General features: G+C 68.0%; 122 protein-coding genes and 1 tRNA gene (1 of these 123 only partly in view). 50 read left to right on the top strand and 73 right to left on the bottom strand.

The window, feature by feature from the left end; genetic code table 11:
• Positions 1–113: 113 nt before the first annotated feature.
• From murJ to ACFFDA_RS26000, 3 genes are all read left to right on the top strand, one after another.
• Positions 114–1,676: a murein biosynthesis integral membrane protein MurJ gene (gene murJ / locus ACFFDA_RS26010; RefSeq protein WP_404480166.1), complete on the top strand. Its 1,563-nt coding sequence runs from the start codon at positions 114–116 to the stop codon at positions 1,674–1,676.
• A gap of 24 nt (positions 1,677–1,700) precedes the next feature.
• Positions 1,701–2,720 (top strand): tryptophan--tRNA ligase, encoded by a 1,020-nt coding sequence (gene trpS, locus ACFFDA_RS26005; protein WP_404480165.1) that lies wholly within the window; start codon positions 1,701–1,703, stop codon positions 2,718–2,720.
• A gap of 380 nt (positions 2,721–3,100) precedes the next feature.
• Positions 3,101–3,601, top strand: a complete 501-nt coding sequence (locus ACFFDA_RS26000; RefSeq protein ID WP_404480164.1) for a hypothetical protein — start codon at positions 3,101–3,103, stop codon at positions 3,599–3,601.
• Between the two features lie 25 nt (positions 3,602–3,626).
• On the opposite strand, the gene ACFFDA_RS25995 is transcribed toward ACFFDA_RS26000, so the two are convergent.
• Complete coding sequence (locus ACFFDA_RS25995; RefSeq protein WP_404480163.1) at positions 3,627–4,280, bottom strand: MOSC domain-containing protein; 654 nt, start codon at positions 4,278–4,280, stop codon at positions 3,627–3,629.
• Positions 4,281–4,485: 205 nt separating this feature from the next.
• Between ACFFDA_RS25995 and ACFFDA_RS25990 the strand changes: the two genes are divergently transcribed.
• From ACFFDA_RS25990 to ACFFDA_RS25980, 3 genes are all read left to right on the top strand, one after another.
• Positions 4,486–5,160, top strand: coding sequence for a DUF4136 domain-containing protein (locus tag ACFFDA_RS25990; RefSeq protein WP_404482881.1), 675 nt, complete (start codon positions 4,486–4,488; stop codon positions 5,158–5,160).
• A 153-nt stretch (positions 5,161–5,313) separates the two neighbouring features.
• A complete protein-coding gene (locus ACFFDA_RS25985) occupies positions 5,314–5,481 on the top strand; it encodes a hypothetical protein (protein ID WP_404480162.1) in 168 nt (55 codons plus the stop codon).
• Positions 5,482–5,484: 3 nt separating this feature from the next.
• On the top strand, positions 5,485–5,649 hold the full coding sequence (locus tag ACFFDA_RS25980; protein ID WP_404480161.1) for a hypothetical protein: 165 nt from the start codon (positions 5,485–5,487) through the stop codon (positions 5,647–5,649).
• Between the two features lie 3 nt (positions 5,650–5,652).
• Here ACFFDA_RS25980 and dut read toward each other — a convergent pair whose 3' ends face one another.
• The 5 genes from dut to ACFFDA_RS25955 all read right to left on the bottom strand — a co-directional run bounded on the left by dut (position 5,653) and on the right by ACFFDA_RS25955 (position 11,120).
• Positions 5,653–6,123, bottom strand: a complete 471-nt coding sequence (dut, locus tag ACFFDA_RS25975; RefSeq protein ID WP_404480160.1) for a dUTP diphosphatase — start codon at positions 6,121–6,123, stop codon at positions 5,653–5,655.
• Positions 6,107–7,591, bottom strand: a complete 1,485-nt coding sequence (locus ACFFDA_RS25970; protein ID WP_404480159.1) for a bifunctional phosphopantothenoylcysteine decarboxylase/phosphopantothenate synthase — start codon at positions 7,589–7,591, stop codon at positions 6,107–6,109. The genes dut and ACFFDA_RS25970 overlap by 17 nt, the downstream gene beginning before the upstream one ends.
• Positions 7,592–7,658: 67 nt before the next feature.
• Entirely contained in the window at positions 7,659–8,849 is a 1,191-nt protein-coding gene (locus ACFFDA_RS25965) for a hypothetical protein (RefSeq protein ID WP_404480158.1), read from the bottom strand.
• Positions 8,816–10,381: a 2-polyprenylphenol 6-hydroxylase gene (gene ubiB / locus ACFFDA_RS25960; RefSeq protein WP_404480157.1), complete on the bottom strand. Its 1,566-nt coding sequence runs from the start codon at positions 10,379–10,381 to the stop codon at positions 8,816–8,818. The genes ACFFDA_RS25965 and ubiB overlap by 34 nt, the downstream gene beginning before the upstream one ends.
• A 7-nt stretch (positions 10,382–10,388) precedes the next feature.
• Positions 10,389–11,120, bottom strand: a complete 732-nt coding sequence (locus ACFFDA_RS25955) for a class I SAM-dependent methyltransferase (protein ID WP_404480155.1) — start codon at positions 11,118–11,120, stop codon at positions 10,389–10,391.
• A gap of 222 nt (positions 11,121–11,342) precedes the next feature.
• Here ACFFDA_RS25955 and ACFFDA_RS25950 point away from each other — a divergent pair, with 222 nt between their 5' ends.
• On the top strand, positions 11,343–11,717 hold the full coding sequence (locus ACFFDA_RS25950; RefSeq protein ID WP_404480154.1) for a DUF4870 family protein: 375 nt from the start codon (positions 11,343–11,345) through the stop codon (positions 11,715–11,717).
• Between the two features lies 1 nt (position 11,718).
• Here the strand turns inward: ACFFDA_RS25950 and ACFFDA_RS25945 are convergent, their stop codons facing one another.
• Positions 11,719–11,997, bottom strand: coding sequence for a DUF1294 domain-containing protein (locus ACFFDA_RS25945; RefSeq protein WP_404480153.1), 279 nt, complete (start codon positions 11,995–11,997; stop codon positions 11,719–11,721).
• 139 nt (positions 11,998–12,136) lie between these two features.
• On the opposite strand from ACFFDA_RS25945, the gene ACFFDA_RS25940 reads away from it, so the two are divergent.
• Positions 12,137–12,316, top strand: a complete 180-nt coding sequence (locus tag ACFFDA_RS25940; protein ID WP_404480152.1) for a hypothetical protein — start codon at positions 12,137–12,139, stop codon at positions 12,314–12,316.
• 12 nt (positions 12,317–12,328) lie between these two features.
• On the opposite strand, the gene ACFFDA_RS25935 is transcribed toward ACFFDA_RS25940, so the two are convergent.
• From ACFFDA_RS25935 to ACFFDA_RS25925, 3 genes are all read right to left on the bottom strand, one after another.
• Complete coding sequence (locus ACFFDA_RS25935) at positions 12,329–13,594, bottom strand: spinster family MFS transporter (RefSeq protein ID WP_404480151.1); 1,266 nt, start codon at positions 13,592–13,594, stop codon at positions 12,329–12,331.
• 76 nt (positions 13,595–13,670) lie between these two features.
• Entirely contained in the window at positions 13,671–14,540 is an 870-nt protein-coding gene (locus ACFFDA_RS25930; RefSeq protein WP_404480150.1) for an alpha/beta fold hydrolase, read from the bottom strand.
• A 69-nt stretch (positions 14,541–14,609) separates the two neighbouring features.
• Positions 14,610–16,967 carry a TonB-dependent receptor gene (locus tag ACFFDA_RS25925; protein WP_404480149.1) on the bottom strand — a complete coding sequence of 786 codons (2,358 nt, stop codon included), beginning with the start codon at positions 16,965–16,967 and terminating at the stop codon, positions 14,610–14,612.
• Positions 16,968–17,147: 180 nt separating this feature from the next.
• Here ACFFDA_RS25925 and ACFFDA_RS25920 point away from each other — a divergent pair, with 180 nt between their 5' ends.
• Entirely contained in the window at positions 17,148–17,705 is a 558-nt protein-coding gene (locus ACFFDA_RS25920) for a TetR/AcrR family transcriptional regulator (RefSeq protein ID WP_404480148.1), read from the top strand.
• 188 nt (positions 17,706–17,893) lie between these two features.
• A complete protein-coding gene (locus tag ACFFDA_RS25915) occupies positions 17,894–18,535 on the top strand; it encodes a L,D-transpeptidase family protein (RefSeq protein ID WP_404480147.1) in 642 nt (213 codons plus the stop codon).
• A gap of 30 nt (positions 18,536–18,565) precedes the next feature.
• On the opposite strand, the gene tilS is transcribed toward ACFFDA_RS25915, so the two are convergent.
• The 5 genes from tilS to ACFFDA_RS25890 form a co-directional block, all read right to left on the bottom strand.
• Positions 18,566–19,561: a tRNA lysidine(34) synthetase TilS gene (gene tilS / locus ACFFDA_RS25910; RefSeq protein ID WP_404480146.1), complete on the bottom strand. Its 996-nt coding sequence runs from the start codon at positions 19,559–19,561 to the stop codon at positions 18,566–18,568.
• Entirely contained in the window at positions 19,542–20,504 is a 963-nt protein-coding gene (locus tag ACFFDA_RS25905) for a hypothetical protein (protein ID WP_404482880.1), read from the bottom strand. Before ACFFDA_RS25905 ends, tilS begins: the two co-directional genes overlap by 20 nt.
• 147 nt (positions 20,505–20,651) lie before the next feature.
• Positions 20,652–21,536, bottom strand: a complete 885-nt coding sequence (locus ACFFDA_RS25900; protein WP_404480145.1) for a helix-turn-helix domain-containing protein — start codon at positions 21,534–21,536, stop codon at positions 20,652–20,654.
• Between the two features lie 165 nt (positions 21,537–21,701).
• Positions 21,702–23,978, bottom strand: coding sequence for a phosphoenolpyruvate--protein phosphotransferase (gene ptsP, locus ACFFDA_RS25895; RefSeq protein WP_404480144.1), 2,277 nt, complete (start codon positions 23,976–23,978; stop codon positions 21,702–21,704).
• Positions 23,979–24,105: 127 nt separating this feature from the next.
• The gene (locus ACFFDA_RS25890) at positions 24,106–24,261 is read right to left on the bottom strand and encodes a YdcH family protein (RefSeq protein ID WP_404480143.1); all 156 of its coding nucleotides are present in this window, start codon (positions 24,259–24,261) and stop codon (positions 24,106–24,108) included.
• Between the two features lie 268 nt (positions 24,262–24,529).
• Here ACFFDA_RS25890 and ACFFDA_RS25885 point away from each other — a divergent pair, with 268 nt between their 5' ends.
• The 4 genes from ACFFDA_RS25885 to nadA all read left to right on the top strand — a co-directional run bounded on the left by ACFFDA_RS25885 (position 24,530) and on the right by nadA (position 27,571).
• Positions 24,530–24,727 carry a YdcH family protein gene (locus ACFFDA_RS25885; protein ID WP_404480142.1) on the top strand — a complete coding sequence of 66 codons (198 nt, stop codon included), beginning with the start codon at positions 24,530–24,532 and terminating at the stop codon, positions 24,725–24,727.
• Positions 24,728–24,911: 184 nt separating this feature from the next.
• The gene (locus ACFFDA_RS25880) at positions 24,912–25,376 is read left to right on the top strand and encodes a DUF1465 family protein (RefSeq protein ID WP_404480140.1); all 465 of its coding nucleotides are present in this window, start codon (positions 24,912–24,914) and stop codon (positions 25,374–25,376) included.
• 52 nt (positions 25,377–25,428) lie between these two features.
• Positions 25,429–26,313 carry an MBL fold metallo-hydrolase gene (locus tag ACFFDA_RS25875; protein WP_404480139.1) on the top strand — a complete coding sequence of 295 codons (885 nt, stop codon included), beginning with the start codon at positions 25,429–25,431 and terminating at the stop codon, positions 26,311–26,313.
• A gap of 271 nt (positions 26,314–26,584) precedes the next feature.
• Positions 26,585–27,571 (top strand): quinolinate synthase NadA, encoded by a 987-nt coding sequence (gene nadA, locus ACFFDA_RS25870; RefSeq protein ID WP_404480138.1) that lies wholly within the window; start codon positions 26,585–26,587, stop codon positions 27,569–27,571.
• Between the two features lie 12 nt (positions 27,572–27,583).
• Here the strand turns inward: nadA and ACFFDA_RS25865 are convergent, their stop codons facing one another.
• From ACFFDA_RS25865 to ACFFDA_RS25840, 6 genes are all read right to left on the bottom strand, one after another.
• A complete protein-coding gene (locus tag ACFFDA_RS25865) occupies positions 27,584–27,802 on the bottom strand; it encodes a helix-turn-helix domain-containing protein (RefSeq protein ID WP_404480137.1) in 219 nt (72 codons plus the stop codon).
• Between the two features lie 235 nt (positions 27,803–28,037).
• On the bottom strand, positions 28,038–28,478 hold the full coding sequence (trxC, locus tag ACFFDA_RS25860; RefSeq protein WP_404480136.1) for a thioredoxin TrxC: 441 nt from the start codon (positions 28,476–28,478) through the stop codon (positions 28,038–28,040).
• Positions 28,479–28,482: 4 nt separating this feature from the next.
• Positions 28,483–29,031, bottom strand: a complete 549-nt coding sequence (locus ACFFDA_RS25855; protein WP_404480135.1) for a pseudouridine synthase — start codon at positions 29,029–29,031, stop codon at positions 28,483–28,485.
• Positions 29,032–29,034: 3 nt separating this feature from the next.
• Complete coding sequence (locus ACFFDA_RS25850) at positions 29,035–29,937, bottom strand: DMT family transporter (RefSeq protein WP_404480134.1); 903 nt, start codon at positions 29,935–29,937, stop codon at positions 29,035–29,037.
• 98 nt (positions 29,938–30,035) lie between these two features.
• Positions 30,036–31,022: a TerC family protein gene (locus ACFFDA_RS25845; protein ID WP_404480133.1), complete on the bottom strand. Its 987-nt coding sequence runs from the start codon at positions 31,020–31,022 to the stop codon at positions 30,036–30,038.
• 78 nt (positions 31,023–31,100) lie between these two features.
• Positions 31,101–31,286, bottom strand: a complete 186-nt coding sequence (locus ACFFDA_RS25840) for a DUF465 domain-containing protein (protein WP_404480132.1) — start codon at positions 31,284–31,286, stop codon at positions 31,101–31,103.
• Between the two features lie 351 nt (positions 31,287–31,637).
• Between ACFFDA_RS25840 and ACFFDA_RS25835 the strand changes: the two genes are divergently transcribed.
• The 6 genes from ACFFDA_RS25835 (at position 31,638) to ACFFDA_RS25810 (ending at position 34,896) form a co-directional block, all read left to right on the top strand.
• Complete coding sequence (locus ACFFDA_RS25835; RefSeq protein ID WP_404480131.1) at positions 31,638–32,549, top strand: SPFH domain-containing protein; 912 nt, start codon at positions 31,638–31,640, stop codon at positions 32,547–32,549.
• A gap of 7 nt (positions 32,550–32,556) precedes the next feature.
• The gene (locus ACFFDA_RS25830) at positions 32,557–32,763 is read left to right on the top strand and encodes a toxin-antitoxin system HicB family antitoxin (protein WP_404480130.1); all 207 of its coding nucleotides are present in this window, start codon (positions 32,557–32,559) and stop codon (positions 32,761–32,763) included.
• Positions 32,760–33,032, top strand: a complete 273-nt coding sequence (locus tag ACFFDA_RS25825) for a hypothetical protein (RefSeq protein ID WP_404480129.1) — start codon at positions 32,760–32,762, stop codon at positions 33,030–33,032. Before ACFFDA_RS25830 ends, ACFFDA_RS25825 begins: the two co-directional genes overlap by 4 nt.
• 56 nt (positions 33,033–33,088) lie before the next feature.
• Positions 33,089–34,045: a right-handed parallel beta-helix repeat-containing protein gene (locus tag ACFFDA_RS25820; protein ID WP_404480128.1), complete on the top strand. Its 957-nt coding sequence runs from the start codon at positions 33,089–33,091 to the stop codon at positions 34,043–34,045.
• Positions 34,046–34,194: 149 nt separating this feature from the next.
• Positions 34,195–34,524, top strand: a complete 330-nt coding sequence (locus ACFFDA_RS25815; RefSeq protein WP_404480127.1) for a hypothetical protein — start codon at positions 34,195–34,197, stop codon at positions 34,522–34,524.
• Between the two features lie 66 nt (positions 34,525–34,590).
• On the top strand, positions 34,591–34,896 hold the full coding sequence (locus ACFFDA_RS25810; protein ID WP_404480126.1) for a hypothetical protein: 306 nt from the start codon (positions 34,591–34,593) through the stop codon (positions 34,894–34,896).
• 65 nt (positions 34,897–34,961) lie between these two features.
• Here ACFFDA_RS25810 and ACFFDA_RS25805 read toward each other — a convergent pair whose 3' ends face one another.
• The gene (locus ACFFDA_RS25805) at positions 34,962–35,834 is read right to left on the bottom strand and encodes a dienelactone hydrolase family protein (protein WP_404480125.1); all 873 of its coding nucleotides are present in this window, start codon (positions 35,832–35,834) and stop codon (positions 34,962–34,964) included.
• A gap of 161 nt (positions 35,835–35,995) precedes the next feature.
• Between ACFFDA_RS25805 and ACFFDA_RS25800 the strand changes: the two genes are divergently transcribed.
• Positions 35,996–36,937 (top strand): alpha/beta hydrolase, encoded by a 942-nt coding sequence (locus ACFFDA_RS25800; RefSeq protein ID WP_404480124.1) that lies wholly within the window; start codon positions 35,996–35,998, stop codon positions 36,935–36,937.
• An 8-nt stretch (positions 36,938–36,945) separates the two neighbouring features.
• On the opposite strand, the gene ACFFDA_RS25795 is transcribed toward ACFFDA_RS25800, so the two are convergent.
• From ACFFDA_RS25795 to ACFFDA_RS25785, 3 genes are all read right to left on the bottom strand, one after another.
• Positions 36,946–37,347 (bottom strand): VOC family protein, encoded by a 402-nt coding sequence (locus tag ACFFDA_RS25795; RefSeq protein WP_404480123.1) that lies wholly within the window; start codon positions 37,345–37,347, stop codon positions 36,946–36,948.
• 73 nt (positions 37,348–37,420) lie between these two features.
• Positions 37,421–38,287: a formyltetrahydrofolate deformylase gene (purU, locus tag ACFFDA_RS25790; RefSeq protein WP_404480122.1), complete on the bottom strand. Its 867-nt coding sequence runs from the start codon at positions 38,285–38,287 to the stop codon at positions 37,421–37,423.
• A 16-nt stretch (positions 38,288–38,303) separates the two neighbouring features.
• Entirely contained in the window at positions 38,304–39,338 is a 1,035-nt protein-coding gene (locus ACFFDA_RS25785) for an NAD(P)H-dependent flavin oxidoreductase (RefSeq protein WP_404480121.1), read from the bottom strand.
• 146 nt (positions 39,339–39,484) lie between these two features.
• Between ACFFDA_RS25785 and ACFFDA_RS25780 the strand changes: the two genes are divergently transcribed.
• Positions 39,485–39,859 (top strand): hypothetical protein, encoded by a 375-nt coding sequence (locus tag ACFFDA_RS25780; protein WP_404480120.1) that lies wholly within the window; start codon positions 39,485–39,487, stop codon positions 39,857–39,859.
• Between the two features lie 285 nt (positions 39,860–40,144).
• On the top strand, positions 40,145–41,665 hold the full coding sequence (locus ACFFDA_RS25775) for a catalase (RefSeq protein ID WP_404480119.1): 1,521 nt from the start codon (positions 40,145–40,147) through the stop codon (positions 41,663–41,665).
• Between the two features lie 128 nt (positions 41,666–41,793).
• Here ACFFDA_RS25775 and ACFFDA_RS25770 read toward each other — a convergent pair whose 3' ends face one another.
• Positions 41,794–43,053 (bottom strand): aspartate kinase, encoded by a 1,260-nt coding sequence (locus ACFFDA_RS25770; RefSeq protein ID WP_404480118.1) that lies wholly within the window; start codon positions 43,051–43,053, stop codon positions 41,794–41,796.
• An 81-nt stretch (positions 43,054–43,134) separates the two neighbouring features.
• On the opposite strand from ACFFDA_RS25770, the gene ubiG reads away from it, so the two are divergent.
• Positions 43,135–43,884, top strand: coding sequence for a bifunctional 2-polyprenyl-6-hydroxyphenol methylase/3-demethylubiquinol 3-O-methyltransferase UbiG (ubiG, locus tag ACFFDA_RS25765; RefSeq protein ID WP_404480117.1), 750 nt, complete (start codon positions 43,135–43,137; stop codon positions 43,882–43,884).
• A gap of 123 nt (positions 43,885–44,007) precedes the next feature.
• Here the strand turns inward: ubiG and ACFFDA_RS25760 are convergent, their stop codons facing one another.
• From ACFFDA_RS25760 to ACFFDA_RS25740, 5 genes are all read right to left on the bottom strand, one after another.
• On the bottom strand, positions 44,008–44,526 hold the full coding sequence (locus tag ACFFDA_RS25760) for an AAA family ATPase (protein WP_404480116.1): 519 nt from the start codon (positions 44,524–44,526) through the stop codon (positions 44,008–44,010).
• Positions 44,523–45,086, bottom strand: coding sequence for a nicotinamide riboside transporter PnuC (gene pnuC / locus ACFFDA_RS25755; protein ID WP_404480115.1), 564 nt, complete (start codon positions 45,084–45,086; stop codon positions 44,523–44,525). The genes ACFFDA_RS25760 and pnuC overlap by 4 nt, the downstream gene beginning before the upstream one ends.
• Positions 45,087–45,136: 50 nt before the next feature.
• The gene (locus ACFFDA_RS25750) at positions 45,137–45,487 is read right to left on the bottom strand and encodes an arsenate reductase (RefSeq protein WP_404482878.1); all 351 of its coding nucleotides are present in this window, start codon (positions 45,485–45,487) and stop codon (positions 45,137–45,139) included.
• A 377-nt stretch (positions 45,488–45,864) separates the two neighbouring features.
• A complete protein-coding gene (locus ACFFDA_RS25745; RefSeq protein ID WP_404480114.1) occupies positions 45,865–46,920 on the bottom strand; it encodes a ribonucleotide-diphosphate reductase subunit beta in 1,056 nt (351 codons plus the stop codon).
• Between the two features lie 294 nt (positions 46,921–47,214).
• Positions 47,215–47,886: a glutathione S-transferase family protein gene (locus ACFFDA_RS25740; RefSeq protein WP_404480113.1), complete on the bottom strand. Its 672-nt coding sequence runs from the start codon at positions 47,884–47,886 to the stop codon at positions 47,215–47,217.
• A 189-nt stretch (positions 47,887–48,075) separates the two neighbouring features.
• Here ACFFDA_RS25740 and ACFFDA_RS25735 point away from each other — a divergent pair, with 189 nt between their 5' ends.
• Together ACFFDA_RS25735 and ACFFDA_RS25730 are read left to right on the top strand one after the other, a co-directional pair.
• Positions 48,076–48,462, top strand: coding sequence for a VOC family protein (locus tag ACFFDA_RS25735; protein ID WP_404482877.1), 387 nt, complete (start codon positions 48,076–48,078; stop codon positions 48,460–48,462).
• A 123-nt stretch (positions 48,463–48,585) separates the two neighbouring features.
• Positions 48,586–49,659: an acyltransferase family protein gene (locus tag ACFFDA_RS25730; RefSeq protein ID WP_404480112.1), complete on the top strand. Its 1,074-nt coding sequence runs from the start codon at positions 48,586–48,588 to the stop codon at positions 49,657–49,659.
• A gap of 15 nt (positions 49,660–49,674) precedes the next feature.
• On the opposite strand, the gene metW is transcribed toward ACFFDA_RS25730, so the two are convergent.
• From metW to ACFFDA_RS25715, 3 genes are read right to left on the bottom strand one after another with little or no spacing between them, the layout of a single operon-like run.
• Positions 49,675–50,286 carry a methionine biosynthesis protein MetW gene (gene metW / locus ACFFDA_RS25725; RefSeq protein WP_404480111.1) on the bottom strand — a complete coding sequence of 204 codons (612 nt, stop codon included), beginning with the start codon at positions 50,284–50,286 and terminating at the stop codon, positions 49,675–49,677.
• Positions 50,283–50,720, bottom strand: a complete 438-nt coding sequence (locus ACFFDA_RS25720; protein WP_404480110.1) for a GNAT family N-acetyltransferase — start codon at positions 50,718–50,720, stop codon at positions 50,283–50,285. Before ACFFDA_RS25720 ends, metW begins: the two co-directional genes overlap by 4 nt.
• Positions 50,717–51,826 (bottom strand): homoserine O-acetyltransferase, encoded by a 1,110-nt coding sequence (locus tag ACFFDA_RS25715; protein WP_404480109.1) that lies wholly within the window; start codon positions 51,824–51,826, stop codon positions 50,717–50,719. Before ACFFDA_RS25715 ends, ACFFDA_RS25720 begins: the two co-directional genes overlap by 4 nt.
• 72 nt (positions 51,827–51,898) lie before the next feature.
• Here ACFFDA_RS25715 and ACFFDA_RS25710 point away from each other — a divergent pair, with 72 nt between their 5' ends.
• The 3 genes from ACFFDA_RS25710 (at position 51,899) to ACFFDA_RS25700 (ending at position 54,901) form a co-directional block, all read left to right on the top strand.
• Positions 51,899–53,038 (top strand): pyridoxal phosphate-dependent aminotransferase, encoded by a 1,140-nt coding sequence (locus ACFFDA_RS25710; protein ID WP_404480108.1) that lies wholly within the window; start codon positions 51,899–51,901, stop codon positions 53,036–53,038.
• A 22-nt stretch (positions 53,039–53,060) separates the two neighbouring features.
• Complete coding sequence (locus tag ACFFDA_RS25705) at positions 53,061–53,984, top strand: prephenate/arogenate dehydrogenase family protein (protein ID WP_404480107.1); 924 nt, start codon at positions 53,061–53,063, stop codon at positions 53,982–53,984.
• A gap of 131 nt (positions 53,985–54,115) precedes the next feature.
• Positions 54,116–54,901, top strand: coding sequence for a transglutaminase family protein (locus tag ACFFDA_RS25700; protein ID WP_404480106.1), 786 nt, complete (start codon positions 54,116–54,118; stop codon positions 54,899–54,901).
• A gap of 27 nt (positions 54,902–54,928) precedes the next feature.
• Here ACFFDA_RS25700 and ACFFDA_RS25695 read toward each other — a convergent pair whose 3' ends face one another.
• The 4 genes from ACFFDA_RS25695 to ftsE are packed head-to-tail and all read right to left on the bottom strand — an operon-like array spanning position 54,929 to position 57,886.
• Positions 54,929–55,681 carry a lysophospholipid acyltransferase family protein gene (locus tag ACFFDA_RS25695; RefSeq protein ID WP_404480105.1) on the bottom strand — a complete coding sequence of 251 codons (753 nt, stop codon included), beginning with the start codon at positions 55,679–55,681 and terminating at the stop codon, positions 54,929–54,931.
• Positions 55,678–56,214 carry a YdcF family protein gene (locus tag ACFFDA_RS25690; protein WP_404480104.1) on the bottom strand — a complete coding sequence of 179 codons (537 nt, stop codon included), beginning with the start codon at positions 56,212–56,214 and terminating at the stop codon, positions 55,678–55,680. The genes ACFFDA_RS25695 and ACFFDA_RS25690 overlap by 4 nt, the downstream gene beginning before the upstream one ends.
• Before the next feature lie 41 nt (positions 56,215–56,255).
• The gene (locus ACFFDA_RS25685; protein ID WP_404480103.1) at positions 56,256–57,176 is read right to left on the bottom strand and encodes a cell division protein FtsX; all 921 of its coding nucleotides are present in this window, start codon (positions 57,174–57,176) and stop codon (positions 56,256–56,258) included.
• Positions 57,173–57,886, bottom strand: coding sequence for a cell division ATP-binding protein FtsE (gene ftsE / locus ACFFDA_RS25680; RefSeq protein ID WP_404482876.1), 714 nt, complete (start codon positions 57,884–57,886; stop codon positions 57,173–57,175). Before ftsE ends, ACFFDA_RS25685 begins: the two co-directional genes overlap by 4 nt.
• Before the next feature lie 164 nt (positions 57,887–58,050).
• Between ftsE and ACFFDA_RS25675 the strand changes: the two genes are divergently transcribed.
• The 3 genes from ACFFDA_RS25675 to ACFFDA_RS25665 all read left to right on the top strand — a co-directional run bounded on the left by ACFFDA_RS25675 (position 58,051) and on the right by ACFFDA_RS25665 (position 61,576).
• The gene (locus tag ACFFDA_RS25675) at positions 58,051–58,980 is read left to right on the top strand and encodes an MJ0042-type zinc finger domain-containing protein (protein WP_404480102.1); all 930 of its coding nucleotides are present in this window, start codon (positions 58,051–58,053) and stop codon (positions 58,978–58,980) included.
• Between the two features lie 116 nt (positions 58,981–59,096).
• A complete protein-coding gene (locus ACFFDA_RS25670; protein WP_404480101.1) occupies positions 59,097–60,422 on the top strand; it encodes an outer membrane beta-barrel protein in 1,326 nt (441 codons plus the stop codon).
• Positions 60,419–61,576 carry a cell wall hydrolase gene (locus ACFFDA_RS25665; protein WP_404480100.1) on the top strand — a complete coding sequence of 386 codons (1,158 nt, stop codon included), beginning with the start codon at positions 60,419–60,421 and terminating at the stop codon, positions 61,574–61,576. The genes ACFFDA_RS25670 and ACFFDA_RS25665 overlap by 4 nt, the downstream gene beginning before the upstream one ends.
• A 521-nt stretch (positions 61,577–62,097) precedes the next feature.
• On the opposite strand, the gene ACFFDA_RS25660 is transcribed toward ACFFDA_RS25665, so the two are convergent.
• Positions 62,098–62,694: a polysaccharide biosynthesis/export family protein gene (locus tag ACFFDA_RS25660; protein WP_404480099.1), complete on the bottom strand. Its 597-nt coding sequence runs from the start codon at positions 62,692–62,694 to the stop codon at positions 62,098–62,100.
• Between the two features lie 273 nt (positions 62,695–62,967).
• Here ACFFDA_RS25660 and ACFFDA_RS25655 point away from each other — a divergent pair, with 273 nt between their 5' ends.
• From ACFFDA_RS25655 to ACFFDA_RS25645, 3 genes are all read left to right on the top strand, one after another.
• Positions 62,968–65,142, top strand: coding sequence for a GumC family protein (locus ACFFDA_RS25655; protein WP_404480098.1), 2,175 nt, complete (start codon positions 62,968–62,970; stop codon positions 65,140–65,142).
• Positions 65,135–66,274: a glycosyltransferase gene (locus tag ACFFDA_RS25650; protein WP_404480097.1), complete on the top strand. Its 1,140-nt coding sequence runs from the start codon at positions 65,135–65,137 to the stop codon at positions 66,272–66,274. Before ACFFDA_RS25655 ends, ACFFDA_RS25650 begins: the two co-directional genes overlap by 8 nt.
• Before the next feature lie 119 nt (positions 66,275–66,393).
• Positions 66,394–67,869 (top strand): hypothetical protein, encoded by a 1,476-nt coding sequence (locus tag ACFFDA_RS25645; protein ID WP_404480095.1) that lies wholly within the window; start codon positions 66,394–66,396, stop codon positions 67,867–67,869.
• A gap of 17 nt (positions 67,870–67,886) precedes the next feature.
• On the opposite strand, the gene ACFFDA_RS25640 is transcribed toward ACFFDA_RS25645, so the two are convergent.
• Positions 67,887–69,377 (bottom strand): oligosaccharide flippase family protein, encoded by a 1,491-nt coding sequence (locus tag ACFFDA_RS25640; protein ID WP_404480094.1) that lies wholly within the window; start codon positions 69,375–69,377, stop codon positions 67,887–67,889.
• A gap of 211 nt (positions 69,378–69,588) precedes the next feature.
• Between ACFFDA_RS25640 and ACFFDA_RS25635 the strand changes: the two genes are divergently transcribed.
• Together ACFFDA_RS25635 and infC are read left to right on the top strand one after the other, a co-directional pair.
• Positions 69,589–70,470: a polysaccharide pyruvyl transferase family protein gene (locus ACFFDA_RS25635; protein WP_404480092.1), complete on the top strand. Its 882-nt coding sequence runs from the start codon at positions 69,589–69,591 to the stop codon at positions 70,468–70,470.
• 243 nt (positions 70,471–70,713) lie between these two features.
• Entirely contained in the window at positions 70,714–71,235 is a 522-nt protein-coding gene (gene infC / locus ACFFDA_RS25630; RefSeq protein ID WP_404480091.1) for a translation initiation factor IF-3, read from the top strand.
• A 118-nt stretch (positions 71,236–71,353) separates the two neighbouring features.
• Here infC and ACFFDA_RS25625 read toward each other — a convergent pair whose 3' ends face one another.
• The 18 genes from ACFFDA_RS25625 to hisB form a co-directional block, all read right to left on the bottom strand.
• Entirely contained in the window at positions 71,354–71,845 is a 492-nt protein-coding gene (locus ACFFDA_RS25625) for a hypothetical protein (protein WP_404480090.1), read from the bottom strand.
• Complete coding sequence (locus tag ACFFDA_RS25620; protein ID WP_404480089.1) at positions 71,842–72,354, bottom strand: D-Ala-D-Ala carboxypeptidase family metallohydrolase; 513 nt, start codon at positions 72,352–72,354, stop codon at positions 71,842–71,844. Before ACFFDA_RS25620 ends, ACFFDA_RS25625 begins: the two co-directional genes overlap by 4 nt.
• A 285-nt stretch (positions 72,355–72,639) precedes the next feature.
• Complete coding sequence (locus tag ACFFDA_RS25615) at positions 72,640–73,173, bottom strand: J domain-containing protein (RefSeq protein ID WP_404480088.1); 534 nt, start codon at positions 73,171–73,173, stop codon at positions 72,640–72,642.
• Between the two features lie 136 nt (positions 73,174–73,309).
• The gene (pal, locus tag ACFFDA_RS25610) at positions 73,310–73,846 is read right to left on the bottom strand and encodes a peptidoglycan-associated lipoprotein Pal (protein ID WP_404480086.1); all 537 of its coding nucleotides are present in this window, start codon (positions 73,844–73,846) and stop codon (positions 73,310–73,312) included.
• Positions 73,847–73,974: 128 nt separating this feature from the next.
• Positions 73,975–75,360 (bottom strand): Tol-Pal system beta propeller repeat protein TolB, encoded by a 1,386-nt coding sequence (gene tolB, locus ACFFDA_RS25605; protein WP_404480085.1) that lies wholly within the window; start codon positions 75,358–75,360, stop codon positions 73,975–73,977.
• On the bottom strand, positions 75,357–76,397 hold the full coding sequence (locus ACFFDA_RS25600; protein ID WP_404480084.1) for a TonB C-terminal domain-containing protein: 1,041 nt from the start codon (positions 76,395–76,397) through the stop codon (positions 75,357–75,359). The genes tolB and ACFFDA_RS25600 overlap by 4 nt, the downstream gene beginning before the upstream one ends.
• 24 nt (positions 76,398–76,421) lie before the next feature.
• Positions 76,422–76,868: an ExbD/TolR family protein gene (locus tag ACFFDA_RS25595; RefSeq protein WP_404480083.1), complete on the bottom strand. Its 447-nt coding sequence runs from the start codon at positions 76,866–76,868 to the stop codon at positions 76,422–76,424.
• A complete protein-coding gene (tolQ, locus tag ACFFDA_RS25590) occupies positions 76,868–77,575 on the bottom strand; it encodes a protein TolQ (RefSeq protein ID WP_404480082.1) in 708 nt (235 codons plus the stop codon). Before tolQ ends, ACFFDA_RS25595 begins: the two co-directional genes overlap by 1 nt.
• Positions 77,572–78,081, bottom strand: coding sequence for a YbgC/FadM family acyl-CoA thioesterase (locus ACFFDA_RS25585; RefSeq protein ID WP_404480081.1), 510 nt, complete (start codon positions 78,079–78,081; stop codon positions 77,572–77,574). The genes tolQ and ACFFDA_RS25585 overlap by 4 nt, the downstream gene beginning before the upstream one ends.
• Positions 78,082–78,334: 253 nt before the next feature.
• Positions 78,335–78,712, bottom strand: a complete 378-nt coding sequence (locus ACFFDA_RS25580; protein ID WP_404480080.1) for a histidine triad nucleotide-binding protein — start codon at positions 78,710–78,712, stop codon at positions 78,335–78,337.
• A gap of 24 nt (positions 78,713–78,736) precedes the next feature.
• The gene (locus tag ACFFDA_RS25575; protein WP_404480079.1) at positions 78,737–79,063 is read right to left on the bottom strand and encodes a phosphoribosyl-ATP diphosphatase; all 327 of its coding nucleotides are present in this window, start codon (positions 79,061–79,063) and stop codon (positions 78,737–78,739) included.
• 44 nt (positions 79,064–79,107) lie between these two features.
• Complete coding sequence (locus ACFFDA_RS25570) at positions 79,108–79,281, bottom strand: PEP-CTERM sorting domain-containing protein (protein ID WP_404480078.1); 174 nt, start codon at positions 79,279–79,281, stop codon at positions 79,108–79,110.
• A gap of 125 nt (positions 79,282–79,406) precedes the next feature.
• Complete coding sequence (gene hisF / locus ACFFDA_RS25565; protein WP_404480077.1) at positions 79,407–80,168, bottom strand: imidazole glycerol phosphate synthase subunit HisF; 762 nt, start codon at positions 80,166–80,168, stop codon at positions 79,407–79,409.
• A gap of 4 nt (positions 80,169–80,172) precedes the next feature.
• The gene (locus ACFFDA_RS25560; protein ID WP_404480076.1) at positions 80,173–80,418 is read right to left on the bottom strand and encodes a hypothetical protein; all 246 of its coding nucleotides are present in this window, start codon (positions 80,416–80,418) and stop codon (positions 80,173–80,175) included.
• Complete coding sequence (hisA, locus tag ACFFDA_RS25555) at positions 80,415–81,146, bottom strand: 1-(5-phosphoribosyl)-5-[(5-phosphoribosylamino)methylideneamino]imidazole-4-carboxamide isomerase (protein WP_404480075.1); 732 nt, start codon at positions 81,144–81,146, stop codon at positions 80,415–80,417. Before hisA ends, ACFFDA_RS25560 begins: the two co-directional genes overlap by 4 nt.
• 79 nt (positions 81,147–81,225) lie before the next feature.
• Positions 81,226–81,849, bottom strand: coding sequence for an imidazole glycerol phosphate synthase subunit HisH (gene hisH, locus ACFFDA_RS25550; RefSeq protein ID WP_404480074.1), 624 nt, complete (start codon positions 81,847–81,849; stop codon positions 81,226–81,228).
• On the bottom strand, positions 81,846–82,139 hold the full coding sequence (locus ACFFDA_RS25545) for a YciI family protein (RefSeq protein ID WP_404480073.1): 294 nt from the start codon (positions 82,137–82,139) through the stop codon (positions 81,846–81,848). Before ACFFDA_RS25545 ends, hisH begins: the two co-directional genes overlap by 4 nt.
• A 1-nt stretch (position 82,140) precedes the next feature.
• Positions 82,141–82,743 (bottom strand): imidazoleglycerol-phosphate dehydratase HisB, encoded by a 603-nt coding sequence (gene hisB / locus ACFFDA_RS25540; protein ID WP_404480072.1) that lies wholly within the window; start codon positions 82,741–82,743, stop codon positions 82,141–82,143.
• Positions 82,744–82,963: 220 nt separating this feature from the next.
• On the opposite strand from hisB, the gene ACFFDA_RS25535 reads away from it, so the two are divergent.
• The 8 genes from ACFFDA_RS25535 to ACFFDA_RS25500 all read left to right on the top strand — a co-directional run bounded on the left by ACFFDA_RS25535 (position 82,964) and on the right by ACFFDA_RS25500 (position 87,077).
• Complete coding sequence (locus ACFFDA_RS25535; RefSeq protein WP_404480071.1) at positions 82,964–83,473, top strand: SspB family protein; 510 nt, start codon at positions 82,964–82,966, stop codon at positions 83,471–83,473.
• A 36-nt stretch (positions 83,474–83,509) separates the two neighbouring features.
• Positions 83,510–83,944: a hypothetical protein gene (locus ACFFDA_RS25530; protein ID WP_404480070.1), complete on the top strand. Its 435-nt coding sequence runs from the start codon at positions 83,510–83,512 to the stop codon at positions 83,942–83,944.
• Positions 83,945–84,138: 194 nt separating this feature from the next.
• On the top strand, positions 84,139–84,804 hold the full coding sequence (gmk, locus tag ACFFDA_RS25525; protein ID WP_404480069.1) for a guanylate kinase: 666 nt from the start codon (positions 84,139–84,141) through the stop codon (positions 84,802–84,804).
• Between the two features lie 132 nt (positions 84,805–84,936).
• Positions 84,937–85,770 carry a 2,3,4,5-tetrahydropyridine-2,6-dicarboxylate N-succinyltransferase gene (dapD, locus tag ACFFDA_RS25520; RefSeq protein WP_404480068.1) on the top strand — a complete coding sequence of 278 codons (834 nt, stop codon included), beginning with the start codon at positions 84,937–84,939 and terminating at the stop codon, positions 85,768–85,770.
• Positions 85,771–85,869: 99 nt separating this feature from the next.
• Positions 85,870–86,085 carry a hypothetical protein gene (locus ACFFDA_RS25515; protein ID WP_404480067.1) on the top strand — a complete coding sequence of 72 codons (216 nt, stop codon included), beginning with the start codon at positions 85,870–85,872 and terminating at the stop codon, positions 86,083–86,085.
• On the top strand, positions 86,082–86,300 hold the full coding sequence (locus tag ACFFDA_RS25510; RefSeq protein ID WP_404480066.1) for a DUF2945 domain-containing protein: 219 nt from the start codon (positions 86,082–86,084) through the stop codon (positions 86,298–86,300). The genes ACFFDA_RS25515 and ACFFDA_RS25510 overlap by 4 nt, the downstream gene beginning before the upstream one ends.
• A 1-nt stretch (position 86,301) precedes the next feature.
• On the top strand, positions 86,302–86,748 hold the full coding sequence (locus tag ACFFDA_RS25505) for a DUF1810 domain-containing protein (RefSeq protein ID WP_404480064.1): 447 nt from the start codon (positions 86,302–86,304) through the stop codon (positions 86,746–86,748).
• Positions 86,749–86,873: 125 nt separating this feature from the next.
• Positions 86,874–87,077, top strand: coding sequence for a hypothetical protein (locus ACFFDA_RS25500; protein WP_404480063.1), 204 nt, complete (start codon positions 86,874–86,876; stop codon positions 87,075–87,077).
• 355 nt (positions 87,078–87,432) lie between these two features.
• Here ACFFDA_RS25500 and ACFFDA_RS25495 read toward each other — a convergent pair whose 3' ends face one another.
• The gene (locus ACFFDA_RS25495; protein WP_404480062.1) at positions 87,433–88,296 is read right to left on the bottom strand and encodes a TIGR03620 family F420-dependent LLM class oxidoreductase; all 864 of its coding nucleotides are present in this window, start codon (positions 88,294–88,296) and stop codon (positions 87,433–87,435) included.
• Positions 88,297–88,465: 169 nt separating this feature from the next.
• On the opposite strand from ACFFDA_RS25495, the gene ACFFDA_RS25490 reads away from it, so the two are divergent.
• Positions 88,466–90,052: a GMC family oxidoreductase gene (locus ACFFDA_RS25490; protein WP_404482875.1), complete on the top strand. Its 1,587-nt coding sequence runs from the start codon at positions 88,466–88,468 to the stop codon at positions 90,050–90,052.
• 57 nt (positions 90,053–90,109) lie between these two features.
• Here the strand turns inward: ACFFDA_RS25490 and ACFFDA_RS25485 are convergent, their stop codons facing one another.
• Both ACFFDA_RS25485 and ACFFDA_RS25480 read right to left on the bottom strand, forming a co-directional pair.
• Positions 90,110–90,922, bottom strand: coding sequence for a sugar phosphate isomerase/epimerase family protein (locus tag ACFFDA_RS25485; protein ID WP_404480061.1), 813 nt, complete (start codon positions 90,920–90,922; stop codon positions 90,110–90,112).
• A 71-nt stretch (positions 90,923–90,993) separates the two neighbouring features.
• Entirely contained in the window at positions 90,994–91,440 is a 447-nt protein-coding gene (locus ACFFDA_RS25480) for a hypothetical protein (RefSeq protein ID WP_404480060.1), read from the bottom strand.
• A gap of 105 nt (positions 91,441–91,545) precedes the next feature.
• Between ACFFDA_RS25480 and ACFFDA_RS25475 the strand changes: the two genes are divergently transcribed.
• The 4 genes from ACFFDA_RS25475 to ACFFDA_RS25460 all read left to right on the top strand — a co-directional run bounded on the left by ACFFDA_RS25475 (position 91,546) and on the right by ACFFDA_RS25460 (position 95,729).
• Positions 91,546–92,868, top strand: coding sequence for a replication-associated recombination protein A (locus ACFFDA_RS25475; RefSeq protein WP_404480059.1), 1,323 nt, complete (start codon positions 91,546–91,548; stop codon positions 92,866–92,868).
• 57 nt (positions 92,869–92,925) lie between these two features.
• Entirely contained in the window at positions 92,926–93,819 is an 894-nt protein-coding gene (locus ACFFDA_RS25470) for a hypothetical protein (protein ID WP_404480058.1), read from the top strand.
• A 38-nt stretch (positions 93,820–93,857) separates the two neighbouring features.
• Positions 93,858–95,585, top strand: coding sequence for a DUF885 family protein (locus ACFFDA_RS25465; protein WP_404480057.1), 1,728 nt, complete (start codon positions 93,858–93,860; stop codon positions 95,583–95,585).
• 68 nt (positions 95,586–95,653) lie between these two features.
• Positions 95,654–95,729 (top strand) — tRNA-Thr (locus ACFFDA_RS25460).
• Between the two features lie 77 nt (positions 95,730–95,806).
• Here ACFFDA_RS25460 and ACFFDA_RS25455 read toward each other — a convergent pair.
• The 12 genes in view from ACFFDA_RS25455 to ACFFDA_RS25400 are tightly spaced (at most 29 nt apart) and all read right to left on the bottom strand, a layout consistent with a single transcriptional unit that may run on beyond the window.
• Positions 95,807–96,184, bottom strand: coding sequence for a hypothetical protein (locus tag ACFFDA_RS25455; protein WP_404480056.1), 378 nt, complete (start codon positions 96,182–96,184; stop codon positions 95,807–95,809).
• A 12-nt stretch (positions 96,185–96,196) separates the two neighbouring features.
• Positions 96,197–97,168 (bottom strand): hypothetical protein, encoded by a 972-nt coding sequence (locus ACFFDA_RS25450; RefSeq protein WP_404480054.1) that lies wholly within the window; start codon positions 97,166–97,168, stop codon positions 96,197–96,199.
• A gap of 13 nt (positions 97,169–97,181) precedes the next feature.
• Positions 97,182–97,337 (bottom strand): hypothetical protein, encoded by a 156-nt coding sequence (locus tag ACFFDA_RS25445; protein ID WP_404480053.1) that lies wholly within the window; start codon positions 97,335–97,337, stop codon positions 97,182–97,184.
• 10 nt (positions 97,338–97,347) lie between these two features.
• Positions 97,348–97,761 (bottom strand): hypothetical protein, encoded by a 414-nt coding sequence (locus tag ACFFDA_RS25440; protein WP_404480052.1) that lies wholly within the window; start codon positions 97,759–97,761, stop codon positions 97,348–97,350.
• Positions 97,758–98,036, bottom strand: a complete 279-nt coding sequence (locus ACFFDA_RS25435; protein WP_404480051.1) for a hypothetical protein — start codon at positions 98,034–98,036, stop codon at positions 97,758–97,760. Before ACFFDA_RS25435 ends, ACFFDA_RS25440 begins: the two co-directional genes overlap by 4 nt.
• Positions 98,033–98,506 carry a lysozyme gene (locus ACFFDA_RS25430; RefSeq protein WP_404480050.1) on the bottom strand — a complete coding sequence of 158 codons (474 nt, stop codon included), beginning with the start codon at positions 98,504–98,506 and terminating at the stop codon, positions 98,033–98,035. The genes ACFFDA_RS25435 and ACFFDA_RS25430 overlap by 4 nt, the downstream gene beginning before the upstream one ends.
• Entirely contained in the window at positions 98,503–98,787 is a 285-nt protein-coding gene (locus tag ACFFDA_RS25425; RefSeq protein ID WP_404480049.1) for a hypothetical protein, read from the bottom strand. Before ACFFDA_RS25425 ends, ACFFDA_RS25430 begins: the two co-directional genes overlap by 4 nt.
• A 13-nt stretch (positions 98,788–98,800) precedes the next feature.
• Positions 98,801–98,995 (bottom strand): hypothetical protein, encoded by a 195-nt coding sequence (locus tag ACFFDA_RS25420; RefSeq protein WP_404480048.1) that lies wholly within the window; start codon positions 98,993–98,995, stop codon positions 98,801–98,803.
• A gap of 29 nt (positions 98,996–99,024) precedes the next feature.
• A complete protein-coding gene (locus ACFFDA_RS25415; RefSeq protein ID WP_404480047.1) occupies positions 99,025–101,520 on the bottom strand; it encodes a hypothetical protein in 2,496 nt (831 codons plus the stop codon).
• A 1-nt stretch (position 101,521) separates the two neighbouring features.
• Positions 101,522–103,957 carry a hypothetical protein gene (locus tag ACFFDA_RS25410; protein WP_404480046.1) on the bottom strand — a complete coding sequence of 812 codons (2,436 nt, stop codon included), beginning with the start codon at positions 103,955–103,957 and terminating at the stop codon, positions 101,522–101,524.
• Complete coding sequence (locus ACFFDA_RS25405) at positions 103,954–106,500, bottom strand: transglycosylase SLT domain-containing protein (RefSeq protein ID WP_404480045.1); 2,547 nt, start codon at positions 106,498–106,500, stop codon at positions 103,954–103,956. Before ACFFDA_RS25405 ends, ACFFDA_RS25410 begins: the two co-directional genes overlap by 4 nt.
• On the bottom strand, positions 106,497–107,685 hold the 3' portion of the coding sequence (locus tag ACFFDA_RS25400) for a hypothetical protein (RefSeq protein WP_404480044.1). It continues 788 nt past the right edge of the window; the window shows 1,189 of its 1,977 coding nt (coding positions 789–1,977); the start codon falls outside the window, past its right edge — the gene reads right to left on this strand; its stop codon occupies positions 106,497–106,499. The genes ACFFDA_RS25405 and ACFFDA_RS25400 overlap by 4 nt, the downstream gene beginning before the upstream one ends.

Here is a 107,685-nt window from a genome sequence, read left to right as displayed (position 1 = left end):
CCTTGCGCCAGGGCCACCGCCGGCAGCGCTCCCCCGAAGCCACTCCCACGGTCCCGGGCTCGACCGGGACGACGCCATTTTCGTGAGGGCCTCCGTCGCATGAACCTCGCCCCATGAACCTCGCCAAGGCCCTTGCCAGCGTCGGCGGACTGACGCTGGCCAGCCGCGTACTCGGCCTCGTGCGCGACAGCCTGTTCGCGCGCTTCGTCGGCGCGGGCTTCGCGTCCGACGCGTTCCTCATCGCGTTCCGGCTGCCCAACATGTTCCGCGCCCTGTTCGCGGAAGGGGCCTTCGCCTCGGCCTTCATCCCGATGTTCAACAAGAAGGTCGGCGACCCGCAAGGGAACGGCCTGCCCGCCGGCATCCTTTTCGCCGAACAGGCGCTCTCCGTGCTGCTGCCGGTCCTGATCGTCATGACCGTGGCGCTCGAAGTCCTCGCCTGGCCGGTGACGCTGCTGCTGTCGGGCGGGTTCAACGACGTCACCCAAGACCAGTTCGCCTTCGCGGTCTCGCTCAGCCGCATGACGATCCCCTACCTCGCGCTCATCAGCCTGGTCTCGCTGCTAGGCGGCATCCTCAATTCCATGGGCAAGTTCTGGGTCAATGCCGCTGCGCCGATCCTGCTCAACCTGACGCTGATCGTCGCGCTGCTGGGCTTCCATTCCGACGACCCGCTGCTGACCGCGCGCAACCAGGCGATCGGGGTCTCGGTGTCCGGCGCTCTGCAACTTGCCTGGCTGGTCTGGGCCTGTCGTGCCAACGGCGTCTCGATGCGCCTGCGGATGCCGGTGTGGAACGCCGACGTGAAGCAGTTGCTCAGGCTGATCCTTCCGGCCGCCGCCGGCGCGGGCGCGGTACAGATCAACCTCGTCATCTCGACCGCGCTCGCCGCCTACCTGCTGGCGCACGGATCGGTGACCTACATCTACATGGCCGACCGGCTGAACCAGCTCCCCCTGGGCCTCATCGGCATAGGCCTTGGCACCGTGCTCCTTCCCACCATCTCGCGTCAGCTCGGCGCCGGGCAGGACGCGGAAGCGATGGAGACGCAGAACCGCGGGCTCGAACTCGCGCTGCTGCTCACCCTGCCCGCCGCCGTCGCGCTGATCGTGTGCGGCGCCCCGATCGCCGGCGCCCTGTTCGGCTACGGCAAGTTCGACGCCACCGACGTCGCCCGCACCGCCGAAGCGCTCGCCGCGTTCTCGATCGGGCTGCCCAGCTACATCCTCGTCAAGGTGCTCACGCCCGGCTTCTACGCGCGGCAGGATACCAAGACGCCGGTGCGCTACGCGATGATCTCGATGGTGGTGAACCTGGTCGGCAACCTGGTCCTGATCGTGCCGCTGCAGCACATGGGCCCGCCGCTGGCCACCGCGATCGCCTCCACCGTCAATGTCGCCATGCTCTACTGGACGCTGGTGAAGCGCGGCCACTTCGTCGTCGACGCCCGCCTGCGGCGACGAGGCCCGCGTCTCGCGCTGGCGGCGGTGGCGATGGGCGTGGCGCTGTGGTTCGGGCAGGCGCTGATGATGCCCTACATCCACGGCACCTGGCTCGTGCGTGGCCTTGCGCTGGCGGTGCTGGTCTCGGCCGGCTGCCTCGTCTATGGGCTCGCCACGGTGGTCTCGGGCGCCTTCACCCGCGACGACCTCAAGCTCCTGCGGCGCCGCCGCTAACCGACCTTTCGAAACGGACATCCCATGCGTATCGTCTCCGGCATCCAGCCCACCGGCAACCTGCACCTCGGCAACTACCTGGGCGCAATCCGCAACTGGGTGGCGATGCAGGACCAGGTCTCGGCCGAAGGGGGCGAGTGCCTGTACTTCCTGGCCGACCTCCACGCGATCTCGATGCCGCACGTACCCGCGGACCTCGGCGCCAACACCCGCGAGATGGTCGCCGCGCTGGTCGCCTGCGGGATCGATCCCGACCGCTCGATCCTGTTCAACCAGGCACAGGTGCCGCAGCATTCCGAGATGCAATGGCTGCTCAACGGCACCGCGCGGATGGGCTGGCTGAACCGCATGACGCAGTGGAAGGACAAGGCCGGCAAGAACCGCGAGGGCGCCAGCGTCGCGCTGTTCACCTACCCGGTGCTGCAGGCCGCCGACGTGCTGCTCTACCAGGCCACCCACGTCCCCGTGGGCGAGGACCAGAAGCAGCATCTCGAACTCGCCCGCGACGTCGCGCAGAAGTTCAACAACGACTTCGGCACCGAGGACGCGCCGGTCTTCACCCTGCCCGCGCCGTTCATCCCGCCCGAGGCCGCCCGCATCATGTCCCTGCGCGACGGCACCGCCAAGATGAGCAAGTCGGACCCCTCCGACATGAGCCGCATCAACATGACCGACAGCGCCGACACGATCATGCAGAAGGTCAAGAAGGCCAAGACCGACCCCGAGCCGCTGCCTTCGGACAAGGCCGGCCTCGAAGGCCGCGCCGAGGCGAAGAACCTCGTGGCCGTCTATGCGGTGATGGCCGGGACGACGGTGGACGCAGTGCTGGCCGACTTCGGCGGAGAGGGCTTCGGCAAGTTCAAGCCGGCGCTGGGCGAACTGCTGGTCGAGAAGCTGGCCCCGATCAACGAGCGCTTCGTGGCCTTGCGCGAGGACCGCGCCGCGCTCGATGCGATCCTGCGCAAGGGAGCCGAAAAGGCCCGGGCCCTGGCGATCCCGACGCTGGAGAGGACTTACGAGGCACTCGGCCTGTTGCGGGGCTGAAGGGGACGCTTGCATGGTCGCGGGGTCGGCGCTGGACTAAGGGCGAGTGGTCGCGAGGGGAACGGCCGCCTTCGGGGTTTGCGATTCGAAAAGCGGCCTGTCCGAACTCGCCCTTGAAGCGGACGTTGCTCGTCTCGCGCTATCGAGATAGCTATCGCCTATGCCGACATTCATACTTTGGACGCTCGCGGCGCTGGTCGCCACCATCTACTGTATCGCCAAAGCTGTAATTGACCTTCGTGCAGGCAAGTACGCGTGGAGTGCGTTGGGTTTCGCTAGCGCGGTCGTGTTGGCGACAATGCCCGTACAGACGCATTCGGTGACTGTCGATCTCCCCGCGGCGGCAGAATAACTGACTGCTTGCCACTCCCGTACGGCAGATGAGCTTCGCGGAAGAGGAATGGGCCCTCGCCCAGCGTGTCTACCTGCGCGCCGTGCAGCATGCGCTTAACCCTACCGGCCAGGCGACCACGGCGGGGCCGATGACGATGAGCCCCGCAGGCCAGCCCAACGACCAGAGCACGTTCGCTTCGACCTTCACCCGCTTCGGGCTCTTTGCCGGGCAGGCGGCGGCGGCGCTGCGCTCGGAAGGCATCACGGTCGAGCACCTTGGCCTGCGCCCAACCGACACGTTCGACCACGGCCGCACGATCGCCCACCACAAGATCGCGATCGACCGGTCCGCCATCGCCATGATCTACTGGCGCAGCGGCGGCGCCCATTTGGTGGTCGTGGGCCGGGCGACGAACCGCGACGTCACTTACCGCGATCCCTGGGACAGCGCGGTCAACGAACTCGCCAACGACAGCCTCTATCTCGCCAACTACGGCGACTTCGGGGTCGTGGGCGAAATCCTCTACCTCTCGCTGCCGCCGCAGTGACGATCGGCCACGGCGGGCCGGCCGGTCAGCCCAGCAGTTTCTCTCGCCGCCGGACCCACGGTGCGGCCAGGGCCGAGACTTCGCCCAGCGCCTCGAGCCCAGCCCGGTCGACCTTGTGGTCCCCGGCGATGAGCAGGCCGAAGACGCGCAGCACGCTCCAGTCGGGGAACGGTCGGTCGGCCAGTTCCATAGTGTCGCCGGCCGCGACGCTGCCCTCCTCGATCACCCGGTAGTACCACCCGGGCCGCCGCGACCGGATGCAGCCCGCGTTGACCTTGGCACCGTCGAAGCGGTGGTCGAGCTTCCAGCATGGCTGGCGGCCCTGGCTGACCTCGACGAGCGCGGTGCCCATCCGCCAGCGGTCGCCGATGCAGACGGTGCCCTCGGTGAGGCCGGTGGTGGAGACGTTCTCCCCGAAGGCGCCATAGCCGTCGAGAAGTGGATGGTCGCCGATCGCCTCGCGCCACCAGGCGTAGTGGTCGTGCGGATAGTGGTGGATTGCCTTGTCGGGCCCGCCGTGCACCGTCAGGTCGGCCTGCGCGTCGCCCTCCAGGCCCAGCCGGTGGACACGCACCGGGCCGGCCACCGGAGCCTTGGCGATGGCGCTCGGCTCGCCGGGACCACGGAACGGGGCGACCTTCCCGCACTGCACGGAAAGAATGGGGATCGGACTCGTCATCGGCCACCACACTTCCTACATGGAGAGCAAGCGATCAAGTCGTCGATCACTTGGACGGCGGGTGAACGGGCCACACGGCCCGTCGCATGTCAAATTCCATTCAACCGCTATTCAGCGCGTTGATTTTACGACAGGATCGCAAGGTATCGAGAGCCGCGCCCGGAACAGGCGTCACGGGCTCTTCGGGTTCGTGGAGCAGACAATGATGACACACCGTTCCGGATCGCAGATAGGCAGGCTCCGCCTCGCCGCAGCCGCCGCGCTGCTCATGGCGCTGGCCGCCTGCGCCTCTCCCTTCAAGGCCGACGTCTCGCGATTCCAGTCGCAGTTGCCGGCCCCTTCGGGCCAGACTTTCGCCATCGTCGCCGACGATCCCAAGCTCTCGGGCGGCCTCGAGTTTGCCCAGTACGCTTCGATCGTGCGCGATCGCATGGCCAAGGTCGGCTACGTGCCGGTGGAAGACCCGGCCCGCGCCAACCTCATCGTCCGCTTCGACTACGGCGTCGACGGCGGCCGCGAGCGCGTTCGCAGCACGCCCATGGCGGGTTCCTACTGGGGTCCCTGGGGCGGTTATGGCGGCTTCTACGGCCGTGGCCGCTTCGGTGGTTTCGGTGGCTGGGGCGGCCCGTGGCGCTATGGCTTCTACGACCCGTTCTTCGACAACGGCGTCGAATCGTACACGGTGTTCACCAGCGGCATCGGCCTGAAGATCGACCGCGCCGCCGACGGCCAGCGCCTGTTCGAAGGCAAGGCGGAAGCCGTATCGACCTCGAACCGTCTGCAGTACCTCGTCCCCAACCTGGTCGAGGCGATGTTCACCAATTTCCCCGGCAATTCCGGAGAGACCGTGCGCATCACCGTCGCGCCGGAGAAGAAGTGACCTGGTGAATTGAACCGACAGGCTCCCGCCTTGCGAAAGGTGGGAGACATCAAGGGACGGGTCCGCTGAAATAATGCGGGCCCGTCCCTTTGCTATGGGGATCGCGAAGCACCTTGTCCCCACCCCGGATTATCCTGACCGATGCATAACTTCATGGCCATCCTCTCGCAGCTCTTCTGGGGAGTCACGATCGGCGCCCTGAGCGCCGCTTTCGAGACGCTGGCGAAGGGTGCAGTGATGATCGGAGGCCTGGGCGGCGCGGGCTGGTACGGTCTCAAGTGGCGCAAGGCGCGGCGCGAACGGGACAAGCGCGGGGATTGAGTATTGTCATGGTTATTCGAGTGGATTTTCGAAGGCATCCTGCAGGAAGCCGGCGAAACCATTCACCGCAGATACGGGTGGGGCGGCTGCCTGTCGGTGCTGCTGGTACTCGCGCTTCTCTTCGTCACCATAGTGTGGCTGGCCGGGATTTTCCCCAGCCAGCAATGAAGTTCAATTCCCCAGCGCGACGACCCCGCCGGTGGAGCCGAAGCCGCCTTCGCCCCGCGCGGTGTCGTCGAGTTCGTCGACCTTGAGCCACGAGGCGCGCGTCACCGGCGCCAGCACCAGTTGGGCCACGCGGTCGCCCCGCACGATCTCGAAGGGCGCCGAGCCGAGATTGACGAGGATCACCTTCAACTCGCCGCGATAGTCCGAATCGACGGTGCCGGGCGAATTGGGCACGCTTATGCCGTGCTTGAGCGCGAGCCCCGAACGCGGGCGCACCTGAATCTCGAACCCGGCGGGAATCGCCACGGACAGTCCCGTCGCCACGGCATGACGCCCGCCCGGAGCGATGGTGACGTCCTCCGCCGACACAACGTCCATGCCGGCCGCGCCATCGGTGGCGTAGGCGGGCAGGTCCAGGCCCTCGCCGTGGGGCAGGACCTTGACCATGACGGGGACTTCAGCGGGGGAGTGCATCGGTGAACCTTTCGACGAGGACGCGCGCGACGTCCTCCTTGGGCATTTCGGGAAGGGAAACCACCTCGTCGGCAGTGACGATGTGGACGGTATTGGCATCACCACCCATCACGTCGCCCGACACGTCGTTGGCGACGATCCAGTCGGCGCCTTTGCGCAGGCGTTTTTCCTGGGCGTAGCGGACCACATCCTGCGTCTCGGCGGCGAAGCCGACCACCAGGGCGGGCCGTTCGGCGCTGCGGGCGAGCGTGGCCAGGATGTCGGGATTCTCGGTGAGTTCGAGCGCGGGCGGAGCGACCGTCCCGTCGGCGCCCTTGCGTTTCTTGAGCTTCTGCCCCGCCGCCTGTACGACGCGCCAGTCGGCAACGGCGGCGACCATGACCGCGATGTCGGCAGGCAAAGCCTCGCCTACCGCCTCGGCCATCTCCAGCGCGCTCTCGACGTCGACGCGCTCGACGCCCGGCGGCGTCGGCAAATGCACCGGCCCGGCGATCAGCGTCACGCGCGCGCCCGCCTGCGCGGCGGCGGCAGCGATCGCGAAGCCCTGCTTTCCCGAGGACCGGTTCGCGATGTAGCGCACCGGATCGATGGGTTCGTGCGTGGGCCCGGCGGTGACGAGCACATGGCGGCCGTAAAGCGGGCGGTGTTCGTCGCCGCGGTCGAAATCGGGCTGGCCGGCGAGCGGATCGAGGGGTTCGGGAATGGCGCCCCCGGTGACAAGGTGGTTGATCGCGTCGGGATCGGTGGGCGGCGCAGCGCGCGCGGCGCCTTTGGCCACCAGCGGCGGCAAGGCAGGGACATCCTCGAGGCCGATCGCCTTCTTCGCCCGCTGCAAGCCGCGCGAGATCATCGAGCCGGTCACGCCGCCCAGGCCCAGCCCTTCGGAGGTTTCCTCGCTGCCGGGCACCGGAGCCACCTCGATCGGACCGAGGCCGAGTGCCCATGCGATCCGCTGCCAGATCATCGCGACTTCCGGCAGGCGCCCCGGACCGAACTCGCCGCAGGCCATCGGCCCCTCGTCGGGCTCCATCACGTCGACACCCGAGGCGCGCAGGGTCTGGACGTTGCGCGTGGTCGCGGCGTGCTGCCACATCCGCACGTTCATCGCCGGGATCGCCATGACCGGCTTGTCGGTCGCCAGCAGCAGGGTCGTCGCGAGGTCGTCGGCGATACCTGCCGCCATCTTTGCGAGCAGGTCCGCCGTCGCCGGGCAGACCACGACGAGGTCAGCCTCGCGGCTGAGCTGGATATGCCCCATCTCGGCCTCGTTGCGCAGGTCCCACAAGGTGGTGTGGACCGGCTTTTCGGAGAGTGCGGCCAAAGTCATCGGCGTCACGAACTTCGCGCCGCCGTCGGTCAGCACGCACGTAACGGAGCCGCCTTCCTTGCGGATGGTGCGCACGAGTTCACACGACTTGTATGCGGCGATGCCGCCGCCAACGACCAGCAGAATCCGGGGTCCGTTCATGACCGGGCTTGTGCAACAGCGAGCAGGCACGCGCAACGGATTTGCTGCGGGCGCCGTACGCCTGCAGTCAACGCCCGATCCTGGCCGCCGCCACAAGCTGCGCCAGCGCGCGCGGCGCGAAGACCAGTCCCGCGAACATGGCCGGCGCGATCATCGCTCCCCAGTAGAAGTTGTCCCACCGCCCCGCGATCATGAACGCCACGCCATAGCCCGCGCACAGCAGGAAGCCGAACAGCCCCGAGAGGCTGCGCCAGCCGAGCCACCCGAATGTCATCAGGATCACTGCCGGCCCCGCGAGGAAATGCGGCAGCCAGCGCAAGTTGCTCGACTGCACGACGTTGGCCAGCCAGCCCGTCATCCCGCGCATCACCAGCCAGGGCGGACCATGCCGCTCACCCGGCAGCACATCGCGCGCGATCAGGTCCAGGTGCCCGTACAGCGCGGCGAAGAACACGAGGGTAAGCGCGATCCAGGCCGCGCCCTCGCGCCAGTTGCGCTGCCACAAGGCAAATGCGAGCATGAGCAGGACGTAAGGTAGCGTATGCTCGCGGATGGCGAGCGCCAGCGCTGCTACCGCAAAGGCAGCGACCCAGCGCCCGCCCTGCCCGTTCCGGCCGATACGATGCAGGCCGAAGGACAGCGCCACCAGGCCGCCGGCCCACAGCTCGTGCAAGGGAAAGTAGTGTCGGTTGAGGCCGAGGGACGCGCCGACGAAGACCAGGGACGTACCCAGCCGGCGGACGCGGCCGCGATCCTCGGGCTCCTCGCCCAGCCGCTGCCACCACACGGCAATGATCGCCAGCATCAGCGCGATCGCCGCAACGAGTTGCCCGGTTTTGCCGAGCCAGGCGTCAAGGTAGGCCAGCGTCGGCAGGCGCACGGCGATTCCGGGGTTCACCGGATAGTCGCGGGCGCGCTGCTCGGAGACGATGAAGTCGTAGTAGTTCTCACCCCTCGCGATGCGCTCGATCACCACTTCGTAGAGCGCGATGTCCTCGTCGTAGGGTTTGTCCTTAGTGTCGATCGCCTTGCCCGAAGGGTCGAGCGGACCTTCGACGGGGCCCTCCCACGGAGAGCGGTTGCCGGGCTTGTTGGTCGGCACGATCATCGCCGCGATCAGCACCAGCAGCAGCGCGGCCAGGAAGGCGCGCGCCAGCGCGGGCGACAGGCGCGCGAAATGGCCTGCCGGCGCCTGCGTGGCAGGCGTCGCGGCGACGGCGGGGCTCAGCCCAGAAGTGTCCAGTACGTCAGTGCCCACGCCGCAGTGCCCCCTAGGATTGCGGCCGCGATATAGCCCACCCAGTGGTTACTTTCGCGTTTACGAGCCCAGATGATGTCGACGTCGGGCAACGGTGCCTGCTCCGGCGCGCCGCCCTTGGGCGGGAACGCGTCCTCGATCCGGCGAACCAGCGCGGGCAGGCGCAGCAGTGTCTCGACGTCCTCGCGCACGCGATCGACGATCATGGCCTCCGGACCCAGCTCGTCGCGTATCCAGTCCTTCACGAAAGGCCCGGACACGTCCCACATGTTGATCTGCGGATCGAGCGCGGTGGCCAGGCCCTCCACCATTACCATGGTCTTCTGCAACAGCAGCAGGTGCGGCTGCACTGCCATGTCGAAATCGCGGGTGATGGCGAAGAGACCGTCGAGCATGGCGCCGACGGACAGTTCCGACACCGCCTTGCCGCGCATCGGCTCGCCAACCGCGCGCAGCGCCGTCGCGAACTCCTCGACGGTGTGATAGCTGGGCACGTACTGTGCCTCGAAGTGGATCTCGGCAACGCGGCGGTAGTTGCCGGTCGTCAACCCGTAGAGGATCTCGGCCAGCCACAACCGCGCCTGTCGGTTGATCCGGCCCATGATGCCGAAGTCGATCGCCACGATCGTGCTGTCGCGCCCGGGCCCGCCCTGCACGAACAGGTTGCCCTGGTGCATGTCGGCGTGGAAGAATCCGCAGGAAATCGCCTGCGTCAGGAATGTCAGCACCAGCCGCCGGGCAAGCGCGGGGAGATCGTACCCGGTATCGCGCAGGGCGGCCAGGTTGCTCATCTTGATGCCGTCGATCCATTCGACCGTCAGCACCGAGCCGGTGGTGCGATCCCAGTCGATGTCGGGGACGCGGTAGTCCTCGATGCCGCGCATCGCGTCGGCCAGTTCGGAGGCCGAGGCGGCCTCGCGCCGCAAGTCGAACTCCCGCAGCGTCCAGCGCTTCAGGTTGGCGATCACCGCGCGCGGGCGAAGGCGCGTCGCCTCGCCGCCCAGCGCCTCGAGGTGGGCGGCCGCCCATTCGTACGTGTCGACATCGCGGGCGAACTGCTCGCGGATGCCGGGACGCAGGACCTTGACCGCCACCGCGCGCCCGTCCGGCGTGACGGCACGATGGACCTGGGCGATCGAGGCCGCGCCTACCGGGTCTTCATCGATGCTGGCGAAGATCGCCTCGAGCGGGCGGCCGAAACTGGTTTCGATCGCCGCGCGGATCTGTGCGAAAGGCACCGGCGGCAGGCTGTCCTGCAGGCTCAGCAGATTGCGCGCAGGGATTTCGCCGACGAGGTCGGGCCGTGTGGCCAGCGCCTGGCCGAGCTTGATCGCGGCCGGGCCGATCTCCTGGAACGCCCCTGCATAGTCCGGCTCGGAAGGCTGGCGCGTGCCGAAGCGGGCGATCCGGCACAGCCGCTTGACCGGGGCCGGCACGTTGCGGTCGTTCTCGATCCCGCGCAAGGCGCCGTGGCGTGCGAGCACGCGGCCCCACTTGAGCAGGCGCAGGATATGCGTGGCAGTGGTGGTCACCGGGTCGTCAGACCTTCCAGCCCGAATGGATCGCGACGAGGCCACCCATGATCGGCTCGACCTTGGTGTGCCGGAAGCCGGCTGCGCGGATCATCCGCTCGAACTCGGGCATCGGCGGGAAGCGGCGGATCGATTCGATCAGGTAGCGGTACGAATCGGCGTCGCCTGCGATCATCTGCCCGATCTTGGGCACCAGCTTGTGCGAGTAGGCATCGTAGACTTCCTTGAAGCCTGGCCATTCCGTGGTCGAGAATTCGAGGCAGAAGAAGCGCCCGCCATAGTTCAGCACCCGGTGGGCCTCGGCCAGTGCCTTGTCGATATGCGTCACGTTGCGGATGCCGAAGGCGATCGTGTAGGCATCGAAGAAACGATCGGGGAACGTCAGTTCCTCGGCGTTCTGGCGCGACCACACGAGCGTGTCGATGCCCTGGTCCATGGCCCGCTCGACGCCGACGTCGAGCATGTCCTGGTTGATGTCGGAAACGGTGATCTTCGCCCCCGCCTTCTCCATGCGGAAGGCGATGTCGCCGGTGCCGCCGGCCATGTCGAGGATCTGCTCATGCGCGCGCGGCTTCACGCGGCGCACGAACTTGTCCTTCCAGACCCGGTGCATGCCGCCGGACATGGCGTCGTTCATGATGTCGTACTTGCGCGCGACGGCGGAGAAGACGGCGCCCACGCGCTGTTCCTTCTCCTCGGGACGGACCTCTTCGTATCCGAAGGAAACGGTATCGTTCATGCCGCCGTCCTCTAACCATCCGCGGGCGGCGGCGCCACCTTAGTTTTACCTGTCATGACGGCATTCGTCATCAACAAGCCGTCCCGATTGCGGCATTGTGGCGCACCGGCATGGCAAACGGGCCGGCATAGCGCAGTTGCGGGAGGTGCTTGCCCCGGTGGGACGAAGCAGGCAGCATCCCGCGCACAGGGAACCGGCATCCGCCCGGCATGGAGGACAGCAATGACCGACTTCGATCCCAAGCCCGCCAGCTCCGCCCCCGCATCGGGGTTCGAGTTCAACAACCCGACGATCGTCAACCTTCTCTACCTGGCTTCCTACCTGACCGGGATCACCGGCATAGTCGGCGTCGTGCTCGCCTACGTCTGGCGTGGCGAGCCGAAGGAGCAGTGGGAAGTCTCGCACTACGAGTATGCGATCAAGACCTTCTGGATCTTCCTGGTGGGGACGGTCGTGGGCTTCGTGCTCCTGGTCGCGCTGATCGGCTTCCTGATCCTGCCGGCGGTCGCGGTACTGGTGATCGTGCGCTGCGTCCTGAGCCTGCTCAACGCACAGAAGCATGCGCCCATGCCCAACCCCGGTAGTTGGCTGGTATGAGTCAGGCCAGCCAGTACGCGCTCGCGGCGAGCCAAACCACCTGCAGCGCGGCGATCATGTGGAGGCGCCCGACGAAGGGCTGCTTGCGCGTCTTGTGCCGGAAGGCATGGCGCGCGGCATAGGCGCCGGGACTGCCGCCTGCCGCAGCGAGCCACAGCAGCGTCGATTCCGCGATCCGGCGGCGACGCGTTCTGGCGCGCGACTTGTCGATGGCGAAGGTCACGAACGTGGCGAGGTTGAGCATGGCCAGGGCGGCGCAGGCGACGGCGACGAAGCTCATCGCGGGTCGACCACCCCGTCGCTGCACGGATTTACCGCAAGCATTTCCTTGAATCCCATTTTAGAACGGTCATTGCATAGCCGGGCGGGGTATATCCGTGATATTCTTGCGCAAGGAATTACATGCCCCCGAGGACCTGATGGACGATATTCCACCGCCGCTCGAGATCGCCAAGTCGGTTTCCGCCCTGCTGACCGAAGAGCTTGAAGGAGGGCATTCCGAGGAGGTCACCCTCCCGCGCGCCTACGCGGTGCTCTGCCTTGGCCTGCTCAACGCCGTCGTCGAGGTTTGGGAAGGCTCCGGCGGGCTGCTGCACTGATCGCGGCGGCAGTCACCTCTCCGCCACCCATTCTCGCCGCAGCGCCGGACCGGCCAGCGCCATCAACGTCGCGGCAAGCAGGTACAGAGCCAGCGCGAAGAGCATCGAGTAGCGCAGCGATTCCGTTCCCCACACCGGCACCAGCGCTTTCGACAGCGCCCCCAGCGCGTAGATGCCGCCGCCCAGGCCGATCAGGTTGTTGATGAGCAGGAACAGAGCCGAGGCGGTGGCGCGCGCAGGTGGCGCGACGAGGTGCTGCACCGCGCTCGTCACCGGGCCCAGCCAGAAGTAGGCGAGCGCCTGGGGCACCAGGAACAGCAGGAAGGCCAGCGGTACGCTCGAGGTCCAGATGCCGCCGGCGAACAGCGGCACTGCGCAGACGAAGGCGATCGCGGGGACCCGGCCATACCAGGCGCGGTCGCCCTTCCCCAGCCGGTCCGCCAGCGCTCCGCCGGCCAGCACGCCTGCGCATCCGCCCAGCAGCAGCACGGCGCCGATGAACCAGGAGGTATGGACGAGATCGAGCCCGAAGCTGCGCTGGAGCAGGCTCGGCAGCCAGAACGCCAGCCCATAGCCCAGCATCGAACTGGACGCGGCGCCGAAGCTCAGCAGCCAGAAAGCCCGTTTGCCCGCCAGTATCCTCGCCACTTCACCGAAGCGGATCGCAGGACCGTCCGTGGTCGAGGGCACTGGCCGCGGCCGGTCGCGCACCACCACCTTGAACAGCGGCGCGATGACGATCCCCGCCAGCCCGACGACGAGGAACGCCGTGCGCCAGTCCACCATCTGCGCGACATAGCCGCCCGCCAGCACCCCGGTGGCCGATCCGAGCGGGATACCCAGCGAGTAGATCGACAGCGCGAAGGCGCGCCGCTCGCTGGGGAAGTGGTCGCCGATCACCGCATAGCTGGGCGCGACGCCGCCCGCCTCGCCGATGCCCACGCCCAGCCGCGCGAGGAAAATGTGCCAGAACCCTTGCGCCAGTCCACAGACCGAGGTGAACAGGCTCCACAGGACGAGCGAGCCGGTGATGACCCAGGAGCGGCTCGTGCGGTCGGCCAGCCAGGCCAGCGGTACGCCGAGCGTCGAATAGAGGATGGCGAAGGCGAGCCCCCCCAGCATCCCGAGCTGCGCGTCGTCGAGCCCGAGGTCGGCCTGGATCGGCGCCGCCAGGATCGAGAGGATCTGGCGGTCGACGAAATTGAAGACGTAGACGAGGAGCAGCATCCCCAGGACGAGGTTCGGGGATGCCTGCCGGGCGTCCGTTGGTCCGTTCATCGCCTGTCGCCTTTTTCCATCGTCGCGGCCCGAGCCATCCTGCAAAGTGCTCCCCTGCCCCTCGGTAAATTCCCCGTCACCCCACGCAAGCCTCCAGGAACGCCTCGATCGCGGCCAGCACCACCGGCTCGTCGAGGATCGGGGCATGGCCGACGCGCGGCACTTCGACGCTTGCATAAGGCCCTGCATGGCGCTGCGCCATCGCCGTGACCGTCCGGACGCTCAGCAGGTCCGACAAGGCGCCGCGCACGACGAGTACCGGCACCGTATCGAGCAGGTCCCACAAGGGCCAAAGGTCCGGCGGGACGGTCTGGGGATCATCGCCTGCGACGCTTTGCGAGATCGCCGGGTCGTAGGCGAAGGATACGGTGCCATCGGCGTTCTGCCGCGCGATGCGCCGGGCGAAGGCCTCCCACTCCGCGCGTCCGTAGTCGGGAAAGGCCGAGGCGTTGATCGCGCGGGTGCGGGCGGCGGCCTCGGTCCAGTTGGCCATCGTACCAGAAGGGCCGACATAGCCCTGGATGCGCGCCAGCCCCGCAGGTTCCAGCACCGGGCCGATGTCATTGAACACCACGCCCTGCGCGAGACCGGGCCGCAGAGCATTCATCACCATCGCCATCAGCCCGCCCATCGAGGTGCCGACCAGCCCGGCCCGCTCGATGCCGAGTTCGTCCAGCAGGGCCAGCATGTCCTGCGCGTAGACCTCGGGCCGGTAATTCGCCGGGTCGGGGTCCCACTGCGAGAGGCCGCGCCCGCGCTGGTCCGGCACGATCATGCGGTAGCGGCCGGCAAGGCGTGCGGCCAACGGCTCGAAATCGGCGCTGTTGCGGGTGAGCCCATGCATCATCAGCAGCACCGGCGCCTGCGAGCCTGCCGCTGCATAGTCGCGCGCGGCAAGGTCGAGCCGGCCGCAGGCGCTGCGATAGCGAAGGACATGGTAGTCCATGTGCGAAAGGGTCCTTTTCCTATACCTCGCGCCGCCTGCGCGGGCGCGAGGTATGCTGTGACGGCCGCCTCAGAACGCCAGCGTCGCCGTCGCGAAGACCTGGCGGGGGTTGCCGTAGAAGGCCGTCAGCGTCCCTTCCGTGCCCAGCGTCGGAATGAACCGGCCGTTCGGCGCCCGCAGCAGTTCGCCCGTGATCGGGTTCGCCGCAAGGAACGTGTAGCCCGAAGTCCGGTACTGCTTGTCGAACAGGTTCTTGCCATGGACGCCCAGGCTCCAGCGCCCGTCCGGAGCGGTATAGACCAGGCTGGCGTCGACGAGGCCGTAGCCCTTCTGGTCCAGATAGGGGTTCGGAATTTCGAACTGGTAGGTCTTGCCGCGGTACGAGTACGTCGTGCTCAACGAGACGTCGCCCTCGCCCACCGGCGTGGTGTAGGCGAGCGTCGCGCTGCCGGTCCACTTGGGGGTGTTCTGGACCTTGCGGTTGTCGGCGACGTCCGTGGGGACGCCACCGATGTTGGCTATATATTCCTTGTACTTGGCGTCGATGTAGCCGAGCGAGCCGGATAGGCTCAGTCGGTCTCCCGCCGCCATCAGGTCCTGCGCGAGGCGGGCGTTGGCTTCCAGTTCGAAGCCGTTGAAGCGCGCCTTGCCGGCATTGGTGATGACACCACAGAACGTGGGAATGCCGCCCACGGTGCAGCCGGCCGAGCCGGGAATCTGCACGTCCTTGTAGTCCATGTGAAACGCGGCCGCCGCGATGTAGAGCCCGCCGCCGAACAGGTTTGCCTTGTAGCCGATCTCGTAGCTGTCGACGGTCTCGGGCTTGAAGCTGAGGTAGTCGGCGATTTCCGCGTCGGTCGGCGCGCCCGGAGTGGCCGCAGGCGCATTGACGCCCACCCCCCGCGGGTCGAAGCCGCCGCCCTTGAAGCCCTGGCTGAAGCTGGCGTAGATGTTGTGGTCCGGGCTCGGCTTGAAGCTGATCGAGGCGCGCGGTGTGAACTTCTTGAAGGTCGCCTTGCCCGAAAAGTCCGTGCTCGGCGCGCCCAGCGGCAGGCCCGCGCCGCCGAACACAGGGGAACCGCCTCCGAGGTAGTTCTGGCGCAGGATCTGCGCGCGGCGTTCGTCCCAGGTGTAGCGGCCGCCCAGCGAGAGGCTGAGCTTCTCGGTGAAATCGAACGTGAAGTCGCCGAAGACCGCGACCGTCTCGGTGTCGACGTTCGCCTGGGTGAAGGCGGTCAGGCCGTTGAGCGCGGTGAACAGGCGCGTGTCGAACTGCGTATCGGCCTTGGCCGAGAGGTAGTAGGCGCCGATCATGCCCTGGACCAGGCCACCGTCGTCGTAGAGGAGCTGGAATTCCTGGCTGGTCTGCTCGTTGCGGTAGTAGGCCGGCACGTCGAGGTCCACGGCGGGCAAGGCGTCGAAGTCGATCGGCGAGGCGCTGTCGTCCTTGCGCCACGAACTGATCGAGCGGAACGTCAGGCGATCGGTCAGTTCGGCCGAGGCGTTGATGGCAAGGCCATAGGCCTCCACTTCCTGCTTGGGATCGTCGAGACCGCCGCGCGTGTCGTAGACGTCGGCAAGCACCGGCGCGCCCGAGGCGTAGCCGGGGATCAGGCGATGGCCGCCGCGCGGGTTGGACTTGTCCTTGGTGTAGTCGCCGGAAATGCGGATCAGCACCGGCTCGCCATAGCCGCCGATGTCGACGCTGGCGCGACCGCCCCAGATGTCCTTGTTGTAGTTGTCCTCGCCGGTGGTGAGGTTCGTCCCGAAGCCCCCGCGCGACAGCCGCGCGACCGAGCCGCCGACCCGGATCAGGTCGCTGACCGGCGCCGATGCCGTGACGACGAGATCAGCCTGGTCGTAAGTCCCGTAAGTGCCCCTGACTTTCAGCGAGAGCTCCTGCGGGAGCTGCTTCGTCACGTACTTGACCGCGCCGCCGATGGTGTTGCGCCCATAGAGCGTGCCCTGCGGCCCGCGCAGCACCTCGATCCGCTCGACGTCGTAGATGTCGAGCACGGCGGCCTGGGGCCGGTTCAGATAGACGTCGTCGAGGTAGATGCCCACGCCCTGCTCGAAGCCGGAGACCGGGTCCTGCTGGCCGACGCCGCGAATGAAGGCGGACAGCGTCGAGTTGGTGCCGCGCGAAGGCTCCAGAGTTACGTTGGGGGCCGTCTGGGCTATTTCCGTGACGTCGATGGCGCCGGACTTGGCGAGCTGGTCGCCGCTGAAGCTGGTGACCGCGATCGGCACGTCGACGAGGCGCTCCTCGCGGCGGCGGGCAGTGACGATGATGTCGCCGCCGGTCGCTTCGGCAGGAGCTTGAGCGGCAGGCCCCGCGTCTTGCGCCAGCGCCGGAGCGGCCATTCCCACACCGCCACACAGGGCCAGAACGCTGGAGGAAATCGCGAGGAAACGCGCCTTTTGCATCTTAGACACTCCCATGTTCGTTTCTAGTTGCCGATGTTCATATTGATAGTTGAACCATCTTTCAACTTTGAAAGTTTGCCAAGCTGCAAAGAGCGGTCTAGCTGTGTCCTCGTGAGCACAGCGCCGCCCGCCCCGCCTGTCCCCGACAAGGCTCCCCGCACCGAAAGAGGGCGCCGCACGTTGCGCAAGCTGCTGGATGCGGCGGCGATGGAATTTGGCGAGCGCGGATTTCACGAGGCGTCGATCACCGCCATCACCAAGCGCGCAGGCACCGCGCTGGGCAGTTTCTACACCTACTTCAATTCGAAGGACGAAATCTTCCGCGCGCTGGTCGACGACCTCAGCGGCAAAGTCCGCGAGGCGGCGCGCAACGCCCGCCAGCAGGACCTGCCGGCGCTGGAGAAGGAACGCGCCTCGCTCACCGGGTTCCTGCGTTTCGCCAGCGAGCACAAGGAAATCTACCGCATCATCGACGAGTGCGAATTCGTCGATCCCGAGACCTTCCGCCTGCACTACCGCAACACCGCGCGGCGGATCCACGAACGCCTCTCCGAAGGCATCCTGCGGGGCGAACTGCGCGAGGACCTGGGAGAGGCCCATGCCTGGGCGATCATGGGCATGAACGTGTTCCTGGGCCTGCGCTACGCAGTCTGGTCCGAGGATGCGACGGCCGAGGAGGTCGCGGAACTGGCGAACTCGATCCTGCGCGAAGGCATCGCGAAGAAAAAGGTTAGCTGACGCGGCTCCTCCACGTCGTGCCCGGCTCCGCTTGGCCGACCCCCGGGCAAGCCATCCCCTCGAGAGTTCCCCATGGTCCCGGGTCGAGCCCGGCACGATGGCGTGTTACTCTGGCGCTTAACTCGCATTTACGCGATGCTAAGGCCGACCTGTCAGGGAAGAGTCGCCAAAGGACACGGGACATCAAGTTGGACGCGCGCATTCTCCTCGCCTCGGGCTTCGTCGCCCTGGCCGCCATCGTCGGCGTGCTCGTCGTGGCGGCCTCGCCCGACCGGCCCGAGCCGGCCTCGCTCGCCGAAGCCAAGCTGGCGGAGGCGAAGCCTGTCGCGCCGCCCCCGAAGCCGGCGCCTGCGCCGAGGGACGAACCTTTCGTCATCAAGCGCATCCTGCCGATCAAGGGAGCGATCAAGTACGGCGAATGGCACTGGGACGAAAAGGACGTGCCGGCCGGCCCGATCGTCGTCACCGTGGACCTTGAGGCACGCGTGCTGTCGGTCTTCCGCTCCGGCTACGAGATCGGCGCGACCGCCGTGCTGCTGGGCACCTCGGACAAGCCCACGCCTCTGGGCGTCTTCCCGATCACCCAGAAGGACAAGGACCACGTCTCCAACATCTACACCGGGGCACCGATGCCCTACATGCAGAGGCTGACCAACGACGGGATCACCCTGCACGGCTCCGACGTGGCGCTCGGCTATGCCAGCCACGGCTGCGTGGGCATGCCAGACGCCTTCGCCGCCAAGCTTTTCGCCACGACCAAGCTGGGCGACAAGGTCTACATCACGCGGGGTAAGCAGGTGGGCCTCGGCGACAGCTTGGTCGGGGCCTGAGGCAGACGGCACCCCGCTTCGGGCTTTCGCCTAGCGCTCGCGCCGGGCCGCCCTGACCGGGGCTTTCGCGAAGCTCCAGCCGCCCGAGTTCGGTCGCGCCACCAGATTGCCGATCGAGGCCGGACGGCCCGACACCAGGCTCTCCACCAGCCGCGCGATCGCCCCGCCCCGCGCGTCCTCGCCATCGAGTTCCCGCACGATCCGCGCCACGACCCGCAGCACCACGGCGCGCGGAGCCTGCGGGCGGTATTTGAGCCCCATCGGCTCCTTCTTGACGCACGAACGCCACTCGAGCGCCGCCATCCAGTCCAGCGCGGCGTCGGCCTCGGCGATATGCGCAGCACTCTGCGCGATGGCCAGGACGTCGAGCCATTCCGCGTCCGCCAGCGCCTTGCGGACACGGACGCGATCGTATCGGTCGTTGGCGTTGCTGGGGTCCTCCGCCGCGACGAAACCGGCACTGCGGACCACCTCTCCCAGTTCCGCGCGACGCCAGTCCAGCACCGGTCGCAGCAGGGTAAGCCTGGAGCCCGGCACCGTGCCGCGAGACCGCGCTCCCGCAAGGCCTGCCACGCCACTTGCCCGGTTGAGGCGCATGACGAGGGTTTCGGCCTGGTCGTCCGCCTGGTGGCCGGTCGCCAGCGCCGCAAGCCCGCGTTCTGCGGCCCAGCCGGCCAGCGCCTCGTAGCGCGCGGCGCGCGCTTCCGCCTGGACGTTACCGGGTGCGACTTCGACGCCGAGCGTCGCATGGGGCACGCCGAGCCGGGCACAGACCTGCACCACATCGGCCGCCTCCTCGGCGCTTTCGGGGCGTAGCCGGTGATCGACGGTCGCTGCCTCGACGCGCCCGGGCAGCGCCGTGTGGGCCAGCAGCAGCAGGGCCAGGCTGTCGGGCCCGCCGGACACGGCGATCCCGAGACGTGCTTCGGGCACCCCGACGCCATCGGGCCAGACCGCCGCCAGGTCCGCGAGGAACCGGGCGGCGACCTCGGCCCCGACGCTCACGTCAGCTGCAGGCAAGTCCACTGCGCGTCGTGTTGTAAAGCGCGCTCAGGCGGCCGGCCGCCTCGGCGGCATAGGTATCGCTGAATTCGGCCAGGGCGATGCAGGCGCGCTTGGTGTCCTTGAGCTGCTTCATCGAGACGGCGAGGTAAAGGAGGCTGTCGGGCGCCCGCTCGCCACGCTTGTCGGTCTGGAAGTTCTGCAGGAACCACTTGGCCGCCTCGCTGGGGTTGCCGTCGTCGAGATACGCACGGCCCAGCAGATTACGGCCCCAACTGCCGCGCGGATGCTTGGGATACTTTTCGAGGTAGAGCTTGAGCTGCTGCTGTGCCTCGGGATAGAACTTGGCCTCCCACAGGCGGTAGCCGTAGCTGTACTCGTCGTCGGCGGCATCGGCGCTCTGCGGCTTGACGATGGCCTTCACCGCCTCGACCCGCGAGGACGGCGCCGCGACCGGCCGGGGCGCGGTGGCGACGGGCTTTGGCCCGGGCACGGCGGCCGGGATCGAGGGGCGCACGGATGCACCGCCGCTCATCGCGTCAAGATTGCTCTGCGAGGCCGGCAAATCGCTCTGCGAGGCAGGGGGCGTGGCTCCAAGCGGCGCGGGCGTCACGACGCCCGTGGCCAGCTTCGCTTCGAGCTGGGTGATGCGATTGGTGTTCTGCTCGACCTGCGAGGTCAACTGCGCCATCTGCGCCTCGACCGCGTCCATCCGCGTGAGCAGGTCGCTCACCGGGGTGCTGACGGGTTGGCCGGGAGCCGGCGTCGGGGTGGGCGCGGCGTTGATCTGCGGCTCGAAGTACTTGCCGTCCGCGCCGGGGAAGACCTTGCGCTGGAGCGCGCGCACTTCGGACTCGACCTTGTTGAGGCGCGAGTTCGTATTCGCGTCCTGCGCGGAAGCGGGCAAGGCCCCACCCGCCAGGACCACCACAGCAGCCGCCGACATCAGCCAGCGGGTCGTGCGCATCGCGCCAGAATTACCATTCATCGCCAAATCAACTCCGTGCCGGAAACCTCGCCCCGCATGTCTGGCAGCGGCTGGCGGAACCGGGAATTAACCAGTTGGACCGTCCAGGGGTGTTGCCTGAAACTGCCCCCGCCTGTCGAGGCGGTCCTAGTTGGAAACCGTGGAAAGCGGGCTCGGCGCCGGCTGGGGCCCGACGCCCGGTTGCGGGCTGGCCGAAGCGGACGGAGACGCCTGGGACGCGGCCGCAGGATTGGCCCGCGCCAGCAGGTCGGAAGCGGCAAGCGACACGCCCGACATGACCTGAGGCTCGGTGGACAGAGGCGGCAGTGCCTTGCCTCCCACCGAAAGCTGCAGCGCATCGGGACGGCCGGTCCGCAGTTGCAACCCGGCGACGCCGGCAGGTGCGGTCCAGCTCTCGCCCTTGGCGAGTTCCTTCTGCAACACTTGCGCGCCGGTGCCGTCGGTAACCTTGACCCAGACCTTGTCGCCGATCGCCGTCAGGACCACGGGACCGCCTGCCGGTGCGGCCGGCTGCGGCGCAGCCGGGCCGGGTGCGACCGGCGCGGGCGCCTGGGCGGGCTTGTCCGCGATGAGATCGGGAAGCTGGCCTTCGGGCGAGAGGAAGCTGCTCCAGAACACCAGGACCAAGGCCACCGCGATCACCACCACGATCGCCGCCAGCCAGGCGAGGCGCCGGGTCGGCACGCGGGCCGGATCACCCGGTTCGAAGCTGGGAACGGTCTCGGGGCGCTCGCCCGCTTCGCTTTCGAGCTGCTCGCGCACTTTCGCCGCGATCAGCTTTTCGTCGAGCCCGACCGCCCGCGCATAGGCACGCGCGAAGCCCACTGCATAAGTGCGCGCGGCCAGGTCGCTCAGCCGGTCCTCCTCGATGGAAAGAAGGTGGCGTTCGGCAACCTTGGTCTGCGAAGCGATGTCGGCGCGGCTCAGCCCGGCCGCTTCACGAGCAGCGCGAAGCTGGCTTCCCGCGCTCTGCAACCCGCGCGCATGACCCTGGGATTCGACGTTTTCCATTCTGCTCCAGAAGGGTTTGGTAAATGCGACCTGACCCGTGCCTAACCAAACCGTCTGACGGCGCAAAGTCAATCAGCGCGCCGTCATCACTTTAAAATTATCCGGCCAAAACTGCACTCTGCGGGCCAACTGGGGAACAAGTGGGGAACCTGTCATCCCCCGAACTCAGTCTACGTGAATATCGCGCTCAGCCGCCCAGGCCACCATCGCACCGCGCAGATCCGCCGGCGGCGCCGCCAGCCAGCCAGCCATGGCCTCGGTGATCTCGGCGAGGTCGACCTTGCCGACCAATTCCTTGATCGGGCCGACCGCCGCCGGAGTGATCGACATGCGCCGGATGCCCAGGCCCAGCAGCGCCAGCGCCTCCAGCCGGCGCCCGCCCATCTCCCCGCAGACGCTGATGTCGACGCCGGTGCCGTCCAGCGTGCGCACCACACGCTTGAGGAAGCGCAGGATCGCCGGGCTCAGCCAGTCGTAACGCTCCGCCAGCTTGGGATTGGACCGGTCGGCCGCGAACAGGAACTGCGTCAGGTCGTTGGTGCCGATCGACAGGAACGAGATCTTGGGCGCCAGCAGGTCGAGTTGCTCGGCGAGCGCCGGCACTTCGAGCATGACGCCGTAGCGGATCGCTTCGGGCAAAACCTTCCTGCGCTTGCGCAGATAGTCTAGCTGCCCGTCGAACACCGCCTTGGCCGCGTCGAACTCCCAGGGCTCGGCGACCATCGGGAACATGACGTTGAGCTTGCGCCCGGCCGCCGCTTCCAGCAACGCGCGCGCCTGGACCTTGAGCAGCCCGTCCCGCTCGAGCGCGACGCGCAGCGCGCGCCAGCCCATCGCCGGGTTCTCTTCCCCCTCGCCGTCGTCGTGGCGCAAGTAGGGCAGCGTCTTGTCGCCACCGATGTCGACCGTGCGGAACACGACCGGCCGCTCGCCCGCCGCTTCCAGCACGTCGCGATAGAGACGGGTCTGCTTCTCGCGCTGGGGCAGCGTGGCCGAGACGAGGAACTGGAACTCGGTTCGGAACAGGCCGATGCCGTCCGCGCCGGTCAGGTTGAGGTTGGTGACGTCGTCGCGCAACCCTGCGTTTATCATGACGTTGATGCGGGTGCCGTCCCGCGTGGTCGCCAGCACGTCGCGCATGCCGGCGTAGACCGCCTGGCGTTCGCGACTCTTGGCGAAACGCGCCTCGAAGGCTTCGACGAGGCCCGAGGACGGACGCACGGTGGCGGTCGCCTGGTCGGCGTCGAGCAGTAACTGGTCACCCTCGCGCACGACGCCGCGCAGGCCCCGCACGCGGCCCAGCACCGGAACGCCCATGGCCCGCGCGACGATCACGACGTGGCTGGTGAGCGAGCCTTCCTCGAGGATCACGCCCTTGAGCCGGCGCCGGTCGTATTCGAGCAGTTCGGCTGGACCCAGGTTGCGCGCGATCAGGATCGCATCGTTCCTCAAACCCATCGACGCCGCCGTGCCGAGCTGGCCCGAGACGATCCGCAGGAGGCGGTTCGCCAGGTCTTCCAGGTCGTGCATGCGATCGGCGAGCAGGGGGTCGTCGATCTGGCGCATGCGCATGCGGGTCCGCTGCTGCACGCGCTCAATCGCCGCCTCGGCAGTGAGGCCGCTGTCGATCGCCTCGTTGATGCGGCGCGTCCAGCCTTCGTCGTAGGCGAACATGCGGTAGGTCTCGAGAACCTCTTCGTGCTCGCCGCCGACGCCGAATTCGGCCTGGTTGGACATGCGGTCGATCTGCTCGCGCATCCGCTCGAAGGCGAGGATGACACGCTGGCGCTCGGCCTCGGTATCCTCGGCGACGACGTGCTCGATCGTCACGCGCGGCTGGTGGTAGACCGCAACGCCCGCCGCAAGGCCCTTGACGAGGGTAAGGCCGTGCAACTGCACCGGCCCGGTCTGCCCGGCGCTGAGCGCGCGGGCGTCCTCCTCGTCGATGAGGTCGGCGTTGGTGATGAGTTCCGAGAGGACCATCGCCACCGTCTGCAGCGCCTCGATTTCCACTTCCTCGTAGCGGCGCGGCTCGACGTGCTGGACGCACAGGACGCCCACCGCCCGCTCGCGCCGCACGATCGGCACGCCGGCGAAGGAATGGAACTTGTCCTCGCCCGTTTCGGGCCGGTACGAAAAGTCGGGGTGCGCGGCCGCCTCGGCCAGGTTGAGCGTGCCGGTCTGGTCGGCGATCGTGCCGACGAGCCCCTCGCCCACCGCCATGCGCGTGACGTGCACGGCTTCCTGCGCAAGACCCCGCGTGGCGAAGAGTTCCAGCATCCCTTCGCGCAGAAGATAGACAGAACAGACCTCGCTATCGAGGCTCTCGCCGATCACTTCAACGACGTTGTTGAGCTTGGACTGCGCATTGCTGCGCGAGGCCATCACCTCATGCAGGCGCGTGAGGATCGTTCGTGCTGCTTCGACGGCTCCGCTGGTCATGCCCTACGCGTAACGCAAAGTGATCGCCTTGGGAACGCAGCGGATGCCGTCGAATCAGGTTATATGGGTAATATCGGGGATCTCCGGTTGGACCGGTGGATTTCTCCGGTGGTCGGGAAAGCGGCGGTCAGAACCGTCCGATCTCTTCCTTCAGCCTGAGCTTTCGCTTCTTGAGGGCCTGGACCACCGCAGCATCAGGGATCGGACGGCTCATTTCTTCGTGGATCTGGCGTTCCAGACCAGCATGCTTGAGCTGCAGAGCGCTGACGTGCGAACTATCCATGGACGGTTCCTCCTCTTGGGCCGGATCCCTGGCGGGGGACCTAAATGGCGAGTGACCCGAATTGGCGACTCGGCTTCGATGATCCGGCGCAAAACGAAAGGAACCACATCGCGGCCATCTTGCGAAGACTCCGATTGCTTCATATCGGTGAATCGCGTGAATCCTGCGTCGGGCAGGAATTCGGTTGGTGTTAATCGGACGAGGCGCTACCTCCCCCACGGGCGGGGGCCGCCTTCGGCAAGCATTGATAGAGCTAAGGAATTCCGGCGTGACCGAAGAGGAAATGCGCAAGCGCCTCGAAATCCTGAAGATCGAACATCGCGACCTCGACGCCGCGATCGATGCGCTGGTGGCGGCCGGTTCGATCGACCAGTTGCAGATCGCGCGCATGAAGAAGCGCAAGCTGCGCCTGAAGGACCAGATGATGCAGATCGAGGACTACCTGATCCCCGACATCATCGCCTGAAGCTATCCGGCCCGCAGGCCAGGAAAGCTCCTCCCAAAAACGCCGTTTCGCGCCAATTCCGGAAGATTTCGGCAAGCCCCCGCCGCGTTCGAAGCGTGCCGATCGGGGACATCGGCGTTTTTGCGCAAAAATTTCGGGCGACGCCGGTTGCCGGCGAGTCGCGGTTCGGAAATATGAACGCGTCATGTCAGAACCGGCGACCATCAATCCGCGGATCATCGAAGCGCTCTATTGCGAGGCCCTCGTGCTGTCCGACGAGGTGCGCAACGCCTTCACGCTTTCCGGAAGGCTCGACCGCATCGAGAGGGACGAGGACATGGCCCGCGTGGCGCTCTCCAGCGAAGGCTTGCGCACGACCACCCGGATGATGCACGCGATCGCCTGGTTGCTCAACCACCGCGCCTACTTCACGGGCGAAATCAACGAACTGCAACTGCGTCGCCATGGCCGGCTGTCTCCCGACATGCGCCGGTCCGATCCGCAGCAGACCGCCCTGCTCACACCCTCCACCGCCCTGCTGGTCACCGCCACGCGCCGTTTCTACGAGCGCCTCCTGCGCCTCGACCAGGCCTGGCGCCTGACGGGACCGCAACCCCTGAGCGCGATCGAGACCCTGCGCGAGCGCATCGAGGGCCGGGTCGCCAGTTGAGCGGCCCCCTGCTCCCTCGACAGCCGACGCCATAACCCCCATATCGCGGATCATGGACGATACCTCCCAGATCGACCGGCCCTACACGGTGGCCGAACGCATCGGCCCGTTGGTCAGGCGGGTGCTGGCGCGCAACCCGTCGGCCTTCACCTATACGGGCACCCAGAGCTACGTGGTGGGCGATGCCGGCGAAGTGGCGGTGATCGATCCCGGTCCGGACGAGGCCGAACACATCGCCGCGCTCGTCGAGGCGATCGGCGACGACAGGGTCGTCGCGATCTGCTGCACGCACACGCACCGCGACCATTCGCCGGCCGCCGCGCCGCTCGCCGCGCTGACCGGCGCGCCGATCGTGGGCTGCGCTCCGCTCGTCCTCGACGACGACGGGCCGCGCGCCGACGCCTCGTTCGACGCGCTCTACGCACCCGACCGCGTGCTGGCAGACGGCGAGGCGCTGCACGGGAATGGCTGGACCCTGCGCGCGATCGCCACCCCGGGGCATACCTCCAACCACTTGTGCTTCGCGCTGGAGGAAACCGGCGCGCTGTTCACCGGCGATCACGTCATGGGCTGGTCGACCAGCGTCGTCTCGCCACCCGACGGCGACATGACCGCCTACATGGCCAGCCTCGCCAAGCTCTACGAACGCGAGCAGGACACCGTTTATTATCCCGCCCATGGCCCCGAGGTCGCCAAGCCGCGCCAACTGGTGCGCGGGATGATCGGCCACCGCCGCCAGCGCGAGAAGCAGATCCTGCGCCAGATCGAATCGGGCAACGCCACCATCGCCCGGATGGTGCCGCTGATGTACAAGGGCGTGGACGAAAGGCTCTGGCCTGCGGCCGGGCGCTCGGTTCTTGCCCACCTCATCGACTTGGAAAAGCGTGGAATTACGGCACGCCGCGGAGACGAATGGACTATCCGTCCCGCAGATTAGGGATCGCCTCTCCAGTATTAGGCTAAGTCGGGCCATCGATTTACTATCCGCCGCACAAAAGGGCGGAAGGCGTATTCATGGCGACAACGATGGTGCTGCTCGCCATCGTGATTTCCCACCTGCTCGTCGAACCGCTCCCGATATCGCCGTGGTGGATCGCGTTCGCGCAACGGGTCATCGCCTGAATTTTCCCCTTGGGTCCGCGCGTTCCCGTCCCTAGATAGGCCGCTCTCCGGCGCAAGGACCGGGGCGCAGGATTAGAGGGAATGCCATGACCGTAATGCCCGCCGATCTTTCCGGCATCGACGTGCGCGCCGAGATCGAGCGTCTCCGCAAGGAGCGTAATGCGGTCATTCTCGCCCATTACTACCAGAAGCCCGAACTGCAGGACCTTGCCGACTTCGTGGGCGACAGCCTCGAGCTGAGCCGCAAGGCCGCCGAGACCGACGCCGACGTGATCGCCTTCTGCGGCGTCAAGTTCATGGCCGACACTGCCAAGATCCTCTCGCCCAACAAGATCGTGGTGCTGCCGGACCTGGACGCCGGGTGCAGCCTGGAAGATTCCTGCCCGCCGGAAAAGTTCAAGGCCTTCCGCGAGGCACACCCCGACCACATCGCCCTGACCTACATCAACTGCTCGACCGAAGTGAAGGCGCTGTCCGACGTCATCGTCACCAGTTCCAGCGCCGAGACGATCCTGCAGCAGATCCCGCGCGACCAGAAGATCATCTTCGGCCCCGACCGGCACCTGGGCGGCTATCTGTCGCGGAAGTTCGACCGCGAGATGCTGCTGTGGCCGGGCGTGTGCATCGTCCACGAGGCGTTCAGCGAGACCGAACTGCTCAAGCTGCGTGCCCAGCACCCGGACGCACCGATCGCCGCGCATCCGGAATGCCCGCCGACGATCATCGACCATGCAGACTACGTTGGATCGACCAGCGGCATCCTGCAATATGCCAAGACCATGCCGGGCGACACGCTGATCGTCGCCACCGAGCCGCACATCATCCACCAGATGGAACTGGCGATTCCGGACAAGACGTTCATCGGGGCCCCGGGTGCAGACGGCAACTGCAACTGCAACATTTGCCCCTACATGGCGCTCAACACGCTGGAGAAGCTGTATCTTGCGCTGCGCGACCTGGAACCGCGCGTGGAGATCGAGGAAGGTCTGCGCCTCGCCGCCAAGAAGAGCCTCGACCGGATGCTCGACATGGCCAGCGGCACCGTCGGCCTGGGCGATCTGGGCGCGCGGTGAAGCCTCCGCAGGTCAGGACATGGCCGGCTCGTGAGCCGGCTGTGTCATGATCCGCCGCACCATCTCGGGCCCTGCCTCGATTACCTTGAGATAGGCTCGCACGGCAGGCTCCGGCATATACCGACCGATCTCGTATCGTCGCACACTGTTCGCAGGGATGCCGAACGCTCCGGCGAACTCCTGTTGGGCCATGCGCAGCCGGTTGCGCAACTGCCTAACCCGGCGTTCCATCAGCCCCCGCTCCAGCGAGGAAACATCGAAGTCTTCCGGGTCGGCAGGGTCAGCCGGTATGGCAATCGCAATCTCTTTCCTCGCTTGGGTTCCGCCGTCGCACCGAGATAAGCCTAGCGGCCTCGCCGCGCCTGACGTGCACGACGGTATGAAGCGTCCCTGCGATCAGGCCGACCGCCAACCGCAATCCGTGCTGCAGGCGGTTTGCCTTGTCCCGAAGACGAAGCGCCCGTCTTCAACCCGCCGCCTGCCGCGCCCAGGCGGCGATCGCGCTTTGCGTCATCGCGCCGGACTGGCGGGCGATCTCGCGGCCCTTGCGCAGCAGGATCAGTGTCGGGATCGAGCGGATCGCATAGCGACCGGCGATCGCGCTGTCCGCCTCCGTGTCGAGCTTGCCCAGGCGCATCCCGGGTTCGAGCTGGGCTGCCGCCGCCGCGAAGGCCGGGGCCATCTGGCGGCACGGCCCGCACCACGAGGCCCAGAAGTCGACCAGCAACGGCAGGTCGCTCTTGACGGCATGCGCGTCGAAGTTGGCGGCAGTGAGCGTGACGGGCGCTCCGGCGAACAAGGCCTTGCCGCACCTGCCGCATGTCCCGCCCGCGCCGAGGCGCGCGGCCGGCAGGCGGTTGGCGGTCGTGCAGACCGGGCAAACGACGATCATGCTGTCCTGGGTCATGCGATCACACCGCCACTTCGCGCCACTCGCCCGGCGCCAGGCCTTCGAGCGACCAGTCGCCGATCCGCCAGCGCACCAGGCGCAGCGTCGGGTGACCGACGGCGGCCGTCATGCGGCGAACCTGGCGGTTGCGGCCCTCGTAGATGGTCAGTTCGAGCCAGCAGTCCGGCACGCTCTTGCGAAAGCGCACCGGAGGCGTGCGCGGCCAAAGCTCGGGCGGGTCGATGCGACGGGCCTTGGCCTGCAGGGTGGGTCCGTCGTTGAGGACCACGCCCTTGCACAGCGCCGCGATCGCCGCTTCGTCTGGCTCGCCCTCCACTTGCGCGAGGTAGGTCTTGGCAGTCTTGAACTTGGGGTCGGCGATGCGCGACTGCAGCCGCCCGTCGTCGGTCAGCAGCAGCAGACCCTCGCTGTCCCGGTCCAGCCGTCCGGCCGGGTAGACCCCCGGCACCTCGATGAAGTCCGAAAGCGTCGCGCGCGGGGTGGGCGAGCGCAAGTCGGTGAACTGCGAGAGCACGTCGAACGGCTTGTTGAAGAGAACCAGGCGCGCCATCGTTCAGACCTTTCCTGCCGGCTTGTCGCCGGCCTTGGCAAGCGCGAGGGCGACGGCAAGCAAGACCATGCCGACCACGTCCATCCCGCTCAATGTTTCCCCGAAGGCGAGCCAGCCGACCGCCGCCGCCAGCGCGGGCTGGGCCAGCAGCGCGAGCCCGATCACCAGCGGGGTGAAATGCTTCAGCGAGTAGATGAGAAATCCCTGCCCGATGAGCTGGCTGGAAAAAGCCAGGGCGATCAGCGGCGTCCAGTTGCCAGGCACGATCCTCTCGCCCAGCAGGACCGCTATGAGCAGCATCACCGGGGCGCTCGCGATAGTCGAGACCCCGAGGAGCGAGAACGGCCCCAGCCGCTCGCGCGCCGAGTTCAGCATGATGATGTAGAAGGCATAGAATACGCCCGCGAGCACGCAGAACAGGTCGCCCACGAGGTTGACGTGGCTGATCTCCAGCGAGCCTCCCATCAACAGCCCCGCCCCCGCCAGCGATGCCGCGATGGCCGCAAGCTCCAACGGTCGCGGTGCACGGCGGGCCGCGACCAAGGCCCAGGCCATCACGATGAGGCTGCCCGAATTGCCGAAGAGCGAGGCATTGCCCAGCTTGGTCTGGACAATGCCGACGTGCCAAGCCGCCAGGTCTAGGGCGAAGAATATACCCGCGCCCACGACCAGGCCGACGGTCGCCGCCTCCATGCGCCGCTGCGCAGGTGTCTCGCGCGAGGCCAGGAAGGCGAGCACCGGCAGCGCCAGCGTCAGGCGCCAGAACCCCGCGGCAACCGGGCCGGTGTCCGAGAGGCGCACCAGCCACGCACCCAGCGCCAGGGCCACGTTGGCGGCAAGCAGCGCCAGCAGGTGACGCGGCTTCCAGTCGTGCCCAGTGGTAGTGGTATCGGTCGAGACGGTCATCGCCGCGTCCTAGCGGCGCGACGGGGGCGGCGCACCTCCTATTACGCGGCTCCCCCACCGTCATCTCCGCGAAGGCGGGAATGACGGTGGGGAACGCTTTATTCAGGCAGTTCCACCACTTCGTCCCCGCGCGTCTTCCACAAGGACCAGACGACGCCTCCCGCGATCAGCGCCAAGGTCACCGCAAGGCTGAGCAGCGGCGGGAACTTCGCCCCGCCCATCGCGAAATCGGCGATGAGGATCTTGCCGCCGATGAACACCAGCACCAGCGCCAGCGCGTACTTGAGGTAGTGGAAGCGGTGCACCATCGCCGCCAGCGCGAAGTAGAGCGCGCGCAGGCCCAGGATCGCCATGATGTTCGACGTGTAGACGATGAAGGTGTCCGTGGTGATCGAGAAGATCGCCGGCACCGAATCGACCGCGAAGACGAGGTCGGCCAGGTTGATGACGACCAGGGCCAGGAACAGCGGCGTCGCAGCCCAGACCAGGCGCCCCGTGGCGTCGGCCTCGCGAACGAAGAAATGCTCGGCGTGGTGCACCTTGGTGACGCGCATGTGCCGGGAAATCCAGCGGATCGCCGCGTTGTTGCCGATGTCCGGGTCATGATCGCTGGTGAACAGCATCTTCACGCCGGTGAAGATCAGGAAGGCGGCGAAGATGTACATCACCCAATGGGCATTGGCGACGAGCGCCGCCCCGCCTGCGATCATCAATCCGCGCAGCACGATCACCGCCAGGATACCCCACAGGAGCGCGCGGTACTGGTATTTGGGCTGAATCGCGAAGAAGCCGAAGATCATCGATATGACGAAGACGTTGTCGATCGAGAGCGCCTTCTCGATGAAGTAGCCGGTGTAGTAGTCGATGGCCGGCGCGGAGCCCTTGGCCCACCAGATCCACGCCCCGAAGACCATCGCAATGGTGATGTAGAAGACCGAGAGTCTGAGCGATTCGGCAATGCCCATCTCGCGGTCGTCCTTGTGCAGGACGCCGAGGTCGAAGGCGGTGAGCAGCAGCACGACGGCCGCGAAGGCCAGCCAGAACCAGGCTGGAGTGCCGAGCCAGTCGGCGAACAGGAATTCCATGGTGGTATCGCCCTAGTCAGGGGAAAACGGATGCGCCGGCACGCCATGTTGGGAGGCTTGGCGCGCCGGCGCGCAAGGTCACAGGCTCGTCAACGCCGGCTGCTGGGGTGTCAGCAACGCGGCCAGCCTGGCCCTGAGTTCGAGTTTCCGTTTCCTCAGCCAGGCGATCTCCAACGGATCGGCAAGGCGATTGGTCTTCGCCCCGTTGATGAGGGCGTCGAGCTTCTGGAGGCGTTCTAGCAATCGGAACATGCGGTCGGTCATTTTCAAATCCCTATCGAACTTGAGTTGGTTCGATCGGATGAGCCGGATGCGGGTTGCGTGACAAAATGATGCCGAAGCGATTCACGTCTGGAGCCTGCACCGGTTTCACCCGATGCGGTCCGACATCACGAACGCAGGAGACCTGCGTCACGCCAGAGGGGCCCGGCCCGCAGACTGCGTTATACGAACGAATCGATCCGATTTCAAGCCGCACGCCAGAACGTCCTCCCCGGCCAACGCGGAAAACCGCCCGCGCCCGCACGACGCCGCACGACGCAGGGGTCCGCGATCCTTGACCATACGCCTCATTTCGATATCAAAGTGATATCACTATTCGAGAGGGATCTCGCGATGTCCGATTCGCATCAGCCCATCAACGCCAGCCAGGAACGCCTCGCTTCCGCCCGCAGCGGCTACGTCATGCTCGTCGTGTTCCTTGGGCTGCTGGCGGCGATCGTCACGGCCGTCGCCAGCCTCGCCGGCGGCGATCCCGGACCGGCCACGGTGCTGACATTCCTCGCCTTCATCCTGCCCGCCGTCGTCCTGCAGGTGCTGATCGCCTCGGGTTTCTACATGATCCAGCCCAACCAGGCCGCCGCCATCACCCTGTTCGGCAGCTATCGGGGCACCGACCGCACCGCGGGCTTGCGCTGGGTCTGGCCGTGGATGGGCAAGACCAAGATCTCGGTACGCTCGAACAACGTGGTCTCCGAAAAGCTCAAAGTGAACGACTTGCGCGGCAATCCCATCGAGATCGCCACCCAGGTCGTGTGGCGCGTGGCCGACACCGCCCAGGCGCTCTACGACGTCGACGACTACAAGGCTTTCGTGAACGTGCAGATCGAGTCCGCGGTGCGCTCGATCGGTTCGCGCTATGCCTACGACGACGTCGAGGATGCCGAGATCACCTTGCGCGGCAGCCATGCGGAAGTGAACGCCCAGCTGCGCGGCGAACTGATCGAGCGGCTCCGGGTCGCGGGGCTCACGGTCGACGAATGCGGGCTCACCCACCTTGCCTACGCACCCGAGATCGCCGGGGCGATGCTGCGCCGCCAGCAGGCCGAAGCCGTTATCGGCGCCCGCCGCAAGCTCGTGGAAGGCGCGGTCTCGATGGTCGAGATGGCGCTGGCCCAGTTGTCCGAGAAGAACGTGGTGGAACTCGACGACGAGCGCCGCGCGGCGATGGTCTCGAACCTGATGGTGGTGCTGTGTGGCGAGCGCGAAGCGCAGCCGGTCGTCAACGCCGGCACGCTCTACTCGTAGGTTTCGCATGGCGTCCCCCGGCAAGAAGGCCTTCGCCCTCCGTCTCGATCCCGCGCTGCACCAGGCGCTGGAGCGGACGGCGGCGGCCGACTTCCGCTCGGTCAACGCCCAGGTAGAAGTCCTCCTGCGCGAGGCGCTTGCCCGCCGCGGGGTCAGGATCGAGGCTGGAGAACCCGCGCGTCGGGGCCGGCCTTCAAAGAAGGAGCCCGAATGATGCCCCCCAGGATCGACGATGACGGCGCCTGGTTCGCGCCAAAGCGCTACGGATACGGCGCCGGGTGGCCGATCGCATGGCAGGGCTGGCTGCTGGTCGCCGCCTATGTCGCCGCGCTGGCCGGCATCGGCCTGCTCGACAGGAGCGGCAACACCTGGGGCCGGATGGCGGCCTTTGCCCTGTTCCTGCTGGCGACGGGTCTGTTCTTGGTGGTCTTGGCGAAGCGCACCCGCGGCGGCCTGAAATGGCGTTGGGGCGACAAGGACTGAGAACCATCGTCCCGGGCGTTTACCCTTTTGCCGGGTAGCCGCGCTAACCTGCGGCAATGACCCGGCTTTCCCGACTCGCCTTCCTCACGGCCACCCTTCCTGCCGCTCTCCTCGCCGCCGCCCCTGCGGCCACCACGTTCGCCCAGCAGGGGCCCTATACCGTGGCCGAAACCGGCCGCTCCTACGTCCGCCTGCAGGACGCGGTCGATGCGATCGGCGACGGGCGCGGCACGATCCGCCTGGCCTCGATGCGCTTTGCCGATTGCGCGGTGCAGAGCGCCGGCGACATCACCTATCAGGCCCTTGTCCCCGGCCGGTCGATGCTCGACGGCGTCGCCTGCGAGGACAAGGCGGCGCTCGTGCTGCGCGGCAGGGCGGCGCGGGTCGAGGGCCTCGTGTTCTCCAACATCCGCGTTTCCGACCATAACGGCGCCGGCATCCGCCTCGAACGGGGCGACCTGTCGGTGGACCAGAGCTGGTTCCGCGACAGCGAGCAAGGTATCATCGCCGGCCCCGACCCGGCCGGCTCGATCGTCATCGACAAGTCCACCTTCACCCGCCTGGGCACTTGTGATGGCCCGGGCTGCGCGCATTCCCTCTACATCGGCGACTACGGGGCGCTGACAGTGACGCGCAGCCGCTTCGAAGCCGGCACCGGTGGCCACTACGTCAAGGCCCGCGCCGCCAGGGTGGCGATCCTCGACTGCAGCTTCGACGATTCCCGAGGCCGCGACACCAACTACATGATCGACCTTCCCGACGGCGCCACCGGCCGGATCGCGGGCAACTGGTTCGTCCAGGGCCGCGACAAGGAGAACTACTCCGCCTTCATCGCGGTGGCGGCCGAACACCGCAACCACCCCTCGACTGGTCTGGCGATCGAGGACAACGACGCTCGCTTCGCTCCCGGCATCGACCGCCGCAGCGCATTCGTCGCCGATTGGTCGGGCGACGCGATGCGCCTTGGTGCCAATGTTCTGGGGCCCGGACTGGTGCCTTTCGAAAAGCGCTGAAAGCGGCGCCGATGGAAGGCACGGGGACGCCGCCACCGGCTCGCATCGAGGCCATGCCGGACCTCGACGCACCACGGCCGGCCTTGTCACCTGGACCCCGAACCCCTAGCTCTACCGCAATGGTTGGCGCCTTCGCCTTGCTCTCGCGCATGCGTTTCTGGTCCCTGCTGCTGCTTGCCGCGATCGGCATGCAGGCGGCGGAACCCATCCGCGCGCCGCTGGAACGCGCGCTGGGATCGGCCTTCAGTGCGGCGACACTCGACGTCGCGCTCTCCACCGCGCGCAAGTCGCATGGTGCCTCGGCGACGACGGCCCAGCCCCTGCCCCTGCCGCGCGTGGCGTTGGTGGCAGAGGACCCGGTCCCGGCCCCTCGCTTCGCTCTCGCCAGCCCCTCGAACATGGTTGCAGAAGCGCGCGGCCCACCGCCGCGCCGCCATCCCGCACGCCTGCCCGACAGCACCGCCCCGCCCATCGCCTGAATCGGTCCAGACCGGGCGCGCGTCCTTGCGCGCCTTGCTCCTTCCCGTTTTTCAGGACGATTATCCATGGCTACCAAGACTGCCGGCGCAGCGCTCGCCGACGACGATGCACGCGCCCAGGCCGCCGTGCTCCTTTCCCGCTATCCCGACTTGTCCGAGCGCGAGTTCGACACCCTGCACCACTGGTTCAAGCGCGTGGCCGGTCCATTGGACGTGGGCCTGCTTGCGAGCGACCCGGCCATCGCCGACCAGTACCGCGCCTACCGCAAGCGGCATCACGACCGCTTTTCCGCGAAGGACCTCGCCATCGCCGCCTTGTTCTTGGCGATCGCCGCCAGCGCCTTCGGCATCATCGTCATGATGGTGCCCTGACGCTCGCGCCCCGGGGCGCAGGCGTTTCCCCCGAGCTTCGCCTGCCTGCGTCCCGGCTCGCCGCCCTAAAGCTTCGCGAACAGGTCCAGCATGTGCTGCCAGGCCCGGTCAGCCTCGGTCGGATCGTAGGCGGGCGAATCGGGCACGCACCAGCCGTGGTCGGCAGGATAAACCTCGACGTGCGCGGGCCGGCCGGCGGCGTCGGCGGCCTTGCGCAGTTCGACCCTGGCTTCCGGCTGCTTGGCATCGTCGTTACGAGCGATGGCAAAGAGGTAGCCCGCCTTCGTGCTTGCCAGCAGGCGGTGCGGGCTGTCGGGTTCGGCCGTGACCAGTCCCGCGCCGTGCAGGGAGGCCGCCGCGCCTACGCGCGCCGGAACCGCGGCGGCAGTCCGCACCGTGAACGGACCACCCATGCAGTAGCCGTTGCTGCCGATCCCCCGCTTCGTGTCGACCGCATCCTGGCGATCGAGGAACGCCACGAAGGCCTTCGCGTCACGGGTGATCGCATCGGGCGTGAGCGCCGCGCGCATCGGCGCGATCCTCGCTTGCCCCTCCGGCGTCCGATACTCGGAAAAGCTCTTCATCACGGGCGCCGGACCGGAGCGGTAGTACTGATTGACCACCAGCACCGCATAGCCGCGCGCGGCAAGGCTGCGGGCCATGATCTTCTTGACGTCGCGCAGGCCGGCGATGTCCGGCCACATGACGATCCCCGGATGCGCGCCCTTGCCGGGATGGACGAAAAAGGCGTCGCATACGCCGTCGGCAGTCGTGATCGAGACCATCTTCTCGCTCACCGAACCGCCGCCTTCGGCCGCGATCGCCCCGGTGCAGCCCGCCAGCGCGGCGCTCGCCCCCAGCGCGGCGAACTCGCGGCGGTTGAGGCCGCGTCGCGCAAGATGGACGGCTTCGGCCGCGGCGGTGGATTCGTCACACATGCATTCGTCTCCGCAAATTCCCCGGCAACCGGACCAACCTAGTGAGAGGCCATGCCGGAAGCGAGCCTCCACTTCGCCCCGGCGGCTTTTTAGTGCGGCATGGACGCGGACGGTCCGTTGCGCCACCATCCGCCGACCAAGACCTAGGGGAGAGAAAATCGATGGACAGCCACGACCTGGTGGACCCCGAACTGCTGCCCGGGCTGGCCATGCTGCCGGCGCTGACGTTCACGGCAGAGGGCCTTCCAGCGATCCGCCAGATGATGGCCATGCGCCCGATGCCGCCGGCGGAGGACCTCGGCTGTCGCGTCGACCGCCATCTGGTCCCTTCATCCGAGGGTCACGAGGTCCTCGTCATCGTCTATCGGCCTCACGACCTGGCCGGGAGCGCCCCGGCGATCCTCCACGTTCACGGCGGCGGCTACGTCATCGGTTCGGCAGACACGATGTCGCTCGCCTGCGCCGCGCTCGCTATCGAGCTGAATTGCCTGGTCGCCTCGGTCGACTACCGCCTCGCACCCGAAACCGTGCACCCGGGGCCGGTGGAGGACTGCTACCTCGCGCTGCGATGGCTCCACGACGAGGCCGGCCTACTGGGCGTCGATGCCACCCGCATCGCGATTACCGGGGAGAGCGCCGGTGGCGGGCTGGCGGCGGCCCTGGCACTGGTGGCCCGCGACCGGGGCGGCCCGGCGATATGCCACCAGCACCTGATCTATCCGATGATCGACGACCGCACGTCGCGGACGAGCGCCGGGCCCCACACCGGGCACCACGTCTGGACGCCCGAGTCAAACGCGTTCGGCTGGTCCTGCCTCCTGGGACAGCCGGCCGGCGGCGAAGGCGTGTCCGCCTATGCCGCAGCCGCGCGCGCCGAGGACCTGTCGGCCTTGCCCCCCACGTTCATCGCCGTGGGCGCGCTCGATCTCTTCGTCGAGGAGGACATCGACTATGCGCGCCGCCTCAATCGCGCCGGGGTGCCGACCGAGCTGCATGTCTATCCCGGCGCCTACCACGGCTTCGACATGGTCGGCGACGCCACCGTGACACGCCAGGCCCATGCCAACTCGATCACCGCGCTGCGCCGTGCGCTGCACGGATAGCCGCCGTTTCAATCGCCGTTGAAGTTCAGTTCCAGGTTCACCGCGTTGGGATCGACGACGAATATCTGCCTGAGGCCGATGTGCTGCAGGTCGTTGACGCGATAGTCGATGCCCAGGCTCTCCAGCCGCTCGCAGGTGGCGGTGAAGCCTTCGCAGCGCAGCGCGACGTGGTGGAGCGCGTTGGTCGGCGCACCGGGGTGATAGTCATCGTAGCGCGATCCACCCGTGAGCCGGTCGACCAGGTGGACGATCGGCCGGTCCGCTGCATCGTGCATCCAGTACCCGGCGACCCCCATGCGCAGCGAAGGATTGGCGCCGCGCCGCAGTGCCAGCACCCGTTCGTAGAACAGCGCCGTCGCCTCGAGGTCGTCCGTCAGGACATTGACGTGATCGATTCCGCTGACCTGCATGGCCCTCTCCCGTTGCTCTTTCGACGAAGTGTTGCCCAACCAGGGTGCCAGGGCAAGCACGCCGCCGCGATGCTCAGCTCCTGAACACGACCGTGCGCGAACCGTTGATGAGCACCCGGTCCTCCAGATGCAGCCGCACCGCCTCGGCCAGCACGCGGCGCTCGATGTCGCGGCCCTTGCGGACCATGTCCTCGGGCGTATCCGCGTGGGTCACGGCTTCGACATCCTGGTGGATGATGGGGCCCTCGTCGAGGTCGGCGGTCACGTAGTGGGCGGTCGCGCCGATCATCTTCACGCCGCGCGCATGGGCCTGGTGATAGGGCTTGGCGCCCTTGAAGCCGGGCAGGAACGAGTGGTGGATGTTGATGCACCGCCCGGAAAGCCAGCCTGCCATCTCGTCCGAGAGAATCTGCATGTAGCGCGCCAGCACTACCAGCTCGGCGCGCGTCTCTTCCACCAGAGCCCGCACCCGGGCCTCCTGCGCGGCCTTCTCGCCCTTCGCCACGGGCAGGTAATGGAAGGGAATGTCGCCCAGCATCAGCGTGCCGAAGACCTCGCGCGGGTGATTGGAGACCACGCCGACGATGTCCATGCCGATCTCGCCGATGCGCTGGCGATAGAGCAGGTCGGCAAGGCAGTGGTCGAACTTGCTGACCATCAGCAGCACCCGGCGCGGCCGGTCGCGACGTAGCATCGACCAGGCCATGCCGTATTCGTGGGCGATCGGCCCGAAGCCCTCGCGAAGGTCCTCGCGGTCCGCCCCGTCCCCGTCCGCCCGCGGATCGAAGGCCACGCGCATGAAGAACTTGCCTTCGGCCAGGTCGTTGAACTGCTGCGCCTCGATGATGTTGCAGCCTCCCTGCGCCAGGTAGCCGGTTACCCGCGCGACGATGCCCGGGCGGTCGGCGCACGAAAGCGCCAGGATCATCGGCTCGGCCATCGCGTCCCGGCTCCCGTCAGGCTGCGACGACGGGCGCGCCGGCGCGATTGCTCAATGCGGCTTCGCTCTCGGCCATGAGGGCGGCGATGATCTCGGCCACCGGCTCCTCCCGGGTGACCATGCCGACCGACTGGCCCGCCATGATCGAGCCGCTCTCGACGTCGCCTTCGATTGCGGCGCGGCGCAGGGCACCGGCCCAGAAGCGCTCGATCTGCAATTGCGCCTCGCCCATGTCGACTTCGCCGGCATCGAGAAGCTTGGCCACCGCGACCTGCTTGGCGGTGAACTCCTCGGTGCCCTTGTTCCTGAGCGCGCGCACCGGGATCACCGGCAGGCGCGGGTCGACCTGGACCGAGGCCACGGCTTCGCGTGCAGAGGCACGGAAGAAGGCCTTCTTGAAGTCCGGGTGGGCGACCGATTCGGTCGCACAGGCAAAGCGCGTACCGAGTTGCACGCCGGCCGCACCCATTTCCAGGTAGCCGGCGATCGCCTCGCCCCGGCCGATGCCCCCAGCCACGAACACGAGGTGATCGGCCGCCAGCGTCGGCAGGATTTCCTGCGCCAGGACGGAAGTCGAGACCGGGCCGATGTGCCCACCCGCCTCTGAACCCTCGATCACCAGTGCATCGGCGCCCGACCGCAGCAGCTTCTTGCCGAGCGCCAGGGTGGGCGCAAAGCAGATGACCTTGGCCCCGCTCAGCTTGATCGCCTCGACGCTGCCCTTGGGCGGGATGCCGCCAGCCAGGACGACGTGGGTGACCCCGTGCTTCGCGCAGACCTCGATCAGTTCGAACAGGTCGGGGTGCATGGTGATGAGGTTCACGCCGAACGGCTTGCCGGTCAGCGCCCTGGTGGCGGCGATCTCGACGTCGAGCAGCGCGGGAGTCATCGCTCCACAGGCGATCACGCCGAAGCCCCCGGCGTTGCTGATCGCCGAGACGAGATTGCGCTCCGAAACCCAGGACATCGCGCCGCACAGGATCGCGGTTTCGCTGCCGAGGAATTCGCTTCCCCGCGCCATCAGCGCCGAGGTCTTGGAAAATGCGTTCATCGAGGCTCCCATAGCCCGGTTTTTCTACAGGCGAGCGCCATAGGATGACGAATCGCCCCGCACAAGCGGCGAGCAGCGGAACCGGGGGAGGACATCACGGTTTTATTCCCGCACAATTAGCATGCCTCCAGGGGGTAACTTTCCAGATGTACGAAGATGAAGAGCCGCTGAACTCCCACCGGGACATCCGCAAGATTGCTGTGGCGGATCCCGCCATGCCTCACGCGGCATGGACGAGCCGTGAAGGCGGGGACAAGCTGTTCGAGGACATCCTGGACGTCGAGGGCGCCTTGCGCGTCGCGATGGCCTCCGCCGCCGGCTTCTACGTAACCGACATCGACAAGGTCGAACTGGGCATCGGCGAACTCGCCGGCCGCCTGCCGGAACCCTCGGCCTCGCAACTGCGCGCCCATGCCCAGGCCCTGCGCGCCGCGATCGACGCCAAGGATGCCCCGCAGGTCCGCGCCAACCAGGCCGTGATCGTCGAAACCCTCACTGCGCTGCGCAAGACGCTCGCTTAACTACCAGCCCGACGGGTCGCACCGACGAGCAATGCGCATGCGCGCAACCGGAAACCTAGAATCCGTCCAGCCTGCCCGCGGGCAACTGGGCGGATTACCGCGTGACCGCGAGATCGGTCGTCGCCGGTTGCTGCAAGATCAGCCGCCACGCAGGCTGCCGTGATCGTTTAAAGCGATCACAGATAGATGTTTGTATAACTTCTCCATCAATTCGCGTTCCGTTAGACCCTAGGGGCAAGCCCTGCCGCTCTCTCGGGCGGCCCGGCAATCCCAAGGAGTTTCACGATGAACGGATCGACCCCCGCAGACGGCAAGTGCCCCTACGGCCACGGTGCCACCCCGCTCACCACCGCCTTCGGTGCACCCGTGGTCGACAACTCGAATTCCATGACCGCCGGGCCGCGCGGCCCCCTGCTCATGCAGGACGTGTGGCTGCTCGAGAAACTGGCCAACCTCAATCGCGAGGTGATCCCCGAGCGGCGCATGCATGCCAAGGGCTCGGGCGCATTCGGCACTTTCACCGTTACGGGCGATGTCAGTCGCTACACCCGCGCCAAGTTCCTGGGTGAGATCGGCAAGCAGGTCGAACTGTTCGCCCGCTTCACCACCGTGGCCGGTGAGCGCGGGGCGGCCGACGCCGAGCGCGACATCCGCGGCTTCGCGGTGAAGTTCTACACCGAGGAAGGCAACTGGGACATGGTCGGCAACAACACGCCGGTCTTCTTCGTGCGGGACCCGCGCCACTTCGCCGACCTCAACAAGGCGGTGAAGCGCGATCCACGCACCAACTTGCGCAGCGCCACCAACAATTGGGACTTCTGGACCCTGCTGCCCGAGGCGCTGCACCAGGTCACCTACGTCATGGGCGATCGCGGCATCCCGAAAAGCTATCGCCACATGGACGGCTTCTCCAGCCACACCTACTCATTCTACAACGAGGCGGGCGAGCGGTTCTGGGTGAAGTTCCACTTCAAGACCCAGCAGGGCCACGCGCACCTGACCGACGCCGAAGCGGCCGAAGTCGTTGCTGGAGACCGCGAATCGAACCAGCGCGACCTCTACGAGGCCATCGAGCGCGGCGAGTTCCCCAAGTGGACGGTCAAGATCCAGATCATGGCCGAGGAAGAGGCGGCGACGTGCGGCTTCCATCCCTTCGACCTCACCAAGGTCTGGTCGCAGAAGGTCTATCCGCTCATCGAGGTCGGGGTGATGGAACTGAACCGCAACCCGGAGAACTTCTTCGCGGACGTGGAGCAGAGCGCCTTCAGCCCTTCCAACCTCGTCCCCGGCATCGGCGTCTCGCCCGACAAGATGCTCCAGGCGCGCCTGTTCGCCTATTCGGACGCGCAGCGCTATCGCCTGGGCGTGAACCACCACCAGATCCCGGTGAACGCCGCGCGCTGCCCGGTCTTCAACAACCATCGCGACGGGCAAGGCAGGGTCGACGGCAACTACGGCGGGCTGCCGCACTACCACCCGAACTCGTTCGGCCAGTGGCAGGGCCAGCCCGAATTCCGCGAGCCGCCGCTGAAGATCGACGGAAACGCCGACTTCTGGAACTTCCGTGAGGATGACGAGGACTACTACAGCCAGCCGCGCGCGCTATTCCAGCTGATGGACGAAGCGCAGAAGCAGCGCCTGTTCGCGAACACCGCGAGCGCGATGGGAGATGCGCCGGAGTTCATCAAGCAGCGGCACATCGACAACTGCACCCGCTGCGACCCGGCCTACGGCGCGGGCGTGGCGGCGGCCCTGGGCATGAGCGTGAACCCCGACCTCTCGCCCCAGCCCGAACTGGCGGACTGATCCCCCGGTCCCGCCGTGCCCTCCCCCAACGCGGCGGGACCAACGAAAAAAGGCCCATGCGCAGGATAAGCGCGTGGGCCTTTTTCTATGTTCGTCGTCCCGGGCTAGCCCCGGTACGCCGGAAAGGCTCAAGCCGCGGCGTCGAGCCCGTAGGCGGTGTGCAGGACGCGCACGGCCAGTTCGGTCTCGTCGGTGTCGATCAGGACCGAGACCTTGATCTCGCTGGTCGAGATCGCGATGATGTTGATGCCGCGGTCGGCAAGCGTCTTGAACATCGTCGCCGCGACGCCCGCATGGCTGCGCATGCCGACGCCCACGACGCTGATCTTCGCCACGTTGCCCTCGGCGATCATGCGGTAGAAGCCGATCTTCTCCTGACGCTCTTCCAGCATGGCCTGGGCGCGGGCGAGGTCGGACTGCGGCACCGTGAAAGTGACGTCGGTCTCGCCTTTGTCCTTGGCGACGTTCTGGATAATCATGTCGACGTTGATGTTCGATTCCGCGAGCGGAGCGAAGATCGAGGCCACGGCGCCGGGACGGTCGGCGATGCGTGTCAGGGTGATCTTCGCCTCGTTCTTGTCGGCGGCGATGCCGGTTATCAGCTGGCGTTCCATATCGCTTCCTTCAAGTTCCTCGTCGCTGACGATCAGGGTGCCGGGGATGGTGTCGGCGGCCGGCGCGCTCTCGTCGATGAACGAGGACAGCACCTGCACGCGCACGTTCTCCTTCATGGCGAGGCTGACCGAGCGGGTCTGCAGCACCTTCGAGCCGACCGAGGCCAGTTCGAGCATTTCCTCGTAGGTCACCAGCGGCAGCTTGCGCGCCTTGGCGACGATGCGCGGGTCGGTGGTATAGACACCGTCGACGTCGGTGTAGATGTCGCAGCGGTCGGCCTTCACCGCCGCGGCCACGGCCACTGCCGAAGTGTCCGATCCGCCGCGGCCCAGCGTGGTCACCCGGCCCTGCGGCGAGACGCCCTGGAAGCCCGGGATCACGGCGATCTCGCCCGCCGCCATCGAGGCGATCAGGGCGTCCGAATCGATGTCCTCGATACGGGCCTTGGCGTGGGCGTCGTCGGTCTTGATCGGCACCTGCCAGCCCTGCCACGAGCGCGCCTTGCAACCGATCGCCTGGAGCGTCAGCGCCAGCAGGCCGGACGTGACCTGCTCGCCGCTGGCGACGACGACGTCGTATTCGGCCGGATCGTAGAGCGCATTCGCCTCGCGGCAGAAGTTGACGAGGCGGTCGGTCTCGCCGGACATGGCGGAGACGACGACGGCAACCTCGTGGCCCGCTTCCTGCTGGCGTTTCACGATTCCCGCCACGCGCCGGATGCGCTCGGTGCCGGCCATCGAAGTGCCGCCGAATTTCATCACGATACGTGCCAAGGCGCCAATGCCCTCTTCTCGTGGCCCGCAAATGCATGCGGGCGAGTGGATAACAGTCGGGCGCGCTGTTAGGGGGGAGTCATGGACAATGCAACCGCAACGATGACCGCGAATCGCGCAACAATCGATCCCAGGGAGGCCGCGCACTTCGGCGCGCTCGCCGCCGAGTGGTGGGACCCCAAGGGTTCCTCGGCCATGCTGCACAAGCTCAACCCGGTGCGCCTGGCTTTCGTGCGCGCGGCGATCGACGCGCATTTCGGCAGCGAATCGCGCAGCTTGCACCCGCTGTCGGGCAAGCGCGCGCTCGATGCGGGCTGCGGCGCCGGGCTGCTGTGCGAGCCGCTGGCCCGCATGGGCGCGGCCGTGACCGGCGTGGACGCGGCGCCCGAGAACATCGAGGCCGCGCGCAGCCATGCCCGGGGCATGGGCCTGGCGATCGACTACCGCGCGGGCGAACTGGGTGCGCTGGAGCTTTCCGGCTTCGACCTCGTCTGCTCGCTGGAGGTGATCGAGCACGTCACCGACAAGGCCGCCTTCCTCGCGCAGCTTGCCGATGCCCTCGCCCCCGACGGGTTGATGATTCTCTCCTGCCCCAACCGCACGGTCCCATCGCGCCTGTTGCTGGTCGAGGCGGCCGAGCGGCTCGGCCACGTCCCGCGCGGCACCCACGACTGGAGCCAGTTCCCGACGCCCGACGAACTGCGCGCACTGGCCGCCGGCGCCGGGCTCGTGCTCGGCGAGCCGAGAGGCATCGCCTGGTCTCCGATCAAGGGGCTGCACCTGTCGGACGACCTGTCGCTCAACTACATCGTGACAGCGCGCCGGGCTTAATCCGACCGCGGGCAAGGCCGCGCGAGCTTGCGTTCGGACGGATCGCCGCAGTGGCCCGTGGCGAGTATCGCCTCGGGAATACCGCGCGGCCCCGGCCCAGTGCGGGACGACGAAGGGGTCCCATCACCCCGCCAGCAACCCCTCGATCGCGGTGCGTGCCTGCGCCTCGCGTTCGTCCCACGAGCCGGCGATGCGCACGAACGGCACCCCGGCCCGCACCAGCATTTCTTCCGCCAGTGCCGCGAAGCGGGCGCGGGTATCGTCCTCGCCGAAGAACCGGGTGCCGTCCTCGCGCCAGGGCACGTCGGGCTCGAACAGCAGGTAGAGGTCTGCGCGGGGATAGGCGAGGAGCCGTTCGGGCACCTCGCCGAAAAGCATCTGCGCCCAGGCGGCAGTCATGAGCTGGTCGGTGTCGAGCAGCAGGACCGGCGGCGCCTCGTCGTCCAGCAGGGCGCGGCGGTTCATCCGGGCCTGCCCCTCGGCGATCACGAGGAGGTCCGTCATGCTCAGGTCGACACCGTGCTCCTCGCAGTAGAGGCGGCCATACTCGGGCACGTAGGGCCAGCCGTGGGCGACCAGGAACCGCTCGCACAGCACCGACTTGCCGGTACTCTCGGCGCCATGGAGGCAGACCGTCTTCATGCCTGCTTCCGGTGGGCGAGGACCCATTCGCGCAGGCCCAGCGCCGACATGCCGAGGAACACCACGTAGAGCGCGGCAGTGGGGTAAAGCCCCTTGGTCAGGTAGACGGCGATCGAGGCCAGGTCGATGGCGATCCACAGCAGCCAGTTCTCGATCCGGCGGAAGGCCAGCAGGATCTGTGCGGCGATGCTGGCGCCGGCGATCGCGGCGTCCGCATAAGGCAACGAGGCATCGGTGAAATGGTGCATGACCCAGCCCAGGTTGAGCGCCAGCGCCGCCGTCGCGGTGAGCCAGACGAGGCGGCTGAAATTGTCCAGCCAGCGCACCGGCACTTGCGACGTACCCTCTCCCGCACGCACCCAGAGCACCCAGCCCCAGGCCTGCGCGGCGAAGAAGAACAGTTGCAGCCCCGATTCGCCATAGAGCCGCGCCTTGAAGAACACGACCGCGTAGAGCGCCACCATCGCCATGCCGAACGGGTAGTTCCACACGCTGCGCCGCACCAGCAGCGCGATGTTCGCAAGGCCCAGGGCCGCCGCGATCCATTCGACCGTATTCATCCGCCCGGCGCCCCTTGTCGCATGCCGCCCGTTCCGCTTTCAGGCCCGGCTCACGACGCCAGCGCCGCGGCCCATTCCGGCTCCTTGAACCCGACCAGCACGCCGCCCGGATGCTCGACCACCGGCCGCTTGATGGTGCTGGGACTGGCGACCATCAGCGCCACCGCCTTCGCCTCGTCGAGATCGACCTTGTCCGCCTCGGGCAGCTTGCGGAACGTCGTGCCGGCGCGGTTGAGGACCTTGTCGAGCCCGGCCGCGCCGATCCACCGCGCCAGCCTTGCGGGGTCGGCGCCTTCCTTCTTGTAGTCGTGGAACGTGTAGGCGATGCCCCTGGCGTCGAGCCAGGTACGCGCCTTCTTCACGGTGTCGCAGTTCGGAATGCCGTAGACTTCGATCAAGATTGCCCCCTCGTGCATCTGCCCAACCTGTTGAATTGCAATAACCCGTCCGGTCGGCAAGCGCCGTAAGGCGACGGGAGGTTTACACGGTTTACACTGTCCAGGAGGAGATGTGTCACCTCGCGGGAACCTGCCGCCCTGCAGCGGACCCGGTCGCCGGTCGCGGACGGGCGGACGATGCGGGAATAGGCGGTCGGGATCATGTGCCCAGCGTACCGTGAGCGACGACCTGTAGGAAAGCCTGCCGGGCGGCCGACGGGCGTTCGGCCGGTCCGATCCCGCGTACCCCGTCATCCCCGCGAAAGCGGGAACGACCGGGTTGTCGGGTCAGGCGCGGCGCATCGGGACAGTCCCCGCGCACCGGCCGTCCCCCGGCCGGGTTACTCCGCCGCGACGCCTTCGCCGAACAGGCCCGGCTCGGAGCCGTCGTCGACCAGGCTTTCGTCGTTCGCCTTCGTCACCTTGCGGCGCGAATCGAAGTTGGTCCACACGGTGTTCCAGTCGCCGCGGGTGGCGCCCTTCGAGTATTCCGTCGCGCGGGTCTCGAAGAAGTTGGCGTGCTCGACGCCGTTGAGCAGCGGCTGCAGCCACGGCAGCGGGTGGTCCTCGATCAGGTAGATCGGCTTGAGGCCGAGCTGGGTCATGCGCCAGTCGGCGATGAAGCGGATGTACCGCTTGATGTCCTTGGCGGTCATGCCCGGCACCGGCCCCATCTCGAAGGCGAGGTCGATGAAGTTGTCTTCGAGGCGCACGGTGGTCTGGCACTGGTCGGCGATGTCGTCCTTCACCGCCTTGGTCAGGCAATCGCGCTCCTTCACGAAGGTGTGGAACAACTGGATGATGCCTTCGCAGTGCAGCGATTCGTCGCGCACCGACCACGAGACGATCTGCCCCATGCCCTTCATCTTGTTGAAGCGCGGGAAGTTCATCAGCATCGCGAAGCTGGCGAAAAGCTGCACGCCTTCGGTGAAGCCGCCGAACATCGCCAGGGTCCGGGCGATGTCCTCGTCGTTGTCGACGCCGAACTTCTGCAGGTAGTCGTGCTTGTCCTTCAGCTCGGAGTATTCGAGGAAGGCGCCGTAGGTGCTCTCGGGCATGCCGATGGTGTCGAGCAGGTGCGAGTAGGCGGCGATGTGCACCGTCTCCATGTTGGAGAAGGCAGCCAGCATCATCTTGATCTCGGTCGGCTTGAAGACCCGCGAGTATTTCTCGTGGTAGCAGTCCTGCACCTCGACGTCAGCCTGGGTGAAGAAGCGGAAGATCTGGGTGAGCAGGTTGCGCTCGTGCTCCGAGATGTTCTGCGCCCAGTCGCGGCAGTCCTCGCCCAGCGGCACTTCCTCGGGCAGCCAGTGGACCTGCTGCTGGATCTTCCAGAAGTCGTAGGCCCAGGGATATTCGAAGGGCTTGTAGGTCTTGCGGGCTTCGAGAAGGGGCATGAGGGCGTGGCTCCGGGTCGCAGGAATTTCGGTTCGCCCGTACGCTCTCACGCTTCGGGCGGAGATACCAGAGATAGTGAAGATCGCGCCCGATGCGATAGCGTGAATCACGTTTGCACAGGAATATGTGGGGAATATGTGGGGGCAAGAGAAAAGTTCAGCCCCAAGGGGTTGTGTGTGATGGTGATCGCCGTCGTCCCGGGACCGTGCCCAGGGTCGCGCTCACCTTGCGCCGGGCGCGACGTCGCGGTGGCCCCTTACTGTCCCGGATCGAGCCCGGGATGACGCCGGCGCTCAGCCATCCACCTCGGCATAGTGGCTGGGCGGCTGGATCACTTCCATGCGCTCGGACAGCAGCGGGCGGAACGAGGGGCGCGACTTCATCACCAGATACCAGGCGCGCGCCTGCTCGTGGGTCGACCAGTCGAGCCCGCCGAGATAATCCGCCACCGAGATCTGCGCGGCGGCGGCAAGGTCGGCGAGCGTCATCGTCGCGCCCGCCAGCCAGGGCCGGTTGTCGATCAGGTAGTCGATGTAGTCGAGATAGTCGTGCGCCAGCTTCATCGATTCGCGCAGCGCCTTGGCATCGGGCGACTGGCGCAGGACGAGGCGCTTCTTCATCCGCTCGAGCAGGAGGGGGCCCGAGACGTCGTTGTAGAAGTTCTCGTCGAACATCGCGATCAGGCGGCGGATCTCGGCGCGTTGCTGGGCGGTGCCGCTGATGAGCGGGTAGCGGTCGACCGTCTCCTCGAAGTACTCGCAGATCGCGCGGCTGTCGGACAGGACCACGCCCTTCTCCGTCTCGCGGATCACCGGCGTGCGGCCCGCCGGATTCATCGCGAACAGCCGGTCCTCGCCTTCCCAGGGACGCGCGGTCTGGAGTTCGTAGGCGATGCCCTTCTCGGCCATGAGCAGCCGCACCTTCCGGCTGAAGGGGCAGAGCGGAAACTGATAGATATGCCACATGGCGCAATCCGATGCCAAAGCGGGGGGGCAGCGTCCACCCGAGGAGGATTTTGCACGGGGGCTAAACGCGTGGATAAGTCCCAAGGCTGCGACGGGCGGTTGCGAGCGCCACATATCGCGGCGACGGGCGGATACGCATTGACCCCTCTCCCCGGCGGCGACATCCTGCGGCAAAACGAGGGAGAGACCATGCTGCTCAAGTCCATCCGCTTAGGCTCGAACGACCTGTCCCGGAGCCGCGCCTTCTACGACGCGACGTTCGGTGCCCTGGGCCTCGCCCCCTGCTCGACGCCCGAGCAGTATCCGATCGTGATGTGGGACCTTGGCGGCGTGAAGTTCCTCCTCGGCCCGGCGCGCGACGGCGAGCCCTGCACTCACGCCAACGGCGGCACGATCATCTTCGAGGCGGCGGACGCCGACGCGGTCAGCGCCTGGCACGCGGCCGGCCTCGCCAACGGCGGCACCAGCGAAGGCGAGCCCGAACCCAAGCCCAAGGCGCGCGGAGCCTTCGGCGCCTACTTGCGCGATCCGGACGGCAACAAGCTGGGCGCCTATTTCGGCCTCTCGATGGGGTGACGTCCCGGCCGTCGCAGCGATCCGGAATTTGACGTAGGAGTTATGAGGGGCGTCCCGAAACGGGGCGCTTCCCGTACACTTGCCCCAAGGTCAGTGGGCCCAAGGTCAGTGGGGAAGCACGGCATGGAGGCGATTGCGCGCATAGGGGACATCGCTCCCCCAGCCGCCGGGCGGGTGTCCCGGCCCGGCCTCGCCACGCATCATTTCGCCCTGCCGCAGGCCCTGAGGGGACTGGCGGCGCTGTGGGTCGTCCTGTTCCACCTGTACGCGGGCGGCCACGTCGCCGCATTCTTCGACGCCGCGCCGGCCGCTTTGGTGTGGATCTTCGCCAAGGGGGAGAACGGCGTCGCGGTGTTCTTCGCGCTCAGCGGCTTCGTCATCGCCCACAGCCTGCGCGATGCGACGCCTTCGGCCGGGCTGCTGGCCCGCTTCGTGCTGCGCCGGGCGATCCGGCTCGACCCGCCCTACTGGGCGGCGATCCTCGCGGTGCTGGTCGTGGGCTACGTCGAATACCGGATCGGCCGCAGCCCGCTGCCGGACGTGACGAAACCCCAGTTGGCGGCGCACTTGTTCTACGCGCAGAACCTGCTCGGCTTCGAAAACGTCAACATCGTGTTCTGGACGCTGTGCTACGAGGTGCAGTTCTACATCTTCTTCGTGCTGTCGATGCTCGTCGCCCATGTGCGGGGCGGACGGTACGCGCCTGCCGTAGGGCTGGTCCACTTCGGCATCGCCCTCGCCTGGGCATCGGGACATGTCCCCACGCCGATGGCGGGGCTGTTCGTGAACTTGTGGTTCGCCTTCTACCTCGGCGTGCTGGCATATCGCTCAACCGGCTCGCGCCTCGCGGTGGCGCAGATGGCGGCGCTTTTCGTGCCGATCGCCTGGGGCGGCTCGACGTTCGGGTGGGTCTCCTTCCTCACCGCGGTGCTGCTGGCGGTGAGCCTGGCCACCGGCTTCGTGAAGAACGGCCTGCGCCTGCCGCCGCTGCTGTTCCTCGGGACCATCAGCTACAGCCTCTACCTGTTCCACAACCCGGTCACCGGCGCCGGCTTCTTCCTCGCCGGGATGCTGCCCCTGCCCGACACCGTCGCGATCGTCGCGGTCCTGGCCGTCAACGTGCTGGCGGCGTGGATCGCCTATCGCCTGGTGGAAGCCCCCGCCCACGCGGTGAGCAAGCGCATCGCCTTGAAGTGACCGCCCGAGGGCCCGTCAGCCGGCGCGCGAGAGCAGGAACACCGCATGCTCGGCGCGGAAGTTCGCCGCCGCCGCGCTGCAGCTCTGGTCGCCCGAAAGGAACCAGCGGCCCTCCACGGTGATGCCCCGCTCCTTCACCAGTTGCCGGAAGTCGTTGACCGTCAGGTGGTGGATGTTGGGCGTCTCGTACCAGGCGACGGGCAGCAGCCGCGTCACCGGCATGCGCCCGTTCCACAAAAGCGAGGTGCGCACGCGCCAGTGCGCGAAGTTGGGGAAGCTGACGAAGGCCTTGCGGCCGATCCGCAGGAGTTCCTCCAGCACCCGGTCGGGGCGCATGGTGGTCTGCAGCGTCTGCGACAGGATCGCGTAGTCGACCGACTTGTCGGGATAGAAGGCGAGGTCCCTGTCGGCATCGCCCTGGATCACCGAGAGCCCGCGCGCGACGCACAGGCCCACGTTGGCGGCGTCGATCTCCATGCCGCGCGTGGCGCAGTCCTGCCCGTCGCGCAGTGCGGCGAGCAGGGTGCCGTCGCCGCAGCCGACGTCGAGCACGCTGGCGCCGCGCGCCACGTTGTCGGCGATCACCGCAAGGTCGGGGCGCAGGCCGGCTTTCTGTGCGGCGTTCATGATGCGGGCACCGGGGCGGGGACGGGCCAGGGCACCAGGCGCTCCATCAGCCGGTCCGGTTGCGAGGGCGCAGTGAAACCCAGCGCGGCGTAGACGCCATGCGCATCGGCCGTGTTCAACCCGAAGCGGCGCACGGTCGCATAGTCGGGATGGTCGAGGAACCAGCGCACCATGCGGCGACCGAGGCCCTGGCCACGCACGCTCTCGTCCACCCAGACGTCGGCAAGCCAGGCGAAGCTGGCGCGGTCGGTGACCATGCGCGCGAAGCCGACCTGCCCGTGCTCGGGGTGGTAGGCGCCCAGGCAATGCGAGCCGGCATTCTGGCGCTGCACCCGCTCCAGGCTCACGCCGGGGGTCCAGTAGCTCGACGCGAGCCAGCCATGGACGCGGGCGATATCGATCCGCGAAGGATCGTCGGACAGTTCGATCGTCATCCCAGGAACCCTTCCACCACGCGGTCGAGCGCGGGCACGTCGAGCAGGAACGAGTCGTGCCCGAAGGGGGCCGACAGCTCCACGAAGCTCACCGGCAGCCCCGCCGCGTTGAGCGCGTGGGTGACGTTGCGCGATTCGGCGGTCGGATAGAGCCAGTCGGTATCGAAGCTCACGAGGCAGAACCGCGCCTTCGATTTCGCGAAGGCGTTGGCCAGCAGCCCGCCATGCTCCTCGGCGAGGTCGAAGTAGTCCATCGCGCGGGTGATGTAGAGGTACGAGTTCGCATCGAAGCGGTCGGTGAAGGCCAGCCCCTGATAGCGCAGATACGATTCGATCTGGAAATCGGCGTCGAACCCGAACGTCTTCTCCTGCCGGTTCTGCAGGCGGCGGCCGAACTTGTCGGTCAGGCCCGCTTCCGAAAGATACGTGATGTGCGCGGCCATGCGCGCCACCGCGAGACCCTTTTCGGGGCGCGTACCGAAGGCGGCGTAGTTGCCTTCGCGCCATTCGGGATCGGCCATGATCGCCTGGCGGCCCACTTCGTGGAACGCGATGTTCTGCGCCGAATGGCGCGCGGTCGAGGCGATCACCAGCGCGGCGCGGGTACGCTCGGCGAAGTTGGAGGCGAGGCTGAGCGCCTGCATCCCGCCCATCGAGCCGCCGACGACGGCGTGCAGGGAATCGATCCCCAGCGCGTCGAGCACGGCGATGTGGCCCTTGACCATGTCGCGAATGGTGATGACCGGGAAGCGCATGCCCCACAGGTCGCCGTCGGGCGCGCGGCTCGCCGGGCCGCTCGATCCCATGCACGAGCCGATGACGTTGGCGCAGATCACGAAATAACGGTCGGTGTCGATCGGCTTGCCCGGCCCGACCATGCGCACCCACCAGCCCGCCTTGCCGGTGCGCGGGTGGTCGGAGACGACGTGCTGGTCGCCGGTCAGCGCGTGGCAGATCAGGATCGCATTGTCCTTGGCCGCGTTCAGGGTGCCGCAGGTCTCGTACGCCAGGCGCGGGCACGCCAGGCTCTGCCCGCCGTCGAGCAGCAGCGGCATGTCGAGATCGAGGACTCTGTTCTCGGTGGGGATGATAGGGGCAGTCGCCATGATCGTTTCGCCAAGTGGGGAACCGCCAATAGGGAGTCAATCCGGCTCTGTCATTAGCGGGCGCTCTGCGTTATGGGGCGGCCCGTCATGAGCGAAACGATCACCTCCGTCATCCCTGGCGCAAAAGCCCCGACCCCCAAGCCCTGGATCGACGCGATCCACGCCTACGTGCCGGGCAAGTCCAAGGGCAAGGACGGACGCCCGCTCATCAAGCTCTCCGCCAACGAGAACCCGCTGGGCACCAGCCCCGCCGCACTCGCCGCCCGTGCGCAGGCGCCGGCCCTCTACCCCGATCCCGACAGCACGGCCCTGCGCGAGGCGATCGGGGCCGCGCACGGCATCGATGCCGCCCGCGTGGTCATGGGCACCGGCTCGGACGAACTGCTCAACCTCGCCGCGCAGGGCTATGCCGGCGTCGGCGACGAAGTGGTCTACGTGCGCTACGGCTTCTCGGTCTACGACATCGCCGCGCGCCGCTGCGGCGCGACGCCGGTGGTCGCGCCCGATCTCGACTACGGCACCGACGTCGATGCGCTGCTGGCGCTGGTGAGCGAGCGGACCCGCGTGGTCTTCGTCGCCAACCCCAACAACCCGACCGGCTCGTACCTCCCCGCCGGCGAGATCGCCCGCCTCCACGCCGCGCTGCCCGCCGACGTGCTGCTGGTGATCGACCAGGCCTATGGCGAATACGTCGCCCCCGAGGATGCCGACGGCGCCCTGGCGCTGGCCGAGGCGCACGAGAACGTGCTGGTGACGCGCACTTTCTCGAAGATCTTCGGCCTGGCCGGCGAGCGCATCGGCTGGGCCACCGGCGCACCCTCGCTGGTCGCGACGCTCAACCGCATCCGCGGGCCCTTCAACGTCTCGGCCACCGGCCAGGCGATGGCGCTGGCGGCGCTGGGCGATCCCGGCTTCCTCGAGGCCAGCCGCGTCCACAACCGGGACGAACGCGCACGCTTCGTCGCCAAGCTGGAAGCGCTGGGCAACCACGGCTTGCGTCCCCTGCCGAGCCAGGCGAACTTCGTGCTGGTGCTGTTCGAAGGCAAGCTGAGTGCGGAAGTCGCCTTCGACGGCCTCGCGGATCGCGGCTACATCGTGCGCTGGCTGCCGGGACAGGGGTTGCCCCAGGCCCTGCGCATCACCATCGGCAAGGCCGAGGACATGGACACGATCGCGGCGGCCTTGCGCGAAATGGCGGAAGACGCGAAGTGAAGCCCGCCCCCCGGAGCGCCGCATGACATTCGCCACCGTCGCCATCATCGGCCTGGGCCTCCAGGGCGGCTCGATCGGCCTCGCCGTGCGCGAGTATCTCCCCGAGGCGCGCACCACCGGCTACGACCTCTCGCCCTCCACCCGCGCTCGCGCCGCCGAGCGCCGCCTCGTCGACACCGTGTGCGACACGCCCGCCGAGGCCGTGCGCGAGGCGGACCTGGTGATCTTCTGCGTCCCCCCCGGCGCCATGGGCATCGCTGCCGAGCAAGTGCGCGAGGCCCTGCCCGCAGGCGCCCTCGTCAGCGACGTCGGCTCGTCCAAGCAGGCGATCGCCAAGGCACTGGGCGAGGCCCTGCCCGAACACATCGTGATCCCCGCGCACCCCGTCGCCGGCACCGAGAACTCCGGCCCCGACGCGGGCTTCGCGCACCTGTTCCGCAACCGCTGGTGCATCGTCACCCCGCCGGCCAAGGTCGATATGGTCAAGCTGTCGGGCCTCGTCGGCTTCTGGGAGGCACTGGGCGCCAACGTCGAGATCATGACGCCCGAGCACCACGACCTCGTGCTTGCCGTCACCAGCCACCTGCCGCACCTCATCGCCTACACCATCGTCGGCACCGCCTCGGACCTCGAGGACGTGACCCAGGGCGAGGTCATCAAGTACTCCGCCGGCGGCTTCCGCGACTTCACCCGCATCGCCGCTTCCGACCCGACGATGTGGCGCGACGTGTTCCTGTCCAACAAGGACGCGGTGCTGACCATGCTCCAGCGCTTCACCGAGGACCTGACCGCGCTGCAACGGGCGATCCGGGTGGGCGACGGCGACAAGCTGTTCGACCACTTCGCCCACACCCGCGCGATCCGCCGCTCGATCATCGACGAGGGCCAGGACGACGCCCGCCCCGACTTCGGCCGCGGCGACCACGAAGGCGGCAAGCCGGCTTGACCCCGGCCCGACGGGGCGGTCTCTCCTGGCACGGCCCCCGACGTTGGATGAACGAATTTTAATGTCTGCCCGGGAGCCCTGCGCGTTCTCGGGCTTTGAGGGCACAAGCCTCGCTCAAGGACGCCGACCTTATGCAGCTTTCCATCGTTACCACCCTGGACTACGCCGTGCCCGGCCCGGTCGATGTCTTGCTGCAGATCGAAGCAGCGATCATCCCCGAGCAGCAGGTGCTCACCGCGCGCATCGACCTGCCGCCGCTGGAGCATTTCGCCCGAGTCTCGGCCCAGGCCGACATCGGCGAGCGGATCTGGCTGCGCACCTCCGCCCCGCTCCAGGTCCGCTACGAGGCCACCGTCGCGGTCAACCGCATGCTGGCCGACGTCGACACGCTGCCCGCGGTGCCGACATACCTGCTCCCCGGCGAGACCGTCGATTACCTGATGCCCTCGCGCTACTGCACCTCGGACACCTTCCACGATTTCGTCCAGAACGAATTCGGCCACCTCAACGGCGGTGCCCGCGTCGCCGCCATCCGCGACCGGATCGCCGCGACGCTCACCTACGAGCCCGGCTCCAGCGATGCCTTCACCACCGCGGCCGACACCTTCAAGAGCTGCCGGGGCGTGTGCCGCGACTACGCGCACCTGATGATCGCGCTCGTACGGGCCAGCGCGATCCCGGCGCGCTTCGCCAGCGTCTATGGCCTGGGCGTGGAGCCGCAGGACTTCCACGCCGTCGCCGAAGTGTTTCTCGACGGCGCCTGGCACCTGGTCGACGCCACCGGCATGACCTCGCCCGACCGCATCGCCAAGATCGGCATCGGCCGCGACGCCGCCGACGTGTCTTTCCTGAGCAGCTTCGGCGGGGTCGAGATGCTGTCGCAGACCGTCGACGTCACCGAACTTGTGCCGGCCTGAACGTCCGTCGTCCCGACGCAAGGGCCTCTATACGTTCAGCACGTTGATCGCCGCGTGCACCAGCGCCTCGACCTCCTCGCGCGGGCGGCCCGGCTCGATGCGCTCCCCTACCCGCACGGTGATGACGCCGGGCTTCTTCCAGCGCCGGTGGTAGAGCCGCCCGCTGTTCACCGCCACCGGCACGACCGGCAGCCCCAGCAGCTTGTACAGCCCCGCGAAGCCCGACTGCAACGGCGGCTGGTTTCCTGTGGGGACCCGGGTTCCTTCGGGGAAGATCGCCAGCGGCCGCCCCTGCGCCGCGAAGCCGCGCGCGCTCGTGACCATCGCCCGCAGCGCCTTGGCCCCCTCGCCGCGCTGGACCACGACCGCGCCGTAGCGCCGCGCCGCCCAGCCCCAGCCGGGGAGCTCCGCCAGTTCCGCCTTGGGAAACGGCGCCGGCCGATGCATCAGCGCCGGCAGGTCGATCGCCTCGTAGAAACTCTCGTGCTTGATCGCCACGAGCACGCCGTTACCCTCGCGTCCATCGGGGAACCGGCCCTCCACGACCACGCGGATGCCCAGCAGCCAGCGCGCGCAGAAGCGATGGTAGCAGCTCCAGTTGCGTACCACCCGACCCAGTATCGCGTCGCCGATCAACGAGGCCAGCAGGGTCAGGATCACGTAGAGGACCGTTCCGAGGTAGAACGCGACGTAGAACAGCAGGCTGCGCACCACGTCGAGAGGTGTCGCGCGGGCCAGCGCCGGGGCCAGTGCCGAGTAGGTCGGATCGGTCTTGGTCAAAGGGCTTCCCAGAGGTTGAGCGCGGCGCGGGCCAGCAGCTTGTGGTATTCGAGGAACAGCGCGCCAAGGCTCGGGCGCGAGGGGACGGCGTCGCGTTCGAGGCGCACGCCGTCCGGAAACTCGCGGCCGATCTCGAGCGCCGCGCGACGCATGTGCCAGTCGGCAGTCACCAGCCGGACCGACTTCGCGCCATGCTCCGTCACCCACTGCGCGGCCTCGATGGCGTTCGACCGGGTATCGTAGGCCCGGTAGCCCAGCGTCACGCAGCACTTCATCAGGCGCGCAGGGACGCGGAACTGCACCGCGAACTCGCGCGGGCGCACTTCGCGGTCGACGCCGGAAACCAGCAGGTCGGGCGCCTTGCCCGCCTCCAGCACCGCGAGCGCGTGTTCGATGCGTCCCGAGCTTCCGGTCAGGACGATGATCGCATCTGTGCGCACGTTCATCGCCAGCGGCCCCGGCAACGCTATGGCGAACCACAGGAAGCCGAAGAGCCAGATCAGCACGAGGAAGGCGACGAAGCGGCGAAACATGGTGGAGCCTATATAGGCATGGCTGCGGATTAAAGCAGGCGCTAAAGCATCTGGCGCAAGGCATGCAGCACGGTGAGCCGCGCCGTCACCATCGCCAGCAGCGTCGCCAGGATCGGCACGAGCGCCAGCAGCAGCCAGTCGCTCCACACCAGGGCACCATTGTCGACCAGCCCGGCGCCCAGTCCGGCGAAGCGCCGCGCCAGCACCAGGATCACCACCAGCGCCAGCGCCAGGCCCACCGTGCCGCCGCCCGCCGCGTCGTAGCCGATCGAGCGCTGGAACACGCGGGCGACCTGGGCATCGGTGCCGCCGAGCAGGTGGACGATCTCGATCGTGTCGCGGTTCGCGCCCAGTGCCGAGCGCGCCGCCAGCAGCACCGCCGCCGCCAGCGCCATCGCCAGCAGCGCCACCAGCGCGATCGACAGCACCTGCAGCGAAACCATCGCGTCGAACACCGGCCGCAGCCAGTTCGACTGCGCGTCGATCCGCGCCGAGGGCGCCACTGGCGTCACGCGGCGGCTGATCGCCTCGAGCTGCGCCGGAGTGGCCGGGCCCCTCAGCCGCACGTCGATCAGCGCCGGCACCGGAATCGCCGAGCCGGTGGCGGCGGCGATGCCGGTTCCCAGCCACGGCTCGATCAGCGCGTCGAGTTCCTCCTGCGGCACCAGCCGCAGGCCGGCGACGCCGGGCATCGTCTTGATCGCCGCCACCGCGCGCGCTGCCTCGTCGGCGCGGATTTCGGAGCGCGGCTCGATGATCTGGACGGTCACGCCGCCGGCGATCTCGGCCCGCGCCGCGGAGACTGCATTGCCGAGCGCGAGCCCGGCGGCGAGCGCGATGGCGGTGAGCGCCACCATGATCGCGATCACCCAGGGCATCGGCCCGGACATGCGCGCCTCGGGGATGATCTCGACGCTGCGGCCACCGCGCAGGCGGCGCCCGAGGGATGCCATGGCGTTCATGCCGGCTTCCGCGGCGGATAACGCAGCGCGCCGGTGGGATCGCCCAGGCGCCCCCGGTCCAGCCGCATGATGAGGCTGTCGGGCACCTTGCGCAGCAGGTCGAGGTCGTGCGTCGCCACCACCACCGTGGTGCCCTGCCGGTTGAGCATCTCGAACAGGCGCAGCAGCTTCAGGGCCATGTCGGGGTCGACGTTGCCGGTCGGCTCGTCGGCCACCAGCATCGCCGGGCGCGCGATCACCGCGCGGGCGATGGCGACGCGCTGCTGCTCGCCGCCCGAAAGCGTGGCCGGCCGGGCGTCGATGCGGTCGGCCAGGCCCACCCATTCGAGGATGTCGCGCACCGGGCCTGCCAGGTCGCGCTCCTGGTGGCCTGCGACGCGCAGGGGCAGCGCTACGTTGTCGAAGGCGGAAAGGTGCTCGACCAGCCGGAAATCCTGGAACACCACGCCGATCCGCCGCCGCAGCGCCGGCAGGCGGCTGCGCGGCAGGGTGATGGCATCGGTCCCGAACATGCGGATCGCCCCGCGCGAGGGCCGCTGCGCCAGGTAGAGCAGCCGCAGCAGCGAGGTCTTGCCCGCCCCGCTCGCTCCGGTGAGGAAGTAGAAGCGGCCCGGAAACAGCGTGAAGGTCAGATCGCTCAGCACCTCGCGATCGGTGCCGTAGCGAAGTCCGACATTGTCGAAGTGAATGATTTCGCCGTCCGCGGTCATGCTCATCCGGATGCTGTGTCAGGTCGGGCCGAACGGGCGACGCAGGCTCCCTATAGCGAGCCCGGTACTTCGATAAAAGGCATGTGGAAAAAAGGGCGTCACGACGCGTACCTGCCGGTCGGGCGCTTGTCGCGTGCGGGCAAGCCGTGCTTATGAGGGAGATCATGATAATCGCCTGCCCTGCCTGCTCGACGCGCTACGCCGTACCGGATAGCGCGATCGGTATGGAAGGCCGGACCGTGCGGTGCGCCAAGTGCCGCCATAGCTGGTTCCAGGAAGGCGCCGAACTCGCGCTGGAGCCTGCCGCCGCGGCTCCCGCCGCAGAGCCCGCGCCGGAAGCGTCGCGGCCGGCGCCAGCTCCGCCCAAGCCCGCCCCGTCGAACCCGGCGTCGGCGCAACCGGCTCCCCCTTCCGCTCCTGCACAGCGCACGGCCCCGGCACAACGGCCGGCGATCGTGGTCCCGCGCCCGGTTCAGCCCGAACCGCAGCCGGTCGCCCAGGCCGCACCCGAGGCGATCGCCCCCGGCCGCGCACCCGACGCGCCGCCGCCCGGCCCGCCACGGCGCGAGCAGCGGGCCGCGCCCACCTACTACGACGACACCGCGACCAAGCACTACGCGGACGAGAACACCTCGAACTTCGACTTCTCGCCGCCGTTCCGCCCGCGCCGCAACTGGGCGCGGATCGGCACCTACGGCGCCTTCGCCTTCGCCATCGCCACGCTCGGCCTTGCCGGTGCGGTCGCCTGGGGCGGCCTGCCAGACTGGCTGCCGATCCCGCACCCGACCTTCCAGCAGGCGCAGCCCGACCTCAAGCTCGACTTCCCGCGCGGCCGCCAGGACCGCAAGCCGCTCCCCGACGGCACCGAGTTCTTCAGCGTCAGCGGCACGATCACCAACATCGGCGCGCAAGGCCGCAGCGTCCCCTCGCTGCTGGTGGTCCTGCGCGACCGGCGCGAAACGATCGTCTACGAAAAGGAAGTCGTCCCCGCCAAGCGCCAGTTGGCCCCCGGCGAGACGATCACCGTCAACGAAGCCCTGACCGACATCCCCAAGTCCGCCGCCGCCGCCGAGATCGGCTGGAAGCCCGACTGACCGGAAATCCGGCCGGGCCCCCGGCCGGCCCGGTGACAAATCATTCATTTGCCCGGCAGAGTCCGCACCCGCAAAACCCCTGAAGGGGCATTTTGGCAGGCGGGGCGATTCTTGACGTGCAGGCACTCCCGAAGCGCAGACGCAGATATCGCGCCGCAGAGCCCGCGCTCGTCCGGTGCCTCCTCGGCCTCCTGGCCGCCTGCACCGCCTCGCAGGCAGCGGCACAGGGCATTCCCGCAGGCGACGCCGCCATATCCGTCCAGAAGCGCCCTCGCCCCGAACTCGACCCGATCCCGCTGCGCTTCGGCGCGTTCGAGGTCCTGCCGTCCGCCGAACTGCGGGTCAGCTACGAGGACAACATCTACGCCGCCCGCACCGGCAAGGTCGACGACGCCTTGGTCACTCTCGCCACCGGCTTCGCCGCCCGCTCGACCTGGGCCCGCCACGCCGTCTCGCTCGATGCCGACGCCGCGCTCGCCCGCGGCCTGTCGCAGGACAACGAGAATACCGACACCTACGATGCCCGTGCCGCCGCCCGGCTCGACCTCGGGGTCGCGACCAGCGCGTCGGTCCGCATCGGCTACGCGCGCGCCTACGAACCGCGCGGCTCGGTCGGCGACACCACCGTGCGCGGCCCGCGGATCGCCTACAATGCCCTCGAAACGGGCGCGCAGATCCGGCACGAGACCGGGCGCCTGCTCGTCGAGGCCGAAGCCTCGCTCGATACCTTCCGCTACGCGCCCTATCGCGTCGCCGGCGCCGCCCTCGCCCAGGGCGACCGGGACTATCGCACCTGGTCGACATCGCTGCGCACCGGCTACGCCGTCGGCCCCGGCGTCGCCCTGTTCGTCGAGGGCAGCTACAATCAGGCCCGCTACCCCGACGAGGCACGCTCGCTCGATCGCAGCTCGGACGGCTACTCGGTGCGCGGCGGCGTGCAATTCGGCGTGACGCGCCTGGTCCGGGGCCGGGCCGCGCTGGGCTACCAGGACCAGCGCTACGACGATCCCGCCTTCCCGCGCATCAAGGGCCTGGATTTCGCCGCCAGCCTCGAATGGAACCCGACGCAGATGGTGACGTGGACGCTCGACGCGCGGCGCACCATCCAGCGCTCGCCGCTGGCCGGCGTCGCCGGCATCCGCCAGAGCCGCTACGGCGCAAAGGCGGACTACGAGTTGCGCCGCAACCTCATCCTCACCGCGCGGCTCGACCGGACGGCGAGCGACTATGCCGGGACCGGGCGCGTCCAGAAGGACTTCTCGGGCGTACTGGGCGCGCAATGGCTGGCGAACCGCCGCCTGCGCGTCTCGGCGCAAATCGGGTTCCAGGCGACCCGGAGCGACGGCAGCAGCGCGGGCGGGCGGGCGGGCGGGGAGGCCGGCGCGATCGGCCGGCGCTTCGATCGCCGGCGCGTGTCGCTCTCGCTGCGCTACACGCTGTGATCCGCCTGGCGGACCTGGGCGGAATTGCCCTCCGGTGGCGCATCGCGATCGCCGCCGTGCTTGCCCTTTCCATACTGTCGGTCGCCCGGTTGCCGCAGCCCGGGCAATCCGGCGATGCCGCGCCCCCCGCGGCGACCTTGCCTCCGGCCGGGATATCCGTGATCGGAGCGTCCGCGCCGCCGCCCCTGCCCGTCCCCGAGCCGGACCTCGGGATCACCATGGATACCGCGCGGCTCTCCAACGCCCGGGTTCCCCTCGCCGACCTCCGGCCCGTCCTTGCCGCGCCCTTCCGCTTCACCGGCACGCCCGCGTCCCGCCTGCACGCACGCGACTGCCTCGCCCTCGCCGCCTGGCACGAGGCGGGCGACGATCCCGCCGGCGAGCGCGCCGTCGTCCAGGTGGTGCTCAACCGGGTGCGCCACCCGGCCTTCCCCGCCACCGTCTGCGCCGTGGTGTTCCAGGGCTCGGATCGCAAAACAGGCTGCCAGTTCACGTTCACCTGCGACGGCTCGCTCGCCCGCGTGCCCGCCGCACCCGCCCTCGCCCGGGCACGCGCCATCGCCGAAGCCGCCCTGTCGGGCGCGGTCGATGGGCACGTCGGCCTCGCGACGCACTACCATGCCGACTACGTCGTCCCCCGGTGGCGCGACGGGCTGGTCAAGATCGCCCGGCAGGGCGCCCACTTGTTCTACCGCTGGCCTGGCTACTGGGGCTCCCCCGCCGCGATGGGACGGTCATCGGGCCCGGGCGAGGAAATCGTCGAACCTGCGATCGCCTTCCTCTCGCCAGCCCATGCATCCGGGCTCGCCCTCGAGCCCGCCATGAAGGCCCCGCCTGTCGAACTCCTGTCCAGCGCGGCGGCCCTTCCCGGCAAGGCGGAGCTACCTGCGTTCGCGGGTCCGGCACCGCTCGACTTGCAGCTCGACGCCGGTGCGGCGCCCGGCACGTATGCCCTCAGGGCCCTCGCGCTGTGCGACGGCTCGGCCGAGTGCCGCGTCGCCGGCCGCATCGCCCGCGACATCGCCTTCGTCTACGTCCGCAAGGGCCCAGGCCGCGAAGGCGCCTACTGGGACTGCGCCCGTTTCCACCGCAGCGACCCGACCCAGTGCCTGCCGGGCGGCCCCGCACTCGAACGCCTGCTCGCCGCGACCTGACCGCCATGACGGCCATCTCCCGTGGCGCCTATCGGGACGTGGCGGCCCCGAGCCGGCCCCGAGCCGGCACAGCGTCGCGAACCCCACGTCCCTCGCCCGGCACCGTGAATTTCACTTGCGCACATGGCGATGAATGGACGCCGCATCAGTCGAAGCATTGACGGGGCCGCGACACGCGCCGCTCCCGAGCCAGGGGGACATACAAGCGCACCGCTCAAGGAAGCGGCAATCGCGGAGCCCTGCAAATGACCGTGATCTACGCATGACCGCCCGCCCCCACGACGGCCGAGCGTGCTGGGCCTGCGCAAGGCCTGTGCCCGGACTCGTTACCCCGCCCGTTCCAGGCCGCCACGGCCCAAGAGAGCGTTTGAAAATCCGGGCAAGGCCGGATCTCGGCCCCGGCCAGTTCCCCACCCGGCTCAATCGACAGGGTCATGTGGACGTTCGTGCAGGGAGCGAACCGGAGCCGCGCCGAAGATGCCATTCGGGGATTGTTCGAAAGGGCTCTCGCAAGCCGCAGCTTAGAAGTAGCGTTCCAGCACGCGGATCGTATCGCCCGGCATCACCGCCACGGCCTGGCTCGAGTAGAGGTCCACAGACTTCTCCGCCGGCTCGGGCGTGCGGCGCAAGTTCACCCGCTTGGCGTTGGCACGGTAGTTGAAGCCGCCGGCGACGGCGACCGCCTGTTCGATCGTCAGGCCCGCGACATAGGGATATTCCCCCGGCCTCTGCACTTCCCCCAGGATGTAGTAGGGGCGATAATTGAGCACTTCCACGCTGACCCTGGGATCGGTCATGTATCCTTCGGCGATGCGACCGGTCAGCGCGCCGATCAGCTCGTTCACGGTCCGTCCGTCCGCCGGGACCATGCCGATCAGCGGGAACGCGATCTCTCCCGCGCTCGACACCGCGTATTCGCCCGAGAGGTTGGGCTCGTTGTAGACCGTCACGCGCAGCCTGTCGCCGGCACCGAGCCGGTAGGCCTGCAAGCCCTCCTGCGCTTCAAGGGCGCCCAGCGGCGGCGCACTCGCCGTGGTGCAGGCCTGGCCCAGCAAAGTCAGCGCGCCGACGGCGGCAAGGCAAGCCCGGCGGCCACGCAGCCAGCAGATCGTCTTCACCCCTGATTCTCCGTATCGCATGTCTCGCCCCGAACATTCTTCATTCATCTAAATAAAACAAGAATCATTACACCATTACAGAAATATAATTCCCGATGCCATCATGACTAGTACTTCCTTACGTTGAAACAATGTCGGATTCCGAGGTAGTTTCCGGATTACATTTTTGAAATTGAGAGACGGACATCTTGCCGAATTCGCCCCTATTGCCTGACAATGTGGCGAATCCGGATGGTCTGTGGTGACGTTCCGGCATGAACGGATGGAAACAGCTTGAACAACTCGGTTGTCCTGGCGCCCCAGGCGGGCCCTCTCCTGCCCCCGATGCGACCCGTCGCCGCGCCTGCAGCGGCGGATCGGGTCGATCCGTGGCTGCTCCTCGCCTTCCTGCGCCGGCGCTGGCCGCTGATCCTGGGTGGGCTGTTCGCTTGCCTTGCGGCCGGCCTCGTCGTCACTGCCCGCCAGACGCCGACGTATCTCTCCACGGCCGAAGTCACGCTCGATGCCCGGGTCGAGCCGATCGCCCCGCTCACCGACGAAGACCGCGCCGCCGCCCGGGGAAGCCCGGGCGAGACCTACATCGACACCCAGGTCGAAGTCATGACCTCCAGTAGCAACGTCGCCGGCGTCGTTGACCGCCTCGGCCTCGCCCGAGACCCGCGCTTCGCCGGCGATGGCGCAAGCCAGGCCCGGGCGCGCGAGGCGGCGCTTGCCTACGTCGAGGGCGGAGTCAGCGCATTCCGTTCGGGCGCCACCTACACGATCGGCGTCGCTTTCGAGAGCGAGGACCCGGCCGAGGCCGCCCGCATCGCCAATGCCTTCGCCCAGCAGTATACGCTGGGCACCGTGTCCGACAAGGAAGCGGGCGACGGCAAGGCGCTCGAGGACATCGGCGCGCGGATGGAGACGGCGCGGCTGCAGTCCTCCGCCGACGCCGCGACGCTGGCGCGCTACCGGCTGGCGCACGACCTGCCGAGCACCACCGACCGCTCCCTCACCGAGCAGGAGATTTCCGCCTACAACCTGCAGGTCACCGAAGCCCGGGCGCAGGCCGCGGAGGATGCCGCACGGCTTGCCACCGCCCGCCGGCAGCTCGGCTCGGGGTCGACCGGAGAGGACGTGGGCGAATCGCTCGGGTCCGGGGTCATCGCCTCGCTGCGCCAGCAGCAGGCCGCCCATGCTGCCGAAGTCGCCTCGCTCGCCACCAAGTACGGCCCCCGCCACCCCGATCTCGTGCGGGCGCGCAGCCAGCTCGACGCGGTGACGGGACAGATCCGCGACGAGATCGGGCGCGTCGTCTCCAACCTGTCCGCAAAGGCGGCGGTGTCGCGCCAGCGGCTCGATTCGCTGGCCGGGTCGCTCGCCGGTTCGCAAGGGGCCTTGCGCCGCGACAACGTCGCGATGGTCGACCTGCAGGACCTGGAGCAGCGCGCGCAGGCTTCCCGATCGCTCTACGAAAGCTACCTGTCGCGCTACAAGGAGCTCGCCGCGCGCATCGGCATCCGCCAGCCCGAGGCGCGTGTCCTGCATCCGGCGCGGCCCGCCGAAACCCCGGCGCGGCCCGACTTCCTCCTCAACATGGTGCTGTCCGGGGCGCTGGGCCTGGGACTGGGCCTCGTCGCCGCGATCGCCGCCGAGCTGACGTTCAGCGGCCTGGCCACCGGCGAGGACATCGAGCGACGCCTCGGCGTGCCCTATCTGTGCTCGGTTCCCGAACTCGCCTCAGTGACGGCGCGCAAGGAACGCGGTGCCCTCGCCAACGGACCTGCCGACGCGGTGGTCGACCAGCCGCGCTCCGCTTTCGCCGAGGCGTTCCGCAACTTGCGCGCCTCGATCGCCTTCGCGGTCGAGAATCCCCGGATCATCGCGGTGACCTCGGCCCTGCCGTCGGAAGGCAAGACCACCCTGTCGCTGTGCCTCGCCCGCTCGATGGCAGGGGCCTCGGACCGCATCCTGCTGATCGATTGCGACGTGCGCCGTCGCGGGGTCAGCCGCTGGACCGGGGCCCCGCGCGAGGTCGGCCTGCTCGAGGTACTGCGCGGGGAGACCCTGCTGGAGAATGCCCTCGTCACCGATCCGCGCACGGGCCTCGCGATCCTGCCGCTGAGCACCGCTGCACAGGAAGACCATGCGCTGCTCACCGGCGCGGGGATGGACGCGCTACTGGCACAGGCGGCAGCCTCCTTCGACGCGATCATCATGGATACTGCCCCGGTCCTGCCGATGGCCGATGCACGGCTGCTGCTGTGCAAGGCCGACGCCGCGATCGTCGCGGTGCGCTGGCGCCGGACGCCCGAAGCTGCGGTGCGCTCGCTGCTGCGCATGCTGCCGGCCGGCAACGTCGGCCTCGCCGGCATGGTGCTCACCCGCGTCGACGTGCGCCGGCAGGCCGCCTTCGGGCTCGACGAGAACGCCTTCTACAAGGCCTACAAGGACTACTATGCTTAACCTGCGGCCCGTCGCCGACGAGGACGACGCGCTGCTGGCGGCCGCCCGGGCGCGTTTCCGCAAGGTCGCCATCGTGCACTACTGGCTGGTGACGATGCGCGGCGGGGAGCGCGTGGTCGAACGCCTGCTGCACCTGTTTCCCGACGCCGACATCTTCACCCACGTCTACGACGAGGCCCGCGTGTCGCGCGCGATCGCCGGGCGCCGGATCACCACCAGCTTCATCCAACGCCTGCCCGGCGCGATCCGGCACTACCAGAAGTACCTGCCCCTGATGCCCATGGCGCTCGAGCAGATGGACTTGCGCGGCTACGACCTCGTCATCAGCAGCGAGAGCGGCCCGGCCAAGGGCGTCATCACCGACCCGGACGCACTGCACATGTGCTACGTGCACTCGCCGATGCGCTACTTGTGGGACCACTACCACCAGTACCGCGACGCGACCGGACCGCTCAACCGTGCGCTCATGCCGTTCCTGTTCCATCGCCTGCGCACCTGGGACGTCGCCTCCGCCTCGCGGGTGGATCGCTACGTCGCCAACTCGCGCTTCATCCAGCGCCGGATCGGCAGGGCGTGGGACAAGCCCTCCACCGTGGTGCATCCGCCCGTGGACACCAGCCTGTTCGCGCCCTCGCCGCACATAGACGCGAACTACCTTTGGGTGGGCCAACTGGTGCCGTACAAGCGGCCCGACCTGGCGGTGGCGGCGTTCAACCGCCTCGGCCTGCCGCTGCTGGTCGTCGGCGACGGGCCGATGGCCGGAGCCCTGCGCCGCATGGCCGGCCCCACCGTGACGATCGTGCCGCGCCTCGATTTCGCGGCGCTGCGCTCCCACTATGCGCGTTGCCGCGGCTTCGTGTTCACCGCCGAGGAGGATTTCGGCATCGTGCCGGTCGAGGTGATGGCCTCGGGCCGGCCGGTCATCGCCTTCGGCAAGGGCGGCGCGCTGGATTCGGTCGTCGACCAGCAGACCGGCATCTTCTTCCAGGAGCAGACCGTGGAGTCCCTGATGGATGCCATTCTGCGCTTCGAGGGCTGGCTGCCGGCCTTCGATCCCGCCGTCGCCGTGCTTCAGGCCCGCCGCTTCTCGCCCGCCGAGTTCGACTCCGGCATATTGCGGTCGCTGCTGTGAGGCGACCGGCGACCCGCTTTCTCCGGAATGCCCCGCGGCTCGCGGCGTGCATCACCGCCGCGCCGCTCGTACCCATCGCGGATCGCCCGAGCCGCCCCGCCCAGGCCTGAAGGACACGCATGGAACTCACTCTCATCGGCGCGGCCCAGCTGCTCCTTGGCCTTGGGCTGTTCGTCTTCGGATCGCTGCGCGGCCTGTTTGCCTTCGTGATGGTCTCGACGCTGCTGGGGGGCTCGGCGGCGATCAACCTCACCGGGCTGGGCGGATCGTCGATCACGCCGGCGCATTTCGCGCTGGCGTTCCTGGTGCTTCGCTGCGTCGTGCCCGGCAACGCGCCGCCCGTCGATATCCTGGCGGCCCTGCGGGGCAACGCCTGGCTAATCGCCTTCGTCGCCTACGGCGTGTTCGCCGCCTTCGTCCTGCCGCGCCTCTTTGCCGGCGAGATCGACGTGACGCCGCTGCGGGGGCAGTTGCGCACTCGCTACGGCACCCAGCTCGCACGCATCCTCGCCGCCGCGCCGCTGCGTTTCACGACGCAGAACCTGACCACCGCCATCTACCTGACCGGGACACTGATGATGGCGCTCGCGGCCCATACGGTGTTGCGGGCCCGGGGCGCGGCACAGGTCCTGGTCCGCACCGGCGCGACGATCGGGATCGTCCACGCGCTGCTCGGCTTCGCCAGCGTGGCGCTCAAGGATACGCCCGCCAATGCCGTTCTCGAGTTCTTCCGCAACGGCAGCTATGCCCAGCTCGACCACGAGTGGAACGGCTTCGTGCGGATGAACGGAACCTGGCCGGAGGCTTCCTCCTTCGCCTCGTTCGGCGTCGTCTGGTTCGTGTTCACCTTCGAATGCTGGCTGCGCGGCGTGGAGGCGCGGTGCACCGGACCGGCGGCGCTGGTCCTGGGCGTCGCGCTGGTCGGCGGCACCTCGTCGAGCGCCTATGTCGGGCTCGCCCTGTTCGGCGTCATCCTCGCCTTGCGTGCCATGGTGACGCCCGGCCTGTTTTCGCCCGACCGGCTCGCCTGGCTCGTCCTGTCGCTGCTGTGCGCCCTGGTGGTGGCGACCACGCTGCTGGCCTTGGACCCGGTGCTCGCAAGGTCCTTGCGCGAACTGCTGGAACACATGACCCTCGACAAGGCGGATTCGTTTTCGGGCAGGCAGCGCCTGTTCTGGGCCGCACAGGGGCTCCATGCCTTCGTCGTCTCGCACGGCCTCGGGATCGGGCCCGGCTCGTTCCGCTCGTCGAGCCTGGCCACCGCGATCCTGGGCTCGGTGGGGGTGATCGGCGCGGTCACTTATGCCGGGCATCTCGCGCGGGCGTTCAGGCCGCTGGCGCTCTCGACCTGGCGGCGCACCGGCGATGCGGACCGCGATACCGCCGCCGCCGCCGCCTGGGCGATGCTGGTGGGAACCGGCGTCGCCTCGGTCTCCGCGCCGAGTTGCGACCCCGGCCTCGCCTTCGCCATCCTGTCCGGCGCGACCATAGGCTTGCGATCGTCGCCCAGGGCAACGGCCCGGAGCGCGGACGATGGGATCATGGCGCCGATCCCGGTCGCAGTGCCGCCGCGCGCAATCCCCATGCCCGCCTGACGCCGACGATGGACCGCTCAGGAAAGCCCGCGCGAGCGGACGAGGATCGTCCTTGCAAGGTCCAGCAGTTCCAGGCGCCGGCAACGCCCCAGCAGCACGAGCAGCACGGCCGTATAGACCAGCACGCCCTGAACGACGAGGAAGCCCAGCCGGGCCAGCGCGGCCGCCCCCTCCGGCGATCCGCGGACGGGCATGGTGTCGCCCGTGCCCCACACCACCACCGCCATCACCAGCGCCCCGCCGAGCGCCGGGGCGATCCCGGCCAGCACGTCGGCGGCGCGGATGCCGGTCGCGCGCTGGAGCAGCGTCATCTGCAGGGCCAGCGTCGCATAGGCCCGCGCGACGTAGGCGATCGCGAACCACAGCAGGCCGTGCGGCGCGGCGACGATGCCGAACGCCAGGGTCAACGCCAACTGGATCGCCGCCAGCCGTGCGATCACCCCGGCGCGACCGAGGACGGTCAGCGCCGGGTCCGCGAAGAAGTTCAGCGCGAAGGGCGGCGCCAGCAGGCACAGCACGCGCGCCAGCGGTACGCTCTCGCCCCACTGCGGACCGAACAGCAGCGGGATGATCGCATCCGCCAGCACTCCGATCCCGGCGATGGCGGGGAAGGCCAGCATGCTGCTCGTCGAGACCATCCTGACGTAGCCGCTGCGGAACGCGGGCATGTCGTGCTTGAGCTTGGCGAGCGCGGGAACCGCCACGCTCGAGAACGGCGTGACGACGCCCTGTGCGACGACCTCGATCGACTTCCACGCAGTGCGGTAGACCCCGACCGCGCCGATCCCGATCATGCGGCCCAGGATCAGGTCCTGCGTGCGATTGAGCCCGACGAGCAGCAGCTGCGAGCCCGCGACCCCGGCGCCCAGCTTCCACTGCCCCCGCAAGGTGGCCCACGAGACGTCGAAGCCGGGCCGCCAGCGGAAGGCGTGCCAGGCGACCAGCGTGCCGACCGCTTCGCTCGCGAAACGCTGGACCACCAGCGCCCAGACGCCCCATCCCGCCCAGGCCGCCGCCAATGCGAGCGCACCGCCGACCACCCCCGCGCCGAGCGAGCGGATAGCCAGCGCGCGGTGCCCGAAGGCGCGCAAGTTGCGGCTCATGTGGGTCGCCCCGGCGGCCGAGATCGGCACCACGAAGCCGAGCGCGGCGATCACCGGGGCCGCCTGAGCGCTGCCCATAGCGCGCGCCAGCGGATGGCGCAGCCCGACGAAGGCGAGCGCGACCGCAAGGCCCATCGCCAGGTTGGCCCAAAACACGGTGTCGGCGAGGCGCGGGGTGACCTCGCCGGCGCGATAGAGGCTGCTGACGAGGCCTCCCTGGGCCAGGATCTTGCCGACTTCAACCACCGCGAGAGCGACGATGAACACGCCGAAAGCTGCAGGGTCCAGCCGGTGCGCCAGCACCGCGAAGACCGCGAAGGCGAAAACCTGGTCACCGCCCAGGCGCAGGACACTCCAGCCGACGGCCCCGGCTGCCCGCCGGCGCAATGCACCTTCCAAAGTCATTCAGGCCCTCGCAATCATGGTTTGACTTGCATAGTCATTCCGCAACTGCGAAATAGCATTATACGGCCTTGATCGGGAGCATGATCGCATGAACTCAGAGTTAAATTTATTTAACGGTTCTTTCGAAAGTGCAGTATCACGGTTGAACGACTGCTTTTCCCCCCACGTTCGACAGCGTTATGCGCTTCTGGATTTTCCGAATTATTCGAACGTGGGCGATTCGGCTATCTGGATTGGCGCGCTCACCCTGCTCCGGTCGCTGGCGGGGACCAATCCCGCCTATGTCAGCACGCACCGCAATCTCGACGACGCGGCCCTGCGCGCCGCGGTGCCGGACGGACCGATCTTCCTGATCGGCGGCGGCAACTTCGGCGACATCTGGAACCATCACCAGAACTTCCGCGAAGGCGTGATTGCGCGTTTCCACGACCGGCCGGTGGTGCAACTGCCGCAATCCATCCACTACGACGATCCGGCCCGCATCGCACAGACCGCACGGGTGATCGCCGCCCACCCGGACTTCACCCTGCTGGTGCGCGACACGCCATCGCTGGAACTCGCGCGCGAGCACTTCGACTGCGCGGTCCACTTGTGCCCGGACAGTGCGCTCGCCATCGGCGCGACCCGGCCCGCACTCGCCTCGATCGACGTGCTGGCGATGCTGCGCACGGATCGCGAAGGCACGGGCTGCGGGGCCGGGCAACTCCCGCCCGGGGTCATCGTCGACGATTGGCTGGAGGAGGATATCGGCGCGGTCCGCCGCGCGAAGGCAGCAGGCGCCATCCGGGCATGGACGGCGCTCTCGCCCTCGGCCACGCGCGCCACGTCGTACGAGGCCGCAGCGCGCCAGCGGCTCGAACGCGGCCTGCGCCAGTTGTCCCAGGGCCGCGCGATCGTCACCGACCGGCTGCACGTGCACATCCTCTCGCTCCTGCTGGGCCGGCCGCATGCGGTGCTCGACAACGTCTACGGCAAGATCGGCCGCTTCCTCGACGCCTTCACCGGCGCCTCGCCGCTGGTCTACCGGGCGACCGACCTCGCCGATGCCGTCGCCTGGGCGCGCGAGGCCGCGAACGACCGGGAAGCCGCCTAGTAAAAGCCGCGCCGCGGTTCCCCGTCGCGTCGGGTTCGCGAGCGAATTTCGCGCCCCGCCCATTCAAAAACGGGGTCTGCGAACCCATATCCGTGTCGTGACCGGCGGGGCGGGCCGGGCCCCATATGCGTTGATGCGATTTCCAGCTTTGCGTAGCGCTGCGAATCGCATTAATGACGCCCGAATCCGATCACGCGACAATAACGATTCAGGAGAACGCTTATAGCACCCCCACCCCGGCGTATGATGACGCCACCGGTCAAGAGTGGACCGCGTTTCAATAACATGATCCAGTCGGACAAGGTCCGGGTTATCGACCAGGACGGCGAGAACCTCGGCGTCATGTACACGCGCCAGGCGATCGAGCAGGCGGCGGAGGTCGGCCTCGACCTCGTCGAAGTCTCGCCCAACGCCGATCCGCCGGTGTGCAAGTTCCTCGATGTTGGCAAGTACCGGTACGAGGCCCAGAAAAAGGCCAATGCCGCGCGCAAGACCCAGAAGACGCAGGAGATCAAAGAGATCAAGATGCGTCCGAACATCGACGACCACGACTACGACGTGAAGATGCGCAACATCCATCGCTTCATCGAAGATGGCGACAAGGTGAAGGTCACCCTGCGCTTCCGCGGTCGCGAGCTGTCGCACCAGCAGCTCGGCATGGACCTGCTGCGCCGCGTCCAGACCGACTGCGAGGAAATCGCCAAGATCGAGGCCTATCCCCGCATGGAAGGCCGCCAGATGCTGATGGTGCTCTCGCCCAAGTAAGGCGACGCATCGATCATCGAACAACGAGAGGGCGTGGCCGGTGGCCGCGCCCTTTGTCGTTCGGCCCCCTTCCTCGTCGTAAAGCGCCACTCGCTCTCGCCGCGCAAGCGGACGGGCTCTACTTGGGTGCCACCTGCAAGTCGGGCGGCGGCAGCGGGGCGGGCTTTCCCCGGCGCAGATGCATGGTCCCGGGCGGGTCCGCGGCGCCCGATTCCTCGAGCAGGACCAGTCCCTTGCGGCCGTTCGCGACCAGCGCGGCGGCGCCGCCGGGGCGGATCAGGTGAATGGCGCAGACGACCTCCTGCGGCCCGCTCCTCGCCGGCGGCAGGCTGCCCAGCGCAGCGAGGTTCGGGAACTCCTGGCGCAGCACCTGGCGGCTGACGAGGTCGAAATCGCGCGAGGCGACATAGGCTATCCGCGAGCGCGCCGCGCCCGAAAGGATCGTCACCGCGCCCTTGTCGACGGTCACCCCCTCGTCCGTGCGCTTCCCGTTCACCCAGTCGCCCAGGAAATCCGCGATCCGGCAGGGCTCGGCCGGCCCTTGCGTAGCCGGGGCCTTGGCGCACCCGGCAAGCGCGAGCAGCCCGGCGACGGCGAACGCGGCCTTCACGCCTGCAGCCCGTTCACATAGGTGATCTTCCCTGTCCTGCGGTTCTTCTGCGCGGTCAGCAGCGAGCGGCGGTTGCCCTGTCGGACGAGCGAGCAGTGTACCCAGCCCGAGGACGGCTCGCCGGCGGTGTAGCATTCGAGGATGAGCTGGTCGAAGACGAGGTTGTTCCTGATCCACGTCGCGACATCGCCGTTGGCGATCCCCGGCACCTCGAAGTCCACCGCCTCGGCCTTCATGTGCTGCGACCTGGTCGAGCCGGCCACGAGGTCGTTGACCGCCTTGGAACGATAGCCGCTGTTGACGCTCACGGGGCGGCCGAAATGGGTGCGTACTTTTTCCAGCACCCAGTGGCACACGTATTGCAGCTTGAGGATCTCCTCGGGACTGGAGGGCCAGTTGTCGGCCCGGTGCGAGGTCCTGATGAGTTCGGAGAGACGGAAATGGGGCGTGAGCATGATGTCCTGCCGGCTCTTGATCGCTGCGGCCAGGCTCTGCGCATCGTAGTTCATCGCAAGGGAATCCTTTCGGGAGGATGATGGCTTCATCCAGGAGGACCTCTTGTTGTTATATAAATCCGCCAGGACCTCCCCCGGAGACCTCCGGCGAAGTGATAGTACAAATCGATGCTTGCGAGCCCCCGATCGGCAGAAGAACGGCCGATTGATCCGATTTAATAATCTTTACGGATCAATCGAGTCAATCGACTTAGAGCACTGGCGAGCCAACCAGTTGCTGCGCATTTGTTTAGGGGAACACGCGAATCCGCCCCGGAGGCGAGCCGCGCCGCGGCCGGTTCAGCCCCGCCACTCGCGGCGTTCTTCGGCCGCGCGCAAGACTTCGTAGGCGACCTGGTAGGTCTGGAAGGCCTTGGCCGCCTCGGCGTCGTTGGGCCGCACGTCGGGGTGGACTTCCTTGGCGCGGTTGCGCCAGGCTTTCTTCACCGCGTCGAAGTCCGCATCGGGGTCAAGGCCCAGGGCCTCGAGCGCGCGCAGTTCATCGCCGCTGCGGCTGCCGTCGCCCGATCCCGCCCAGCCGTAGTGGGCGGATTCCTTGAAACCGGAGAAGTCCGAACGCTCCTGTGCCTCGCGCTGGGCGGCTTCCTCGGCGTCGAGACCGGCGAAGTAGTCCCAGCCCGCGTTGTATTCGGCGGCGTGCTTCTGGCAGAAGTACCAGCGATCGGGGTTGTTCGGGCTCTTGGGGGCGGGGCAGTTGCCCGGCTCGCTGCAGCCGTGGCGGTCGCACAGGCGCACTTGAGCGGCGTCGCGCGAACTGCCGTAGCCGCGCCAGCGCGGGAAACCCCAGTCGGTTGATCGGCGGACACGGCTCATCCGATGCGCGATAGGCCGCGACTCGGAGGCGATGCAACCCCCGCGCGCCGTTCGGGCGCGAAATAGCGCATTTGCGCGCTCGTGCCGGACCCGGCGCGCGCGCTGCGGCAACCGGGCCCGGCAAGGTTCATTGCGTTCAGTCGATCGTCACGGTCACGGCGCGGCGGTTCTGCGCCCAGGACTGCTCGTCCGAACCGAGCGCGATCGGGCGCTCCTTGCCGTAGCTGACGGTCGACAGGCGCGCCGGCTCGACGCCCAGGCTGATGAGGTAGTTCTTGGCCGCGTTGGCGCGGCGCTCGCCCAGCGCGAGGTTGTATTCGCGGGTGCCGCGCTCGTCGGCATGGCCTTCGATCGTCGCGCGCTTGGCGGGGTACTGGATCAGCCACTGCGCCTGCTTGGCGAGCGCGGCCTGGTCTTCGGCATCGACGTCGTACTTGTCGAGCGCGAAGTAGATCGTGTCGGCGCCCATCATCTTGGCGACGAAGTCCGCCTGGCTGCCGGCGGTCGGGCCGTAGGAGCCGGTCTGGCCGGTGGTGCTGGTCGCCGGGCCGGGCTCGGGAGGAAGCTGGGCCGGCGCCTTCTTGCCGCACGCCGAGATCGCCAGGGCACCGGCGACGACGAGCATCGTCGCACCGACGCGGGCATTTCGCGAGTATGAGTGAGAGGTACGCATCGGGCAATCTCCTATGCTGCTCAGCCCTGGGACAATGGCCGGCCTGTTCTGAAGTTCCGTTCAGTATTTAACACAGCTCACCTGAACGACCGCCAACGAATCGACGTGGTCGTTCAGGCGCCACCGATTCAGGGTCGCACCGGACCCCATGCCGGGTCCGAGGCGCCCACCGGCGTCGGCAGCTTGCGCTCGTTGCGGCCCGTCAGGTCGACCTGCCAGATCGAGGCGACGCCGGTGCTCTTGGTGGTGCGGAAGAACTGGACGATGCGACCGTTGGGCGACCACGTCGGAGCCTCGTCCTGCCACGAATCGGTCAGGTGGCGCATGGCGCCGCCGCTCGGGTTCATGACCGCGACGCGCAAGTTGCCGGCAATGTGGGTGAAGGCGATCTGGTCGCCGCGCGGGCTCCATTCAGGGGTCGCCGCACGGCCGCCGAAGAAGCTGATGCGCCGCTGGTTGGAGCCGTCTGCCCCCATCACGTAGATCTGCTGGCTGCCCGAACGGTCGCTCTCGAACACGATCTGCGAACCGTCCGGCGAGTACGAGCCGCCGATGTTGATGCCGGGCCCGTTGGTCAGGCGCTGCGGGGTGCCGCCGCCGGCCGACGAGATGCGGTAGATGTCGGTCGTGCCGCTCTTGGACATCGAATAGAGCACCCATCGCCCGTCCGGCGACCAGCGCGGGGCCAGGGTGGGGTTGCCGGTCCGCGCGATCAGCGTCTGGCTGTCGGTCGCGAGGTCGTAGGAATAGATGCTCGGCTGCCCGTTGAGGTAGGACAGGTAGAGGATCTTCTTGTAGTCGGGCGAATAGCGCGGGGTCAGTGCCATGGCCTGGCCGCTGGTGAGGTAGCGGTGGTTGGCGCCGTCCGAATCCATGATCGCCAGCCGCTTCATGCGGTGGTCCTTGGGGCCGGTCTCGGCGATGTAGGCGATCTTGGAATCGAAGAACGGACTTTCGCCCGATAGGCGCGAATAGACGAGGTCGGCGCACTTGTGCGCGGCGCGACGCCAGTCCGACGGCGGGACCTGCCAGCCGCCCTTCACGAGCTGCTGCTTGAGCGCGACGTCGTAGAGGTAGCAGCCCACGGTGATATTGCCGTCGGCACCGGCGCGCACGTAGCCTTGCACCAGCATGTCGGCACTGCGCGCGGCCCACACGCCGTAGTCGGGCGCCTGGACCTGGGCATAGGCGGGCTGCGGCAGGCCATCGGGGCCCGAAGGCTTGAACAGGCCGTTGTTCCTCAGATCGCCCGCGACGACCTGCGACAGGGCCCGGCCCAGCGCGCCGGTGGAGCCCGCGTTGGTGCGCGTCGGCACGTCGGCGTCGGTGGCGAACGAGGTGATGGCGATGCCGAGGTCCTGCCAGTCGCTGTCGTCGGACACGGTGACCTCGAGGCCGTCGTCCGTGGCGGCAGGGGCCGGAGCGGGTGCGGGTGCGGGGGCCGCCGCCTGCGCGAAGGCCGTGCCCGAAACCGAAAGCATCAATCCCAGAGCGAGGATGTGGGTTATCTTCATTGCGATAGCCTTCTGTCAAAGTTGGTCGTCACGACCTTCCAGCCCTCGTAGAGGTCGTCGGGCAGATTGAACGGCGCGGCAAGCTTGACCGCGCGGATCGCCTGTTCCTGGTGGCGCCGCACTTGCGTCTGGTTCGCCGCGTTCTGGCCGGTGGTGCTCAGCACCTGCGGCTCGCCGACCAGGCTGCCGTCGCGGTTGAGGCGGAAGCGCACCTTGGTGACCAGCATTTCGGCGTCGGCGCCCTGCGGTGCCTGCCAGTGCGGCTTGATCTGCCGGCCGATCGCCGCGTTCAGCGCGGTCTTCGCCTGCGGGCCGATCGCGGATGCGGGCGTGCCGGTGCCGACGGGAGCCTTCGCGGCCGGGGCGCCGGACTTGAAGGCATCGTCGAACGCGCTGCTGCCCGCCCTGGTCGTGGGAGGCGTCGAGGTCTTGCTCGAACCCGCTGTGCGGCCGGGAGGAGCCTTGCTGGGCGCGGACTTCACGATGTTGTCGATCGGGCTCGACTTGCGGGTGGTCGGCGCCGGCTTCTTCGGCGGTGCCTTGGCGGCCGGCTTGGGCGCGGCTTTGGGGGCCGGCTTGGGCGCCGGCTTCGGAACGGGCTTGGGAGCGGGCTTGGGCGGCGCCTTGGGCACGGGCCGGGGTGCGGGCTTGGGCGGCTGCGGCTTGGGCTGCGGACGAGGCTCAGGCTTGGGCTCCGGCTTCGGCTCGGGCTTCTCGATCACGCGCGGCGCAGGTTCCGGTGCGGGCCGGGGCTCGGGCGCCGGAGCCGGTGCCGGCTCGACTTCGGGCACGGGGGCGGCCTCGGGAGCCGGCTCGCCGAGTTCCGGGCTCTTGTCCGGCGCGGCCTGGCTGTTCGGCTCGGGCGACGTCGAGGTCATGCCGACCTCGTCGCTGATCGTCACTTCGATGCGCTGGGGCGGCTTGACCACGTCGTTATCGCGCGGACTGTAGAGGATCGCCGCGAGCACCGCCAAGTGCAGCGCGATCGCGACACCCAGGCCGATGCCTTCATCCTTGCGCATTCCTGTCGCTGCCATCAGGCGGACCCTACCGCGCGCGCCTTAACCGCCGCTGACATCGGTCACCAGCGAGATCGAGGTGAAGCCGGCGCGGTTGAGTTCGCCCATGACTTCCATCACCCGGCCATAGTCGAGCGCCTTGTCGGCGCGCAGCGTGACGAGCGGCGGCTTGCCGTCGGGACCGGCCGGGGTCGCGGCGAGGCGGTCGGCCAGTTCGCCGGGTGCGAGTTCGGATTCCTCGTAGAAGATCGCACCGTCGCGGCGCAGGGTGATGGTGATCTGGCCCTGCTCCTCGCTCATCGCCTTGGCACGGCTTTCGGGCAGTTCGATCGGCACCGCGGCCTTGAGCAGCGGCGCAGTGACCATGAAGATGATGAGCAGCACCAGCATCACGTCGACCAGCGGCGTGACGTTGATCTCCGCCATCGGCCCGCGCCCGCCGCGTCCGCGCCTGCGGCTCCGTCCGCCGCCGGAAAGACCCATGGCCATCAGCGCTGCTCCAGCTGGCGGGTCAGCGCGGCGTGGAGGTGGTCGGCGAAGCGCTGCAGGCGCGCCTCGAAGCCGTTCACCTTATGCGAGAAGCGGTTGTAGGCGATGACCGCCGGGATCGCCGCGAACAGGCCGATCGCGGTGGCGAACAGCGCCTCCGAAATACCCGGCGCGACGACGGCGAGCGAGGAGTTCTGCTGCTGGCCGATCTGGAAGAAGCTGTTCATGATGCCCCAGACCGTGCCGAACAGGCCCACGAAGGGCGCCACCGAGCCGACCGTCGCCAGGAAGTTCAGGCGGTCCGAGAGGGCGTCCGCCTCCTCGCCCACGGCCGAGTTCATGATAAGCGCGATGCGCTGGCGAACGCCTTCGGGGTCGACCTTGCCGGTGGCGTTGCGGCGGAATTCGCCCAGGCCCGCGCCCGCGACCTTGCCCATCGGCACGTCGCCGCGCTTGCGCTCCTTCTGGTAGGTCTCGAAGTTCTGGGCCTCCCAGAAGCCCTCCTCGTATTCGTCGCAGCGGCGCGAGATCGAGCCCATGCGAAGCGTGAATGTGACGATGATCATCCACACCCAGATGCTGGCAAGCACGAGCCCGGCCATGATCGCCTGGACGACGATATCGGCGTCGAGGAACAGCTTCACCGGGTTGAGATGGTTGGAATCCCCGGCAAAAGAGATGGTGGAGGCGAGCAGGTCGAGCGTCATTCTTGTCCTTCCGGGCCAACGACTGGGCCTGTATCGGCGCCTGTGGCGGAGATGGGTTCGAGCGAGGCAAAGGCACGTTGCCAGGCCTCGGGTTGTCTGCGCGGTCGTCCTTCAGGGCTGATGAACCCGACCTTTACGGTGGCCTCGCATAGCCGCGCGGCGCCGCAGCGGGCGGTTTGGCGCAAGGTGGCGGAGACGCGGCCGACGGTCTCGGCCCAGGTCTCGATCACCACCGCGTCGCCCAGCCTGGCGGGCGCGAGGTAGCGCAAGTTGGCTTCCGCCACGGTGTAAAGGCCGGTGCCCGCCTCCAGCGCGGTGCGCTGGTCGATGCCCAGCACGTCAAGCAGGTCGGAGCGGGCGCGTTCGAACCAGCGCAGGTAGTTGGCGTGATAGACCACTCCGCCCGCGTCGGTGTCCTCGTAGAACACGCGAAGGGGATAGCGATGCACCTTGCCGTCGATCACGCCCGATTGCGGGGCGAGAGGGGATGGAGATGTGTCCGTCATGCTGGCCGGTTGTGTAGCGGTGCAGGTCGCGACTGCAACCCCGAAGCCACGAAGACCCGGCCTCGCAGGCTGAATTGCAGGGTAAATTTTTCGTGGCCCCTCGGCACCCCGCGCTTTGCCGCGGGCTGCCCCCCTGTGCCGCACGCTTCATTTTCCGTCACCCTGAAACGAGTTCAGAGTGACGGGCATTGCGATGACGGGCCTGGCGATGACGGGCTTGTCGGGGCAACCTTGTGGGCGATGCCCGCCCAGATCAGTCCGCGATCATCTGGAAGAATTCGCGCCCGCCGAAGATGTGGACGTGCAGGTGCGGCACTTCCTGGTGCCCCGCCCGGCCCATGTTGACCATCAGCCGGTAGCCCGGCCCGTCGAGTTCCAACTGGCGGGTGACGTTGCCCACCGCGCGCATGAAGCCGGCGATCTCGGCGTCGCCCGCCTTGGCGGTGAAATCGTCCCAAGAGACGTAAGGGCCCTTGGGGATCACCAGCACGTGCACCGGCGCCTGCGGGCGGATGTCGTTGAAGGCCAGGGCGTGCTCGTCCTCGTAGACTTTGGAGCACGGCAGTTCGTCGCGCAGGATCTTGGCGAAGATGTTGTTGGCGTCGTAGGGCAGGCGGGGGTCGATAGGCATCGGTCTCTCCGGGTGGCTACGGGATCAGTCCCTGGGGCGTGCGGCCTTCTCGGCGATGCCGGAAACGCCTTCGCGCCGGTCCAGCTCGGCCAGAACCGCGGCCAGCGGCACGTCCTTCGCGGCGAGCAGGACCATGAGGTGGAACACCAGGTCCGCCGCCTCGCCGACCAGCGCCTCGCGGCTTTCGGTGAGGGCGGCGATCACCGTCTCGGTGGCTTCCTCGCCCAGTTTCTGGGCGATCTTGCCCGGGCCCTTCGCGGCGAGGCGGGCGACGTAGCTCGAATCGGGATCGGCGCCGAGCCGCTGGGCGATCGTGGCTTCGAGGCGCGCGAGGGTGTCGGGACTGCTCATCCTGCGCCAAATGCGGCGCGCGGGAGGCGCGGTCAAGCGCCTCGTCAGTCCTCGCCGCGCTTGGACGAGAGCTTGCGGCCGATGGCGACGCCGACGACGCCCAGACCGAGCAGGAACATGCTGCTCGGTTCGGGCAGCGGTATGCCGCCCGCGGCATAAGCGGGGCTCGACGCCACGACGGCCGGGACGAGCGCAGGCAGGTATCTGAGGAATTTCACCGGGGGGGTTCCTGCGAGTCGAAAGGGACTGGAAAGGCCGATCGGCCTTCTGCCGCATTGCAGCAAGGGGAGTTACACGGATGTCCCGATACGGGGCGATCGGGCGCGGAGTGTTACAGGTCGCCTCAGCCGCGGGCGGGTAGTCCGGCCGCGCGCAGGGCCGCGTGGGCCTCGCCGACCGAGTGCTTGCCGAAGTGGAAGATCGAGGCCGCCAGCACCGCGCTGGCATGGCCTTGCGTCACGCCGGCGACGAGGTGGTCGAGATTGCCCACGCCGCCGCTGGCGATCACCGGCACCGAGACCGCATCGGCGATCGCGCGGGTCAGTTCGAGGTCGTAGCCGTTCTGCGTGCCGTCGCCGTCCATGGAGGTGACCAGCAGTTCGCCCGCGCCGTAGTCCGCCAGCTTCACCGCGTGCCCGAGCGCGTCGATCCCGGTCGCCTTGCGGCCGCCGTGGGTGAAGATTTCCCAGCGCCCCGGCCCCACCCGCCGCGCGTCGACCGAGGCGACGATGCACTGCGAGCCGAACTTCTCGGCGATGTCGGCCACCACTTCGGGGCGCGAGACGGCGGCGGAATTGACCGCCACCTTGTCCGCGCCCGCCAGCAGCAGCGCACGCGCGTCTTCGGCGGTGCGCACGCCGCCGCCCACGGTGAGCGGCATGAAGCAGACCTCGGCCGTGCGCTGGACCACGTCGAGCAGGGTGCCGCGCCCCTCGTGGCTGGCGGAAATGTCGAGGAAGCACAGCTCGTCCGCCCCGGCTGCGTCGTAGGCGCGGGCCTGCTCCACCGGATCGCCGGCGTCCTTGAGATCGACGAAGTTGACGCCCTTCACGACGCGCCCGTCACGGACGTCGAGGCAGGGGATGACACGGACACGCACGGTCATGGCTTCACTCCACGGGCTTGAAGAACAGCAGCACCGCGAACAGCGCCACGACGCCGCAGACGGCGACGTTGAAAGCGGTATAGGCCCAGAACTTGCGCGGATCGTCCGCACGCCGCACCGCCACGGTGGACCGGCGGCGGCTGAACAGCATCATCCGGACATGGCCCTCGCGATAGTCGCGCCACGCCCACAGCACGCCGGGCACGAAGATGGCGAGCGCCAGGACCGCGATCAGGCGGTTCTCGTTCACCCCTCGCGCTCGGCCATCTGGATCGCGGCGGCAAGGTCGAGCCGCCCGTCGTAGAGCGCGCGGCCGGTGATGACGCCTTCGATGCCGTCCCGGGCGTGAAGCGCGAGCAGGCGGATGTCGTCGAGGCCCTTGACGCCGCCCGAGGCGATCACCGGCAGGTCGGTGCGGCGCGCAAGCTCGACGGTGGCGTCGATGTTGACGCCCTTGAGCAGTCCGTCGCGGCCGATGTCGGTGAACAGCAGGCTGGCGACGCCGGCATCCTCGAAGCGGCGGGCCATGTCGACGATCGAGACGTCGGAGACTTCGGCCCAGCCCTCGGTGGCGACCATGCCGTCACGGGCGTCGACGGCGACGACGATGCCGCCGGGGAACTCCTTCGCCATGTCCTTGACGAACTGCGGGTCCTTGAGCGCGGCGGTGCCCATGACCACGCGGCTGACGCCGAGGTCGAACCAGCCCGCCACGGCCTCGGGGGTCCGGATGCCGCCGCCGAGCTGGACGTGGCCGGGGAACACCTGGAGGATGCCCTCGACCGCCTCGCGGTTCTCCGCGCGGCCCGCGAACGAGCCGTCGAGATCGACCACGTGGAGGAACTGCGAACCGGCCTCGGCGAACAGCATCGCCTGTGCCGCCGGGTCGTCGCCATAGACGGTGGCGCGCGCCATGTCGCCTTCGGCCAGGCGCACGACCTGGCCCTGCTTGAGGTCGATGGCGGGGAATACGATCATGAGTGTAGTTCCTGAAACTTGCCTGGAAGGGGCCCGACGGCATGGCGCGCCCGGTCTATGAAGGCCTGCCCTGTCCCACTCACGGCTCCCACTCCAGGAACCGCGCGAGCAGCGCCAGACCGAAGCCCTGGCTCTTTTCGGGGTGGAACTGCACGCCCACGACGTTGTCCCGCGCCACCGCCGCGACGAGACCGCCGCCATGGTCGGTCATCGCCGCCACGGTCGCGCCGTCCTCGGGGGCGAAGTGGTAGGAGTGCAGGAAATAGGCCTCGCCCGCGTCGATCAGCCCCTGCGCCGGGTCCTTGCGGCCGAGCGAGACGTCGTTCCAGCCCATGTGCGGGATCTTGATCGCCGGGTCCGTGCGCTCGATCAGGCGGACTTCGCCCTCGATCCAGCCGAGCCCCGGCGTGATGCCGTGCTCCAGCCCGCGCGTGGCGAGAAGCTGCATGCCGACGCAAATGCCCAGGAACGGCGCGCCGCCGACATGGACCCGCTCGTTCATCGCCTCGACCATGCCGGCGATGCCCCACAGGCCCGCCGCGCAGGCCTTGAACGAGCCCACGCCCGGCAGGACGATGCGGTCCGCCGCGCGCACGACGGCGGGGTCGGCGGTGATCGCCACGTCCTCGGCCCCCGCCGCGCGCAGCGCGTTGGCGACCGAGTGGAGGTTGCCCGCCCCGTAGTCGATCAGCGCCAGCGTCATCCGGCAAGGCCTGCGATGCTGTCGTCGAGGAAGCCGTGGGCCCACTCGATCACGTCGATACGGGCGACGCCGCCCTTGACGAAGGGGTCCTGCGACGCCAGCGCCTCGACCGCCTCGCGGCTTTCGCCCCGGGCCAGGATCACCCCGCCCTCGCGCGGGACCTTGCGGCCCCAGCCGAGCAGGTGCCCCGCGGCATGCTGCGCACGCAGCCAGGCGACGTGCTCGTCGAGCAGGGCGTCGACCTTGTCGATGGGCGCGATGTAGGTGAGCGAAACGATGAAGCTGGCCATGTCAGAGTGTCGCCTGTCCCAGGATGCCCTTGGTCGACGGGATCGCCCCGCCCTTGCGCAGATCGAGTTCCACCGCCTGCCGCATGGCACGGGCGAAACCCTTGAAGATGCCTTCGCAGATGTGGTGGTTGTTGCTGCCGTAGAGCAGTTCGATGTGCAGGGTGATGCCCACCGCCTGCGCGATCGAGTGGAACCAGTGCTCGACCATCTCGGTATCGAACTCGCCCAGCTTGTCCTGCGTGAAGGCGGCTTTCCAAACCAGGTACGGACGCCCCGAAATGTCGAGCGACACGCGGCTCAGCGCCTCGTCCATCGGCGAGTTCACGTCGCCGTAGCGGCCGATGCCGGCCTTGTCGCCCAGGGCCTGGGTGATCGCCTGGCCGATGGCGATGGCGCTGTCCTCGGTGGTGTGGTGCTGGTCGACGTGGAGGTCGCCCTTGATGCGGCAGGTGATGTCGATCAGCGAATGGCGGCTGAACTGCTCGATCATGTGATCGAGGAAGCCGATCCCGGTCGAGACCTGGTAGGCCCCGGTTCCATCGAGGTTCACTTCGACGAAAATGTCGGTTTCGTGCGTCTTGCGGGTGATCGAGGCTGTGCGCATGGCTGCGCCTATAGACCCGTGGGCGACGGAATCAATTATGCTTGCCCTTCTTTGGGCACCAAGTGCCTTCGAAATGCGTTTCACAAGCAATCTTCGGTCGCTCGAAGGTTGCCCGGGCCGGTATGATTCGGGCGACGATCTAGGGAAAACCCGGTCGACCGTTCAAATTTACGCTCGAACACGCTTGACCGGCCAAGCAAGCATGAGCACGTAGGGCGCGATGAACGACACCCCGCCAGACAGCATGATCCCCTACGACGAAATCGTACAGGAGGCCCTGCGCGCCGTCGTCGGGCGCGTGCTCGGCCAGGTCGAGGCCGCCGGCGGCGTCCTTCCCGGCAGCCATCACTTCTACATCACCTTCAAGACCGGCGCCCCGGGCGTCAGCATCCCGGCGACGCTCAAGGCCCGCTTCCCGGACGAGATGACGATCGTGCTCCAGAACAAGTTCTGGGACCTGGGCGTGGCGGAAAACGGCTTCACGGTCAGCCTCAGCTTCAACCAGATGCCGGCCAAGCTGGACATCCCGTTCTCGGCGATCACCGCCTTCGTCGACCCCGCCGTCGATTTCGGCCTGCAGTTCCAGGCCATGGCCGACGACGAGACGCTGGAGGACGACATGTCCACTGCTGCCGGGAACGACGAGGCGGAACGCGACGTCGCCTCGCGCATTACTCCCAGCGAAGACGGCTCCAACGTCGTATCGGTCGATTTCGGCAAGAAGAAGTGATCGGGCGTCCCGCCCGCATCTGACAGGGCGCAGGCGATGGCTACGAAACTGAAGGACCAGGCCAGGAAGGCCGCAATGGCCGTCAAGGTCCCCCCGGTCGGCCTCAAGAAGCTGGCGGACAACGGCGGCGAACTGCACGGCCCCAGCCCCAATCCCGCGACCAACCTGGTCATCGCCGACATCGTGCTGCGCACCGGCACCACGCTCGCGCGCCGCGCCGTCGAGCGCGGGGTGCTGGGCACCAGCTATTCCCCGCGCAAGGCCAAGTCGATCCTGAAGGGCCGCACCATCACCGAGACGCTGCTCCACGGCGCCCTCGCCCGCGTGGCGCTGGGCTCGATCCCCGGCGCGATCGCGGTAGGCGGGGCGCTGGTGGTGAAGACGCTCTACGACCGCAGCCGCGAACGCCACGCCCGCGCCGAAGGCGCGGCGGACCTGCACGAAATGGCCAAGGACGGCGCAGAGGAGTAAGCCTTCAAACTCCGTCGTCCCGGGCTCGACCCGTGACCGCGGGCAAGGCCACGCCCACCGCGCGCCAGAATGCAGCGTCACCGTGGCCCATCGCGAGCCATAGTCTCGAGAGTACCGCGCGGACCCGGATCAAGTCCGCGAAGACGATACCCGCGCCCCCTTGATTTGCGCGCGAAGCCCCGCCATCGGGGGCCATGGTCCATTCCGATCCCTCCCCCGCATCCACCGGCACCCTGTCGCGGCGCGGCCTGATGTTCATCATGTCCTCACCCTCGGGCGCGGGCAAGACGACGATCTCGCGCATGCTCCTCGAGCACGACCCCCACATCTGCAACTCGGTCTCGTGCACCACCCGCCCGCCCCGCCCCGGCGAGGTCGACGGCAAGGACTACCACTTCGTCAGCCAGCAGGAGTTCGACCGCATGGCGGACGACGGCGAGTTCCTGGAATGGGCGACCGTCTTCGGCTACAGCTACGCCACCCCCAAGGCGCAAGTGAAGGCCGGGCTCAAGGACGGCCAGGACTACCTGTTCGACATCGACTGGCAGGGCACCCAGCAGCTCTACCAGAAGCTGGAGCGCGACGTCGTGCGCGTGTTCCTGCTGCCTCCCAGCATCGAGGAACTGCGCCGCCGCCTCACCGGCCGCGGCACCGACAGTGCCGCAGTGATCCACGGCCGCATGGAACGCGCCCGCTCGGAAATCAGCCACTGGGACGGCTACGACTACGTGGTGGTCAACGACGACATCGAGAGCTGCTTCGAGCAGGTGAAGAAGATCCTCGCCGCCGAACGCCTGCGCCGCGCAAGGCAGACCGGCCTGATCGGCTTCGTGCGCGAACTGATGCAGCCGGGGGATTGACCCCCGCCCCCACCCCCCGCCCTCACCCCTCGCCGCACGCGACACGAAGGAGCAAGGCAATCCTTGTCCTACGCGCCATCCCGCGATAGGCGCCACCGCACGCAAACCTGACCCCATCCGGAGATCCACCCCATGTCCGACCTCGCCGCCCAGATCGAAGCCGCCTTCGACGCCCGCGACACCGTCACCCCCGCCAGCGACGACGTGCGCGCGATCGTCGACCAGGCGCTCGACCTGCTCGATTCGGGCGCGGCGCGCGTCGCCGAGAAGATCGACGGCGAATGGGTCGTCAACCAGTGGCTCAAGAAGGCCGTGCTGCTCAGCTTCCGCCTGAACGACAACGCCGTGGTCGACTACGGCGCCGCCGGCGCGCCTGCGTTCGACAAGGTGCCGCTCAAGTTCGCCGGCTGGGACGAGGCCGCGTTCAAGGCCGCCGGCGTGCGCGTGGTCCCCGGCGCCGTGGTGCGCCGCAGCGCCCACATCGCCAAGGGCGTGGTGCTCATGCCCAGCTTCGTGAACCTGGGCGCCAGCGTCGGCGAAGGCACGATGGTCGACACCTGGGCGACCGTCGGCTCGTGCGCGCAGATCGGCAAGAACGTGCATATCTCGGGCGGCGTCGGCATCGGCGGCGTGCTCGAGCCGCTGCAGGCCGGCCCCGTCATCATCGAGGACAACTGCTTCATCGGCGCGCGTTCGGAAGTGGCCGAAGGCGTGATCGTGGGTGAAGGCGCGGTGCTGTCGATGGGCGTGTTCCTCGGCGCCTCGACCAAGATCGTCGACCGCGCCACCGGCGAAGTCCACATCGGCCGCGTGCCGCCCTACGCGGTGGTCGTCCCCGGCGCCCTGCCCGGCAAGCCGCTTCCGGACGGCACCCCCGGCCCCTCGCTCTACTGCGCCGTGATCGTCAAGACCGTCGACGCGCAGACCCGCTCGAAGACCGGCATCAACGAACTGCTTCGCGACTAACTCCCGGTTGCGCGGGACGGGCGGCGGAACGCCGCCCGCCTTGGCGTGTTGTTCGATACAAAGGCCGTCTCCGGCGGCCTGGCAATCGGAAGGCACGCCATGGAAACCCGCGGTGAGGAAGTCCATCTCGACAAGCAGGAAGCCCGCGCCGGCGAGACCACCGGCACGGTACGTTACGTCCTGCTGACAAGTCTCGTACTGGCGGTGATCGCCATGGCCGCGATCTGGATCACCGGCGCGGCCACCACGCCCGAGACCGGCGGCGCGGCGGATACCCACAAGGCCGTCGTCGAAGAAGCCGGCAAGACGCCGTGACCGCCCGGCTGCGCAAGGGCGCTCGCGTCCGCTGGAACTGGGGCCAGGGCTCTGCCGACGGCAGGATTGCCGAGCGTTTCGAACGCCGCGTCACCCGCACCATCGCGGGCAAGCGCATCGCGCGCAACGGGACCCCCGACAACCCCGCCTACCTGATCGAGCAGGACGACGGTTCGCGCGTCCTCAAGCGCGGCTCCGAACTGGAACACGCCTGACATGCACCTCGATCGCTTCGTCGCCGCGCAGGACGGCCTGTTCGACGAGGTCCGTGCCGAACTCGTCGAAGGCGAGAAGCGCAGCCACTGGATGTGGTTCGTGTTCCCGCAGGTCGCCGGGCTCGGCTCGAGCCAGATGGCGCTGCGCTATGCCATCGAGGGGCTTGGCGAGGCCAGGCGCTACCTCGCGCATCCGGTGCTCGGCGCGCGGTTGGCGGAATGCACCCAGCTCATGCTCGGCTGGGCCGGCCGCCGCAGCGCCTTCGCCATCCTCGGTCCGGTGGACGCGCTCAAGTTCTGCAGTTCGATGACCCTGTTCGAGCTGGCCGCGCTGGAAGGCGGCGATGCCGATCGCTTCAGCCACGCCCTCGACGCATTCTGCCAGGGTCGGCGCGACGAGCGCACACTGGCCCTGCTCGACCTCATCCCCGCAGGACCGGCCGCCTGACGCCTGCGAAAAAAATTTCGGCCACGAAAAACCCGGGAACTTTCTGCGGACATCGGTGTTAGCGAAGACGGCCCGAAAAATAGAGCGGTCATATGGTCCGCCGTCGAGCCGACGGGAGAGACGCAATGCAACGTTTCGGAGAAGAGGTTCACCTCGACGACGACGAGGCACGCGGGGGAAGTACGCCGCACATCGTCCGCTATGTCCTCTTCGCCAGCCTCATCCTCGCGATTCTGGCGATGTCCGCGATCTGGATTTCGCGCGCCTGGTACGAATCGCCCGAAAACGGTCAGGCCGTGACTGCCGAACAGCACGCGCTGGGAAGCTGAAACGCCGGAGGATATGAAGGCGATTGCAGGGAAAGTGGCAGGAGCCGTCCGCGTGGCGGTTGCCGAACGTAGCCTCGCGGCTGCGATCCCACCTCGTTGCCGACCTGTCGCCCCCCGACGAAAGTCCGGTTCCGATTGCCGACGGCTCCTGTCAAATCTGACGACAAAAGTCGCCATCTCCTGTGCCGACAGGAACTAACTGCAAAGCATTGCCAACTTGTTAACGCGCCTGAAATGCGGGGCATCTGCGAGGTTCGAGGGCAGCGCACCGGGACTGTAAGCTTGTCCGACAGGGCGCGCACAAATCGAAGGCCACCCTGCCGTCATTTCTCCGGCGCGGCGGCGGCGAACGCCCTCACAGCAGGGCTTGTGCGAGGGCGCGCCAGTGAGGAAGCAGCGCGTCGAACGTGCCGCCTTGCGGCCCCGCGATCACCTGCAGGCAGACGTGGTCCGCTCCCGCGTCGAAATGGGCCTGGACCCGCGCGGCCGTCTTCTCCACGCTGCCGATGGCGAACAGCGCGTCGAGCAGGCGGTCGTCGCCGGCATCGATCTCCGCCTCGCTGAAGCCCAGGCGCAGCCAGTTGTTGCGGTAGTTGGGCAGGGGAGCATAGGTCCCCAGCACGCCGAGCGCCAGTTCGCGCGCCTTCGCCGGGTCTTCCTCCAGGATCACGCCCTGCTCGGGCGCCAGCAACGGTCCTTCGCCAAGGATCGCGCGCGCCTGCGCGGTATGCTCGGGGGTGACGAGGTAGGGATGCGCGCCGGCGGTACGCTCACCCGAGAGCGCCACCATCTTGGGCCCCAGCGCCGCGAGGCACACGTTGTCGCGCGGCATCCCCGCCGCGAACAGGCCGTCGAGGAAGGCCGAGGTCACTTCCAGCGGCTTGCCCCACTTCTCGCCGATGATCGGGCCGTGGCTGATGCCCAGGCCCAGCAGGGTGCGCGCCTTCGCCGCCTCGGGCAGGCCCGCGAACCACGCGGCAAGCTGCGCCGGCTCGTGCTTCCAGATGTTGAGGATGCCCGTCGCGATCGTCATCCGCGCGGTGGCGCCGAGCAGGCGCTCCACGTCGGCGGGAGCGCCATCGTCGATCCCGCCCGGAATCCACACCGCGCCATAGCCCAGCGCATCGAGTTCCTCGGCCGCCGCGCTCGACCGGGCCTTGTCGCCGAAGCGCATCTCCAGCGACCAGAGGCCGATCTTGCCGATGGTAGGTACGCTCATGGCTCTCTCCCGAAATCTTCGCCCGCGAACCTGGGGTAGCCGGCCCGCGCCATCAAGGCCCTTTGCGCCGGCCAAGCGCGTGCCATCGCTCGAGCGGGCAAATCGCCGGCACGCGCACCGGTCCAAGCCGCTACTTGATCGCGCCCGGCCCTCGGACTAGCCCATGGACATGGGAGAGTTCGACTACATCATCGTCGGCGGGGGCAGCGCGGGCTGCGTGCTTGCCAACCGCCTCAGCGCCGATCCGAAAGTGCGTGTCCTGCTGCTCGAAGCCGGCGGCAAGGACGACTACATCTGGATTCGCGTCCCCGTCGGCTACCTCTACTGCATCGGCAACCCGCGCACCGACTGGTGCATGTCGACCGAGATCGAGGAAGGGCTGGACGGCCGCGCGCTCAAGTACCCGCGCGGGCGCGTGCTGGGCGGCTGCTCGTCGATCAACGGCATGATCTACATGCGCGGCCAGGCCGCCGACTACGACGGCTGGCGCCAGGCCGGCAACACGGGCTGGGGCTGGGACGAGGTCCTGCCGTACTTCACCCGCGCCGAGGACCACTACGAAGGCGCGAGCGAATTCCACGGCGACGGCGGCGAGATCCGCATCGAGAAGCAGCGCCTGCGCTGGGACATCCTCGAAGCCTTCCGCGAGGCCTGCGGGCAGCACGGCATCCCGCACACGCACGACTTCAACACCGGCGACAACGAAGGCGCCGGCTTCTTCCAGGTCACCCAGCGCAAGGGCTGGCGCTGGAGCGCGGCGGACGCCTTCCTGAAGCCGGTGCGCAGTCGCGCCAACCTCAAGGTCGAGACCGGGGCGCTGGTCGATCGCGTGATCGTCGAGCAGGGCCGCGCGGTGGGCGTCGCCTACGCGCTGGGCGGGACGAGGCGCGAGGCGCGCGCGGGCGGCGAAGTGATCCTGGCCGCCGGCGCCATCGGCTCGCCCGCGATCCTGGAGCGCAGCGGCATCGGCGACGGCGCGCGGCTGGCCGAACTGGGCATCGCCACTGTGCTCGACCGGCCTGCGGTGGGGGCCAATTTGCAGGACCACCTGCAACTGCGCTGCGCCTGGCGCGTCTCGGGCGTGGCGACGCTCAACGCCCGCGCCGCGAACCTGTTCGGCAAGGCGCTGATCGGCCTCGAATATGCGCTTCGCCGGACCGGGCCGATGGCGATGGCGCCGAGCCAGTTGGGCGTCTTCACCCGCAGCCACCCGCGCTACGCCACCGCCAACCTGGAATACCACGTCCAGCCGCTGAGCCTGGCGGCTTTCGGCGGCGCGCTCGATCCGTTCCCCGCCTTCACCGCCAGCGTGTGCAACTTGCGTCCGGAAAGCCGGGGCACCAGCCGCATCGCCAGCGCCGATCCGGCTATCGCGCCGTCGATCCGCCCCAACTACCTCTCCGCCGAGGAGGACCGTCGCGTCGCCGCCGAGGCGATCCGCATCACCCGTGGCATCGTCGCCGAGCCCGCCCTCGCCCGCTATCACCCCGAGGAAGTTCGCCCCGGCATCGCCTTCCAGAGCGAGGAGGAACTGCAGCGCGCCGCCGCCCAGATCGGCACGACCATCTTCCACCCCGTCGGCACCGCGGCGATGGGCGCGGTGGTGGACCACCAGCTACGCGTCACCGGCATCGCGGGCCTGCGCGTCATCGACGCCTCGGTGATGCCGGCGATCACCTCGGGGAACACCAATGCACCGACGATGATGATCGCCGAGAAGGGGGCGGAGATGGTCCTCGCGGCGGGGCGCAGGTAGGCTGGGCGGACTCAACCGCTCGTCTCCGGTCAAGTCGGGGACGACGTGAAAAGCTCCTCAGACCAGCAGTTCCCGCGTCCGCGTGACGATTTCGCCCACGTAGTCCCGCACCGCCCGCCCGCTCTGCGCCGCCGCCATCAGCGGGACCTCGAGCCCCAGCACCTGCCCGCGCGGCAGGGCTTCGACGAATTCGCGCATCGGCAGTTCGCCCTGCCCGGGGATCATGCGGCCGGACATCGCCTCGATCATGTAGTCCCCTTCCGCCTTGCGCGGGGCGTCGCTGAGCTGGACGTGGCCGATCAGCGCCGGGTCCAGCTCGGCGATCTCGCGCACTTTTCCGCCCGAGCGGAAGAAGTGCAGCGAATCGATCAGCACCGTCGCCTGGCCTTCGCCGATATGACGGACCGCCTCCAGCGCCTCGGCCAGTGAGCGGATGGTGAAGGCGGGGCAGAACTCGATCGAGAACTCCATGCCGCGCTCCCCCGCCATCGCGGCGAGGGTGGCAAGCTGGTCGAAGGCCCGTGCGCGTTCGACGCCCATGTCGACGGCGTTGACCCGCAGCGCGCCGAGCTGGGCGAAGAGGTCCATGTCCGCCGCGCGTTCGGTGGCATCGAGCGTGGCCGAAACGCCCAGCCCTTCGGCGATCGAGATCGACACGCCCCGATCGGCCAGCACGGCCTTGAGTTCACGGCGCAGGCCGGCGTCGTCGCGCAGCGACCAGCCGGGATAGCCGTGGGGATTGAACCGCTCGGGAAGCTGGACCAGCCCCATCGAGACGGCGGTGCAGCCAAGGTCTGCGGCGAGCGTCACATGTTCGACCGGGCCGAGCCCGAGCACCGTCAACAGTTCGAGCCCAAGCGGATGCGGCATTGATGCGATTCCTCTCCCGTATGACTACGAGTATACAGTCTTGGACGGGAACGGGCACGGGCAATCTCGCCTCAGCGCAGCACACCTTCGCGGCGCTTCGTCACCGCATATCCGAGCAACGCCAGCGCCACGGCCCAGATCACCACGGCAAGGATGATGCTGTCCGCGCCGGTCATGCTCGCGGGCGGTTCCGAGGCAAGCTGCCATGCCTGGTTGACCGCCAGTCCCAGCAGCGATGCCGCGAAGGCCGGGACCGCCCAGCGCGAGCGGGCCAGCAGGCACAGCGCCCCGGCCAGCCCGCCCCCGACGCCGAGCGCCCAGGTGAACATCGACCACGTCGGCGCGGCGTCGAGCCAGTCGATGACCTCGCGCGGCAGCGGCGCCAGCCAGGCGGCGTTGCGCGTCGCGGTCATGGTGAAGTCGAGGCAGCCGAACGCGTTCCACGCAAGCGCCGCCAGGGCGACCAGCCAGTAGCGCCGGCCGGGCCTCGTTTCCTCGTTTCCGGCAACTCTCGCCATCGCCCTCGTCCCCCAGGTTCGCGCGCAGGCTACGCCTGTCCCCATGGTCGCGCAATCGGCCCTCTGCGGGATGACGTTTGCACCATGAGCCCCTAGATAGGCTCCATGGCCGACCTCTTCGCCGATGACCTCCCGCCGCCGCAGGCCCCCGACGCCCTGCGCGAGGATGCCCCGCTCGCCGATCGCCTGCGCCCGCGTGCGCTGCCCGATGTCGTGGGGCAGGAGCACCTGACCGGGCCGGAAGGCGCGATCGGGCGGATGGTGGCGGCCGGGCGCCTGTCCTCGATGATCCTGTGGGGGCCACCCGGCACCGGCAAGACCAGCATCGCGCGCCTGCTCGCCGATGCGGTGGGGATGCGCTTCCATGCCGTCTCGGCGGTGTTCTCGGGCGTGGCCGACCTCAAGAAGGCCTTCGCCGAGGCCGACGTCGCCGCGAAGGCCGGCCAGCGCACCCTCCTCTTCGTGGACGAGATCCACCGCTTCAACCGTGCGCAGCAGGACGGCTTCCTGCCTTTCGTCGAACGCGGCACCGTGACGCTGGTGGGAGCGACGACCGAGAACCCCAGCTTCGCGCTCAACGCGGCGCTGCTCAGCCGCGCCCAGGTGCTGATCCTGCACCGCCTCGACGCTGCGGCGCTGTCCGCGCTGCTGGGCAAGGCCGAAGACCTCGAAGGCCCGCTGCCGCTGACCCCGCCCGCGCGCGAGGCGCTGGTCGCCTCGGCCGACGGCGACGGGCGCTTCCTGCTCAACCAGGCCGAGACGCTCTACGCCGCACGCATTCCCGAGCCGCTCGACCCGGCGGGCCTCGGCCAGTTCCTGCAGCGGCGCGTGGCGGTCTACGACAAGGACCGCGACGGGCACTACAACCTCATCAGCGCGCTGCACAAGTCGCTGCGCGGATCGGACCCGCAGGCCGCGCTCTACTACATAGCACGCATGCTCACGGCCGGGGAGGAGCCACTCTACGTCCTGCGCCGCCTCGTCCGCTTCGCCAGCGAGGACGTCGGGCTCGCCGATCCGCAGGCGCTGGTGCAGTGCCTCGCCGCCAAGGACGCCTACGAATTTCTCGGCTCTCCCGAGGGCGAACTGGCGATCGTCCAGGCCTGCCTCTACCTCGCCACGGCACCCAAGTCGAACGCGGCCTACGCGGCGTTCAAGGCCTCGTTCAAGGCCGCGCGCGAGACCGGATCGCTAAGCCCGCCCGCCAACATCCTCAACGCGCCGACCAAGCTGATGAAGGACATCGGCTACGGCAAGGACTACGCCTACGACCACGATGCGCCGGACGGCTTCTCTGGTGACGACTACTGGCCCGAGGAAATGGGCCCGCAGGTCTACTACGAACCCGTCGAACGCGGCTTCGAGCGCGAGGTGAAGAAGCGCCTCGAATGGTGGGACAGGAAGCGGGCCGAGCGGCGGGAAGGGTAATGGGCGAATAAAGAAGGCTTACGTCGTCCCGGACTTGATCCGCGATGACGATGGATCATGAAACCGATGCACTTCCGCAACTTCCTCGCCATCGACTGGTCCGGCGCACTGGGCGAGCGGCAGAAGGGCATCGCCCTGGCCCTGTGCACGCGGGGCGAAGAGGCCCCTCGCCTGCTCGCCCCGCCCGGCCACGCCCGCTGGTCTCGCGCCGACGTGCTCGACCTGCTCGCGGGCCACCTGCCCCCCGACACCCTCGTCGGGATGGACCTCGGCATCTCGCTGCCCTTCGCCGACGCCGGCGCCTTCTTTCCCGGCTGGGCGCAGAGCCCGCCCGATGCCCGCGCCCTCTGGGCCCTGATCGACGCGGTCTGCGCGCCCGATCCCCACCTCGCCGCCGCCAGCTTCGTCGACCACGACGACCTCAGCGCCTATTTCCGCCGTCACGGCGGACGCGAGGGGGTGCAGTTCCACTTGCCCGGCGCCCTGCACAAGCGCGGCCGGATGCGCGTGACCGAGGCGGCGCAGGCGCGGGCCGGGTGCAAGCCCTATTCGAACTTCAACCTCGTCGGCGCGGCGCAAGTCGGCAAGTCGAGCCTCACGGGAATGCGGCTGCTGCACCGGCTTGGCGGGCGCCTGCCGGTCTGGCCGATCGACCCGCTGCCCGCCCGTGGCTCGCTGGTGGTCGAGATCTACACCACCCTTGCCGCCGTCGCCGCCGGCCGCACCGCGGGTCGCGCCAAGATGACCGACCACGCCGCGCTCGACGCCGCGCTGGTCCGACTGGGCTCGCGGCCCGCGGGCGGCAGCGGCGCGATCGACGACCACAGCGCCGACGCCCTCGTCACTGCCGCCTGGCTGCGCACCGCCGCCCACCGCGCCGAGCTGTGGCACCCGGGCGAACTCACCCCCGAACTCGCCGCCACCGAGGGCTGGACCTTCGGCGCGCCCTGACGCACAACCTGCTCCATAATCAGGGAGCCCCCAATTCCATGAAGTCCGTTCTGCTGGCAGGCATCGCCTGCCTCTCGCTGGCCGCCTGCGCCACGACGCCGCCGCCCGCCGACACCGTCGCCACGACGACCGCCCCGTCCGCCCCCCGCGCGACGTGGCAGCAGTTCGTCCGCAAGTCGATCGACCAGTGGTTCGCCACCGACCCGTCCTTCGCGATCTACGAAGGCGCGCACCAGTACGACGGCAAGCTGCCCGACTGGAGCGAGGCCGGCCTCAAGGCCCGCGGCGCGTTCCTGCATTCGGTGATCGACGAGGCCGCGACGTTCACCGACCTTTCCGACGCCGACCGCTTCGAGCGCGACTATCTCGTACAGGTCGCCAAGGGCCAGCTGTTCTGGCTGGAGGACGCCGACCAGCCGCACACCAACCCCTCGTTCTACATCAACGGCGGGCTCGACCCGAACGTCTACGTCAGCCGCGACTATGCCGACAAGCCGACGCGGATGAAGGCGATGATCGCCTTCTTCAAGGCCGTGCCCGCACAGGCCGCCAACATCCGCGCCAACCTGCCCGCGGCGATGCCGGCCAGCTTCATCAAGCTGGGCAAGGACGGTTTCGGCGGCCTCGCCGGATACTATCGCGGCGATGCCCGCGCCGCTTTCGCCGACGTCGCCGACCCGGCGCTCCAGGCCGACTTCAAGGACGCCTCCGAAGCCGCAGCCGCCGCCATGAGCGCGGTCGCCGACCAGGTCGCCAGGGCCACCCCGACTCAAGCCTTCGCGCTGGGCGCGGACAAGTTCTCGCGCATGGTCGCCGCCACCGAGGCGGTCGACGCCCCGCTCGACCAACTGGAGGCGGCCGGCCGCGCCGACCTCCTGCGCAACCAGCAGGCGCTCAAGGCGGCCTGCGCGAAGTACACCCCCGGCAAGACCGTCCAGCAGTGCTTCGACAAGATGCGCGCCGACAAGCCGGAAGGCGGCCCCGTCGCCGAGGCCCGCCGGGAGATCCCCGACCTCGCGGCCTTCGTGCGCAGCCACGACATCGTCACGATCCCCGGCACCAGGCTGGCGCAAGTCGAGGAAAGCCCGCCCTACAACCGCGCGAACTCGGCCTATATCGACCCGCCGGGGCCGCTGGAGAATGGCGGCTCGTCGATCTACTACATCTCGCCGCCTGACCCGGCGTGGTCCAGACAGATGCAGATGGACTACATCCCCGGCAAGTCCGACCTGCTGTTTACCACCGTCCACGAGGTCATGCCCGGCCACTACCTGCAGTTCCTCCATTCCAACGCCGCGCCCTCGATGGTCGGCAAGCTCTTCGTCGGCTACGCCTATGCCGAGGGCTGGGCCCACTATGCCGAGGAGATGATGCTGGAGGCGGGGCTGGGCAACGGCGACCCCGGCGTCCAGGTCGGCCAGATCTCCAACGCGCTGCTGCGCAACTGCCGCTACCTCTCGGCGATCGGCCTCCACGCGCGCGGCATGACGCAGGCGCAGTCGAAGACGCTGTTCATGGAGCAGTGCTACCAGGACGAAGGCACCGCCGAGCAGCAGGCCGCGCGCGGGACTTACGATCCGGCCTACCTCAACTACACGCTAGGCAAGCTGATGATCCGCAAGCTGCGCGCCGACTGGACCGCCACGCGCGGCGGCCGCACCGCGTGGAAGGCCTTCCACGACGACTTCCTCAGCCGCGGCGGCCCGCCGATTCCGCTGGTCCGCCAGGCCATGATGCACGAGGACGCGCCGCACGCGGTTTTCTGAGCCTGTGGTTTTCCCACTGGACCGGCGCCCCCCGCTCGCGGTAAGGGCCCGGACCTGCCGCAAGGCATGCCGGCTTAGCTCAGTTGGTAGAGCACCTGATTTGTAATCAGGGGGCCACGGGTTCGAATCCTGTAGCCGGCACCATAAAATCAAGCACTTAGCTAGATTTTATGGAGACCTTTCCAACATCGATAATGTTGGAATTCCAACACGACTGGAAGCTACCCCGTGCGAAACCACGCGCCGGCGGCCGCGCTGTAGGCAAAGCGGGCATAGCCGTTCACCGATAATCCGGTGATAATTCCCTTGATCGTACCACCGTTGACCGTCAGCAGGGTGACACCGGCGCCGCTGGCAATGATTACCCGCTGCCCGTCCATCGGACTGGGCGGCAAGGTCACCGTCAGACTGACCAGCAACGCTGCATTGTTGATTATCAGCAGCGACGAGCCCGCATCCATCGCTACCGTCGCACCCGTCACCGGCGTCGTGTATTGCAGGACGTCCGCGATCGTCGCTGTCGGAAACGGATAGGCCACCTGGGCAGCGGCCGGACGAGCGTACAACGAAAGCAGCAAGCACAGAAGCAGGCAACGCATGCGAACCTCCCTTTAGTATTGCTCCAGGAAACTGACCGTGGTGGTGGCACTGCAGGCGGCATAGATCGCGGCCGAACTGTCCAGTGTCAGGCTGGCGCCGGCGATCGGCTGCAACGGATATCCCGTGGTCGTGGTAACCCCGGTGTTGCCGAAAGCGCATGTATTCGCAGCCCCTACGCCCAATATGATCTTTCCTCGACCGGCGCGTGCCGCGGCAACCAGGGTTGATGATGTGCCGACACTGACCTGCCCGCTATTGAGACCGGCCCCGCCCTTGCCCACCACGAAACTGCCGTTCGTGTCGCCCCGGATCCGCACCCATTGCGTGCCGTCATAATACCAGTTGGCAACTGTCATCAGGTTGGGATTGCCTGATGGGTTCGCCGCAGTGACCGATCCGGGAGAAGCCAGCACTGCGTTCGAGACGGTATCGTTGCCCGTCGCCAGGCCGAACTTGGCGAAAACTGAAACATTGCTTCGGCTGTCGCACGAGACATTGCCGCGCTGGCCGTCAGCCAACGTCGGCATGGTAGCGGTGTAGATGCAGCCGATCTTGACCGGATTGCCGCTATCCGCCGCGCCTGCGGCACTACCACCCTGGACGGCACCCCCGTTCGCATCCCCCATCGCGGCGGAGACTTTGCCCACCGTCACGATGCCAGTGCTGTCGATCGACCGTATCCACACATGCGCGGCGGAGCCGGATAGCGTATCGCCCGGCTTTATCACGATCCCACCCGCCGTTGGCGCCGACGCCGAGGCGGTGAAGAACACCACTACCCGCGACGTGCCGATGTTGTGGACGAAGGCCGGCGCGCTCACCATCCCAGTATATGTCGTCACCAGGTCCGCCCAGCTGGTCGTCACGGTGATGTTGGAACCATAGCCCTCGGTGGGCTGCGCGCTGGTCGATTGGGCCATGGCCGCGAAGGGCGACAGCAAGGCCAGGAACAGCGCTAGTCCCAGCGCGCGAAACTTTGTCATCGTCAGGTACTCCTTACCAGATTTTCCACCACGGCCGACGTGCCGCTGCGATCGCTGCCGCGTCGCGTGCCTCGCACCGCTCCACGATGCCGATCGCCGACGTCGTCCGATCGTTCGCCTTGTCCAGTTGGCCGGTCTGCGCATCGCCGAACTGCACCCAGTCGCCCACTGTATTGCCATCAGGGAGCGGCGCGCCCGGCACCGCCTGGCGCCACTCCGCCGGCAACAGGTCGCTGCAGGCATTTTTCGCTGTCACGATAGGCGGCCCGGCGGCACAGCCCGGCAAGGCCAGCATCGCGCACACCGGGATCGACAGGCGTAGCCGCGCCAGGCGCATTGCGGATCGCATCTTCATTCTCCCTGGTCAGATCGTCGCTTGCTGAATTTCGCCCGGAAACAGCACCTACGACTCCAACGGCGTCTTTGCCGTCGTCGGATGCCGCTTTTCCCATTTGCGCGCTGAGAGCGGCCTCGCTGCCCGCCCTGCGCGCAGTCTGGCATTGATGCAGCCCGAACAGGATTGCGCCGATGGCTACCAAAGCCAGCAGCAACCGCCCCACGATCGATGCGAAGAAAGTTGCGAGCTTGTTCATGCCACACCTTTCACTTTCTCGAAGGCGCGCACACCGAAGATCCCGCCGGCGAACAGCAGCACCTGGACCAGATAGCCTTCCGCCAGCGGACGCTCGATCGCCGGGCCCACCACGAAGGCATAAAGCAGCCCGGCCGCCGTCACCCATTCTGCCGTTGGCCGGGCCAGGCGCACGTAGGCCTGAAACCATCCCGTCTGCCGGATGGGATGGTCCGGCATTGGAATGGTCGCGGGGATCGGCCGCGCGGCCTGATCGTCCGTCGTCGTCGCGATCATGACTTGGTGCCGTAAAGCCTGGCCTCTTCGGCCCGGCGGGACTTCAGGCCGTCCATTGGCTTGCGGTCGTTGTATATCCACTTGCCGAACTGGGCCTGGGCCTCGGCATATTGCCCGGCCTTGTGCAGCCGGCCCAGGGAAGATTTCCCGATCGCCCCAGTGTTGTAATGGAACGAGACGAGCGCATCGAACTGGTTCTGGGTCGTCGGCGTTTCACCGATGAAAGCCGCCACCTGTTTCACGTAAGTGACGATCTCGGCGTCAAACCGGGCGTCGCACTGGGCCTGCGTCCAGACCACGCCCTTTTTCACGTCGGCGCCGGTCGATCCCCACCCGCTCGTCCAGGGCTTGCCGTCGGCACTGCCGGGATCGGGATAGGCCGCGAACCGGCCATCGGGCAGCTTCCTGGCGCAGCCTTCCCACTTCTTGATGATTTTCGCGCCGGCGGCGCCCAACGTGCGACCCGTCATATTCCTGATCTCCCGAACAAATGCTGGACGCCCAGCTTCACGCCGATCGCCACGGCGGTGACTGCCGCCACCAACGCGCCCAGCCACTTGATGAATTTCCCCAGCGTCTTGACCGCGCCCCAGGCCTCGACGATGTCCTTCGTCTCGCTCACCTTGATTTCCAGCGGACCGAACTTGCCTTCCAGCGAGCCGACCTTGCCCTGCAAGGCGCGGATTTCGTCCGTCATCGTCGCCATCGCGGAAAGCATCCGCTGCTCGGCATGGGTCGGGCGCTCAGGCATGGGCACCAGGCCTTCAGGACGTGGCGGCGCCGTCAAGGCCATCCATGCTCTCGCGCGGATCCACGTATACCTCGATGAAAGCCGCCACTCCGTTCTCCACCGCGACAGCGTAGGATGCATTCGCTCCCAGGACTTGCACGGTCCCATCCGAAAGCGAGAGGCGCGCCGACGTGTCGTCCGACGTGGTGATGGAGATCGAGATGGTCATGGCCTGCCCTTTCGCTGGCTTGTAATCGTTCAGAACGTGCTCGTGGCGATGCGAACCCAGCTGTGGGTGGTGCCGTCGCCGGTGTAGAAATAGGCAAACCCGCCGCCCACGGCGTAATTCCCGGGAATACCCGCAGCGCTGCTGGTGGCGGGAACGGACGCCCGGGTGCCCACATAAAGGCCGTTCACCTGCAGTGCCGGCAGCCCAAACGCGCGCTGCACGGCAACGTCGGGCGATGCGGTTCCGTCGCCGAACTGCACGCTGCCCGATGCAATGCGCGTGCGCGGTTGCGTGTCACCGATGCGGAACAGATCGAAAATGCCATTCGCGTTGTTCTTGGTCGTCCAGCGCTTGGGCCCGATCACGATTTCGCGCTCGTTACCCAGCACCGAATAGCTCCAGCTCGCGTTGGCCGCATCGGGGGTGGTGCCGTCGGGCTTCACGATCAAGCTGTCACCTACGCCTGCCGTCCCCAGGTTGGACCATCCTCGCACGCCCTGGATACGTATGGTGCTGCCCGGGATCTGCTCCGCGATCCCGAAATCTCCTGCGATCGCGGGGTTTTCCAGCAAAGGCACGGTTGCGCCCAGGATCCCGTCAACGAAGGTATCGCCGCCCCGGATCAGCCGGCGGAAACCAGTGCTGGTGGGATTGCTTGGCCAGTTGATGTTCTTCAGGTTGACGCGCCCGCCAGTGATATAGATCGCCGGGCTGTTGCGAACGGCGGCAGAGCCGATCGGAACTGTGCCACCTGGCGGCACCAGCGTGTCGGACTGGCTGTCCGCCAGCGTCTCGATATAAGGATCGACGTAAGTGATCCCGATGCCGGAGCAGATATGCACCTCTCGCTCGAAAGAGTGCATGATGGTGCAGCCATAATGATGGATGTCGCCTGAAACAATGACCTCGCCGATATTGGAGAATTCGGTCTTTCCGCCGAACATCTTCACGTCCGTGCACTGCACGCCGTCGCGGTTACTGCCAAAGCACCAGGACACGTCGTTGCGCTGACACACCAGGCGCAGTTCGGATTGCTGGAAACAGTTGCCCAGGAAACCGGTAGCCCGGTGGCCCAGCGTCGCGCCCGCTAGGTCGGCGCCCAGCGGATGGCTCAACCGCACGTTCAATCCCGATATGGACCGGATCGTGAAGAACTCTCGCGGTGCACCGGCGATGCGCACCAGGTCGCCTACCCGCATGTTGACGGTGGTGGCCACCGCCACGATGTCGCTTGCACTGGTGCCCGTCGCCGTGGTGGTGAAACGGCGATAGGACACCTTGCTGATGACGACGTCCACGAAACCGCCATCGGTGACCGTATCCATGAAGACGCCGATCGATGCCTTGTCGTCCCCGTCGACGGTGCCACCCCCCTCCAACTTGGGCGCATAGGTTCCATACGCTGACTGCGCGCCCAGGGCGGCAATCACTTCGTCGGGGTTGGGCGTGCGGGCGATCGTCTGCCCGTTGGCCAGGGCGCGAAGCAGTGCTCCGCCCGGCAAGGTATAGTTCGCGCCTGGCCACAGGATCAGGCTATTGGAAAATCCCCACTGCCCGGAAAGATCCACATTGACCTGGCTGGTCGCATAACCGAAGGACGACGTCCCGCTGATTTTGCCCACGGCCACAATGCGCCGGCGCACCAGTTCGTTTAGGCGTGTGATCGCCGCAGCGTTATCCGTCGCCGGCAGCCGGTTGCCCGAACCATCGTACCGCGCGGCATCGCTTACGGCCCCCAACATGCTCAGGCGAATCGGCGCATTGGTCGGAACCACGTATTGTGTGCCGGCAGCATCTACCAGGTCGCCGTCCAGCGATACCACCTGATATGCCGTGTCCTCGGCATACACCAACGAACCCGCCACCAGTCCGGACGCCGTCGACGCCAGCAACTGCGCCACTGTCGGCCGCGCGATCAGGCTGCGGCCAAGGCCCGGCGTCACGCTGGCGAGGTCAACGCGCAGCGCAGGGTCATTCCCGGTGCCGCTCAGGGGCACAGGATATCCCTGTCCGTTGCCACCAAAGAACCGCCCGGCGAAGCCCGCGCGCGGCAGCACTTCGATGTCGCCCGAATTGCCGGTGACAAGGATATCGCCGGCGCCGCTCAGGTCGATCGTTGCCCCGGCTTCACCTTCCTTCGCCAAAATGCCACGGGCGTAAAGGTCGCCGACCATGACTTCCTGCTCCTGGATCGCCAGCACGCCGCGATCCAGTGCCAATTCGTGGCTAGCGGAAGGGAAGCGATCCGTGTTGAGGTACCGGGCCAGCTGATCACGCGGCGTCTTGCGACGGATACGCAGTTTCGCGCCAGCCACACTCGCCGCCAGGGTGACGGTACCCCCATCGTCCGTATCCCCGGGAGTGGCGTTCCACGCCGACCCATAGGGCAAGACCGTGGCCTCGCCCGAGACGATGCGCGCCACCTCGAGGTGCGATGCCTCGATATACCGGAACGGCGCGGCAAACTGTAAAGTGATGCCGTTCTCCTGATAGGTGATTGCCGGGGACCGGGCCGCGACCGTCATTTCACTCTTCTCCCGCAATGTTAGTCATGTCTGGCGCGCGCTCCGGCGTGCTGTCGCCGGGCGCCCACCAGTATCCGGTGCCCTGTTCGTCGGCCCATTTGCCCACCCGGTTCCAGGACTGGCGGTAGCTGGGGTCGACCTCCTCCTGTATCTGGTCGGCCACCGCCCGATCGAACGCCGTGCGCAGGTACCAGAGCGTGCCGCCGGGGATCTGGCCCCGGGCGAACTTGAAGGCGGCACCGGCGTGGTTCTTATTCCGGTAGATATTGGCGAGACCCTCGGCATCGCTCACCAACGGGCCCGCCAGCGTGCCAGCGATGCCGCCGCCGGCGCGGCTTTCCGCGCTCTTCACGAAATCACCGAAGATCCCGAAGCCGCCGCCCTGGGCGACTGCCTGACCCCAGAAACCAAGGTTGTCTGCGGCGCGGGGATCCCGGCCAGCGGCGATATCTTTCAGCCAGAGTGCAAGGGCGCCCATCGCAGTGGTGCCGATGACCAGGCCGCCGGCGTATTTGAGACGCTTCGCGCCGGCGAGCTCCATCGTGCGCGCGCCGTGCTGCAGCAGCAGCGAGATCCCGAACGACTTGAACAGGAACGCCGACTTGATGAGCTCGCCGTGCCAGGTGCCGCGCGGCGCCACCGAATTGATGATGGCGCGCGTGCTGACGTCCGGCGTCGGAACTGCCATGTCGGCCTCGCGCGCCGCCATCTCGAGCAGGCGATCACCAAGCTCCTGATCCTCGACCTTGCTCGGGAAAATCCAGTCGACGCCGCGATCGCGCTCGAGGGGCGCGGCACGGATCTTGTCCCACTCGGCCGCACCGATGCCGTAGCGCTGCAGCATGCGCGCGAAACCTTCATCGAGATTGTTGAAGGCCTTTCCGCGCGCATCGGTGATTGCGCCCATCAGCTGCATGCCGTGGGCCCATCGGCCGGCCTGCGTCCAGCGCGCGAGGCCGGAGACGCGCAGCACGCCCTCGGCCATCCGGCGCGACACTTCGCCGGTGAGCTCCTCGCCGAGGAAGCGCCCCTGCGCGGCCGTCCGGCTACTCCATTCATCCGCGATGAGGCCGAGCCGAACCGCGAGTTTCTGATCCTCGATCGAGCCCGGCTTGAACAGCTTGACGTAGTCGCCCATCATCTTTCGGACAGGCAGGCCATTGAACGCGCGCGTGGTGGCGCCGAAACCAAGATCGGTTACTGCCGACAGGAATGCGCCGCCCAGCTTCGTCGCGGTCTGGAAACTGCGCAACGTAGAAAAGCCCAGCGCGAGCCGACGGTTTTCCGGCCGCTGACTGGCACCGGTGATTTCAGCAACGAGGCGGTCGATCGACTTGCTCGCGGCATGCGCCTTGTCCGGCGCCTTGCTGTTCGGAGCCGGGTCGACGGCGGCCGACTTCGCGATCGTATCCTTCAACCAGCCCACCGTCGCGCTGGGGTTCGGCCCCAGGATTTCGAGCATGGCGATGTCTTTCGACATGCCGTCGATATGCCCCATCATCGCATCGAACGCGGTCGCGGCGCCGAACTGCGACTGGTAGGCCATCCAGTCGTCGGCGCCCTTGAAGACCAGGAACCGGCTTTCCGATCGGCGGTTGGCAAGGATCGACTGCCCCTGGATGCCGGGATCCCGGTTGCTCCATCCATCGGAGCGGATCCGGTTGAAGGTTTCCTGCAGCGCCGCCTCGAATTCAACGTCGTCCAGCGGCCGCCCCGTCTCGACATCGAGGATCCGCGCGCGGTCAAGCCGATCGGCGATCGCCCCGCGCCAAGCCTCATAGCCGGCCCGGCGCACCAAATTCGGATCATGATACTGCGGCAGGCCCCAGTCATCGAGCTTGCCGATGTCGCCGCCGGCGGCGTTGAAGCGCTGGCGCAGCATCTCGGCCGTCTGCCGCCAGGCGTCCGCCATCTCGCTTGCGGCGGCCTTCCCCGATGAGCCCGGCTTGAACAATTCGCGCACCAGGTCGGCCAGCTCGGCGGGATTGCGTACCTTGCCCAGCAGGTTGCTCGAGTGTTTGGCGAGGATCCCGTTCATGATGCCGTGGGCGCGGCCGCGCACCGCGCGCATGCGGGCGTCGACGCTCGAGTAGGATGCCTTGTCGCTGGGCGCGAGGAATGCAGGCCCGGCCGCCGGATCAATGGTCGCACCACCGCCGGCCGGGCCGCCCCCCTTGCCGCCATTGAACGAAGCGATATCCGCCTCGATCCGCTGGCGCGACGTTACCGCGAGAGCAGCCAGGTGCTTTTTGCGGTTCAGCTGTGCCTTGAGGCCGGCGATCGTCCTTTCGCTGGCAAGACTGGCAGCCGCCATCATCGGCATGTCGCGCTGCAGGCCCGTCAGGTGGCGCCCATAAAGCCGATCGGCTTCCGCCGCCTGCCCCTTGGAGATCTTGCCCTCGGCGATCAGGCCCTGGACGCAAACCGAAATACTCATGCCGCACCCCCTGCCGGCATCGGCGCCATGCAGCTTTCGATTGTGGAGATCGCGTCTTCGTCGGCTTTCAGCTCGGCCTCGATGTCGGCCATCGTGCGTTCGCCGCGCCCGTCGCCCAGGTCGAATGTCAGCTGCTCGGGCGCCTTGCGCGTCGCGGCGGCCGCCTGGGCATCGTGCCAGGCGAGATCGGCCACGCGGGCGACGGGATCGCCGGTCGGATCGTCGAAGACCTTGCCGGCCTCGAGGTCGACGATGGCAGGACCAATGCCGCCATCCGCGTCGATCTCATCGAGGATCGCCGGCGGGACCTGCGCATCGCGATTTCCCGACGTCAGCCGCCGACGATCTGTTCGCCATGCCTCGAATATCGCGCGCTGCTCAAGATCCCCTGGGATTGCAAGCGCCACACTGCCGGATGCTTTGCCTTGTTCTGGCAAGCTCAGACCCAATCGAACATCGCGAACCGTATCTACATCTAAGCCGGTTTGCGCTGCGATTTCTTTTGCGGTGAAGTCCTGGGCATGAAGTTCTTCAACCTGCGTTAGTACACGAGGATTACGCTCTCGGAGCATTGACACGACGCCTGCCGCGTTCTCACCTACCCACGCAGGTATGTGCGTCCGATCGCTTCCCACGCGACTGGCATTCACCTCTCCCGCCGCAAATTCGTGGTTGAAGGTAAAGCCGTTCTCGGGCCCCTGCATATCGATCGCCCCCGAGAACGCCTCATGCTCTCGCGGCACGTCGGCAAACCAGAGCTTGGTCCCGTCGCGCTCTACGAGTTGCTGGGCATAATTGAGCGACGAAGTGAACCATCCACCGTTCGCGCCATCGCCGGACCGCCACATGCGCACTGTGCCGGGCTGGGGGGGCGCCAACTCTGCCAGATCGGCAAGTGCCGGCCGTACGCCAAAAGCTTCCCCATCCAGCGTCGCCTGCGCGGCGCGCCATTCAGTTTCGCTCGAGAACAGGTCACGGCGCAGTTCCGGGAGATCCGGCGACTTGACGGATTGCGCAAGTTCGTCATCCGGCATGTCGACCACCGGCCGCTCGGCATCGAGCGCCGCCGGACGCATGGGCGCGCCGTCGACCCCGGCAAGATCCCCGCCCTCGATCGTGCGACCGGCTTCCATGCCGGTGCGCCGGCGGAAGTTCGCGACATAGGCGCGCGTCTCGGCCGGGAGGAAGGAAACCCATTCGTCGGGCACGCCGGCGCGGCGGGCGCGTTCCATGGCGCCGCGCACGCCGGTGCCGCGCTTCGTGCTACCGGGGCCGGCATTGTACGCGGCGGCCGCTTTCGCGGGATCACCATCGAACTGGCGCAGCATCTCGCGGTAGTAGGCCTGGCCGAGCTGCTGATTGTACGCGGCATCGGTGCGGTACCGGCGTTCATCGAACGGCAGGCCAGCCAGGCGCGCGGCTTCCGGCGCCGTTCCGGGCATGACCTGGGCAGGCCCGATCGCGCCGGCGGGCGAGGTGCGGAAGGATCCATCCCGGTTCGTGCCGCCCTCGATGCCGATCACCGCGCGCCAGGCCGTGTCGAAATCGGGCGCCACGCCGGCGGCGGCCGGCCGGGCGATGCGCGGTCGAGCCGAGGCCAAGGCCTGCACGGCGCCGGCTTCCGGCCACCGCGACATGGCCGCGATCGTGCCTTCTACCCGGGCCGTATGTGCCTCGAGGCCTTCATAGGTTGCCGCGAAAGGATGCGATGCATCGATTTCCCCGCCGCGCATGAGCACGTGCAGGGCAGCCGCCTCATCGGGCGTGCGCGCGAAGTCGGGTTTTGCCAGGACACGGACAACCGCCGCCTGGGCGTCTGTCGGCAGGGCGCCCATGATCGCGCGCCCCGCGGCGCCCAGCGCCTTGGGGGCGCCGATCTCCACGCCCTTGAAGGCCGCGCCGCCGGCGGCCGCGAAGCCGATGTTCATGGCGATCTCTTCGCCCGTCAGCTCGCGGCCCTGCTTTTTGCGCTCGGCGATCGTCAGCGGCGTTTCGATCGCCTCTACGCCTGCGTTGATCGCCGCCTCCGCCAGCATGCGCCCCGCCACGCTGGCGCCGCCCATCCCGCCTGTCAGCACCATGCTTCCGACGTTGAGCGGATCGGTCAGGCTGCCGGCCAGGCCGCCCGCCAGCGCTCCGCCCCAGCCACCGCGCTGCATCGTGTCGGCGTCCTGCGCCTGGCGCGCCGAGAAGCTCGAGCGCCAGCCCGCCTCGAACTTGGCGCGATCGCCGATTTCCTTGAAGGCCTCGGGATCTTTCTGGCGCGCCGCGTCGACGTCGCGCCATACCGCATCGTAGTTGACCGGCTCGGCGCCGTAGGGGTTGAAGTAGCGACGCGGGTCATTGCCGCGCTCTTTCAGCGCGGTGACGATCGGGGCGTAGGCGGTCCGCCGCTCTTCGTCGGTATGCCCAGTCTGGTCATCACGCGCGTACCGGAACCCTGCGGCGGCCGTCTCAAGGAACCCCGGCGCTGGACTGGTGTCGGCCGCGCCCTGCGGCCGCACGCGCTGCGGATCGAATTCGAGGGTGTCAACGACGCTCATTTCGCGGTCACCGTGCGGACCCACGGCTTGCCGTCGCGGCCCATGATGACGCGGTTGCCGACCATGAACTGGTAGCGACCTCCGCCGATCGCCACGGGGCGCGCCGCGCGGATGTTCGCGGGCGTGCCATCAGGGTTGACCGGCGCCTGGTCGGGATGATCCGTGATGTAGCGGGACACATGGCCTGCAAAGCCGCCCTCGGATACGCGATCGGGCAGCAGGTACATGGTGCCGTTCCACCAACCGATACCGCCCTTTTTGGTCGGGCCTGATCCGGTCGACCCGAGCGCCGCATCGAGCGCGCGGGCAAGCATGGCGCCGCTCATCTGTTCGCTAAGCCTGCCATTCTTCGCCAGGGCATCAGCCGCGATGTTTTCGGCGACCTCGAGAATACCGTTACGCTGCGATGCCGGGACGTTGCCGAGCGCGAGGTTGAAGCCGGCGCGCAGGCCCTGCAGCTGCTCCTGCGTAGCCACGTCGTCTTTCGGCGCTTTCAGGATTTGCGGGTTGGCCTTGCGAATTTCGCGGCCGTCCAACGCCTGGCGCTGGATTGGCGCCGGCAACGCGACCACCGACTGGGCAAAGGCATCGCTCGGCAGGACCTGGCGGACGGCCTGCATGGCGGTACGACCCGAGAAGCCACCGAGGGTCGAGAGCACCTGACGGTAACCACCATCAGAGCCGATCGCCTGTTCCTGCAGAGCTTTGGCCTCGGCGCCCGTCAGCGGCTCCATGCGGCCATAGGCACCCACGGCGCCCTTCATCCACTTTTCGCGCTGAGCGAGCTCCTGCGGCGCCCATTCGGTGATCGGCGGCGGCCCCATGCCTGCAGGCGCGGTCTGCGCCGCGAATGCGACGGGGTCGGAATTGAACTGGCTGTCGAGCGAGCCGCCCTTGTCGGTCAGCCACTTGATCTCGGCCTGGTCCGTTTCCGAGCGCTTGGCTTCCGGGACGGCATTGAGGGCCTGCAGGCGTTGCTGGCGCGTAAGCGGGGAGACCTTGCCCCAGACGCGCGCGAAGGCGTTGTCGCGCTCGAGGCCCTGCAGCTTGGCAACGGTCGACGTGTCGCCCATCGCCGCCGCCTTTGCCATCAGTCCGGGCAGCTGCGCGGAAACATCGATGCCCTGCGATGCCTGTTCGGTCGCCGTGGCGATCTCCTCGCGCGCCGCCGCGTTTTCGAGGTTC

This window comes from Novosphingobium sp. BL-52-GroH, from assembly GCF_044813085.1.
In the GTDB taxonomy this organism is placed as follows: Bacteria; Pseudomonadota; Alphaproteobacteria; order Sphingomonadales; family Sphingomonadaceae; genus Novosphingobium.
Note: the sequence above shows the minus strand (reverse complement) of the source record. Positions and strands in the feature narration are given on the sequence as shown.

Excerpts from the sequence above, each read along its gene's own strand:
- murJ (WP_404480166.1), top strand. The coding sequence starts at position 114 with ATGAACCTCGCCAAGGCCCTTGCCAGCGTCGGCGGACTGACGCTGGCC.
- trpS (WP_404480165.1), top strand. The coding sequence starts at position 1,701 with ATGCGTATCGTCTCCGGCATCCAGCCCACCGGCAACCTGCACCTCGGC.
- ACFFDA_RS26000 (WP_404480164.1), top strand. The coding sequence starts at position 3,101 with ATGAGCTTCGCGGAAGAGGAATGGGCCCTCGCCCAGCGTGTCTACCTG.
- ACFFDA_RS25995 (WP_404480163.1), bottom strand. The coding sequence starts at position 4,280 with ATGACGAGTCCGATCCCCATTCTTTCCGTGCAGTGCGGGAAGGTCGCC.
- ACFFDA_RS25990 (WP_404482881.1), top strand. The coding sequence starts at position 4,486 with ATGACACACCGTTCCGGATCGCAGATAGGCAGGCTCCGCCTCGCCGCA.
- ACFFDA_RS25985 (WP_404480162.1), top strand. The coding sequence starts at position 5,314 with ATGGCCATCCTCTCGCAGCTCTTCTGGGGAGTCACGATCGGCGCCCTG.
- dut (WP_404480160.1), bottom strand. The coding sequence starts at position 6,123 with ATGCACTCCCCCGCTGAAGTCCCCGTCATGGTCAAGGTCCTGCCCCAC.
- ACFFDA_RS25970 (WP_404480159.1), bottom strand. The coding sequence starts at position 7,591 with ATGAACGGACCCCGGATTCTGCTGGTCGTTGGCGGCGGCATCGCCGCA.
- ACFFDA_RS25955 (WP_404480155.1), bottom strand. The coding sequence starts at position 11,120 with ATGAACGATACCGTTTCCTTCGGATACGAAGAGGTCCGTCCCGAGGAG.
- ACFFDA_RS25950 (WP_404480154.1), top strand. The coding sequence starts at position 11,343 with ATGACCGACTTCGATCCCAAGCCCGCCAGCTCCGCCCCCGCATCGGGG.
- ACFFDA_RS25945 (WP_404480153.1), bottom strand. The coding sequence starts at position 11,997 with ATGAGCTTCGTCGCCGTCGCCTGCGCCGCCCTGGCCATGCTCAACCTC.
- ACFFDA_RS25940 (WP_404480152.1), top strand. The coding sequence starts at position 12,137 with ATGGACGATATTCCACCGCCGCTCGAGATCGCCAAGTCGGTTTCCGCC.
- ACFFDA_RS25935 (WP_404480151.1), bottom strand. The coding sequence starts at position 13,594 with ATGAACGGACCAACGGACGCCCGGCAGGCATCCCCGAACCTCGTCCTG.
- ACFFDA_RS25930 (WP_404480150.1), bottom strand. The coding sequence starts at position 14,540 with ATGGACTACCATGTCCTTCGCTATCGCAGCGCCTGCGGCCGGCTCGAC.
- ACFFDA_RS25925 (WP_404480149.1), bottom strand. The coding sequence starts at position 16,967 with ATGCAAAAGGCGCGTTTCCTCGCGATTTCCTCCAGCGTTCTGGCCCTG.
- ACFFDA_RS25905 (WP_404482880.1), bottom strand. The coding sequence starts at position 20,504 with ATGCGCACGACCCGCTGGCTGATGTCGGCGGCTGCTGTGGTGGTCCTG.
- ACFFDA_RS25900 (WP_404480145.1), bottom strand. The coding sequence starts at position 21,536 with ATGGAAAACGTCGAATCCCAGGGTCATGCGCGCGGGTTGCAGAGCGCG.
- ptsP (WP_404480144.1), bottom strand. The coding sequence starts at position 23,978 with ATGACCAGCGGAGCCGTCGAAGCAGCACGAACGATCCTCACGCGCCTG.
- ACFFDA_RS25890 (WP_404480143.1), bottom strand. The coding sequence starts at position 24,261 with ATGGATAGTTCGCACGTCAGCGCTCTGCAGCTCAAGCATGCTGGTCTG.
- ACFFDA_RS25880 (WP_404480140.1), top strand. The coding sequence starts at position 24,912 with ATGTCAGAACCGGCGACCATCAATCCGCGGATCATCGAAGCGCTCTAT.
- ACFFDA_RS25875 (WP_404480139.1), top strand. The coding sequence starts at position 25,429 with ATGGACGATACCTCCCAGATCGACCGGCCCTACACGGTGGCCGAACGC.
- nadA (WP_404480138.1), top strand. The coding sequence starts at position 26,585 with ATGACCGTAATGCCCGCCGATCTTTCCGGCATCGACGTGCGCGCCGAG.
- ACFFDA_RS25865 (WP_404480137.1), bottom strand. The coding sequence starts at position 27,802 with ATGGAACGCCGGGTTAGGCAGTTGCGCAACCGGCTGCGCATGGCCCAA.
- trxC (WP_404480136.1), bottom strand. The coding sequence starts at position 28,478 with ATGACCCAGGACAGCATGATCGTCGTTTGCCCGGTCTGCACGACCGCC.
- ACFFDA_RS25855 (WP_404480135.1), bottom strand. The coding sequence starts at position 29,031 with ATGGCGCGCCTGGTTCTCTTCAACAAGCCGTTCGACGTGCTCTCGCAG.
- ACFFDA_RS25850 (WP_404480134.1), bottom strand. The coding sequence starts at position 29,937 with ATGACCGTCTCGACCGATACCACTACCACTGGGCACGACTGGAAGCCG.
- ACFFDA_RS25845 (WP_404480133.1), bottom strand. The coding sequence starts at position 31,022 with ATGGAATTCCTGTTCGCCGACTGGCTCGGCACTCCAGCCTGGTTCTGG.
- ACFFDA_RS25840 (WP_404480132.1), bottom strand. The coding sequence starts at position 31,286 with ATGACCGACCGCATGTTCCGATTGCTAGAACGCCTCCAGAAGCTCGAC.
- ACFFDA_RS25835 (WP_404480131.1), top strand. The coding sequence starts at position 31,638 with ATGTCCGATTCGCATCAGCCCATCAACGCCAGCCAGGAACGCCTCGCT.
- ACFFDA_RS25830 (WP_404480130.1), top strand. The coding sequence starts at position 32,557 with ATGGCGTCCCCCGGCAAGAAGGCCTTCGCCCTCCGTCTCGATCCCGCG.
- ACFFDA_RS25825 (WP_404480129.1), top strand. The coding sequence starts at position 32,760 with ATGATGCCCCCCAGGATCGACGATGACGGCGCCTGGTTCGCGCCAAAG.
- ACFFDA_RS25820 (WP_404480128.1), top strand. The coding sequence starts at position 33,089 with ATGACCCGGCTTTCCCGACTCGCCTTCCTCACGGCCACCCTTCCTGCC.
- ACFFDA_RS25815 (WP_404480127.1), top strand. The coding sequence starts at position 34,195 with ATGCGTTTCTGGTCCCTGCTGCTGCTTGCCGCGATCGGCATGCAGGCG.
- ACFFDA_RS25810 (WP_404480126.1), top strand. The coding sequence starts at position 34,591 with ATGGCTACCAAGACTGCCGGCGCAGCGCTCGCCGACGACGATGCACGC.
- ACFFDA_RS25805 (WP_404480125.1), bottom strand. The coding sequence starts at position 35,834 with ATGTGTGACGAATCCACCGCCGCGGCCGAAGCCGTCCATCTTGCGCGA.
- ACFFDA_RS25800 (WP_404480124.1), top strand. The coding sequence starts at position 35,996 with ATGGACAGCCACGACCTGGTGGACCCCGAACTGCTGCCCGGGCTGGCC.
- ACFFDA_RS25795 (WP_404480123.1), bottom strand. The coding sequence starts at position 37,347 with ATGCAGGTCAGCGGAATCGATCACGTCAATGTCCTGACGGACGACCTC.
- purU (WP_404480122.1), bottom strand. The coding sequence starts at position 38,287 with ATGGCCGAGCCGATGATCCTGGCGCTTTCGTGCGCCGACCGCCCGGGC.
- ACFFDA_RS25785 (WP_404480121.1), bottom strand. The coding sequence starts at position 39,338 with ATGAACGCATTTTCCAAGACCTCGGCGCTGATGGCGCGGGGAAGCGAA.
- ACFFDA_RS25780 (WP_404480120.1), top strand. The coding sequence starts at position 39,485 with ATGTACGAAGATGAAGAGCCGCTGAACTCCCACCGGGACATCCGCAAG.
- ACFFDA_RS25775 (WP_404480119.1), top strand. The coding sequence starts at position 40,145 with ATGAACGGATCGACCCCCGCAGACGGCAAGTGCCCCTACGGCCACGGT.
- ubiG (WP_404480117.1), top strand. The coding sequence starts at position 43,135 with ATGGACAATGCAACCGCAACGATGACCGCGAATCGCGCAACAATCGAT.
- ACFFDA_RS25760 (WP_404480116.1), bottom strand. The coding sequence starts at position 44,526 with ATGAAGACGGTCTGCCTCCATGGCGCCGAGAGTACCGGCAAGTCGGTG.
- pnuC (WP_404480115.1), bottom strand. The coding sequence starts at position 45,086 with ATGAATACGGTCGAATGGATCGCGGCGGCCCTGGGCCTTGCGAACATC.
- ACFFDA_RS25745 (WP_404480114.1), bottom strand. The coding sequence starts at position 46,920 with ATGCCCCTTCTCGAAGCCCGCAAGACCTACAAGCCCTTCGAATATCCC.
- ACFFDA_RS25740 (WP_404480113.1), bottom strand. The coding sequence starts at position 47,886 with ATGTGGCATATCTATCAGTTTCCGCTCTGCCCCTTCAGCCGGAAGGTG.
- ACFFDA_RS25735 (WP_404482877.1), top strand. The coding sequence starts at position 48,076 with ATGCTGCTCAAGTCCATCCGCTTAGGCTCGAACGACCTGTCCCGGAGC.
- ACFFDA_RS25730 (WP_404480112.1), top strand. The coding sequence starts at position 48,586 with ATGGAGGCGATTGCGCGCATAGGGGACATCGCTCCCCCAGCCGCCGGG.
- metW (WP_404480111.1), bottom strand. The coding sequence starts at position 50,286 with ATGAACGCCGCACAGAAAGCCGGCCTGCGCCCCGACCTTGCGGTGATC.
- ACFFDA_RS25720 (WP_404480110.1), bottom strand. The coding sequence starts at position 50,720 with ATGACGATCGAACTGTCCGACGATCCTTCGCGGATCGATATCGCCCGC.
- ACFFDA_RS25715 (WP_404480109.1), bottom strand. The coding sequence starts at position 51,826 with ATGGCGACTGCCCCTATCATCCCCACCGAGAACAGAGTCCTCGATCTC.
- ACFFDA_RS25710 (WP_404480108.1), top strand. The coding sequence starts at position 51,899 with ATGGGGCGGCCCGTCATGAGCGAAACGATCACCTCCGTCATCCCTGGC.
- ACFFDA_RS25705 (WP_404480107.1), top strand. The coding sequence starts at position 53,061 with ATGACATTCGCCACCGTCGCCATCATCGGCCTGGGCCTCCAGGGCGGC.
- ACFFDA_RS25700 (WP_404480106.1), top strand. The coding sequence starts at position 54,116 with ATGCAGCTTTCCATCGTTACCACCCTGGACTACGCCGTGCCCGGCCCG.
- ACFFDA_RS25690 (WP_404480104.1), bottom strand. The coding sequence starts at position 56,214 with ATGTTTCGCCGCTTCGTCGCCTTCCTCGTGCTGATCTGGCTCTTCGGC.
- ACFFDA_RS25685 (WP_404480103.1), bottom strand. The coding sequence starts at position 57,176 with ATGAACGCCATGGCATCCCTCGGGCGCCGCCTGCGCGGTGGCCGCAGC.
- ftsE (WP_404482876.1), bottom strand. The coding sequence starts at position 57,886 with ATGACCGCGGACGGCGAAATCATTCACTTCGACAATGTCGGACTTCGC.
- ACFFDA_RS25675 (WP_404480102.1), top strand. The coding sequence starts at position 58,051 with ATGATAATCGCCTGCCCTGCCTGCTCGACGCGCTACGCCGTACCGGAT.
- ACFFDA_RS25650 (WP_404480097.1), top strand. The coding sequence starts at position 65,135 with ATGCTTAACCTGCGGCCCGTCGCCGACGAGGACGACGCGCTGCTGGCG.
- ACFFDA_RS25645 (WP_404480095.1), top strand. The coding sequence starts at position 66,394 with ATGGAACTCACTCTCATCGGCGCGGCCCAGCTGCTCCTTGGCCTTGGG.
- ACFFDA_RS25640 (WP_404480094.1), bottom strand. The coding sequence starts at position 69,377 with ATGACTTTGGAAGGTGCATTGCGCCGGCGGGCAGCCGGGGCCGTCGGC.
- infC (WP_404480091.1), top strand. The coding sequence starts at position 70,714 with ATGATGACGCCACCGGTCAAGAGTGGACCGCGTTTCAATAACATGATC.
- ACFFDA_RS25620 (WP_404480089.1), bottom strand. The coding sequence starts at position 72,354 with ATGAACTACGATGCGCAGAGCCTGGCCGCAGCGATCAAGAGCCGGCAG.
- ACFFDA_RS25615 (WP_404480088.1), bottom strand. The coding sequence starts at position 73,173 with ATGAGCCGTGTCCGCCGATCAACCGACTGGGGTTTCCCGCGCTGGCGC.
- pal (WP_404480086.1), bottom strand. The coding sequence starts at position 73,846 with ATGCGTACCTCTCACTCATACTCGCGAAATGCCCGCGTCGGTGCGACG.
- tolB (WP_404480085.1), bottom strand. The coding sequence starts at position 75,360 with ATGAAGATAACCCACATCCTCGCTCTGGGATTGATGCTTTCGGTTTCG.
- ACFFDA_RS25600 (WP_404480084.1), bottom strand. The coding sequence starts at position 76,397 with ATGGCAGCGACAGGAATGCGCAAGGATGAAGGCATCGGCCTGGGTGTC.
- ACFFDA_RS25595 (WP_404480083.1), bottom strand. The coding sequence starts at position 76,868 with ATGGCCATGGGTCTTTCCGGCGGCGGACGGAGCCGCAGGCGCGGACGC.
- tolQ (WP_404480082.1), bottom strand. The coding sequence starts at position 77,575 with ATGACGCTCGACCTGCTCGCCTCCACCATCTCTTTTGCCGGGGATTCC.
- ACFFDA_RS25585 (WP_404480081.1), bottom strand. The coding sequence starts at position 78,081 with ATGACGGACACATCTCCATCCCCTCTCGCCCCGCAATCGGGCGTGATC.
- ACFFDA_RS25580 (WP_404480080.1), bottom strand. The coding sequence starts at position 78,712 with ATGCCTATCGACCCCCGCCTGCCCTACGACGCCAACAACATCTTCGCC.
- ACFFDA_RS25575 (WP_404480079.1), bottom strand. The coding sequence starts at position 79,063 with ATGAGCAGTCCCGACACCCTCGCGCGCCTCGAAGCCACGATCGCCCAG.
- hisF (WP_404480077.1), bottom strand. The coding sequence starts at position 80,168 with ATGACCGTGCGTGTCCGTGTCATCCCCTGCCTCGACGTCCGTGACGGG.
- hisA (WP_404480075.1), bottom strand. The coding sequence starts at position 81,146 with ATGATCGTATTCCCCGCCATCGACCTCAAGCAGGGCCAGGTCGTGCGC.
- hisH (WP_404480074.1), bottom strand. The coding sequence starts at position 81,849 with ATGACGCTGGCGCTGATCGACTACGGGGCGGGCAACCTCCACTCGGTC.
- ACFFDA_RS25545 (WP_404480073.1), bottom strand. The coding sequence starts at position 82,139 with ATGGCCAGCTTCATCGTTTCGCTCACCTACATCGCGCCCATCGACAAG.
- hisB (WP_404480072.1), bottom strand. The coding sequence starts at position 82,743 with ATGCGCACAGCCTCGATCACCCGCAAGACGCACGAAACCGACATTTTC.
- ACFFDA_RS25535 (WP_404480071.1), top strand. The coding sequence starts at position 82,964 with ATGAACGACACCCCGCCAGACAGCATGATCCCCTACGACGAAATCGTA.
- ACFFDA_RS25530 (WP_404480070.1), top strand. The coding sequence starts at position 83,510 with ATGGCTACGAAACTGAAGGACCAGGCCAGGAAGGCCGCAATGGCCGTC.
- gmk (WP_404480069.1), top strand. The coding sequence starts at position 84,139 with ATGGTCCATTCCGATCCCTCCCCCGCATCCACCGGCACCCTGTCGCGG.
- dapD (WP_404480068.1), top strand. The coding sequence starts at position 84,937 with ATGTCCGACCTCGCCGCCCAGATCGAAGCCGCCTTCGACGCCCGCGAC.
- ACFFDA_RS25515 (WP_404480067.1), top strand. The coding sequence starts at position 85,870 with ATGGAAACCCGCGGTGAGGAAGTCCATCTCGACAAGCAGGAAGCCCGC.
- ACFFDA_RS25505 (WP_404480064.1), top strand. The coding sequence starts at position 86,302 with ATGCACCTCGATCGCTTCGTCGCCGCGCAGGACGGCCTGTTCGACGAG.
- ACFFDA_RS25500 (WP_404480063.1), top strand. The coding sequence starts at position 86,874 with ATGCAACGTTTCGGAGAAGAGGTTCACCTCGACGACGACGAGGCACGC.
- ACFFDA_RS25495 (WP_404480062.1), bottom strand. The coding sequence starts at position 88,296 with ATGAGCGTACCTACCATCGGCAAGATCGGCCTCTGGTCGCTGGAGATG.
- ACFFDA_RS25490 (WP_404482875.1), top strand. The coding sequence starts at position 88,466 with ATGGGAGAGTTCGACTACATCATCGTCGGCGGGGGCAGCGCGGGCTGC.
- ACFFDA_RS25485 (WP_404480061.1), bottom strand. The coding sequence starts at position 90,922 with ATGCCGCATCCGCTTGGGCTCGAACTGTTGACGGTGCTCGGGCTCGGC.
- ACFFDA_RS25480 (WP_404480060.1), bottom strand. The coding sequence starts at position 91,440 with ATGGCGAGAGTTGCCGGAAACGAGGAAACGAGGCCCGGCCGGCGCTAC.
- ACFFDA_RS25475 (WP_404480059.1), top strand. The coding sequence starts at position 91,546 with ATGGCCGACCTCTTCGCCGATGACCTCCCGCCGCCGCAGGCCCCCGAC.
- ACFFDA_RS25470 (WP_404480058.1), top strand. The coding sequence starts at position 92,926 with ATGAAACCGATGCACTTCCGCAACTTCCTCGCCATCGACTGGTCCGGC.
- ACFFDA_RS25465 (WP_404480057.1), top strand. The coding sequence starts at position 93,858 with ATGAAGTCCGTTCTGCTGGCAGGCATCGCCTGCCTCTCGCTGGCCGCC.
- ACFFDA_RS25455 (WP_404480056.1), bottom strand. The coding sequence starts at position 96,184 with ATGCGTTGCCTGCTTCTGTGCTTGCTGCTTTCGTTGTACGCTCGTCCG.
- ACFFDA_RS25450 (WP_404480054.1), bottom strand. The coding sequence starts at position 97,168 with ATGACAAAGTTTCGCGCGCTGGGACTAGCGCTGTTCCTGGCCTTGCTG.
- ACFFDA_RS25440 (WP_404480052.1), bottom strand. The coding sequence starts at position 97,761 with ATGAACAAGCTCGCAACTTTCTTCGCATCGATCGTGGGGCGGTTGCTG.
- ACFFDA_RS25435 (WP_404480051.1), bottom strand. The coding sequence starts at position 98,036 with ATGATCGCGACGACGACGGACGATCAGGCCGCGCGGCCGATCCCCGCG.
- ACFFDA_RS25430 (WP_404480050.1), bottom strand. The coding sequence starts at position 98,506 with ATGACGGGTCGCACGTTGGGCGCCGCCGGCGCGAAAATCATCAAGAAG.
- ACFFDA_RS25425 (WP_404480049.1), bottom strand. The coding sequence starts at position 98,787 with ATGCCTGAGCGCCCGACCCATGCCGAGCAGCGGATGCTTTCCGCGATG.
- ACFFDA_RS25420 (WP_404480048.1), bottom strand. The coding sequence starts at position 98,995 with ATGACCATCTCGATCTCCATCACCACGTCGGACGACACGTCGGCGCGC.
- ACFFDA_RS25415 (WP_404480047.1), bottom strand. The coding sequence starts at position 101,520 with ATGACGGTCGCGGCCCGGTCCCCGGCAATCACCTATCAGGAGAACGGC.
- ACFFDA_RS25410 (WP_404480046.1), bottom strand. The coding sequence starts at position 103,957 with ATGAGTATTTCGGTTTGCGTCCAGGGCCTGATCGCCGAGGGCAAGATC.
- ACFFDA_RS25405 (WP_404480045.1), bottom strand. The coding sequence starts at position 106,500 with ATGAGCGTCGTTGACACCCTCGAATTCGATCCGCAGCGCGTGCGGCCG.